The organism is Aphanizomenon flos-aquae FACHB-1287 (assembly GCF_014698755.1).
GTDB classification, from domain to species: domain Bacteria; phylum Cyanobacteriota; class Cyanobacteriia; order Cyanobacteriales; family Nostocaceae; genus Dolichospermum; species Dolichospermum flosaquae.
In genome coordinates this window covers 57,672-163,224 of record NZ_JACJTO010000004.1, presented here as the reverse complement: position 1 = coordinate 163,224, position 105,553 = coordinate 57,672, and the positions used below count along the sequence as shown (strand labels likewise).

The following is a 105,553-nucleotide window of genomic DNA, read 5'->3' as shown; positions in this document are numbered from 1 at the left end:
AAATCAGTTATGTTCATTGGATGGAAGATATTATGAAATGTTGACATTTTTACCCTTGATAATACTAGTATACTTAAATATGTAAAGTTTTGTAACGACATTCAACATTTCTGTATTTGAATTAATGGAACGCCATATTCCTCTATCTTTTATCAGTAATATTGGTCATTATTTGGGACGGTTAGAACCAGAAATGACTGGTAATATTTTCGTTCGCAAGGCACAATGGCAAGCAGCAGGAGAAACACCCCAATCTATTCATGTGGTGCAAGCATTTGTTAGGGGAAAGTTAAAAAATTATCGGCAAACTTTGATGCGTTATCAGCGTGAATTTGATGATCTTCATTTATCTAAAAATATTGCTCGCATTGAACAGGTAATTGATGCAATTAAATCAACTCATAATATTAATTCTTTGCGCGGTTTAGAAGGTTCTGGTAGTGCGGCTTATTTTGGTTGTTTTAATCAATTGATTCGTAATTCTCAATTTTCTTTTACTAAGCGGGTGCGTCGTCCTGCAACTGATTCGGTCAATTCTTTATTGAGTTTTGGTTATTCTTTGTTACGTCATGATGTCCAAAGTGCTGTGAATATTGTCGGGTTTGATCCATATTTAGGTTATCTGCATTTTGATCGTTATAATCGTCCTTCTTTAGCTTTAGATTTAATGGAGGAATTTCGCCCTTTGGTGGTAGATGCAGTGGTTTTATCTATTTTGAATAAACAGTTATTAACTCCAGCAGATTTTGTGACTGAACCGCTAAGTGGGGCAGTTTCTCTTACTTCTGAAGGACGGAAAATTTTTCTCACTAATTATGAACGAAAAAAACAATCGGAGTTTAAACATCCGGTTATGGGTCGTAAATGTACTTATCGAGAGGCTTTTGAATTACAAGCAAGATTACTGTCTAAGTATTTGATGGGAACTACTGATAAATATCCTCCTTTGTTTTTAAAGTAGATAAGTAGGTGAAAAAATAAGTGATGAATGTTGTTGTTTCTTACGATATTTCTGAGGACAAACGCCGGACGAAAATCCATAGTATTCTCAAGTCCTATGGTCAATGGGTGCAGTATAGTATTTTTGAATGTGAGTTAACTGATACTCAATATGCTAAACTAAGATCGCGTCTTAATAAGCTGATTAAACCGGAAACTGACAGTGTTCGCTTTTATTTCCTTTGTGCTTGCTGTTTTGGTAAGATAGAAAGGGTCGGCGGTGAACAACCCCGTGATCAGACGATTTTCTTTGCTTGATGCGCGGATGGGTGGGTGTAAAATATCTAGGTCTGGAAAAAATGTCTGAAATCATCTCTGTACAAGACTTTGAGCAATTTATGGCGGTTCACCCACCCGCGCCCTTTGCCCAGTATGGGTTTCACGGATTTTACCCCTTGACACTTTTTCGGAAATGGTTTATTATGAGTTCATCCGCGCAACTGAACCTTGAAAACTACATATATATAGGCTTTCGAGTCCCCGCCAATTGCAATTTCTCTTACTCCCTATTAGGGATTGAATGTGGCTATTTGTGGGGTGAAAAACCCAATATTTCTGCACTAAATTGCAATTTCTCTTACTCCCTATTAGGGATTGAATGTTCCTTATGCCTTCTGATTTTTCTTAACTAATGAAGAATTGCAATTTCTCTTACTCCCTATTAGGGATTGAATAAAAATTCTCCGGATCTAGGTTCTCCAGATTCATAATTGCAATTTCTCTTACTCCCTATTAGGGATTGAATTGGGATAACAGGCGCGGGTTATGCACCAGCCTGGGAATTGCAATTTCTCTTACTCCCTATTAGGGATTGAATTTGATGTGATGTATTCCACCCCGCGGCATACATATCAAGAATTGCAATTTCTCTTACTCCCTATTAGGGATTGAAACTTCTGATACTTGCGGATTTGGTGAGGCGATCGCAAAATTGCAATTTCTCTTACTCCCTATTAGGGATTGAAACATTAAACAAATAAAGTAAATCTAGATTAGATTTCAAGAATTGCAATTTCTCTTACTCCCTATTAGGGATTGAAACCCCTGAGTCGTAACCAGCGCCGAATTGGTTCGCCAAATTGCAATTTCTCTTACTCCCTATTAGGGATTGAAACTACTTTTACATTTCTATATTCGACTACGGTGTTGACGGTGGTAATTGCAATTTCTCTTACTCCCTATTAGGGATTGAAACAGCCATTTGTTGTTCTTCTATGGCATGAAGTTGATCAAGAATTGCAATTTCTCTTACTCCCTATTAGGGATTGAAACGGGTATGGCGGTGAACGATGCCAGGGAGAGCGATCGCACAATTGCAATTTCTCTTACTCCCTATTAGGGATTGAAACATTCATGCTTATCAATCAGTGGGTAAAGTCGTAGAATTGCAATTTCTCTTACTCCCTATTAGGGATTGAAACAAAATGGGCGAAACTCGAGTGATAGGGGAAATGGAATTGCAATTTCTCTTACTCCCTATTAGGGATTGAAACCAATTAGGGTGGATCTTTTTTACCCAGTCCAAGGCGTTAAATTGCAATTTCTCTTACTCCCTATTAGGGATTGAAACCCTATCAATGAAATAATCGTCAATGCAGTCTTAATTGCAATTTCTCTTACTCCCTATTAGGGATTGAAACATCCCCAGTCGGAAAAGCAAATTCTTTCCCACTGATAATTGCAATTTCTCTTACTCCCTATTAGGGATTGAAACTTCAATCAAGATGACCTAGAAAGTCCGCGGACTGAAAGGGGAAATTGCAATTTCTCTTACTCCCTATTAGGGATTGAAACAAAAAATCTCTCCTACCAGAGCCGCGATGACAGGTAATTGCAATTTCTCTTACTCCCTATTAGGGATTGAAACAACCCGCTTAATGGGCTGGTATGTGCAGATAAGATATATAATTGCAATTTCTCTTACTCCCTATTAGGGATTGAAACCTCCGAAGGATGGGTAACTTCTGCTACGCAAAGCAATTGCAATTTCTCTTACTCCCTATTAGGGATTGAAACCAAAAATATCTCGATCAACATGATCTTTTAATTCAATTGCAATTTCTCTTACTCCCTATTAGGGATTGAAACTTATGCTTCTGAATCTGAGGTCGCTCCTGACATAGAAAATTGCAATTTCTCTTACTCCCTATTAGGGATTGAAACGGCAAATTTAGTGCTGACAATTTCCAAGTGATCTAATTGCAATTTCTCTTACTCCCTATTAGGGATTGAAACCAGCATTGCCGATGCTAAATTCGTTTGGTTTAACGGAATTGCAATTTCTCTTACTCCCTATTAGGGATTGAAACCAATTATTTCGCCATCCTGAATCTTGATGTAATCACGGCGCAAAATTGCAATTTCTCTTACTCCCTATTAGGGATTGAAACTTCCCCATTTTACTCAAGAGAGATAGAGCATTTATAATTGCAATTTCTCTTACTCCCTATTAGGGATTGAAACTTCGGGTCTGTCCCCTACCATCAAAACTTCCTCTAAATTGCAATTTCTCTTACTCCCTATTAGGGATTGAAACGAATCAATGAAAATGGATATCAATGGACTAGAAATTGCAATTTCTCTTACTCCCTATTAGGGATTGAAACTTCTTCTTTGATGTGATTGAGTCAGGGGGTAAACTCAATTGCAATTTCTCTTACTCCCTATTAGGGATTGAAACAAATAAATAATTTCATCACCAACTAAGGCACAATAATTGCAATTTCTCTTACTCCCTATTAGGGATTGAAACTCCTTCGCAATCCCTACCTCTAGCAGTACAACACTAAATTGCAATTTCTCTTACTCCCTATTAGGGATTGAAACTGATAATTAATGATTCATCACACTGAAATCTTAAAGAATTGCAATTTCTCTTACTCCCTATTAGGGATTGAAACATGATATAAATGTGAGGCAAGGGAGGAAAGCCCAAAATTGCAATTTCTCTTACTCCCTATTAGGGATTGAAACGAGTTGGGAGAAGGAACTAAAACCTCAGCGAGAGTAGTAGGAAATTGCAATTTCTCTTACTCCCTATTAGGGATTGAAACATAGAGAGCTCTTGACTCTGGAGAGCCAAAGAACGAATTGCAATTTCTCTTACTCCCTATTAGGGATTGAAACAATGGTGAGTTCTGGACTGGTAAAAATTGGGGGAAAATTGCAATTTCTCTTACTCCCTATTAGGGATTGAAACGAAAATTGACGTAAAACTGGAGAGTAAAAGTAAAAAAATTGCAATTTCTCTTACTCCCTATTAGGGATTGAAACAGTAAACGGTTTTAAGTGGCTGCAACTAGACCGCGCAAATTGCAATTTCTCTTACTCCCTATTAGGGATTGAAACAAAAAGTAAAAAGTAAGTAAGGAAAGGCAAGGAAGATAATTGCAATTTCTCTTACTCCCTATTAGGGATTGAAACAGTGCTAAGGGGAAGGCTTTAAATTCCCAACTTTCCTCAATTGCAATTTCTCTTACTCCCTATTAGGGATTGAAACTAAAAGCTTTTGGCAAGAGAGGTTAAGAGCTTACGAATTGCAATTTCTCTTACTCCCTATTAGGGATTGAAACTAGCCGGGAGTTATAGAGGGATGGAAATTTACGCAATTGCAATTTCTCTTACTCCCTATTAGGGATTGAAACTACTAGACTATAAATATAGGGTAAAGCAAAGGAAAAATTGCAATTTCTCTTACTCCCTATTAGGGATTGAAACAGACGCTTTTTCCAGAACTTCTAATCGTGTTGTAAAATTGCAATTTCTCTTACTCCCTATTAGGGATTGAAACTTCTCAAGATTGTATCTTGTCGCGCTTGATATATTTAAATTGCAATTTCTCTTACTCCCTATTAGGGATTGAAACTTCAGTATTTCTGTTTCGATGTGGGCTAATTCCTTCTCAGAATTGCAATTTCTCTTACTCCCTATTAGGGATTGAAACGAATACTTCAATATCCCCTAACTCAGTTTCTATTGTTAATTGCAATTTCTCTTACTCCCTATTAGGGATTGAAACACTGCCAAGGAACTTTTAATTAAAAAATTAGAAGAATTGCAATTTCTCTTACTCCCTATTAGGGATTGAAACACTAAACTCATTATCGTATTGTGGAAAGCCTAAACTAATTGCAATTTCTCTTACTCCCTATTAGGGATTGAAACAAATGGGAATTAACTAAATCCAAAAAAATAGAAAGAATTGCAATTTCTCTTACTCCCTATTAGGGATTGAAACCCCTTGAAATAACCCAAAGCCTTAAATAACTTTTCTAATTGCAATTTCTCTTACTCCCTATTAGGGATTGAAACCCAAGAGCCGCCCCAGCAACACATTCCAGTAAAATCTCAAATTGCAATTTCTCTTACTCCCTATTAGGGATTGAAACAAGAATAAAGTGTCCTTATATTTTTACAAAAAAAATTGCAATTTCTCTTACTCCCTATTAGGGATTGAAACTACAATCTATTAATGATTTAAAATCCAATTTAGTATTGCAATTTCTCTTACTCCCTATTAGGGATTGAAACCAGGTATTGTAGAATCTATGCAAGCAGCTAAATGATTGAATTGCAATTTCTCTTACTCCCTATTAGGGATTGAAACTTTGTGGCTGCCAAGGCCGAAGAAAAAGACGGTGATAAATTGCAATTTCTCTTACTCCCTATTAGGGATTGAAACAGAGATAGTAGCCCGTAATTCATTGACGGGACAATTATTGCAATTTCTCTTACTCCCTATTAGGGATTGAAACAAAGAGATTGTTACTGATGTTCCCTCACCATCATAAGATTGCAATTTCTCTTACTCCCTATTAGGGATTGAAACTATGCCAACATATTCTGATATTTTCGATAACAACAATTGCAATTTCTCTTACTCCCTATTAGGGATTGAAACATAGATAAAATTCTGTTAGTTGAGGAATAAGATGCAGAATTGCAATTTCTCTTACTCCCTATTAGGGATTGAAACTTCACATGGCAGAAGTTCCCGATCTAACAAAAGCCGATTGCAATTTCTCTTACTCCCTATTAGGGATTGAAACCAGTATTTTTTATAGACCCCAAGGATGATCCCAAAGAATTGCAATTTCTCTTACTCCCTATTAGGGATTGAAACACTTCCCTGACATCTACATTTACACTTTAACAAGTTCACAGATTGCAATTTCTCTTACTCCCTATTAGGGATTGAAACCAATCAGCAAGCTCAAACTGATCTAAAACTAAAAAATTGCAATTTCTCTTACTCCCTATTAGGGATTGAAACTATTTAGTTGCCCAAGAAGTTTCAATAGCGGGGATTGCAATTTCTCTTACTCCCTATTAGGGATTGAAACTAATAATTTGTGAGGTAATCCCCACAAGATTTCATTGCAATTTCTCTTACTCCCTATTAGGGATTGAAACTTAGAAAATTACGACAATAACCCAGACTTACTGGAGAAATTGCAATTTCTCTTACTCCCTATTAGGGATTGAAACCCTGCTTTACCTCTAATTTTTCTAACTGCGCTTATTGCAATTTCTCTTACTCCCTATTAGGGATTGAAACTAAAATCCTTAAACTTAAGTTGCGATCGCAAGATAATTGCAATTTCTCTTACTCCCTATTAGGGATTGAAACTTAATTACTTAAAGTAGCTTAAAAACCTTTCAACACTTATTGCAATTTCTCTTACTCCCTATTAGGGATTGAAACATCGGGAAAGCTTACCGACTCAAACCCCATATTAAAATTGCAATTTCTCTTACTCCCTATTAGGGATTGAAACGTACAAGTCCCGTTACCATTAGGCTTATCATAATTATTGCAATTTCTCTTACTCCCTATTAGGGATTGAAACCGTGGATATGGTGATTTGAGAAAAGTTGCCACTTGGAAAAATTGCAATTTCTCTTACTCCCTATTAGGGATTGAAACACTCCTGTCCAGCAGCAGAGTTTTTTCAGCTCTGATTGCAATTTCTCTTACTCCCTATTAGGGATTGAAACACTATTAAGTTAGTCAGCAAAAATGACAAGTTTAATTGCAATTTCTCTTACTCCCTATTAGGGATTGAAACTGAATATCAACAGTATTAAAGATGCGATCGCTCCAAATAATTGCAATTTCTCTTACTCCCTATAAGGGATTGAAACTAGCCTGAATCACTTTAAATACCTGTTGAATAAAGTCATTGCAATTTCTCTTACTCCCTATTAGGGATTGAAACCGTGGATATGGTGATTTGAGAAAAGTTGCCACTTGGAAAAATTGCAATTTCTCTTACTCCCTATTAGGGATTGAAACTACCTATTGGAGATTGTAGAAATTTTTGGGAGTGGGTATTGCAATTTCTCTTACTCCCTATTAGGGATTGAAACAATTTGATTACGTTTTAGCACGTTGTAAATATTTGCATTGCAATTTCTCTTACTCCCTATTAGGGATTGAAACTCACAAAAAGTATTCTGAACATCCGCCACAAATAAAGGCACATTGCAATTTCTCTTACTCCCTATTAGGGATTGAAACGAAGCGGCTATGAATTTGTTAATGGGTGAAGGTTATGATTGCAATTTCTCTTACTCCCTATTAGGGATTGAAACAATTCAGTAATTCATCAAGATTTTTACTCATGTTATTGCAATTTCTCTTACTCCCTATTAGGGATTGAAACAGCGCAAATAATCTGACCTGACAACGGATAACTTATTGCAATTTCTCTTACTCCCTATTAGGGATTGAAACATTTTTATGAAACTACACCTGGCCACCAAAATGAATTGCAATTTCTCTTACTCCCTATTAGGGATTGAAACAAAATTAATTTTTACCCAGATAGATTAAACCCTGTGCTATTAAGTCTCCTAAATTAGTTAGCTTTTATTGTAGTTTTAGTTGCTATATATGTCGCTAAATCTGCTCAAAAATCTGAATCGCAAAAATAATTGCCTAATTGCCAAATCCAGATGAAATATTAATAAATTGCCAAGAACCTTATGTAGTCTTAAAATTCCTTTAGGGACAGAAAAGAAGTCTTGGGAGATTTTACCTTTTATTACTTATCTTCCTGCATACTCCTGACAATTTTTGTGACCATTTTTCTAGGAATAAACCGCACACATTTTGACATAATCTTATTCATAAACCCAGGAATAACAATTATTTTTCCCTGAATTAGGGCATTATAACCAATTTGGGCAACAGTTTCGGCATCCATCATATTTTTACCTTTCAGCATTTTAGAATCAGCCATTCCTGTTCTTTCATGAAATGCTGATGCTGTAGAACCTGGACAAAGAACTGTGACGGTGACACCTGTACCTTCTAATTCATTAGCAATGGCTTCAGAGAATGATAAAATATAGGCTTTGGTGGCAAAATAAACTGCCATTAATGGACCAGGTTGAAAAGCAGCAGCAGAAGAAACATTTAATATCTTTCCATGACCTTGTTTAACCATTTCTTTAAGAAATAATTTTGTTAAATGAGTTAAACAAACTAGATTTACTTGCAGCATTTCCAGTTCAGTATTTAAGTTAGTTTCATTAAATAAACCATAAGTACCAAAACCGGCATTATTTACTAAAATATCAATTTTAATGCCAGCTTGTTGCAGTTCCATGAAAATTTCTTCAGGAGATGTAGATATAGATAAATCTTTGATAATAGGTTTAACAGAAATTCCAAATTCTTCTGCCAAATCAATAGCTATTTTTGTGATTTTTTCTCCTACTCTATCTACTAATACAAGATTATAATTATTATGAGCAAAAATCCGGGCTAACTGATAACCAATACCATTAGCTGAACCGGTAATCAAAACTGTTCCCTGACATTTTATGTTCATTTTACAAAAAAGTGAATTAGACAGATAAATCTTACCGACACCATTACATTATACTAAATAAAAATTAAGCTGCTTATAATTAAGATTTCCAGAATAATTGACCGCAGATAAACGCAGATAAACGCGGATAAATACGGATAAAATAATGGATTTGATAATTATATGCAGCCTCATGGAAAATTGATATTAGGCAAGACTTAGGAAACCAGTCTGTACTAAATAAGATGTGTAAGTCATCAACAATTGAGAATCAATTGGTGGACAAACAATAGAACTTCCTTTTAGTGCTGCTAGGGTTTCTTCACAACTAATAATTGGTCTTCTCGCTTGTAAATACAAATCAGGAATAGTGATTTGTTCATCTGACCAACGTTCTAGTAAAAATGGACGCAAAGTGTATAATGGATTGTCTGGAGATGTGACATTATTAATTAATTCTGCTTGCCATTCTTCGTAGGGAATCATCTTTAGTGAAAAGCCAAAAGAACGCACCCAATCAACTAAAGATTTTAAAGAAGCGGGTTGAGGATGTTGTAAGTGAAAAGCCTTACCTACAGATATTTCTTGTTGAGAAAGATAAACAACTGATTTGCTGACATAATCAACAGGAGACATATCTAACATATAATCTACATCAGGGAAAGAACCCATTTGTAGACAACCTTTAATCATTAAATTGATGAAATCATGGGTATTACAAATTCCAGTTTTACTATCTCCAGAAATTAAAGGAGGTCTGTAAATAGTGATAGGTAATCCTCGACTACCAGCGATTTTTACTAATTTTTCTGCTACCCATTTAGTTTGAGAATAACCGAGAAAAATCCCTTCCCAATCATGAAAATCATCATCTTCTTTAACTAGTTTACCAGCATAGGTACTAGACTCAAAAACAGCCACACTAGAAACATAATGAAATGGCTTAACTTTAGTTTGACAAGCTAAACGTAAAACTTCCTGTGTACCCAAAACATTGGCTGTTTTTAGTGCGGAGTAAGGATAAACATAATTGAGTAAGGCTGCACTATGATAAATCGCATCAATATTAGCAGCTAGATTTTGAAATTGTTCTGCATTAATACCCAAATTTGGCTGTGATAAATCACCAATTATAGGGATAATTCGGCTACTATATTCATCTTGCCAAATGCCATATTGTTGCAAATTATTTTCTAATTTGCTTTTACCTTCTTCTGGATTACTAGCACGAACTAAACAATAAAGAGTTGCTGTCGATACTTCCAGTAATTCCTTAATAATAAAAGCACCTAAATAACCTGTTCCTCCGGTTAAAAAGATATTTTTAGGGTTAGAAACAGAAACAGCATTACCTACTGGTTGAATAGTCGGGTCTAGAACAACTTCCGCACCTAAATCTAGAATAGGAGGAGCAAACTTAACAGGAGAATTTGCGCCCAAACTAGCATCTTTTACCTGAGAATTATCATTTGATTCCTCTGATAACCGCTGGGAAAGAGCGGCAATATTGGGATAATGCCAAAGTAAAATAGGAGAGGGTTTAAAACCTAGTAATTCTTCTAATTTACTAATGATAATCATGGCTTGGGCAGAATCCAAACCATAATTTTCTAAATTTTCATTAACATCAATTTCTGCGGTTTCGACTGTAAGAACTTCCGCAAGATGAGAAACTAGAAATGCTTGAATACTTTCAGCATTATAAGACCGTTTTAAATTCATTTTTACTTCTCCAATGTAGAGGAAATTGGTTGATATTGACTGTAATAAGGAGGCATTTGTAAACCCTGCATTTTTAAACTATGGGTACGATATAAAAATGCAGTTCCCTTCATAATTTGGTTAGCAACATCAACAACATGACGCTGATTAGGTTCTGACAAATAAGAACCACGCACCCAGTCATTAAAACCACCCATAGCTGGTCCGCACCAAATTTGATAATCAACTTCTCGACCTTTTTCACCAGTGCTAGACCAGCGGGAAGATAACCCTAAATACCATCTAAAAATTAAAGCCATTTTCAGTTTAGGATTATTAACAGCTTTACCTAATTTTTCAGGATTCTTTTGGGATAAATAAGCCGCTGTACCTTCCCAAACCTCAGCCAGACTTTTACGGAAAATTTGTTTTTCTAACTTCTCTTTTTCGGCTTTGGGAATTTGTTCAATAGAGTCATAAGTGCGATATAATTCATAGAGTTTTTGCGCTCGCATTGGGAACATTGTTCCCCGTTTGAGAACTTGTAATTTCACTCCCATTTCAAACATATCGGCTGCGGGAGCCATAATCATATCTGCCATTTCTGCTTGTGCTAATAACTTTTTAGTATGTTCACAAGCCCCAGATTCGACACAAGATTGATTAATTGAACCCGTGACTATATAAGCAGCACCCATCATAAAACCAGCTAATGCTGATTCTGGTGTACCAATGCCTCCAGCCACTCCAATTCTAATAGGAACTGAGTAATTATATTGCTCTTGAATTTCATTTTTGAGAGCAATAATTGAAGGTAATAAACATACTAAAGGACGATTATCTGTATGGCCACCAGAGTCAGCTTCAACGGTAATATCATCAGCCATTGGTACTTGGCTGGCCAGAGTTGCTTGAAATTCAGTAATTAGTCCTTGCTGAATTAATTCTTTGAGAATTCTTGCTGGTGCTGGTTGCAAAAATTTAGTTGCAACTTCTCGACGAGAAATTTTAGCAATGACCTTATTTCTAATATCAATTTGATTGGCTGCATTTAATCTTAACCCAGCAACTCGATAATAAACAATATTAGGAGTTAAGTCTAAAAATGCTGATGCTTCTACAGTTCTGACACCATATTTAAGATATAAATCTACAGCGCGGCGTTCAATAGCTGGTTCATTAGGACTGTGAATTAAATTGAAAGCGTAAGGACTATTAGGTAAAGCTTGTTGAATAGAATTAATCGCAGATTCTAAACGTTCTGGAAGTAAACCACCTGCACCAAAAGAACTTAAAATTTTGTCTTTTCCTAGTGCAATTACCATTTCTTCAGAAGCAATACCACCAGCCATTGCTCCGGTCATATAGGCGTATTTTACACCATAAGCATTAAGAAAACTAGAGTCACCAAGTTGTTGTAAACGTAGAGGTAGAAGTGAGATTAAAAGTTCTGCTTGTCCAGATAAACTATGATCATTAGGTGCTAAATACCCATCATTAGTAGCACCAATTTTCCCTGCTATTTTAATAATATAACAAGGTTGATCTAATGTTAATAATTTATCCTTGATACCACTTTTTTCAAAGCTAACACAATCTAATGAACCTTTCCAAACTTGGTTTTGATAATGATTACAGGTGAAAAAACCCAGTCCATTATCATGTTTATTTAGTACCGTCTCAATTGTTTTCACGGTAGTTATTCCTCAATTTATAAGCAGGGTATTTGAAATGAAGAACTTAGTTCACGCAGAGACGCAGAGACACAGAGAAAGAGCAGTTAAGTATTTTTTTATTTCCTCTGTGTCCTCTGTGCCTCTGTGGTTTGTTAAAAAAAGAGCTTTATACTTAATACTAAGTGGATTATTTCTCTTCGTTGAGTAGGTTTTGAGCGCAAGCTAATTGTAATTGGATAATTTCGCTCATTTGTTGACTAAAATCCTGTCTAGCTGCTAAGAAACTCGTGTGCGTTTGAGTTAATTTGGCGGTGTTGTTACTCAGGGCTTGATACTGAGAAATTTTTAAATCATTCATGCTAATTTTTCCACCAGATTCTTGATTTATGTTTTGCTTAATGATTTTTGTTGACTCAAAGAATTTTAGTTTCTTTGACAATTCTAAACCGCTCTCCATGATAGTTTTCATGGTATTTTTTTCTGGCTTTGGTGGGAGTTTGGGGTAAATCTCTGTGGGTGCTATTTTCTCCGCTATCTGTAGGGAATTGATGATTTTATACTCTTGAGAAGGAAAAATTGTTTGCTTTTGGTTATTAGCAAAAATTTGGCGATTTTCTGCATTCAAAATTGCAGAAGTCATGGAATTACCACCTAATGTAACTTTCCTCAGTGTTAATTTATTCTGTTTATTATTCTCTGAGGATAAGTCATATAAAGGAGCTAGGTTTAATTTAACTTGATGACTTAATAGTTTAGCTAAGGCTTTAATTAGGGAACTATGATCATCTGTACCGCGTCGGTTTAGGGATACGGTAAGATGTTCTTGATTACCCAAATTTTTATCTATCCAGCGTGAACAAATACCACCAGCACCAGCTTCAATAAAGATTTTTGCTCCGTCACCATAGACGCGATTAACTAAGCGGGGAAAGTCGAGTTGTTGACATAATCCTGTGGCAATATTGTGGGCAATTTCTTGGCTTTCAATTTCAATTGATTGATATTCAGCAGCGGAATAAAATTTAATTCCTGGTATTTTTCTCGCGGGTAAATTGTATAAGTTTTCCAGTTCTTGAGATTCTGATTGCATTGCTTGACAATGAATTACATGATCAAATGGAGCAGGAAAAGCATTACAACCAAGGGTTTTAATCACTCGTTCACAAGCTGCTGGTTCACCAGCAATTAATACTTCTTCTGCTGTATTAATCTGTGTCAAATAAACGCGATTTTCATTTTTTAAACATTCTCTAACCTGGGTTGGAGTAGCCATAAGAACATAATTACTCCACAAATTATTCTCTGAAATTGTGGAAGTTTTTGCTAGTCCCCAATACTCACGTACAGCATTTTTTGCACCTGATAATCTATCTCCAAATAAAGCTGATGAATTAAAGGTATGGCTAACTTCATAAAAATTGCTCCATACTCCTTGAGCAACCATCATACTAGTTTCACCTAAACTATATCCGAAGACATATTTAGGTTTAATGTTAAAATCTTCGGTGATAATTGTGGAGATTAATCTGGTAAAAAGCACTTCTGCTTCAAACATTGCCAGAGAATCATCTAATAATTTCTTTTCTAGTGTTTCTAATTGTCGAGTTGACAATTTACTTAAACTTCTCGGAAATACCAATTTTTCCACATCTGCTGCTCGTTCGTCAAGACTTTTGATAATGACATCATCTAAGACTTTAGGAAATAACCGGAAAAGACTCCGACCAATACCTAAATAAGTATTAACAGCAGCGGGATAAACATAAGCTATTTCTCCATCTTTTCCTAATGGTTTAGGTGTAAAATAACTGCCTATGGGAGTTTGCCAATCTTTGCCATTTGTAAAGGCATTAGGTACACCTTTTTTGGCAGAATTAATTTCTTTAATTAATTCTTTTTGATTGCGTCCAGTTAGGGAAAGTGTATATTTACTATCAGATGTTTGTTGAAATTTTACAAAGGTTTGACTAGCAATATCTTTGAGAGAATCAGCATTTTCAATTGTTTCTTGTAAATGATCTAATGCTGCTAATAAACTACTTTGATCATTTGCTGCAATTGGTAATAAATGCAAGGGTCTTGATTCTAAATATTTGCTGGTGCGCTCTGGTTGTTGGGTTTCTTCTGATAAGATGATATGGGCAAAAGAGCCGTCACAACCAATACTATTAATGGCGGAAATTCGAGATTTGACTTCTTTTTGCAAAAACCAGGGTCGGGACTCTGTAGCAACGTAGAAAGGACTTCCTTCCCATACTTGCGGTGTTTTGACACCGGACCAATTGGGAGTTCCGGGAATATATCTGTGGTAAATACTCAGCGCAGTTTTAATTAAACTAGCAATTCCTGACGCAACGAAGGTATGACCAATATTAGATTTAACGCTACCTATAGCGCAATGTAAACCATTGTTAACGGAGGGATAAGCTTGAAGAATACCGTTAATTTCGGCTTCGTCTTCTGCGGGAATACCACTAGCGCAGACTTCCAAATAATTGACTTTTGTGGGTTCAATTCCTGCTTGTTGAAAAGCCTGTTGACAGACTTGGGTAATGGTATGACTATCTACAGCCATTGAGGGAGATTGACCAATGCTAATACCATCAATTACTGCATAGATACGCTGATTATTTGCTAAGGCTAAATCATGACGTTTAAGAACTACTGCACCTGCACCTTCTCCTATGTTCCAACCATTAGCTTTTTCGTCAAAACTTAAGGTATTGACTCCTGTATTAATTTTGCCAAATTGACTTCTTAATAAGACGTTTTCTACCCCACCAGCTAAGTCAACAGCACCCACAATTACAGCATCTACTTCATGAGTATCTAGCAGCATTTGCGCTAATTCTAAAGCTTTAAAAGCGGCGGTTTCTACCGCACTAATAGTAAAAGATGGTCCAGAAAAATTCCATAAGGAGGAAATGCGACTGGCCATAATATTAGTAACATAACTGAGATATTCACTCAGTTCAACTTGATTGTGAATACTATCTTGAATGATGCCTTCTAATTGATGAATTTTTTCTGGTGATAAGGCGATTTCAGCACCATTCAAACCATCTTTAATTTGCCAAGATGAATTCCATCTTTGCTGTAATTGGTGGACAGATAATTCTGTATCTGCTGCAATAATTACCGCTACATTACTATTAGGTGAAATTCCTGCATCTTTGAGAGCGCAGTCCGCAACTTTTAATAATAAAAGTTGTTGAGAGTTAATTTTTTCAACTTCGTTAGGAGGGATTTTGTAAGCTAAAGTATCAACTTCAAAATTATCAATATACGCTCCTTGTGGGACTTTTCCTGCTTCTAACCCATACTCTCGCAGTAAATTTTCTTGTTCATTAATACCATGCCATCTTGATGCTGGTAGAGGCATAAAATGCTGTTTTCCGTCATAAATACTGCTCTCAAAGGCATCTAATTCTTGACATTCACCAAAAAAGGCCTCCATACCAACAATTGCCATTTTCGCGGTCTTCTGTTGCTGAATATTCATCTGCTTACTTCCCTGCTTCTAGAATAATATGAGAGTTTGTTCCACCAAAACCAAAGGCACTTAACGCTACTCTTTTAGTTCCTTGACTTGGCCATTTAGTAGGAGTTCTGACAATGTTTTGCACAGAGATAACATTATTTTCAGAACCTATGGGTTGAGTCACATTAATAGTAGGAGGAATCACACCATGGGACATACTTAAAATTGTCTTAGTTATGCCTACCATGCCCGCAGCAACTAGTAAATGACCGACATTTGTTTTCGTTGAACCTACTAATGGGGCTGCTTTATAGGGACTAAAAAAGCCTTCAATTGAGTTACATTCGGTGGTATCTCCTAATGGAGTTCCTGTGGCATGACACTCTAAATAATCAATAGCTTGGGGGTTAAGTTTAGCTTCAGAATACGCTCTTTGATATGCCAGAGTTTGACCTTGAGAATTAGGACTAAGAAGATGTTTACCTTTACCATCATTAGATAATCCATTACCGCAAATTGTGGCTAAAATTTTGTCTCCATCTCTAATAGCATCACTGTATCTTTTGAGCATTACCATTCCTATACCTTCGGAGGTAATTAACCCACGTGATGACTTATCTAAAGGACGACTAATGCCATTATCTGGATATCCTTGAATACCAGAAAATAACATTCTGATAAATAATGGATCTGAGCAACTAATAGCACCAGCTAACATCAAATCAGTTTTGCCAGATTGCAGATAATGGGATGCTAATTTAATGGCGTAAAACGATGAAGAACAAGCAGCATCTATAGAGAAATGAGTTGCAGATAAAGAAAATGCTTTGGAAACTATAGCAGCAGGTAAACCGGAAACCATAGCATTATATGGAGAGACTTTTGTAGGGGTTAATAAACCACCTAAACGAAAGTCTTTTTCCTGTAATAATTCACCAATTGCAGGTTCAATATTTTGCCGATAAATAGGAGCAAATAGACTATTAGAAGCTTTGGTTGGTAATCCTAAAGTTCCTAAAATTACGCCACATTTTGAAAGTGCAGTTTGATTTCCCCAATAACCACTTTGAATAATGGCTTGTTTCGCAGCGTACAATGACCATTTAAAGGTATTATCTAAGGTTTCAAGAAATGCCGCAGGTAAATTATACTCATTAGTATCAAACTTAAAGTTGCGAATAAATCCACCTTTTTGAAAGTAGAATTTTTCCGGTTTACCTTTAGTTGAATCGTAAAATATAGCGGGATCTATTCCCAAATCCGCTATAGTTATAGATGATGTAGAATCTTTTTCTTCTGTGAGATTCTGCCAAAATTCTTCGGGATTATTAGCATCGGGAAATAGGCAAGATAAACCGATAATAGCGATTTTTTCCAATTTAAAAATCCTCGTTGGGGGATGAGGGAAAGAGATATTATTTAATCTTTTCCCTACGTTATTTAGGATTTACGCGATTCCCCAATGTTTACGGATTTATGGACGCAGGAAGATAATTAAGAGAAATGAACTAGGAAGAATGAAAGGAAGATAAAAAATTGTGGTTTGGGTTGATGTAATACCAATTCTGTGCAAAGATGCACCCAATTTAAAGATAAACGAACCACGGAGACACAGAGGACACGGAGAGAAAAAGGTTAAAAATTCGGTGCTACCTCAGAAGGAAATGGTACAAGGAAACCTAAGATTTTGGTGAATTTGTTGGGTTGCGCTGTCGCTTAACCCAAGCTACGGGATTTAGGTTTTTACTTTTTATTTAGCATTTTTATTGGCCAAATTACTGCTTTTGCTCCTAAGATTTTGGAGTAGATTTTTCCCTCACGATTGTGAATAATGAAGTTGACGGTTACACCAGTATCTGTTTTCGCTATGATTTCACAGGAAACATAAAAGGGAATGTTGAATGGTACTGCTAAAAATTGTTCACAGTATGTTAATTGTCCTGGTAAACAAACTTCTTGATGGATATGATTTAACCATAACCATAATGTTTGGGTACTCAAGTCAATTATATAAGGGTTGTGCCATTTTACGGGAAATTGTCCTTGTTCTTTGGCTGTGATTTCTTGCCAACAACATTCGGCTGTCAACTTGTTTGGACTAATATTTAAAACTCTGGTAATTTCTTGGAATGCTGGTCCGTGAAATAGGGATAAATCGCCATTTTGATAGAAGTTTTTACCAGTGCTAGTGACGATATGATCTTCTCTGAGATCCATTGCTTCATAAATGGGAGCTTCTGGCATATTTTTTACCAGTTTTATCAGAGAACTAAAGTGATAATGGGTTCTTCCTTCGCGGGTTTTACTCAATATTTTGGTTTGAAATTCTACAAAATCACCGTCAACTTTGGCAACTTCTTGGATTTCTAGAATATGTTCTTCAGCTAAGGTGGAATTAAAGGTAATTCCTTTTAAAACTTTGAAGTCTTGGCAACTAAAGTATCTATAACCTGGATAAATTTCTTCACAACCATTAACCATCCATGATTTAGCACAGGTCGCTGGTAAAACTGGTGAACCTGCTATTGTATGATCATGTAAAAATGGATTTTCTGCTAATGTCATTCGTCTACGAATGCGATAGCTACGCAGTTCTGAACCTAAAGGACTAGGTGATAGTTTCATCGGACTACCAATCACAACTTGTGTATGATTTTGATAGGCTGGATGTAGTTCATTAACTAACATTTGTGTACCAATTTCTACGGGAATAATATCAATTCCCCGTTCTGCAAATGCTTTTTTTAATTGTGGTGTCACCATACCACTATCCCAACCTCCCCAATTAATTGCGACTACATGACAATTAGGGTGATATTGTTTAATTAAATGGGCTGATTTACTGAGAATTTCGTTAGCTATAGCATAATCAGTTTGACCAATATTTCCATAAAAACCACTCACGGAAGAAAACAATACTAAATGTTCTAATTGTTGAGGATTAACACAAGATAGCAGGTTTTCTAAACCCTGAACTTTAGCTGTGTAAACTTTCTCAAAATCATCTTCTGTCTTTTTTTCAATCAACTTATCTGCTAAATTACCAGCACCGTGAATAATTCCGGTAATTTGACCTACTTTCTGAGAAATTTCTTGCAGTTTAGCTTTCAAATTCACAGTGTCAGTAACATCAACACTAATATATTCAGCCGTTCCTCCTGTGGCTGCAATCGCTGCCAAGGTCTTCTTAATTTCTCGATTAGAATTAATCTGATTAAATATCTTTTGCACCATCATAGGTGTTGGTTTCTCACCCTGAGAAATTAAATTCTCCATAATCCGCTTTTTCAAGGCAGAATCTTCTAAACAATCCCGAACATATTCCGGTTCTTTAGTAATTTCCGAACGACCTAAAAGAACAAACTTACAACGTTTTTGTTGAGCTAATTTAACAGTACATTGAGCAGTAATTCCCTTTGCACCACCACTGACAACAAAAACAGAAGATGGACTAATTTGAACATTTACAGTCATAAAACCTCACCTAAAAAACCAAAATATCAAACTCTTACTCTCTGAGACTCTGCGCCTCTGGGTGAAAAATCATCTCATGGTGGGCATTGCCCACCCTACAAATTATTCAGCCTTTGCTACTAGCGTTACCCTTCCCTGAGAACCATAACCAACTTCGCCAATATAGCGATTAGAATCATGCAATTCAGCAAGAATATATTCAGCAGATTCGTGAGGATCTAAATTAGGATTTAGGTCAATTGCTCTAAAAAATACCTGTGGCCATTCCCAGCGTAAACTCTTTGTTAAACCAAACAAACCAGCAGCAATTACGCTAAAATTACCTTGATTTCCTAACCCAAATTCACCGTCAAGATGGGCAACTGTACAAAAACTTGTTCTTCCTGCTAATAATGCGGCATTATTCAAAGTTATTTTCAGATGTTTTGCCATTAAAAACACTTGTTTAACAATTGCTTTTTCTGATTCTGGATAGAAAATATGCCCAGGTTTTTCAGGAGTAAATTGAGGATGTAGGTGAATAAATGCCCCAATTGGTCCATGTTTAGTAATCACACTTTGCAATAATAATTGCAGATTTTGTTCACTCATGTTTGCCAATGTGACGCGGGTAACACCTGCTGGTAATGGCAATTGTTGGGAAACTAAGGATTGGGGGAAGCTCAAAACTACTACTTTCCAGCCTTGTTCTATCAGTGTATGAGCTAGTTTACTGGTAGTTAAAGAACCATCATCTGTAATTAAACCAATGTGTCCTTCTGGTAACTGGGCTTCCAAAAAATCCGGTCTGGGTAAGGCTCTTAGTTGAACTGGACGACGGGGAAGATTAGGGTCTACCATAGGTGGTGGGGTTAAATCCACTGTTATAGTGGACTCCAACCCGACACAGCGATTAGGGGAAGTTACCGGGTTAACATCAAACTGCGGCTTTTTTTTTTCACCTCCCACCAGTGATTGGAGGTAGTTAACGATTTGTCCAATTGTCCGTAAATCTCCCAGTTCTTCTATATTAGGTTTGGGTAAGTCTGGATACGCTTCCTGCATTGCTCCTAGTATTTCTACTCGTTTGATGGAATCTATGCCTAAATCGGCTTCCATATCCATATCTAGTTCCAGCATTTCCACCGGATAACCTGTTTTTTCGCTGGTGATATTTAACAAGGTTTGTCCTAAATCAGCATATTCGTTACTGTTTTCGGACGGTTGGGAACTGGGAATTGAAAATTGGGGAATAATAATTGGTTCTGATACTAATTCCTCTGTTATTTCTGTTTGAATTTGAGGAATGATAATTGATTCTGCCGGGATTTCTACTGTTAATTGATTCTGTTTTTGCAGATATTCAACAACTTGACCAATGGTGCGTTTTTCTGCCAGTTCCTCAAGGTTTGGTTTGGGCAAATTAGGATATAATTCTTGCAATCCTCCTAAAATTTCTACCCGTTTAATGGAGTCAATCCCTAAGTCGGCTTCCATATCCATATCAAGTTCTAACATTTCGATAGGATAACCTGTTTTTTCACTGGTTATAGTTAATAAGTTATTAGCTAAACCATCCAAGTTAATGTTATTGCCTAAAGGTGCAGTCTCTGGAATTAATACAATTGGTTCAGGTTCAGGTTTAATTATCTCATTAATTACGGTTTCTGCAACTTTAATTATGGTGGGAATAGCTGCTTCTAATGGAACTTTTGGCTCAATTTCTGGCACTGCTTGGGGAGGAATAATATTAACAGTGGGAGGAACTGGTTCTTCTTCTGGTGATCCTGCTTCGGTTTCAGAAATGAGTTGAGAATATTCTTCTTGAATTAGTTGGAAAAAGTGTTTGGTATATTCTATCTGTTCCCGTAAATATTGTTCATGAATGCGGAGAGTTTCACCTTGTTGGGAATGAAACTGTATCATACTCCGCTCTAAACTTTCCATGATTACTTGTTTAATTTGAGCGGCTTCAGTGGAAGATTTAGCATTAGCAAATAAGCTGTTTTGCTGTTGCATTAATTGGAAGAAAGTTTTAGCATATTCTATCTGATGATTTAGATATGTGCTGTGAACTTCTAAATTCTCGCTTTGGTTATGTTGAAAACGGCTGAGAAGTTGTTCTAAACTGGTGAGAATTTGTTGACAATTTATCAGTTTATCTGGTGTTTGCATCTTCCCTCCGCACGGGGTGAACAATTGTGAACTGGGTTCTATTTGGGATTCTTTTGTGATGGTTACAGTAGTCATTTGAGGCTGTAATTGGGTTTCAATAACTGGTTGTTTTTTATGTCCGTTACCGTTGCCGTTATGTCTGTTAGGGATTTTGACAACTTTTGAATTATCAATTTCTAGATTTTTCAATTCTGCAATTTCTGGACTTTTAAACTCTTGAATGACTGAAATTTTATGCCCGTTCTGTAAGCTTTCAGTAAAGGCATTTTTGGTTTTATCAGAAATGTAGTTTATGCCGGTTAATTTGACGCTGAGGGCTTTTTTGGTGGCAATGGGAGGCAATACCGCAGGGAGTTGATAGGGGTCAAAATTGCCCAAATTCATGCCGATAACGCGCAACTGAACTACGGCTTCTCGCAAAGAGCGATCGCTATTTTTTGAGCTACTAGGATTAAGAGATATGGTAAGATGTGGACGGTCTCCTAAGATATCTTTGACCAAATTACTTAAAACCCGTTTTGGTCCAAATTCTACAAAACAATAACCACCAGCCCCATAGATATTTTCAATCTCTTGTTTAAACAGCACTGAACTAGCTAAATGATTTTCTAAGTTCCTTTGAATTGCGGCTGCGTCTTGGGGATAATGTTGACCGGTGACATTACTAAAAACGGGAATTTGCGGACTTTTAAAAGTTACTGATTTAGTAGCAATGGCAAAGGATTTTTGCGCGAATGCAATTAACGGAGTATGGAAAGCCGCAGACACAGGTAATAAAACCGCACCATAGCCTAGTTTTTGGCAAGTATTCTGAATTTTATCAATTTCTAATTTTGGACCGGCTAAAACAATTTGGGTGGGAGAATTAAAGTTAGCAATACTTACTTTTGGAAATTGCCTCAGCAGCGGTTCAATTTTGCTGATATCTTCCTTCACCGCTAACATACTACCAGCATCATGATCTGGGTCTTTGGGTGCAGCCATGGCCTGTCCCCTCGCTTTTACCAGGAACAAATAATCAGCCTCACTCAATACTCCAGCAGCCCACAAGGCGGTTAATTCACCAAAACTATGTCCTGCGGTGAAATCTGCTTTAAACCCAGCTTGCTGCAAAATCCCATACAAACCAGCACTAAAAACCCCAATTGCAGGTTGAGCATATTCAGTTCTTTGTAAGGTTGCAATTTGGGCTTTTTTCTCAACTTCATCAAAGCTAGAACGAGGAAAAACAACTTCGGAAACAGGTGGCAAATTACTTTGCTTGAACAGATGATCCATCTTGCCATATAACTGTCGCAAGCTAGGAAAATTCATCACCGCTTCTCTGCCCATTTCCAAATATTGAGAACCTTGTCCAGAGAATAAAGCCACAACTTTTCCAGCCAATTCTATTCCATAAGAACGGTAATAAATACCTTGAGGATGCTCCCAGGAAATTGCGCCAGGTTTATTTTTTAGTAAATCAATACTAACTTGCAGTAACTTACAAGCTTCTTGTAAATTTTCCACTACAAACCCAATTCTGACCGCATTTTTAGGAATAGTTAGAGATTGACACTCTAGCAATAATTGCGAATAATATCTTTCTCTATCATGAGCTTGCAAATTCTGATAAGTTGCCTCTAATTTGCTAATTAATTCCGCAGGAGTAGCACCAAATAATAATACTTCACCTGCTGCACCATGCAAACGATAAGAACTTTTTTGTTCTGGTTCGTATTCTTCCAAAACAACATGATAATTTGTACCACCAAAACCGAAAGAACTCACCCCTGCACGTCTAGGAGTTTCACCTTCTGCCTTTATCCAAGGTCTAGTTTGAGTATTTAGATAAAAGGAGGAATTTTCAATATCTAATTTCGGATTTGGTTCATTAATATTGATAGTCGCTGGTAATATTTTGTGATGCAATGCTAGGGCAGTTTTAATCAAACTAGCTGCACCTGCAGCGGCTTTTGTATGGCCAATTTGCGATTTTACACTTCCTAAAGCAATATGCTGTTTTTGGGTATCATGTTTCGCAAAATAATCTCTTAAAGAACCAAATTCTGTAGGATCTCCAGCCATTGTTCCCGTACCATGAGCTTCCATTAAACCCACAGTTGCCGGCGAAAACCCAGCATCATCATAAGCCCGTTCTAAAGCCTTAACTTGTCCTTCTTTTCTAGGGGCATAAATACTCTTGTAGCGACCATCGCTAGAAGTACCAATTCCCTTAATTACCGCATAGATTTTATCGCCATCTTTTTGGGCATCTTCTAAGCGTTTTAGGAGAATCATCCCAATGCCTTCACCTAACATCATGCCATCAGATTTAGCATCAAATGGTTTAACATTATCACTAGGAGTAACCGCAGGAGTTTTGCTGAAAGAAATGTAAGCCATGATAGTATTATCGGTGTCTACTCCACCGGTTAACATCATATCGCTACGATGTTCAACTAATTCACTAATGGCCATTTTTAATGCCCCAAAAGAACTAGCACAAGCGGCATCAACTACACAATTTGTACCACCAAAATTGAATCGATTAGCAATTCTTCCAGCTACTACATTTGCTAACATTCCTGGGAAAGCATTTTCATCCCATTTCACATAAGCAGATTTGATTTTATCAACAATTTTTTTGGTATCTTCGTCAGACAAACCACTGCTTTTAAGAACTTTTTCCCAAATCGGATATTCTAATCTGGCAGCTAAGGGCATTCCCAATTGTTTACCCATGGCCACACCCAAAATTACCCCAATATTCTCGCGGCTAAATTCACGAGAATCACCATAACCAGCATCTTCCATTGCTTCTTTTGCAACTACTAAACTTAATAGTTGGGAAACATCTGTAACTTCTAAAATGCTGGGAGGAATGCCAAATTCCATGGGGTTAAAATCAACTTCGGGAATAAAACCACCACGTTTACAATAGGTTTTATCTTCTGGTGTTCTTGGATTTGGATCATAATAATCTTCCACACTCCAATGACTTGAAGGAACATCAGTAATACAGTCAATTTTATTAACAATATTTTGCCAATAGGCTCTTAAATTTCTTGCTTGAGGCATTAAAGAAGCCATACCAATAATAGCTATTGGATTTGCTTGTAGTTTTCTATTAATTTCGTTAGTTGACATGGAATTTTTTGATAATGTGCCGTTAGTCATGTTCATTTTTTTTTCCTCTATAAACCTAAGTAAAGCCTGTTCACAGCTATTAATTTGAGCTTCTAATTCCGTAAAGGAAGTATTTATTGTGTCTATTTTTTTTGAGGGGTAAGACATCATGATAGACTAATCTTAATTACCGTGAATTGTGTAGTATTCTAGGCTATTAACAGATAGTTTTCTATCTGCATTCACGCAGTTACTACAGGTGAGTTTAAATGTTTGGCCGGACATCAATTCCACAGCATATATACTGCTTTCTTTGTTGTAATCATCGAATTTCTAGGTGTTTTTTGGATATTTTGCACCAATTTTATAACATATTGAATGTTTTACCTATTGAACAACAATGTTGTGGATATTGATATAGAATTTGCCAGTTTTTAAAGTCTAGGATAACCTATTTTAGATGATTAGACTGATAAAAGCTGCCAAAATCGTTACAAAAATAATCAGCACTCTGTGGCAAATTCTCTGAATAGTGAAAAAATACTTAAGCAGCTTTTTAATAGTCTAGAATTTTGTAACTTAGTGAGATACAAAAACCCAGATTATTAAGGGATATATTTTAGTATTTTTTCCAGTTATGGAAATAAAATCAACAATTTATTTTCTATTTATAAATGTTGAATTAATAAAAAGACTAGCACAATTTATGAAAACGGAATAGTTCATTTTTGCTAATTTTTGGGAGAAAATATTTGTCAAATCACATCCCTGTCAATAAAACATAATTAGGTGAGTAAAATTTAGAGCTTTACTTGTGAATGATATATCACGGGTAATTACAGATTTAAGATCAATATTTTCTTGATAATTCAAGGATTTTAAGTGAATTGTCTCATAAGTAACTAATCAATAAATATACATAGTAAACCTTTGAACATAAATGGGTCTTTTTTGAGGAAACTATCATAATCAAGTCTGAGTTTTTGATGAATTTATAAGATAACTTACCTTTTCTAGACAATTGGTTATTTATAAACTAAACATTAATTTTTTCAACGTTGAAGACAAACCTATAAATATCTCAATTGTGATGAAATATAGACATTTGGCAACTATAAACCACAATTTGCTAAAAAACTTACAGATTTTTATATTAATTCATGAGTTATTAAATATAAGATGTAATTAAGGATTTTATTAATTAAAACAACCAAATTTAGTTGACAATATCAAAGTTATTTGGGATAATCATGGGTAGGTTTATTCATTTCCCCAAGTTATTAGCATCATCACTACTTGGGAATTAAAGATTTTTATTTCTCTCTAGAGCTATCGTATTTTAGACTACTTAATTAAATGCCAATTCAAGATAAAATTGAGGATAACCAGAGGCAAAAAAACACTAATTTGAGTATTTATAACAGCTAAAAATGCTGAAAACAATTCATAGATAAATAATTAGACATATCTCTTCCCTAAAAGCAACAGAGAATAGGTCTATAAACATGACAAGTATTTCCCGAAATAATACCATTGGAATAAAAATATGGCAGTAAATAAAAAACGCCAATTATTCAGTCTAATTGCATTAAAATGGAGAATAATTCTGGCAACTTCTCTAACTTTAGCTACGGGATTAGTATCTTTATCCATTTTTCATCAGTTGAAAATAAATTCTCACACTCAATCTTTTGCTGTAACAACTGTTAGTAAATCTAAACCTATTCCTGTTAAAGTTGCTGTAACTGCTTTAGGAAGGTTACAACCACAGGACAAAATTACTTATTTATCTGCTCCTAATTCTATCAATGGTGTTAGAGTCGAAAAACTGCTAGTTAAAGAGGGAGATAATGTTAAAAAAGGACAAGTATTAGCTTATGTAGAAAACTATGCTCGTTCTCAAGCAGCTATCCAACAAGCATTTGATAAATTGTTAATTGCTAGAACCAAACTTGCACAGGTACAAGCTGGAGCAAAAACCGGAGATATCAATGCTCAAAAAGCCACAATTACCCGGTTAAATTCTCAATTAAAAGGAGATATTGCGGCTCAATCAGCAACAATTACCCGTCTTCATGCTGAAGTTATAAACACTCAAAAAGAAAGTGATCGCTATCAACAATTATCTAAAGATGGTGCTGTTTCTGCTTCTATTTTTGATAGTAAAAAATTAGCTTTACAAATTACACAGCAGCAGTTAAAAGAAGCTAAAGCTACCCTTAAAAGGACACAAGACACCCTGGAAGATCAACTTAAAGAAGGAAGATTTAAACTTGATAGTATTCAAGAAGTCAGGACTGTAGATGTGGAGTTAGCAAAAAGTGAAGTTAAAAGTGCAGAAACAGCAGTTAAACAAGCTAAAACCGACCATGATTTAACTTACATTACTTCTCCTATAGATGGCAGAATTTTACGAATTCATGCCAGAAATGGCGAAGTAATTGGTAATTCTGGTTTTGCAGAAATTGGCAATACTTCAAAAATGCAAGTTCTTGCAGAAGTGTATCAAACTGATATTCAAAATGTCCGAATTGGTCAAAAAGCTATTATTACCAGCACTACCTTTCCTGGTAAATTACAAGGAACTGTCCGAGAAATTGGTTGGCAAGTTGATAAGCAAGGTATCTTTAGTATTAATCCCAATTCTGACGCAGACCGCAGAGTAATTGAAGTCAAAATATCTATTGATAATCCTAGCGATAGTCAAAAAATATCTCGATTAACTAACTTGCAAGTTGATGTTTCTATCCAGATTTAGTGATTGGTTATTAGTGATTAGTTATTGGTTATTTTCTACAACTGACAACTGACAACTAACAACTGACAACTAACAATTAACAATTGATAACTAATATGAATATCAAAATTCCTTTAGGGTGGCTACAGCTTGCCCAGCAGAAAATTCGCTTTGCGATAGCTGTAGCCGGAATTGGCTTTATTGTGCTGTTAATGTTTATCCAACTTGGTTTTCAAGATGCACTATATTCCAGTGCTACAGCACTACATCAAAGATTAAACGGTGATTTGTTTTTAGTTAGTTCTCAATATAAATCTTTGACCGCAATTCAAAGTTTTTCTCGGACTCGATTATATCAAACATTAGGCTTTGATGGTGTTGATTCTGTTAGTTCAATTTATTTGCAATTTGCAAAGTTAAAAAATCCCGTAAGTGGCGAGAAATATTCAATTTATGTCATTGGTTTTGATCCAGGAAAACCCGTGCTAGATATTCCAGAAGTTACAGAAAATTTAGATAAACTTAAAATTCTTGATGTTATGCTATTTGATAGAGATGCTCGTCCAGAATTTGGACCAATAGCAGAATTATTTAATCAGGGCAATATTAAACAACCAATTGAGATATTTCCCTTTGATGCAATTAAGGGTTATCGAGTGAGAGTTGGAGGTTTATTTAGTTTAGGACCTTCCTTTGGTGTTGATGGTAATTTAATTGTTAGTGACTCAACTTTTTTAAGAATAAATCCTAACAACCGTCCCGTTGAAAAAATAGATATGGGAGTAATTAGACTTAAAAACGGTGCTAATATAAAACAGGTTTTAGCCAATTTAAAAGCCAATCTACCAAATGATGTAAAAATATTCACCCGTCCAGAATTTGTTGATTTTGAAAAACAATATTGGTCAGTCAGAACCCCCATTGGTTTTATCCTCAACTTGATGCTAATTATGGCTTCGGTAGTCGGAGTGGTAATTGTTTATCAAATTCTATATAGCAATATTGCTACTCAATTTATTGCCTATGCAACTTTAAAAGCCATTGGTTATGCTAATGGATATTTATTAAATGTTGTTTTTCAACAAGCATTAATTTTAGCATTATTAGGTTATATTCCTGGTTTTATTGTTTCCATTGGTTTGTATGATTTTGCCATGAAAGCAACTAAATTGCCAATTATTATGACAAGTAATAATGCCTTACTTGTTTTAGTATCTACAGTCTTAATTTGTATTACCTCTGGAGCATTAGCTATTAATAAACTCCGTTCTGCTGATCCGGCTGATAGTTTTTAGAAATTTGTTGCACAAACGAATAAACCACTGCCAAATATTTTCTAAATTAACACTAACCTAAGATAGAAGTTAAATGCTATTAACAACAGTACAATTCTCCTGCCAGTACAACAGTTCATAGTTGATCTTTATGACTTAGCTTGTATAACTTTTTCAACTGTGTGACTAACGTCATCCTATCAAAAAAAACACCTATCTAGATCCCTATGAACTTCCAAAACAAAACACTGCTAATTACAGGAATTGAAGAATTTATTGGCTTACGTGCAGCGGAATTAGCTATAGCTCAAGGAATGAAAGTTAGAGGTATACAAAGTTCTCAAATTAAGGATCAAACAGCACAAAAATTAGGTGTAGAAATTTTAGTTGGTAATATTACAGATCCGGCAATTTGCTCCAAAGCTTGTCAGGGAGTAGATATAGTTTTACACAATGCTCAAATTGCCGAAGAAGCCGGGGATATTAAGCATTTTCGAGAAATAAATGTGAGCGGTACTATGAACATCTGTAAAGCCGCTAAACAAGCTGGTGTCAAAACATTTGTTCATCTTTCTAGTGCTTTAGTATATGGGTTTGATTACCCGGAGAAAGTTACAGAATCAGGTGTACTTTCTGGTGAAAATAATGCTTATTGTCAAACAAAAATTGAAGCAGAAATCGAAGTTTTAAAACTGAATAATGACCCAGAATTTGGAGTAATTGTAATTCGGGCTGGAGATGTTTATGGTCCGGGAAGTCTTCCTTGGATTGTGCGGCCAATTCAAATGATGCGACAAAAATTATTTGCCTATGCTAATGAAGGCAAAGGTGTCATGAATCATCTATATGTAGATAACTTAATTGATGCCATCTTTTTAGCAATAGATAAATCAGCTTATGGAGAGGTTTTTAATATTACTGACGGACAGGAAACCTCCTGGAAAGATTATTTTATTCATCTCGCTTCATTAGAAGGTTTACCAGCACCAATATCTTTACCTAAAGAGGAAATGAAATTATTTCTCAAGGTGCGTCTTCAGGGACAAAAACTATTTCGTAAAAAGGCTGATATTCTCCCAGAATCAGTTGATTTTATGAGCCGTCCTTATGCCTATTCTATTGCTAAAGCAGAAAGTATTTTGAATTATCAGGCTAAAATTAATTTAGCAGAAGGAATGCGTCGTACTCATGAATGGTTGCAAAAGACTGACATTGAAAAATTGGCCAAATAGATAAAAGTCCTCAAGAGTAAATTTTCACTAACAGGAAGTATTGACTAATGTTTAAAATTGTAAATCTGTTAATTGCTACTTTGCTAACTATTAGCTTTTCTGAAGTAGCACAGGCTGAATCAACAAAATCATTAACTGTAGTTGTTAATGGCATTCGTAATCAAACAGGGGAAATTTGTATGAGAGTGTATAACTCTGAAAAAGGATTTCCAGATAATGCTAAAAGTGAAGTTAAAAGTGGTTGTACTAAAATTACAGGAAATTCTATTCAAGAGGTATTTTCTGGATTAAAACCTGGGACTTATGCTGTAGCTGTAGTTGATGATCAAAATGGTGATCACAAACTCAATAAAGACTTTTTTGGCATTCCCAAAGAGGGTTTTGGGATTTCTCAAAATCCTACTGTTTCCATCAGCACTGGCACACCTAAGTTCAAGAATTCCAGTTTTAAAGTTGATAAGAATACTACCATTAATATCTTTTTGAAGTATTCTCTTGATCCCTAATTAAGAATTTAGAATTGCTGGAGATTATCCCTAATAAATTAGGTGCATTCTAGCTTAACACACCTTACGAACTCCTTTCTACATTGGGCGGTATTTTCCCGCCCCTACTGACTCCTAACTCCTTTATAAGACCATAGAAATAATGCCAGATTTTATGATATTTCTATCTAAGTCTTTACTCGGTTGGCTGGTAATTCAAAGTTGTTTAACGTTAGTATTTTTATGGTATTTGCGCTCACATAAACCCAAATTATTACCAGATGAACAGTTACCAAAAACGGCAGTAATTCTTTGTTTACGAGGTGCTGATCCTTTTTTACATAATTGTTTGCAATCGCTCTTACAACAAAATTACCCAGAATATGATCTAAAGTTAATAATTGATAGCAAAGAAGATCCAGCTTTTAAAATTGCCACTGAAACAATTAATCAACTTGGTGCAACTAACGTCCAAATTAGTACATTAAGAGCAATTCGTCATAATTGTAGTCTTAAATGCAGTTCTTTGGTACAAGCTGTTTCTGATTTAAATAATGCTTATCCAGTTATAGCTTTAATAGACGCTGATACTGTAGCTCATCCTAATTGGTTACGAGAATTAGTTACTCCCCTAATTGATGATCAAGTTGGACTAACAACAGGAAACCGTTGGTATATTCCCACAGGTAATTATTGGGGTTCATTAGTTCGCTACTCTGGAAATGTTTCTAGTGTAGTGCAAATGTTTCTTTTTCAAATTCCCTGGGGGGGAACTTTAGCTATTAAAACAGAAGTTTTAAACCGTCTCCAACTTTTGGATAAGTGGGGAGAAGTATTAACAGATGATATGCTCCTCCATAAACTTATCAAGCAAGAAAAATTACAAATCAAATTTATTCCTTCTTTATTGATGCTAAATCGGGAAGAAAGTAGTCTACTTAACTTACTAGAATCATTAAAAAGGTTAATAATAGTTTCTAAACTTTATCATCCCCGTTGGTTGGCTATAGTTAGTGAGGCATATTCTAGTATTCTCATTCCCAATATAGTCATTATCGTTATTTTCCAGCTATTATTTGAGGCTCAATGGTATGCTGCGGTTTTATTATTTCTTTCCTATATCTCCTACACCATTGGCTTAGTTTTACTAATGCTATTAATGGAATTAGGAATACATCAAGTGCTACGCAATCAAGGTGAAAAAATACCAAAACTATCGCCTATAATCTTCCTGAAAATGTTAATCGTTATTCCCATAACTCAGTGGATTTATGGATTAACAATGCTATCTTCTTTGTGGACATCAACTATTACTTGGCGGGGAATTACTTATCGAATACAAGGACGTGAAAATATTCGATTAATTGAATACCGTCCTTACCAATGGTTAGATCAACCAATTGATCCAAAAGCCTCTCTCTAAAGACTGGGTAAAATTTTAGATTTTTTATTTTCGCTTCAAAATCTAAAATATCTCAATTCAATAATTATTATAAATCAGTGCATCACTAATCTATATTTTCAGAAAAAATCACCTCAAAATCATGAAAAATAAATCTCTTCGTATCGCTTTATTTACAGGATTATATGCCCCATTTTTAACAGGCGTTTCTGTTGCTGTACACCAGCGGGTTCAATGGCTATTGAAACAAGGACATGAAGTTTTTTTGGTTCACCCAGAAATTAATGATCAATACCCTCCACAAGTTGGTAATCGTCCCATGTCGGGAATTGAAGAACTAGAAACATTTATCAATTTTTCTTCTTATTCATTTCCCTCAGAACCACTAATATTTTATAAGTCTTTACCCCAACCATTAAGCCATCGTCATTGGAGTGATACAAAATTACTCACTCACTTTCAACCTGATATTATTGTTGTTGAAGAAGCCCCACAAATGAGAGGTTTATATTCTGGTTTCTTACAAGGTTATGGCCGTTCTGTGGGAGTAGAATATGCCAGAAAAACCAACACACCTATTATTTCAATTTTCCATACAGATATTATTGCCTATATTCAATATTATTTCGGTAATAAATTCTTTAATTTAGTCCGTCCTCTACTGCCAATTTTAGTTAAACAATTCAGTGAAACTTATGATTTAAGTTTATTCTCTTCCCGCGAACAATTAGCTAAATACCAAAAATTAAAAGCTCAACGCAGCGAATATTTACCCTATCAAGGTATTGATTGTGAGAAATTTGATCCCCGTAATATTTGTTATGATCCAATTCCTCATGATCAACGCCCAACTATTTTATTTGTCGGCCGCATTACTCCAGAAAAAAATGTTAATCAACTTTTAGATATTTATCCTCTCATTGCTGCTAAAATTCCCGATGTACATTTAGTAATTGTGGGTAGTGGTCCTTTAGATACAGAAATTCGCCGTCGTGCTGAAAATTTCCCCAATGGTGTGACTATTTGGGGTGAATCTCATGGGAAAGAACTGTTAGGTTGGTTTGCAAAAGCAGACATATTTGTTAATCCTTCAGTTACGGAAAATTTCTGTACTACAACTAACGAAGCATTAGCTTCTGGAACTCCTGTAGTGGCTGTTGTTGCCCCTTCAACTGCGGAACAGGTTATTTCTGGAGTTAATGGTTTTCTCGCTGCACCTAATAACCCTGAAGACTTCGCTCAAAAAGTAATTACAATTCTTGAAAATCCTGATCTCAAACATAAATTAACTAAACAAGCTCGTCCCTCAATTCTTGAATTTGATTGGTCAGCTTGTACTAAAAAGTTTGAAAACAAACTTTATGAATTAGTTAATATCCGTCAAAAGATAGATGTGATTTAATGCTATTTTCTCTGATTTCTCAGGAATTTTTACAATGGTGTAATTCTTAAAAAATGCCAACTTGGCTACTGGAATATAGATCCCTCTGCTAAAGTATTTAAGTAGTTGACCTGTGGGCTTTTAGGTTCTTAGTTTGAGATCCTAACAAAGCCATTTTGTCATTAGTTTAAAGATTGCCTACTCCAACTGATGACAAAATTGCTATTGTTCTCAATCGTCCCTAAAACTCTTTATACCTCAGAAGTTTTTACTTCTGGGGTTTTTGTTGTTTAATTAATATTAACACTACCTATAAATATATTGGTTGGCATGGTGATACCTATTACCTCTCCCTGATGACTCGTTCAAAATTCCTGCGATCGCTGCTGCCTTGATTTTTCACTTAGTTATGTTAAAATTAGTTATGTTAAAATAATAATGTCTGTTATCCAAAGGATAAAGTATGACTACAGCAATTTCTACAAATCTACAATCAACACTATATGAAACAGATCATTATCTGTGGATAGAAACCACACTTAAACAGCTAGAAAATAGAGATATTGATAACTTAGATTGGCAGCATTTATCAGAAGAGATTGAAGCATTGGGAATAGAACAAAGACGCAAAGTAGAAAGTTATTTGAAGCAGTTATTAATCCATCTTCTGCTTTGTTGTTATTGGGAAACTGAAAAAGAAACCTGTCAACGAGGTTGGCAAATTGAAATCTCTAATTTCCGTGATGAGTTGGAATTTTCTTTTCGCTCCAAAACTCTTTACAACTATTTCCTCAGTTGTTTGGAACAGGTTTATACTAAAGCTAGAAGACAAGTAATTCAAAAAACAGGTTTACCTACTGAAATTTTTCCAAAGCAATGTCCTTTTAGTCTTGAAGATATTCTGAATAATGAATATTTCCCCTAATTATATCAAGCACTGATAGTATATTCACATACCTAATACTTTTCAAACAATTACTAAAAATTCCTAAAAGATTTAAGTATTACAGCATTTTCCGATCTTATGAGGTATAAAATTGAATTGTCAAACTCCTGTGGTGCGGGCATCTTACCTGCTAGATATGTACCTCATAACACCGAGAAATGCTGTAATTACGGGGGTTTCAGCCTATTTTCTGATCACCAACTACCGAGGCTGAACCCTTACCCCCTGACGTTCCAGAACTTGCCGGATCTGGGGACTAGGTGTGTAATTATAACCATAACTAGAACGCTCCGAGTCATCCATAATTTGAGGTGTCAGTAAAACAATTACCTCTCTGCGTTCATTTTGTCTATTCGTTTTTCTAAACAGCGCACCCAGCAGAGGAATATCACCCAAGATTGGTAATTTGGAAACAGTTGTTCGATCTTGATCTTGAATAATACCGGAAAGAATAAGTGTTTGACCATCTCGCAAGCGAATCAAGCCAGATTGAATGGAGCGTTCAGCGACTAAAGAGATCCTTCCATTTCCTGTATCTTCTGAACCCGTAGGTGAGTTGACAGTAGGTCCAACTGATAGAGAAACGAAACCATTATCATCAATCCGTTCAATTTTTACATTCAATGTTAAGCCAACTTTTTGTTTATCAAGCGTTTTTTCTGTCCTAGTTCCACCAACAGTATCAGTTATTCTCAACGTAATATTTCCTACTACTTCTTGAGTCAAGTTCACATTGGCCGTTTGACCTTCTTGGACAATTAAAGTTGGGTCAGTCAAAATCTTAGCATTACCACTTGTAACTTTAGCGGTCAAACTAGCTAACAACCGCTTAGGATATTGGAATAACTGAGGAACTGCGTATGTTATTTTTCCATCTTGTAATTCTGAAATACCTGGTTGTAAAGGATTCGCATCTGTACCAAAATTTGGGCGTACATAATACCTATTATTTGGTGAACCATTAATTAAATCACCACTAGGTAATATGGTATTATTATTACCTGGAGTGCCAAAGGGTGAATTCGGTTGATAATCAAAAAACGGTCCAAAAGTAGCTCCGCTTGGTAACGGAACTTTTGTTACCGCTGGACTGAATGCGCTATCAATGGCAGTAGATTGACTAGGAGGATTAACACCACCAAAATTAAACGCTGCTGCACCACCATCACTCACAAAGAAGCTATTACCAAGACCAAAGGAAAAACTCGTGTTAGAGTCTTGAATACCAGAAAGGTTGACATCAATAATTTTGACATTTACCACCACTTGCCGACGACGGACATCAAGCTGAACTAATTGACTTGTTGCCATTTCTACCAGCTTAGGATTACCAATCAACGTTACAGAATTGGTACGCTCGTCTCCTAATGCCTGTAAACCCCTCAGTAAAGGTGTTGAGTCCTTATAGTCAATCCGTTGAGTTTCTACTTTTGTTTCCGTAGTTGTTTGAGTTTGGGTAATTGGAGATACCGCCGCACCAACGGCTACAGCATTAACACTAGTCACTTGTCTTTCACGGCTGACAGCACTTTCCGCACCCAAACCCACTAAGAAATTTAACGCCACTCCCACCGTTACCTGATTTAACCGTAAACTCCGCATGACAGTATCACGGGTGGAATTAGGCAATTTAGCTCCTACAAAAATCGTGCGTCCCGTGCGGTTAGCTTCTAAACCACTCAACCGCAGTACATAGTTAAAAACATCTTGTACAGGTTCATTTTCTATATCTAGGGAAATTGTCTGAGATGTCTTAGTTGCACCTTCCGCACCTGGTGTTTTTTCTGCTTCACCACCGATATAAACTACATTTAAATTAGCAGCGCGAGCCAACAGTGATAAAACCTCCCTCACAGGTGCATCACGTAATACCAAGCGGGGAACTCGTTCCTGAGTCCCTAAATCAATCGCACTCGGTGATGTATCAATAGTAGATTGCGTAATATCTCCTACTGGTGGAGCAACGGCTCTAGGTAAGAAAGGAGGAGCTTGATTATAAGGTTGATTAGGTCCTGCAGGTTCAGCAATTTTACCATCAATAATGACTTGGGGATTAGGAATCAGTACATCTGGCTGTTTAATAGATTCCCCTGATTTAGATTCAAGTGTGGTAGCTGGTAATACTGGTAATTTTTCTACGGGATTGGTATTATTGGTATTAGCTGATGAAGGGGATACTTTTTCTACAGGTTGAGCATTAGTTAATACTGTTGAATTTGCGGTAGTGGTAAAGCCTAAAATAATATTATTGTTTTGTCCGACCAAGGGCTGATTATTGGGTACAGTATCAACACCTGTAACCGTCACCCGAATACTATTAGCATTTAACTGTTTAACTTCAATAACTGCAATTCCCGGTGCTGGTTTTTCTTGACGGAAATAACTACCCTTAGGTAAACGTAATTGAGCATTAATCACATCCGTAACCAAAGATTTATCTTTTTTGGTAGTAAATAGTTGAGGACGATTTCCAGCAGTGGTTTTTAAAATCACACTGAGTCCTCCCGGAATGGGATTGAGTTGAACATCAGTAACCCGTGTTAACTGTGCTAAAACTGGTTGGGCAGCTAATAGTACACAAGCGGTCGCACCGGATACGAAAACACCATTATAAAACTGTTTCACAGTTTATTCCTCAAATAAAATAAAAGTCTAAATTGTCAAGGATAGCAAGGAGTGGAGAATAGGAAACAGGGAGTATATTTGATTTTACGTCTTACCTGCGAATTCCTGAAAGAAGTCGAAGGATTGCCCTTAGCAATCAAATTTATTTATTTTTTCGGTGCTTTAGCCGCTAAATCTGCTACTTCCTCAGCATTTAGTGGCATTAAAGCCTCTAACGCGAAACTGGTTGTCAGTTTACCGATACCAATGGGAACAGGGTTATCTTTGTCCTCTGACATTTCCGGTGCAGACAATCGAGAATTATAGTTTTTAACTAACAATAAAGGCTGTAATCGCTCAATATTTCGGATAATTGATTGAGTTTGGGCAAAATTGCCCTCAATTTCTACATTGATAATGCTGCGTTTCAGTTTATTGTTAACTTCTACACCAAGACTACCATCGTCCACTGGAACAGATTTGTCAGAAACGGGGGTAAAGCTTTTCATTTTAGCTCTAATGGCATTGCCTAAGGCCTGTCTATTACTAGAATCTATTAACCGACTGGTATCTAATAATAGGGTATCCAAACTTTTTTCATTAGCAAATAAAGCTAAAACTCGTTTTTGTTGTTCCTTAGATGTCGCTAAATCTGCTAATACTTTATCAATTTGTTGCGCTTGGATCTTTTTTTGATTAACACTAATTTGTAGTTCATCTCGTTTAGCTAGTTGCTGCTGATAAGTATCCCATGCGGGCATTGCCATATTGAGAAGCATATAAGCTGCACTGGCTACACCTAAAAAGCCGACCAAACCACCAATAATAGTTGGTGTTAAGGTGACACCAAAAACAACAGGGGTAGAATCTTGAATCTGGGTGATTGGGATAGGAGAATTTAAATCATCACTAAATGTCATTTGCCAATGACTCCTACTTTTTTGATATTACGAAGTCTATCTACTAGTCCGACGGTGCCTTTTTTCTCTAATTCGGGAATTAAATCAGATGCTGGCACACTACTTAAACCTGCTTTGATAGTGTATTTAACTACTTGAGGAGGTTTAATTGTTGCATTTGCTTTCTCTGTTTTTGGCGGTATAAAACCCGTAATAGCTGTTGCGTCCACTAATTCTGCTTTGATAATTTTGGTTTCATTCAAAAATTTAGATTGTTGTAGACTCAGGGAAAAATCATTAACCAAGCTATAGGAAATTGCAAAACCAGAAATTTCCAAGAATCCAGCAGTTTGAGTAGCATTATTACCAGGGGTTGCAGCCACAGGATTTGCACCAGGAGGAGGGGGAGCAGTTTGCTTAATAGTTTCAATTTGCACCTTATCAGGAATGCGATCGCGTAAATCCTGTAACATAGCAGACCAAGGACGTATTTGATCAAAAACTGTTACTAAAGCCTTATTTTGGCTATTAATGCTAGTTATTTCCGCCCTGAACTTGTCAATATTGGCTACTTTGCCATCTAAAACCTTAATTTCTTCCTCTAGCTTGGTAATTTCCTGATTCACTTCAGCGGTTTTTCCTTCCAGAATTGAAGAACTTATAAACACCAAGCCAGGTACTATTAAACCCACTCCCAGCCCTATATAAACTGGAATGAAATCACCTAATTGAATAGGTGGTTTGTCAGGTTTCTTGGGATTTATTTTTTGATATTCTGGACGATCATTGAGAAAGTTAATATCTAAGCTGTACATTTATTATACCCCTCGCATTCCTAAACCCAGAATAATACTTAAACCAGGACGTTTAATTAAAGGATATTTTTCAGTATCTACCTCCAAAGACAAAGAAGCAATCGGGTCTATTTGGACAGTGGGTAAACTCAATCTTTGATGAAAAAACTCATCAATTTGTGGTAATCCTCCTCCAGGACCTGCTAACAGAATTTGCACGACTTCTAGATTTTCACTTTGAGTAATATAAAAATCAATAGAACGACGCAATTCACCAACTAATTCTCCCAGAACCTTCAACATAGAGGCCATACCAGGATTACTCCCAGTTATGCCAGTATTGACTGAATCTGGTATAGTTGTGGGGATAGTAATACTTTCCAACATATCCATATCCCGTGACGCTGGTAAATTCATAGACCTTGATAATGCACTTTGCAGTTGATATGTACCGATAGGCACTGTTCGAGAAAATTGTGGCACACCATTGATAATAATGGCAATCTCTGTACTATCAAACTCAATGTCAACTAACACCGCTGCTTCTTCGGCTCCAAACATCTTTAATTGCTCACGAACAGTACGAATGATTGCAAAACTGTTAATTTCTAAAACATCAACAATTAATCCGGCTTGTTCAAAAGTATTCAAATAGGTTTGTGTGACATCTTTACGAGTTGCAACTAATAGAACTTGCACCTTCTCAATCCCGTCTTCATCTATAAAAAGCCCCAGTTTTTGACAGTCAACATCAGCTTCTTCTCTGGGGTAAGGTAAATATAAAGACGCTTCATGGTTAACTACCATGTCCCGCAACTCTTTATCGTCTAATTCAGACGGCACAGAAATCACCCGCACAATAGCATTTTGTCCTGGTATGCAAGCAACAACATGAGAGGCTTTAGTTTTACTTTCAGCAATGACCTGCTGAATAATTTCGGACATTCTCGGAGAATCAGTAATTTGACCATTGGTAAATATACCTTCTGGGACTGGTACTGTTGTCAGAGATTCGATTTTTAAGCTTTGGTGTTGTTTACGTAGTTGGACTACGCTCACCCGTTCTGGAGCTAATTCAATACCAATAGCTTTATTGGCTTTACCAAAAAAACTAGTGAAGGCTTTAATCACAGTTTGACCTGCTAGATTACTAAGGGAAAATATTTAGGTTTGTTGTCAGTTGTCCGATCAAAAACTTTTCTCAATTACTCATGATCTATTACCTCTTACTACAATTGATATACCCTATAATTTACACAATTCTCCATCTTCTTTTTACCGCAATTAATTTTCAAAGTACCACCACCTTACACAATGATGCAATTGCAAAAATTTAAACAACTGTTTTGTTTATCATTACTAGGCTTGTTTACTAGCTGGATTGTTAGTTGTAGCACAAGCAATGTTAACAATTACCCAAAATCTACCGCAACAGCCCCCGCTACGATTGAATTTTGGACAATGCAACTCCAACCGCAATTTACCAACTATTTCCAAGGTCTAATTCAGACATTTGAATCACAAAACCCAAGTATCAAGGTAAAATGGGTAGATGTGCCTTGGTCTGCTATGGAAAATAAGATTTTAACAGCAGTTTCAGCAAAAACGCCACCTGATGTTGTTAACCTTAATCCCGATTTTGCTTCCCAATTGGCAGGAAAAAATGCTTGGTTAGATTTAGATACTAAGGTGACCAGTCAAATCCGTTCTACCTATTTACCAAATATTTGGCAAGCAAGTAGTCTGAATGGGAAGAGTTTTGGGATTCCTTGGTATCTCACCACGCGATTAACCATTTATAACACCGATTTATTAAAACGGGCAGGTATTGCAAAACCTCCTGCCACTTACGCAGAATTAGGGCAAGCAGCACAACAAATTAAGGAGAAAACTGGTAAGTATGCTTTCTTTGCTACCTTTGTCCCCCAGGACTCTGGTGAGGTGCTGGAATCATTGGTACAAATGGGTGTTACTCTAGTTGATGCTGAAGGTAAAGCTCGTTTCAATACTCCCCAAGGTAAGGCCGCTTTTCAGTATTGGGTGGATTTGTATACAAAAGGTTTGTTACCTAAAGAATCTTTAACTCAAGGGCATCGTCACGCTATAGATTTATACCAGGCTGGGGAAACAGCTTTTTTAGCTTCTGGTCCTGAATTTCTGAAAACTATTGCTAATAATGCCCCTACTGTTGCCCAAGCTTCGGCAATAGCACCACAAATTACGGGTGATACGGGTAAGAAAAATGTTGCTGTGATGAATATAGTTATTCCTCGTGATAGCAAATATCCTGATCAGGCTGTTAGGTTTGCTTTATTTGTTACAAATGATCAAAATCAGTTAGCTTTTGCTAAAGCTGCTAATGTTCTCCCTTCTACAGTTAAGGCATTGTCTGATCATTATTTTAAGGACATTCCTGGCAATGCTACAACAACGGAAAAGGGTCGGGTAATTAGTGCGACACAATTACAACAAGCTGAGGTGTTGACTCCCAAACTCAAAGATTCTAAACTTTTACAAAAATTAATTTACGAAAATTTACAAGCAGCTATGTTAGGACAGAAAACAGTTGATAAAGCTGTGGAAGATGCCGCCCAATTGTGGGATAATAGGTAATGACAACTAACTACTAACCACTGACAAAAAATAACCAATTAAATACAAAGAACCACATAATACAACTTGATTATCTGTAGTTGTAAAAGCAGCATCTAAAGCTGAAAATACATCTGGATAGGTGTTACAAAAATGTAAATCTGGACAAATTGATGTTGCTAACTGAGCTAATTCTGCCAAATCTGCCGAATTACTGTCGGGTACTGGAGCTAAATATAATTTATCTCCTGGTTTGAGAAGTTCCCGAAAAATATCACCATGATCTTTATTAGCCAGCATTCCCATGACCCAATTGATACTTGTAGTCTTAAAACTATCTACATAATCACGTAAAACTGTAGCTGAAGCTGGGTTATGTGCACCGTCAATCAGGAGTTTTTGTTGTTTCCAAGTTATCCATTGCATTCTGCCTGGCCACTTGGTTTTAGCCATACCATTAATAATAGCTTCCTCAGAAATTTGCCAATTCTGTTTTTGCAGAATTTCTAAAGCTGCTAATGCTAAAGCTGAATTATGTAGTTGAATTTGTCCCTGTAATGATAATGGATATCTGATAAATTGATCACTTTCAATTTTTTGATATTCTGCCCAATTTTGATCAATTTGACGAGATGGTTGGGGGGTAAAAATCGGGCATTGTAATTCTAAAATCCGCAATTGCACGACTTTTTCCGCATCTGCTGGTAATGAACCTACCACTGCTGGACATCCCGGTTTGAGAATTCCGGCTTTTTCTCTGGCAATATTGGCTACAGTCGGTCCTAGTTCTTGCCAGTGTTCTCTACTAATAGAAGTGATAATTGTAACTAAAGGATGATTACAGAGATTAGTTGCATCTAAACGACCTCCTAACCCGACCTCAATCACAGCAATATCAACTTGTTGTTGTGCAAAATATAACCAAGCTGCTGCGGTAATTACTTCAAATTGGGTAGGAGATTCCTCATCTGGACTAATTGCTGCTTGAACTTGGAGTATTAATTCACACAATTTATTATTATCAATTGCTTGTTCATTAATACAGATACGTTCTGTCCAATCAACCAAATGGGGGGATGTGTAACGTCCAGTTTTATAACCCGCCTCAGTAAGTACCGCAGATAGATAAGCACAAACAGAACCTTTGCCGTTAGTACCAGCTACATGAATAATTGATACTTGGTTCTGGGGATTTCCTAAAGTTGCCAATAAATTGACAATTCGGGATAATCCCAAATTCACACCAAAATACTGAAAGGGACGGAGCAGGGAATCTATATTCATGGGAACTGGTAATTGGTAATTGGTAATTTTCCCCTCTCCCCTGTCACCTTTCATGTAAATTACGCTTCTTTGCTCAAAAAGTTTTGTATTTGTCTAATAGCAGCAGCGCCGATATTGAAAACAGCCCAACCGGCAGCGATTGCTATAGGTGCTAAAACAAATAATACACGATTATCAATGTCCATATTTAGAAATCCTCTGTAAATTAAAAGAGCTTAAGTTTTGCCAACAGATCTCAACTCTTATTGTGATCTAAAGTGGGCAATTTTTTCAAGCCTCTATATCAAAAGTTAGTTGTCAGTGGTTAGTGGTTAGTGGTTCGTGGTCAGTTACCCATTAGTAGCATGAAATAGGGCTAATTGATAGTATTTTTCGGCGTGTTCAATCAGTTCGGTGATTTCAGTGCTAGTAAGTTGACGAATGACCTTACCGGGGAGACCGACAACTAGAGAACCTGGGGGTACATTTTTAGTAACTACTGCACCTGCACCAATAATGCTACCTGTGCCAACCCTAACACCATTTAAGACAATTGCACCAATACCAATTAAACTACCACGTTCAACATAAGCAGAATGTATAACAGCCCGATGTCCAACAGTAACATGATCTTCTAAGATAGTTGGCATACCAGGGTCGCTATGGAGAATAGCCCCGTCTTGAATATTTGTACATTCACCAATTTCAATCCGTTCTATATCACCTCTAACTACAGAGCCATACCAAATACTGGCTCTAGCTGCTATGCTTACAGAACCAATAATCACAGCATTGGCTGCCACAAAAGCAGCTTGAGAAATTTCAGGAGATTTCCAGCCAGAAGAGATAGACACGATAGAATATAAATATAGTACCTGTGGACTACTGGAGAAACTCCAACCTTGAAGGCTGGTTATAAAACCAAAATATCATGGCTTTGGCCTTTTCTGGTCAGACGGTCGTGAAACTTGTTCTCAGGAACTATCTTTACCTTTAAATATACCAGTGAGGAACTTATCTAAAGTAGCAAAACCAGAGTGTAAAGTTAACCCTATTGGTGCTGACACAAAAACAATACTATGTTTATACTCACTTCATGATCAATCCAGGCTTTCAGTACCCGATATTTGGCCCTGAAATACAGTGTCCCCACTGTCGCCAAAATATTTCAGCGTTGACACTGACGGATACTTATTTGTGTCCTCGTCATGGTGCATTTGAAGCTGAACCTCAAACTGGGGAGTTGGTTCATTTACAGTCCGGTCGTCACTGGCGCAGATGGGATGGTGAGTGGTATCGTCAACATACTCATCCTGATGGGATTCGCTTTGAAATTCATGAAGCTTTAGATAAGCTTTATACTCAAGGTTATCGGGCTACGAGGATAATTGTGGCTAACCGTTATCAAGAGTTAATGAGTGGCTATTTGGAGCGAAGTACACCTTGGCGCTCTGGACAAGGGGAAGTTACTACGGGGGCGCGATTATATGGCTTACCTGTGGAGTTTAGCTCTGATGCTGCTACAGAACCTTGCTGGGAAGTAATTAACTTTGATTTGGATAAAGAACCTGGTGTACCGGTGCGTTATCCATATTTCCGGTTGTTTGAGTGATATTTAGTTGTCAGTGGTCAGTGGTCAGTGACAGAAGGAACTAACAACTGGCAACTGACGACCAATAACTGAGAAAATTATGCATCATGCTTCTATTAGAACAGCAAATATCCATTTAGCGATCGCTTTTTATGAACAGCTAGGGTTTACGGTGGGTGAGCGCTTTACTACTGGTTATACTCTAGCTTGCTGGTTGGAAGGTTTAGATACCCGAATTGAACTTATCCAAATTCCCCAACCCAAACCAGCCCCAGATGCTTTTGATGATGAACATTATGTCGGTTATTATCATCTAGCTTTTGATCTAAGTCAGATTACACCAGATTTACCCACTTGGTTAGAAAGTTTAAAAATACGGTTAGCTGCGATAGAAAATTTACCACCTCTGAAGATTCTTTTAGAGCCTACACAGCAGCAAATCGGTGATAATATCTTAGAAGTCGCGTTTATCGCTGATTTTGATGGTTTACCTCTAGAATTTTTACGGTTTTTGAATAAATAGGCTGAAAATTATTATTAATGCTTTTTGAGTGATACAATACTCTTCCCTTTGACAATGCCTTTTCCAATGTGGAAAAACATTGATTTGTAGGTTGGGTTAAAGCATATTCACGAAATGTGACAAGTCATAACCCAACACTCATGTTAGGTCGCTATGTCGCTGAATCTAACCTACAGGTATTTTTAGTTTCTATGAGGTGCAGAAACATTTGCCAATTTTTCTAGTCCATCAATGTATGTAACTTAAATTACATATATCTAATCGCCAAAGATATGTCTTTTTTCTCGACCGCACAACGACATCGCTTTTCTTTAGTTATCTTGAGTATCTGGGTAATAGGGGCTTTTGTGTTCAATCACGATGCTGCTTTAAGTGGAGAAGGGGTGTATTTTTCCACCCGTTATCACAATTCCTATCCAGAAAAATCTCATAAAACACCAGTCACTAAAGAAATATTAAATCTCGCCATTACAGCAAATGTTCGGAAAACAGTTCTCAATAATGGGTTAACTGTGATCACTAAGGAGGTTCATAATGCTCCTGTGGTGACAGTCCAGCTATGGTACAAATTTGGCTCAGGTCAAGAAGCACCTGGAGTTAATGGTATTGCTCATCAATTAGAACATATTATGTTTAAAGGTACTAACAATCGTCCTATTCAATTCGGGCGATTATTTAATGCTTTAGGTAGTGATTCTAATGCTTTTACCAGTTATGACCAAACTGCATATTATAATACTGCGGAACGGGATAAACTCACCGCCCTATTGACATTAGAAGCCGATAGGATGAAAAATTTGCTGATAGATTCTCAACAATTAGCTAGTGAACAGCGAGTGGTTATTTCTGAATTACAGGGTTATGAAAATAGTCCAGAATATAGGCTAAATCGTGCTGTAATGATGTCTACTTTTCCTCATCATGCTTATAGATTACCAGTTGGTGGCACGAAGGCTGATGTGGAAAAATTCACGGTTGACCAAGTGCGAGAATATTACCAAAAGTTCTATAGTCCTGATAATGCTGTTTTGGTCATTGTCGGAGATTTTGACACCGCAGCAACTTTGAAAAGTGTCCAAGCTATTTTTGGTAAAATCCCTAAAGGCCAATATTCACCCCATAATCTCACAATTGCATCTCCTCATACTACTCCTACACCTGCGATTAAATTGCAAGAACCGGGGGGAAACCCATTACTAAAACTGATTTATCCACTTCCTCCAATCAATCAACCGGATATTCCTGCTCTGGAAGTTATGGATTATATTTTAACTGCGGGTAAAAATTCTTACTTATATCAGAATTTGGTAGCATCGGGTTTAGCTAGTGATATTTCTGGCAATGTAGCTAGTTTACGGGCAGGTGGTTGGTATGAAATATTGGTTACTGGTATGGAAAATCAGGATTTAACTAAGGTTGATGTAGCAATCATCAAGTCTTTGGAGAAACTTGCTAAAATCGGTGTGACAGAGGCACAAGTGGAACGAGCAAAAACTCAAATCACGGCTTCAGTGATTTTAAATGCTCGTGATATTACTAGTCAAGCTATGCAATTGGGTAATGATCAAATTACGACGAATAATTACCAGTATACAGAAAATCACTTAGTGAATATTCGGAAGGTTAAAGCTAGTGATGTAATTAAAGTCATCAATAAATACTTGCAACCAGAATCCAGGAAAGTCGGATTTTTTGAACCTACTAAATCAGTAGAAACAAGTCGAAGTTTATCTTATTCAACACCAATACAAGAGGATTTTGCTGTTGATGTGGCCGTAGTTCCGACAGAAGTTAAGAAATATTTACCACCTTTAGATATATTACCCAAAACGGAGAAAAGACAAATACCTCAGCAATTACAATTGGCTAATGGATTACGTATATTACTACTACCAGATACAACCACACCAACAGTAACTTTAAGCGGATATATTAAAGCTGGGACCGAATTTGAGCCAGATCATCAAGGAGGATTAGCGTCCTTAGTAGCAACAAATCTGATGAATGGCACGAAAACCAAAGATATGGGAACTATTGCTGGAGAATTAGAGGCAAAAGGCGCGAATTTGAACTTTGAAGCTTCTCTTGAGGGTGTACGGATTAAAGGTAGTAGTTTAGCGGTAGATTTACCCGTTTTGTTGGGAACGTTGACAGATGTGATGATAAATAGTACATTTCCAGAAAAGGAGTTTAAGCTTTCACTGCAACAAGCTTTAACTTCTTTAAATTCCGATTTGGATGATCCTGATAAGGTAGCAAATCGTATCTTTGTTCAGTCTATTTATCCGAGAAAACACCCATTACATACTTTTCCAACAGCGGAAAGCATTGGACAGATTCAACGTCAAGACGTAATGAGATTTAAAGCACAACATTATCGTCCTGATACCACAGTTTTAGCAATTGTAGGCGATTTTGATGTTAACAAAGTGCGATCGCTCATTCAAACACAATTAGGAGATTGGCAAGTTAAAGGTAAACCACCAATGGTAAAATATCCCAAAGTGGAGATGCCAAAAAATGTAATTAGTGTTAATCCTGTTGTATCTGGTAAACCCCAAGCGATTACTTATATGGGTTATACTGGAATTAGTCGTCAAGATAAACGATTCTATGCGGCAATGGTATTGAATCAAATTCTCGGAGGTGATACATTATCGAGTAGACTGGGGGCGGAAGTGCGAGACCATCAAGGCTTAACCTACGGAATTTATAGTAATTTCATTACAGGTAAGAATGCTGGTATATTTCTGATTGAAATGCAAACTAGTCCAGAAGACACAAGGAAAGCGATTTCCAGTACCCGTAACCTTTTAAAACAAGTTCATCAACAAGGTGTGACAGCAAGGGAGGTGGAGACAGCAAAACGCAATTTAATCAGCAATTATAATATTTCCTTAGCCAATCCTGAACAGTTAAGCCAGAAAATGGTCATGAATGAGGTTTATGGTTTGAATCAGATAGAATTGCAATCATTTATTAGTAAAATAGAACAAGTTAACTTAAGTCAAGTTAATCAGGCTGCTCGTGAATTGCTTCACGCTGATAAAATTGTTGTTGTGACAGCGGGTCCACCAATTCTTATCCATAGAAACATCAAAGAAGCATTATGACAGATAAGTGTAAGGTCTAAATATCTATTCAACCATGATTAATCACTTAATTAAAGTCTAATACAATGTGGTGGGTTAGTTTATTAACTCTACAAGATTAAGCGATAGCACTAAATATATAGTTATAGTTTAGAGGGTGCTTCCGATAACATACCCCACACTATTTAGACGTTTTACCCCCCCATTTGTGAATTTTTTGAGTTACGGACAAATTTTTCTCCAAAAAAACTACTCTAAATCGCTGTAATCCTTACTCCTCTTACCTTTTAAGCTTCTCCAAAATTTTCTCCACACCCCTAGTATTTCCCCCGTCTGTGCGGCCCATAAGAATACCAACCACAAAAATGGGGACAAATTAATTGTAATAGATAATCATTTATGTCCGTTTGTTGACATAGACCAGAATTAACCGGATAAATATCTGTGTTTTCCTAAAGACGCAAAAATAAGTTAACGTAAATATAGATATTTTTGGCAATAAATCTCAACAACTTCACACTTAATCAGTAAAGCACCAATCATTCCTAAATTTGATGATGAATATTTTCACCAGCCTACTTTCGCAGCCAGTCGAGCCAAAACCCGAAAAACAACAACGGAGAGGGATTGAAATTAAATCACCCCGCGAAATCGAAATTATGCGGCAATCAGCTAAGATTGTCGCAACTGTCCTCAAAGAAATTTCTGAGCTAGTGCAACCAGGAATGACCACGGCTGATTTAGATGCTTATGCTGAAAAACGTATCCGGGAAATGGATGCAACTCCTAGTTTTAAAGGATACCATGGTTTTCCCGCCTCTATTTGCTCTAGTATTAATAATGAGGTTGTCCATGGGATTCCCAGCCCTAAAAAGATAATTCGGAGTGGGGACGTTTTAAAAGTTGATACAGGAGCTTACTACCAAGGTTTTCACGGTGATTCATGTATTACTATTGCTGTCGGGAATGTCACTGATGAAGCTGGGAGACTAATTAAAATAGCTGAGGAATCTTTATACAAAGGGATTGAACAGGTAAAGGCTGGTGTACATTTGACAGAGATTGCGGGTGCAATTGAAGATCATGTAAAAGCCAATGGTTTTACGGTGGTGGAGCAATTTACTGGTCATGGTGTGGGTAGAAATTTACATGAAGAACCAGCGGTTTTTAACTATCGGACTCGTGAGATACCAAATGTAAAATTACGTTCAGGGATGACTTTAGCGATTGAACCGATTTTAAATGCTGGTTCTAAAAATACTAGAATTTTAGCTGATAGATGGACTGCGGTAACAGTCGATAATGCTTTATCTGCTCAGTTTGAGCATACTGTATTAGTTACAGATAGTGGTTATGAAATTTTAACTGATAGAAATAATCTTTAACTATGATTTTTATGATTTTTATAGTTGGGATAATTACTAAAAACTAACAACTGACAACTAACAACTGACAACTAACAACTGACAACTAACAACTAACAACTGACAAATTAGATTGTTAGTTCCCACCAAGTTTTTTGACCAACGACCCCATCTATTGGGAGACGGCGACGATTTTGAAAAGCTTTCACAGCACTTTCCGTCATTGGTCCAAAAAGTCCATCAGGGGGTACTCCATAACCATTACAAATTAACAGTTTTTGTAAAATTTTGACAGATATACCTGAACTACCAAAGGCAATTACAGGCATGGTTTTGTTATCAGTTTCTCCATATTTTATTGATACCTGAATACCTCTTTTCCCTACCAAGGGGATATTACCAGCATCAGCTAATTCAAAAGAATTGACGGACTTATGTTTTTGTGCTATTTCCTCAAGAATTTTATACCGTCGAAATGAAAGCTTTGAATAATGAGTAGGAGAGGGGCTAAGTGTTTGAGTAAATTCTGGTGGTGTGATTTGAGGATCAATATTTAACTTATTTGATTGATAATTGTTTAGACGGACACCATTTTCTAAGGTAAAGACCCTTTGTAGGAGAAAATAGGTCATGTTTGGTGGTTTTAGATTCAATATTAGTCCGATGTCAGTCATTTTTAAAGATCATGATCAAGATACATTGAGAATTGCTAGTAACTGTTTGTCAGTTGCCATAAGTTGTTTGTTCGTTTAATATTGGGAGGTAGTTGGGGGTAGAGTTCTTTTATTTCATAACGAAGAGACTCTATAACCCAATAACATACTTGATAATTTTGGGTGATATTGCCAGTTAATCCAACATTTATTTAACGGAAGAGTATTACATTGAATTGGAATTGTCAGGAAAGATCCTTTTAATCAATCTAGTGATTTATATCAGAAGGATGATTTGATTTGAGACTATAATAATTATTAACTTTAGTCATCTATCTTGAGAGAGTTAACATATTAAATCAAATATAGAACTCCTCTTTGTTTGGGAATAAAACTCAGTACACGCTCATATTCTTTCTATTCCCTCCCGACGTAAATAAATAGAGGAATCAAGCAAAATGACCGTATTTAAGGCTAGTTAGAGGATAAAAAAATCCCAATTGATGAGATTGGGAGGATCAAATCTTTAATAAATTTGTTGTGGTACTTGCCAGAAATTAAGGAAAGAGATTACCACGGTGGTACAATGTAATTAACCCATACCTTATGTAACTGGATGGAAGTAGAAGGCAAAACCCAAGACAGTATAAGCTGCTAGGAGTAATGTTCCTTCTAACCAATTAGATTTACCATCAGAACTAATGCTATTAGCAATTAAAACTGATACAGCAACAGCTACTAATTCAAAGGGGTTAAAATCTAAATCCATTGGTTGACCAATTACCCAACCGGCAATTACTAAAACTGGGGCCACAAATAGGGCAATTTGCATACTTGAACCCACAGCGACAGACATGGAAAGATCCATTTTATTCTTCATAGCTACAGTGACTGCGGTAGCGTGTTCAGCAGCATTACCAATAATGGGAACTAAAATTACGCCAGTAAATAGTGAACTTAAGCCTAGTTTAGATGTAGCGACTTCTAAAGAGCCAACTAATAATTCTGACTCAAAGGCAACTAACAGAGTACAAACTAAAAGGACACCACTCCATAACCAGATATTTGGTTTTGTATGGGTAACTTCCTCTTGTGCCTCTATTTCTGCTACACCAACTTCATACAAATAAGCATGAGTTTTCATAGAAAATAGTAGTGTTAAGCCGTAAACTAGAATTAAGACCACAGCCACAGCTAGGGAAAGATTCTGCACCGTTGTTTCGCTAATACCGATGGAGGTATAGTTCATTGCTGTTGGTAACAAAATAGCAATTACTGCCAAATTCATGGAGGAAGCATTTACCCGTGCTACAACTGATTCAAATGTTTGTTCTTTGTAACGGATTCCCCCTAATAGCATGGATAAACCCATAACTAGGAGTAAGTTACTAATAATTGATCCAGTAATACTGGCTTTGACGACATCTATTAAACCTGCGTTCAGGGCAACTAAGGCAATAATCAATTCTGTAGCATTGCCAAAAGTTGCGTTTAAAAACCCGCCTATTCCTGGTCCGACGACTACGGCGATTTCTTCCGTAGCAGTTCCCATCCAAGCTGCTAGGGGGAGAATAGCTAAGGCTGCGGTGATGAAAACTATCAGGTCTCCCCATTCTAAAAAGTGGGCTGCTAAGGATATGGGTATAAATAGCAGCAGCACGCTGAAAATAATGTTCTTGATTGACATTTTTACCTTTAGTTTAAGGGATTTCTACACAATGGCTAAAATATCATGTGCATTTGAATACTTATCATATCTGTCGGAGATGAAATTGGTAATGGGTAAGTCAGTTATTTTTTAATTGTTTTCAACAAACAACCAACAACTGACCACTGACAATTGACCACTGACAACTGACGACCAATTGTAGAAAGGTAGATATAGTAGGAATATTCTACAAAATTGCAAATTTATTTGGGTAAAAATATATGACTTCGGCTGCGGAAATACCAAGTAGTTTTGGCTCAATATTACCATTAGATCAAGAGGCTAAATCTAGTCCTGAACATGATCCCCTGAAAATTGCTCAGGGTATTTATGTGACGGTTCATGGTCATTTTTATCAACCCCCTAGAGAAAATCCTTATCTTGATGCCATTGAACGTCAACCTAGTGCTAGTCCTTTTCATGACTGGAATGAACGTATTCATTGGGAGTGTTATCGTCCTAATGCCTTTGCTAGGGTCTTAAATGACCGGGGCGAAGTTGTGAAGATTGTCAATAATTATGAATACATGAGCTTTAATATTGGTCCAACGCTGATGTCGTGGTTAGAACGTCATGATATGGAGGTTTATCAGCGGATTTTGGAGGCTGATGCTCAAAGTTGCGATCGCTTGCATGGTCATGGGAATGCGATCGCTCAAGTATATAATCATATTATCCTCCCCCTAGCCAATGAACGGGATAAATATACACAAATTCGCTGGGGTAAGGAAGATTTCCGTTCTCGCTTTGGCCGTGATCCCGAAGGAATGTGGCTGGCAGAAACAGCCGTAGATTATGCCACCTTAGAGGCATTGGTAGCAGAAAACATTAAATTTATCATTTTAGCTCCTTCTCAAGCCCAGCGTTGCCGTCCTATCCCCACAGAGGATGATTCTGATAGTCAATGGCATGAAGTGGGGGGTAATCAAATTGATCCAACTCGTCCTTATCGTTGTTATTTGAATAGCGACAAGTCTATAAAAAAATCAACGCCCTATATTGATATCTTTTTCTACGATGGTCCAATTTCGCGGGATATGGGCTTTAGTGATGTGGTCTACAATTCCCATCATTTTGCGGGACGGATTGGGGCGGCGATTCGTGGGGATCATCGTCAGTCCCAATTAATTTCCGTAGCTACTGATGGGGAAACCTTTGGACATCACAAAAAGGGAACAGAAAAGACTTTAGCCTATGCTTTTATTGGTGAGTTTCCCCGTCATGGTTGGACTGTAACCAATTTTGCCCATTATTTGAGTTTAAATCCTCCTTCTTGGGAAGTAAAATTAAAGTCTGTAACAGCTTGGAGTTGCGCTCATGGTGTGGATAGATGGCAAGATGATTGTGGTTGTGGTGGTGAAGGGGGTGTGTGGCATCAAAAATGGCGGCGGCCATTACGCAATGCTCTAAATTGGCTGCGGGATCAGTTAATTGATGTCTATGAGGAATATGGCGGCGTTTTATTTCGTGATCCTTGGCAAGCAAGGGACGAATATATTCGTATTATCAGTGATCGCACTCCCGCAAATATTAATCGCTTTCTATCCCACCATCAAACTCGCAAACTCCAAGCTGCTGAACAGGTAGAAGCTTTACGTTTATTGGAAATGCAGCGTCACTCTTTATTGATGTTCACCAGTTGCGGTTGGTTTTTTGAGGAAATTTCTCGTCCAGAGGGAACACAGATTTTACGCTATGCCTCCCGGGCTCTAGAATTAGCCGGAGATGTGGCAGGTATACAATTAGAAAGGGGTTTTATTGAACGTTTGGGTTTAGCTCCTAGTAATGTGGAAGAGTTTAAAAATGGGGCGGAAATATATCGTCAGTTGGTGCTAACTGCCCAAATTGACTTTAAACAAGTTGCTGCTCATTATGCTATTACTTCCCTATTTAATCATCACCAAAATACTGTTCCTGGAAAAGAGACAGATAAGCTCTCCCATAATCATCATCAGCGTGTTTACTGCTATACCACTCATGAGCTAGATTATCATAAGCAAAGTCTGGGACTATTGACTATGGCTGTGGGGCATTTGCAGCTAGTGTCAGATATTACTTGGGAAAGTGAAAGTTTAGTATTTGCTGTACTGCATTTGGGTGGTTGGGATTTTCATTGCTGTATTCAAAAGTTTGCAGGACGACGTAACTATAGTCAAGTTAAAGAAAAGCTATTTACAGCCCTACAACAAGCTAGTATCGCTCATCTGATTTTGGTGATGACTCAATTGTTCGGAGATGATACTTTTAGTTTACAGACTTTATTTGCGGAAGAACGTCACCGGATTATGCGGTTGTTGAGTCAGGAAACACTGGCACGTTTAGACCAGTTATATACTCAGGCTTATCGTGATAATTACGGTGTAATTATGGCTTTTCATCGGGATGAGTTGGAAGTACCACGAGAATTACAGGTAGCAGCGGAAATTGCTTTGGGCTATCGTTGTCTGACAACTTTGAAATCTCTAGAACAAGATATTACTGATTTGCAATTAAGCTGGAATTTGATTGTAGAATTGGAAGCGATCGCTACTGAGGCTAAACATCTGCGTTGTCAATTAAATATCCCCAATGGCAACCGTATCATCGAACAATTAATAGTCCGTTTATTGTGGCAATTGTTGTATGATGCCAATAGTAAGATAGATGCAGATATTCAACGGTTAGAACGATTAATTGATGTTGGTCATCAATTACACTTAGGCATGAGTTTAAAACATTGTCAAGAACTTTACTGGAGTTGTTTACACAGTCAAATATTGCCCCGGATTACCAGTATTGACAATGAAGCAGAAACTATCCAATGTCGTCAATTACTGAAATTAGGACGAAAATTAGCTGTTGATGTTAGCCCTTATTTAGATAAATTGGCGTAAATGTGCGGGGTGGGTATCGCCCACCTAAAAATTATTACTTACTAAATTGCTTTAATATTTTATTAATTACGCTTATGCGATGAAGATAGTTCTTCCCCATCGATTTTATGATAACAAATTTTCCGCCTGGTGTCAATAGCTCTTACTGATTTTAGATTAATAATTTCCGTTGTTTGATATTTGTCATTTCCGGTCATTTTCTTCCGTAGGGGAGATACTAACCCCACGTAGGTTGAGGTATTTAAGTTCCCCAACTCAGTGTTAACGGTCGCCGTGCGAGAACTTGGTTATATAGTTGTTCTAATTGGGTGATGTTGTCATTCAGGGTATAGCGTTCTAAGACACGCTTTCTGGCTTTTTCTCCCAATAATGTTGTTAATTCTGGATGATCTTGGAATAGTGGTAATAGAGTTTTTAACTGCGATCGCACGCTGCTTGTATTAATAGCTACACCAGCACCCTTTTCTAAAACTTCTCCATCTGCTCCGACATCAGTGGCTAAACAAGCCAAACCACAGGACATAGCCTCCAATAGAGACAAGGATAAACCCTCAACCAAGGAAGGCAAAATAAATACATCAGATCCCCGTAAAATTTCGATGCGGCGATTTTCATCAGCGATGAATCCTAACCAGATGATACCATGTTCTCGTCCATAAAATGATTCTAAAGAAGGTTTTAATGGACCATCACCGACAATCAGTAATTTGGTATTAGACCCCATATCCGACTGTTTCCAAGCACGTAATAGAGATTCAACGTTTTTTTCCTGAGCAATTCTGCCTTGATAAACAAATAGACGTTCAGCAGCGAATTCAGCTTTGACTTGAGAAGGACCGGGGGAATACTTAACAGGGTCTACACCATTAGGAATGACAGCAATCTTTTTTTCCCTAACACCCATATTTGATAACAATTCCCGCTGAATTTGGGAAAAGATAATTACACCATCATAATGGTCTAAAAAAGGAGCGTAAAGTTGATAAGCTAAAAGTTGGGTACTAGAAAGTAATTTTGCTCCCTTACCTGCAAATGGGGTATGGAAAGTAGCAATCAGAGGCAAATTTAATTCTTCACAAATTTCTGGTAAAACAAAGTCTAGAGTTGAGAGAGTCAGAGAAGCATGAACTATATCTGGCTTAATTTCCCGTAGTGAATCCTTCAAAACCTTAGTTGCCTTGAAAGAGGGAATTGTGTAAACTTGAGACTTGTAAATAAATGGTAAAGGGACCTCTTGAAAATTAGGCCAGTTGTCAGTTGTTGCTTCTTCTTGAGCAAAGTGCAGAAAACTAACCTCGTGTCCTCTGTCTAATAATCCGTTGGTAATTTCTCGACTGTAGGTGACGTTACCGCAAAAGGGAGTTTTTTTTCCAATCCAAGCTATACGCATTCTTAGGTTATCTATAAAGAAAGGCGAGTGTAAAACTATTTTTATGATGAAATTGTTATAGCTGAATTTTTGGTAATCACAAAAACCCAGATATTGCCAATTTTAAACCTAAATAATCTTAGCAATTAAAAAGCCAAACAAGTTATTAAATTTTTAACTTAATCACCAATTAATATGCTGATTATTTAGTTGATTCCCATGTGCATCTTGCTGGATTGAGTTTAACACAAAACCCAGTAGTTTGATACAGTTTTTGACTATTTGGTATTTGAGGATTCATGAGAATTGTACCAGGTAAACAGACCGCCGATGCAGACAATAGCAGCTAAGGCAAAAAATACAGCTTTTAAGCCGATAAAAGTTTCAGCTATACCGGCTAAAGTCAAAGGTAAAGAGAGAGCAATATTAATCAGATTATTTTGCAGTCCAAATACTTTTCCGCGCATAGCTGCGGGTGTTTCGGTTTGGATAGCTGTTTGCATAGGGATACCGACCAAAGCCCCAAATACACCGACTAGAGCGATGAATATTAACACAGGCAAAAGTTGGGTAGTGAATAGGGATAAACCAATTAAAGATCCTACCATACCTAGACAACCGCAAAAACTGAGTTGCCTATAGGAAAAGCGCTGGCCGAATTGGCCGAGAATAGTTGCCCCGATAGCAACACCGACCCCAGCAGAGGCTAATAAAAAGCCGAATTGAGAGGCCTTCATATTGGGGATAATTTCCGCCATACGCACTGCAAGTACAGTCAGGGCTGCAAAGACAGAAAATAAGATAATTAGCTGTAATAAAGCATTGCGGACGCGGTGATTTTCTTGAAGATAACGTAACCCGTCGCGCAAGTCAGAGAAAAGATGAGGAAATTCTGTTTCTGGGGGGTGAGGCTTTTCATTAGTTTGGATTAATAATAATATTAACCCAGCGATCGCATAACTACCACCCACCAAAATTTCCTTTCCTAGTCCACCACTACCACCTAATTGTATCCACAGTTTATCGGCCAAGGACAAAACTGGTTCTCCCAATGCAAAACCCACAATTACCGAAGCCATCATTGTCGTTGTATAGAGAGAATTAGCTGAGAGTAAATCCTGTTCTTTCACCACCAAAGGAATAGCAGATTGTTCGGCTGGTGCGAAAAATTGGGTCAAAGTAGAAACCAAAAAAGTCACAGTTAAAATCACCAAAAAACCCACTGGTAAAACTCCGACATTTTGCCAACTATGGGTTAACCATAATAGGGGAGGAATCAGTAGAACCAGGATACCGCGCCAAATATTTGATGCTACCAAAACGACCTTTTTTGACCAACGATCTACAAATACACCAGCTACAGAACCAAATAAAACTGCTGGAATAGTAAACGCTATCATTAAAGCCGAAACCCAAGCACTAATACTTTGATCACTAGCTTTAAACTGGCTATTGATCAAGGCGATCATTAATACTAAATAAACTTTATCAGCTAATTGACAAAAAACTTGACCTGCCCAAAGAGCCAGAAAATTGGGATTCTTTAATACAGGTAAAAAACCCTGCTGTTGATGATTTTCTGAATTTGCACCTCCAGCACCATTATCTATTAATGAAATTGTTTCCTGTGCAACTGAAATATTTTCTTGACCGCCATTATTTGTGCCTTTTGACTGAGGAATTTCTGGTGAATTGGGGATATCAGCCAAGGAAATTTCCGATATGCAATTTCCATCTTCAGAAGTATCATTTGGTGATATTTCTGGACTATAAATATGATTAAGGTTAGGCACAGCAGTAATATGATCTAATGCTCTATGCTTTGTTTTGGGTTCGTTAGGTGGGTGATTTTGGCTTTTTCTATCTAAGTCAGAGGATTGTATCATGGTTGGTGGCAAAATAAGAATCAATCAACAGGGCAGAGAGAATAGGTTGTTCTAAATGATACTGGAGATACTGGCGCAAAATTCGCTCAACAGATAACCAGCTAGAATAGTCAACTACATCTATTTTCATTATCTCTGTTTCGGCCAGATATTGAAGTATAATCAGTTCTTTTCCATTTAAGCGACGAGAAATAATTGGTAACTCCTGCTGATGAAAAACCGTTTCATAACCAGGGTTAGATAATGAAGACGAGGGACTCAGACCACTTATGTTTGTTGTTTGACCCATTTCTCCATTTTCCCATTTTCGCTGCTGTATTTCCTTTCGCAAAGTTTTCCAAGCATCTAGACAAATTATGCCACCAGCGGGAATACTAAATCCCACCTGCCAATGGGGATTTGTCCAGTCTGGAGTTAAAGGCCGTTGGGTTAAACAACAGGATTCTAGTTGGGGGGTGAGTCCTGCTAAGGTTAAAAGCTGAAATACACCTTGGGCTAGATGAGCAACTACAGATTTTATCTCTGTTTTTGGTATATCCTGTAGCCGCTGAAGATGTTCATTAAATAAATTATAAAGTTCTGTTTGCGGTTGTTCGCTTATACCTTGACATAAGACGATTTCAGCTAAATATTGACTAGCAGCTAATTTACCCAAATCTTGAGATAAACCAGGGTAAGTTTTTATAGTTTCAGCTTGAGTAATTCTACTAAGATTTTTACCTTGAGAAATTAGTAATTGATTGACGACAAATATCCCCATTTTTCCCCCCAAGCTGGAGTTTTGTTTCCGCGCTCCCGTCGCAACTGCCCGAATTAGCCCAAATTCTGGAGTTAAAATTGTAACTATTTTATCAGATTCACCCAGTGCTTGAGCTTTGAGATTAATACCTGTTGCTTTATAGGTTTTACTCATTTTTAGTCAGTGGTCAGTGGTTAGTGGTTAGTGGTCAGTGGTTAGTAGTCAGTGGTCAGTGGTCAGTGGTAAAGGAAAAACAAAGGACAACTAACAAAGAACAACTGACAAATTACTACTCACTTTTTTCCTTCTCTACATGATTACGTTGACGAAGTAAATCTACACCACGGGATGTGCCTAATCTAGTCGCACCAGCCATAATTAATTCTAAAGCTTCATTGTGTGTACGAATACCTCCTGACGCTTTAATTCCTACCCGATCTTTTACTATCTCTTTTAAAAGTTTAATATCTGCTACAGTTGCCCCTCCATTCCAACCTGTACTGGTTTTTAAAAATGCTGCACCGGCATCCATAGCCAATTCAGCCGCTATTTGTTTTTCAGTATCAGTCAGAAGACTGGTTTCTAAAACTACCTTAACAGGCTGTCCGGCTTCTTCGCAAATTGTGGCAATTTCTTGGTGAACTTCGTCTGTTTTACCGGCTTTTAACCACCCTAAGTTAATGACTACGTCTAACTCAGTAGCGCCATTATCTACTGCTTCTTTAGCTTCATATAACTTCACGGCTGAGGTATTTGCACCATTGGGAAAGCCAATAACTGTACAAATTTGAGGATTTTTTTTATACAGTAGTTCCGCTGCTTGCTTGACATAGCATGGATTTACACAAACGGAAGCAAAGTTATATCTATATGCTTCATCGCACCATTGAATTATCTGTTCTGGGGTAGCAATTGGTAGTAGCAGAGAGTGGTCAATAAATGGTGCAATATCAATGTTTGGATAGTCTAGTGCCATCGGTTTTATTTTGGTGTAGAGTTTATTAAACTTGATGAAAATTAAAGTATTTCTTATATATTAAACCACAGATTAGGAGAAGTCAGAAAGTAGTAGTATAGAGCGTGCGACTATTCTGGTAAACCAGTGTTTAAAAAGTCAAGAATAGTTTGTGCTAATGACTTCGCTGCTAAGTATGGTACACCATTGCCAACAGTTTTAAACATATTCGTAAGTGACATATTTTCTGGAAGTGAAAAATCTGCGGGTAAAGATTGAATTGCTAAAGCTTCTGCTACAGAAATACGCCTAATTTTGTAAGGATGTAAATGGACTTCATTATTACCATAGCAAGCTGTGGGAGAATAACGCCACCTGTGTAAACGTTTAAATGATTTTTTAGAATCATCTCCCTCTTTAATAGTAGCAAATTTAATTTTACCTGCTCTGGGTTGAAAATAATGTTTAGCATTGGGATGGTTAAGAACGTGATTTTTTCTAAACCAATATTCTACAGTAAGTTGTTGAGGAATATTTTCAGGACAAGGAATTAAAGAATCTTCTTGAAATTGTTCACATTGATTCCAAGGATAAGCAAATACTTGATTTTGAGGATATAAAATATGTTTTTCCCAAGGAAAGGTAAAATCATCTTTGATTTTTATGTCTTTGAGAAAATTATCTTTAAAGCCTATTAAAATAATTCTCTCTCTATCTTGGGGTACACCATACTCAATGGCGTTAATTAACCTTTCTGTTAATATATAACCTGATTTTTGTAATTTGATTTTTAGTTCTTCAAAAAATAGGCGGTGTTTTGTGGTTCTCCATAAACCTTTGACATTTTCAAATAAAAAGAAATCGGGTAAATTTTGACAAACTAATTCAATATAAGCAGATGAAAGTTTACCATTATCGCCTAAATGTCCTTTATTTTTGCCACCAACGGAAAAATCTGGACAGGGTGGACCACCAATAAAGCCTATTATATGATTTGATTTGCGGGAATATTTGACTAATTCATTTAATTGTTGTCCTGGTGTTTCTGCTATTAATTTACTTACGTCTGCGGCTTCTCCTTCATGATATCCATATTCAGGTTTGGGGAGGTTGAGTTTTTCCCGTGAATAGCGATATGCGGACATGAATGGGGGGAAAATTTCGTTAACGTAAGCGATGTTATAACCTGTGGTTTCAAAACCTAAATCGAGGAAGCCTGAACCGGAGAAAAATGAGAAAATAGTAGGATAATTAATCAGGGACATAATATACTATTTAGAGAAAATTTATTGAATTATTACTAGTATAACTGATAGGTGATTTAGTGAGGTCATAGAAAATTGAAATTTGTAGTTAATCAATAAATTCTATGGTAATTATATTAGATTTATAAATATTGCCAGAGTCAAATATTCACCAGAAATAAGGGTTTAAGGAATATTTTGGGTAAGTCCTGATATTGTTTGATGATCTGAATCATAGCTAAAATGTATAAACTACAAAGAATATTTAGCAAATTTGTACTGATATCAGTACAATCATAGATATATATTTACTCTTACTAAAGTTATATCTAAAAATATACAAATCACTAGATGATGATATGTACTTGCGTAAACTTAACTATGATTAAAAGCATATTTTTAGGGAATATTAAGCTATAATCCGATGTACAGTTAAATAAATTAAAAAATATATTGTCTAGAATATTTAAATAGAATCAGATAAAAAATATCTGATAGATGAATTAAGGTGGGATAAAAATCATCTAATCACCAAATATTGATCTCAATTTACTAGTAACTTAGGTATTATTGTTGAGTATTAACTAGTTAAAACTTAGGTTAAATAGAGTACAAACTACATGGGACAAGGTTTTTTGCAAATTGCTTTAACGCTGTGTATTGTCGTATTAATTACGCCCATACTAGGAAAATACATAGCCAGGGTTTTCTTAGGAGAAAGAACAATCCTAGATTCTGTGATGAAGCCAATAGAGACAATAATTTATATTTTAGGGGGTGCGGGCAAAAAAAATGATATGACGGGTTGGCAGTATATTCGCGCTTTACTATTTACTAACGCAGTCATGGGTGGTATAGTTTATGCCCTGCTCTATGATCAGAAACTTCTGCCTGGGAATCCCAATGGACTGGGGAGAATGAGATGGGATTTATTACTACATACCACAATTTCCTTCCTGACCAATACAGACCAACAACATTACGCGACAGAAAATACCTTTAGTTATTTTAGTCAAACATCGGCTTTAGGCTTTTTGATGTTTACTTCAGCGGCCAGTGGTTTAGTAGTGGGAATTACCTTTATCCGGGGGTTGACCGGGAGAAAACTGGGAAATTTTTATGTTGATTTTACCCAGGCTATCACTAGGATATTACTACCTTTATCCATTATTGGAGCGATCGCTCTAATTATCACAGGTGTGCCCCAAACATTAGGCGGAACCCTAGAAATAGAGACCTTAGAAGGGAGAATCCAGTATATAGCTAGAGGTCCGGTAGCATCCTGGGAGATGATTAAAATGTTAGGGGAAAATGGCGGCGGATTTTTTGCAGCTAATTCTGCACATCCTTTTGAGAATCCCAATGGTGCTTCCAACCTAATAGAAATCATCGCCATGCTGGCCATTCCCACATCCTTAATTTACACCTATGGGATATTTGCCAATAACCTCAAACAAGCCTGGTTATTATATTGGATGGTATTTATCATCTTTGTCGTTCTCATTGGCGTTACAGCCACAGGAGAATTACAAGGAAATCCGCTAATTAACAACGCTTTGAAATTAGAATTACCAAATTTAGAAGGTAAAGAAGTCAGATTTAATTGGTCACAAACAGCATTATGGGCAATTACAACTACCGCCACCATGTGCGGTGCTGTTAACGGAATGCACGATTCTCTAATGCCTAATGGCACTTTCTCGACCTTATTCAACCTATTTTTACAAATAATTTGGGGTGGACAGGGAATAGGGACTGCTTATCTTTTCATTTACCTGATTCTTACGGTTTTTCTGACTGGTTTAATGGTAGGGCGCACCCCGGAAATTTTTGGGCGCAAAATTGAAAAACGAGAAATTGTTCTTGCTAGTGTAGTGCTATTAATTCACCCAATGATGATTTTAATTCCCAGTGCCATCGCTTTAGCATATCCTATATCCTTAGCAGGAATTAGTAACCCAGGTTTTCATGGTATTTCCCAAGTAGTTTATGAATACGCCTCAGCGGCCGCTAATAATGGTTCTGGCCTAGAGGGATTAAAAGACGATACGTTATGGTGGAACATAAGTACAACTGTGAGTATTTTTGCAGGACGTTATATACCAATTATTGCCCTACTGCTTTTAGCTGATAGTATGTCCAAAAAACAAGCGACCCCAGAAAGCCGGGGGACTTTGAGAACAGATTCTCTACTATTTACGGGTATTACCGCTGGTATCACCCTTATTTTAGGAATCCTGACATTTTTCCCAGTTTTAGCATTAGGTCCAATCGCCGAAGGTTTTAAACTGGGTGCTGGTAGTTAATAGAGACTTTTTCTAACACTTAGGCGCGGACCCTGCGTCCCTACTGAAATTACTTATATATGAACTCAAACGGAACTAATTCTCATTCTAAAGCCTCCCGTCCGCGTTATCGCCGCAAAAAACCAAGAAAACAGCGGGTAACGAACAAAGGACTTTATATTCGGGCGATTAATGATGCTTTCATGAAATTGCATCCTCGATATGCTATCAAAAATCCGGTGATGTTTTTGGTATGGATAGGAACAGTTATCACCTTTTGTGTAACGATTTATCCCCAATTATTTGGACCGATAAACCAAAAAAACCCCTATTTATTTAATGGCTTGTTAACAGGGATTTTGTTGTTCACAGTTCTATTTAGCAACTTTGCGGAAGCCGTAGCCGAGGGAAGAGGGAAAGCCCAAGCTGATACTTTACGTTCCACCCAGTCAGCCACCACCGCCAAAACTATCACCGTTGATGGCACAATTACAGAAGTTCCTTCTGGCAGCTTGAAACAAGGAGATACTATATACGTAGTTTCAGGTGATATTATTCCTGCAGATGGTGAAGTGATTATGGGTGTTGCGTCTGTAGATGAATCAGCGATTACTGGCGAATCTGCTCCAGTTCTCAAAGAATTTGGGTCAGATGTTGCCAGTTCTGTGACTGGTGGTACACGTATTATCTCCGATGAACTGATTATTCGCGTCACGTCTGAACCAGGTAAAGGCTTTATTGACCGGATGATTGCCTTGGTAGAAGGGGCAGAACGCAGTAAAACACCTAATGAAATTGCTTTAACAGTATTATTAGCGGTTCTGAGCTTAGTATTTTTATTCGTGGTGGCAACCCTTCCCGTCTTTGCTTATTATGTCAATAGTCCTGTTAGTGTCCCCGTTCTCATTGCTCTATTGGTAGCACTTATTCCCACAACTATCGGCGGATTACTAAGTACCATCGGCATTGCGGGTATGGATAGGGTTGCTCAATTTAACGTCATTGCCACCTCTGGCAGGGCAGTAGAAGCCTGTGGAGATATCAATACCCTAGTTCTTGACAAAACCGGGACAATCACTCTTGGCAACCGTTTAGCAGAGGAGTTTATCCCTATTAATGGCCACTCAATCATAGAAATTGCTAATGTAGCTTTGGCGGCTAGTATCTTTGACGATACTCCAGAGGGTAAATCTATTGTTAGACTCGCAGAAAAGTTAGGAGCAAACTTTGATTTAGACCGTAAACAAGCACAGGGGATAGAATTTTCAGCAAAAACTCGGATGAGTGGTACTAATTTACCCGGTGGGAGGGAACTGCGGAAAGGTGCAGTAGGGGCAATTAAAGGCTTTGTTCTTTCTCGCCATGGAAAGGATAGTCCAGAATTAGATATTGCTTATGAACAGGTTTCCCGTCAAGGTGGTACACCTTTGGCTGTATGTCTGGATAACGAGATTTACGGTGTTATCCATCTTAAAGATATTGTGAAACCGGGTATCCGCGAACGATTTGATCAACTGCGACACATGGGAGTACGGACAATCATGCTCACGGGAGATAACCGGATTACTGCTTCTGTGATTGCCCAGGAAGCTGGGGTAGATGAATTTATCGCCGAGGCCACACCAGAAGATAAAATTAGTGTGATTCAACGGGAACAGGCCGAGGGAAAAATTGTCGCTATGACTGGGGACGGGACGAATGATGCTCCTGCTTTAGCACAGGCTAATGTAGGTGTGGCGATGAATACAGGAACGCAAGCAGCTAAGGAAGCGGCTAATATGGTGGATTTAGATTCTGATCCTACCAAATTAATTGATATTGTTGGCATAGGCAAGCAATTGTTAATCACTCGTGGGGCATTAACAACGTTTTCTATTGCTAATGATATTGCTAAGTATTTTGCAATTATTCCCGTACTTTTCACATCTGCGAATCTAGAAAGCTTAAATGTGATGAAGTTAAGTAGTGTCAATTCTGCTATTTTGTCGGCATTGATTTATAATGCTTTAATTATTCCGGCGTTAATTCCTCTAGCATTAAAGGGTATTCAATTTCGACCTTTGACCGCTAATCAACTTTTGCAACGAAATATTTTAATTTATGGCTTAGGTGGGGTAATTGCTCCATTTATAGCGATTAAATTAATAGATATGATGGTGACATTTGTGGGTTTAGCATAAACAATTACAGCACTTCCCGGTATTATGGGGTACATATCTAGCGGGCAAGATGCCCGCACCGCAAGAGTTTCATAATTCAATTTTGTACCTCGTCAGTGCGGAAACTGCTGTATATAAAAATGTAAAATAACTGAAAACTTCTTGACTCTTGGCTTTTGTCTTTTGCCTCTTATTTTTGATTTATGAAAATAATACCATTGATTCGGTTCTCCAGGTTTAAATACCAATTACCTATCACTATTTTTATAGTGATGTCCTTGAATTTGTTGATTGTTCCCGTAGTTTATGCTAATACTTCCATTACCTTAGATAGCAGAAGTGTTGAATGTTAAGATTTTGAGGATTGTGTCCAAGTTGTGCATTGGTATTGGTGATACCAAATTTGATCAATTAATGACTCTATTCTCAATAGACAATGGATTTTACCTGGGTAAAACACAAAGATTGTAAAGTTTTATTGCAGGATTCAACACTTGTGCTTAGATAGAATTTCTACTTGGGCATTTGCTGTTTTAGGTTTTACTACTTTAATGTTAGTAATATACTTATTAATAGTCATTTTTCAGCCAGAACGATTTTAGTAATTCACAAATTAAAAGAAAAATCACCACCTCTAATTATGTCTATTATCCGAGAAGCCTTCAAAGCCATTAGAATTACTTTGATAATGTGGATATTAACAGCAATTATATATCCTGTTTTTATCTTGTTAGTAGGACAGTCAATTTTCCCAAATTCAGCCAATGGTAGCATCATGTTAAATATCAAAGGTCGACCTATTGGCTCAACTTTGATTGGTCAAGAATTTACATCCGATAGTTATTTTCATGGTCGTCCGAGTGCTGTTAACTATAGTCAAAGCAAAAAAGCTCAACCGACTGGTATATCTGGAGGTAGTAATCTTGCTCCTACTAATCCAGAACTCAAAGAACGCATTCTCAAGCAAGTAGAAGAAATTGAGAACGACAACAAACAACCTGTGGCTGATTTGCTTTATACATCTGCTTCTGGTTTAGATCCCCATATCTCTTTGAAAGCAGCACGACAACAGATAGAAAGAGTAGCCCGGGCAAGAGGTATTAAGGAAGATGATATTATTCCACTAATTAGTAGATATATTGATGGGAGATTTTTAGGGATTTTTGGTGAACCAGGAATAAATCTTTTACGCTTAAATTATGCTCTGGATTTACAAGATATTAATCGTCAGCCAAATTAGTCTTTGTCGACCTCCCAAATTTTTTTGACATGGGTAATAGAATCAATTACAATAAAACAGCAAAATTATAAAATTACTTCAGTCAATGCAACCAACTCGCGTAATTGGTTTAATGAGTGGTACATCTGTAGATGGGATAGATGCCGCTTTAGTAGAAATTGCTGGCAAAGATTCGGATTTGAAAGTAGAATTAATCGCTGGGGAAACATATCCCTACCCCCCACAACTCAGAGAACAAATTTTAGAGATTGGAACTGGTGCTGCTGTATCCATAGCAGACCTAGCCGCCATAGATGATGCTATAGCCCATGCTTTTGCTAAAGCGGCTCAACTTATACAAAATGGTCATCAAGCAGCTACCCTCATCGGTTCTCATGGTCAAACAGTTTACCATCGTCCATATCAGGGATTAGGAAACCTAGGTTATAGCCTCCAACTAGGACGGGGCGCATTAATAGCCCATCTAACCCGTATTACCACCATCAGTAACTTCCGAACAGGAGATATAATGGCTCATGGTCATGGTGCACCCCTTGTTTGTAAAGTAGATGCCTATTTACTCAGTCATACACAGAAAAAACGGTGTATTCAAAATATTGGCGGTATTGGTAATGTTACTTATCTCCCAGATCAGAGTGATGATTGGTTGTCGCAAATTCGAGGTTGGGACACAGGTCCAGGTAATAGCCTATTGGATTTAGCGGTAGAACACTTTACCAATGGGGCTAAAAGCTATGATGAAAATGGTAATTGGGCGGCCAGTGGTACACCATGTTACCCCTTGGTAGAACAATGGCTCAGTCACGAATATTTCCACTTAGCACCGCCTAAATCTACCGGACGTGAATTATTTGGTGTTGCTTATTTACACCAATGTTTACAAGATAGTGAGGTCTACGAACTCAATACTGCAGATTTTTTAGCAACCATAACAGAACTGACGGCCGCCTCCATTGTTCATAGTTATGATACTTTTTTACCAAAAAGACCAGATCAGGTGATATTATGTGGTGGTGGTAGTCGCAATACTTACTTAAAAGATCGTCTAGAGTTATTATTGGGGAAAGTACCAGTATTAACCACAGATGAAACTGGCTTGAGTGCTGTATTTAAAGAAGCCATCGCCTTTGCAGTTTTAGCATATTGGCGCAACCTGTCCATACCTGGTAACTTACCTGCTGTTACAGGTGCATCTCAAGAGGTGCTGTTAGGGGAAATTTACGGTACTTATGGCTAAGTTAGGGCGATATTTTCGAGTTTTTACCTAAATTTGCTAAGATTATGATAATATCTATTTATAAAGTTTTAGTTTTAGAAGACACCAAGAAACTCAATTAGGTGGTTTTAGAGAACCAAAAAACAGGGGCTAAATACACCGAGAGCATTAACGTGCTGGCTTACAAAAAGGAAATTAGCAAGTGAGTCATACTTTTTTATTAGAACCCGGACGTTGGGTAATACAAGGTAATTGGGTAGAGCGTAATAGTCCACCAATTACCTTAAAGGGTTTAACATTGGTTATTTGGAATCGGGACAATTGGTTCTCCATGGCCACAAAAATAGTTTTTCCTAATGGCGAGCGCCCAGATATCTCACTCCAGTATAGGGGGCGACTGCATAAGGGAGAACGCCAGTATACTTTTTTGCTCCAGCATAATTCCTTAGGACAGATAGAAGGGGAAGGCTGGATTAGTCCAGATACAATTGTACAGCGTTATTGGGTTTTGGGCGATAACTCCGCCGATGTTCGCAGTCTTCAACGACGTAGTGGTTTTGAAACCCTACATCGGCTTAATGATGATCAATATTACTTAATAACGGGTGTTCTTTCTGGTCATTTTTTAGACAGTACAATTGAAGCTAATCTAGAACGTCAACCACGTTAGTTCTGGGTTTTTGTTGAACTTTGATGAGGAAGATGTTATTATTCGTCAGAAATTTTTATTATAGAAGTTTAGGGCTTGATGAAAAAGGTGATAATTACTTATGACTACCGACAACAATCTAGCCGTTGCGGACTGGGAAGCCCATAACCCACCTGCTGACTTAATATTTGATGATGGTGAACCCTTGGAATCAAATCGTCACCGTATTGCTATGAATGTCCTCATTCGTTCATTGCAGCAGCTTTGGTCTGACCGCAATGATTATTTTACTGGGGGCAATATGTTTATTTATTACAGCAGTAATCAAATTCGCAATCGTGATTTTCGCGGACCTGATTTCTTTGCTGTTCTTAATGTTGATGGTAGCAATCCTCGACAAGGTTGGGTAGTTTGGGAAGAAAATGGTCGCTATCCTGATGTGATTGTAGAATTAATGTCACGGTCTACAGCAGGAATAGATAAGGGGATTAAAAAAGACCTGTATGAACAGACTTTCCATACCTCAGATTATTTTGTCTATGACCCATTTGATGTCAATTCTTTACAAGGATGGCATTTAGATCATGAACAACAGTACCAGCCGTTGACAGCAAATGAAAATGGTTGGCTATGGTGTAGACGTTTGGGTTTATGGTTGGGAACTTGGGAAGGAACTATAGACAGGGAAACTGCAATTTGGGCGCGGTTTTATGATGTTGCTGGTAATCTAGTCTTGTTACCAGAGGAGGCTGCTAAATCACAAGCTGAAGTTGCTAAATCACAAGCTGAAGCTGCTAAATCACAAGCTGAAGCTGCTAAATTACAAGCTGAAGCTGCTAAATTACAAGCTGAAGTTGCTAAATCACGAGAGGAGGAAGCTCAAGTAAAAGCGGCTAGGTTAGCGGCTAGATTAAGAGAATTGGGTGAAAATCCAGATATGTTATAATTTCTTTGCTCTGGATTAAATGTAGGTTGGTTTTTCTAGGGTCAGCCTACATTTACAGCAATTCGGCTTGATTAAGATACAGTATTGGCGGTCAAGAATAAGGGTTTTATGATTATGCTGGGAACTGCTGTAACTCTTCTGAATCATTAACTGGAAGCACTAGTATAAAAACGGAGAGCAAATCGCCAAAACTGAGTAGAAATGAAAAATAATATCAAGGCTAATAGTCCAGCACCCAGTAACCAGACAAATTGAATTTGTCCCAACATAGATTGAGCGGGGACTGTAGTTAAAAAAGATACTGGAACTACAAAGGTAAAGAAAAATCGATAAGTAGCGGGATAGGCTGTAATTGGATATCTCCCTGCTTCTAAAAACCCTTTTAACACTTCTGTGACATTGTATATTTTAACAAACCAAATACTGGTTGATCCTAGTATAAACCACAAACTGTAAAGAATTACCAAACCGCAACATAAGGGGAAAACAGCCAGTAAGTATTTATCAATACCTAAATTGAGTTTTGTACCAGCGTAGCCAATTATGAGTAAACCAAAGATTAAATCCGGTATTCCCCAGAGAGAAATGGTATGAACAGATAACCAAAACTGACTACGAATAGGTTTTAATAATACAAAGTCTAATGTTCCTTCTTGGACATGACGAACAATTCGATTTAAGTTCGGAGCTAGGAAGGTAGCGCTAAAGCCTTGTAATAAGGTGAAAATTCCTAAGACGACTAAGGCGGCTTCCCAAGACCAGCCTGTAAAAGTGTAACCTGTGCGGTAAAATAGAAATAAACTAAAGATACTACCGAGTAAATTACCTAAACTACTAAAAGCAGTAATGATAAAATTAATACGATATTCCATTTCCGTAGAGATCGCTGCGGTCCAAAATAATCTTAGAACTTTTAAATATCTTTGCATTTTTTGTATTTACCCGAATATCTATTACATATAAAATAACTTTATTTAAACTTAATATTACTTTTTAGTTTTATAAATTTATAACCGTTAAAATGTTGGGTACATTTTCTTAAATGAGTGGGATTTTATGCACTTTGATTTACCAGAATTAGTTAAATCACTTGGTTACTTTGGAGTATGGGGAATTATCTTTGCTGAATCTGGTTTATTGATTGGTTTTTTTCTACCCGGTGATAGTTTATTATTTACAGCAGGATTTGTCGCTTCTCAAAACTTGCTGAATATTTGGGTGCTGATTTTTGGTGCGTTTGTTTGTGCTGTATTAGGTGATAATGTCGGGTATTTTACTGGACATAAATTTGGTAGAAAATTATTTGATAAAGAAGATTCTTGGCTACTTCGTAAAAAACATATTGTAAAAACTCAAGATTTCTATGAAAAGCATGGTAAAAAAACGATTGTTTTAGCGAGATTTGTGCCAATTATCAGGACTTTTGCGCCAATTGTCGCTGGTATTGGGGCTATGCACTATCGCTCTTTTATGTCTTACAATTTATTTGGTGGTTTTCTTTGGACATTTGGTATTACTTTGTTAGGGTTTTTCTTGGGAAAATCTTTACCAGCGGAACAATTAGATAAGTATCTATTACCAATAATTGGCTTAATTGTTGTTGTTTCTTTATTACCTTCGATTATTCATATAATCAAGGAAAATAGGGCTAATAAAGAATAAAATATTGTGTTTATTCCCAATAGTAACCAAAAACTGGTATTGTCAAACAAAGGAAAATATTTTTTTGTGGATATTACAACTTGAAAACACGTTCTAATTATTGGCAACTTTTACCCTATATCCGCACCCAGTGGCCAACTATTGCTAAGGGTTTTGTGGGGATTTTAGGCTATGTACTGGCAACTTTAACCCTGATTAATGTCGCGGGGAAGTTGGCAGTTCCTTTCGGAAATGGTAATGTATTAGCGATCGCTAAATTAGCCGGAATCAGCGCTGCTATCTTTCTGGTCAGAGGCTTTTTTCAGTCTGTGCAGGATTTATACATGGCCAAGGCAGCTTTAAGGGTGGCCTTTTATCTCCGTCAACAGGTTTATACCCATTTACAAAAACTCAATCTCAGCTATTTTGAAACTGCTAAAGCTGGAGATTTATCTTATCGTCTGACGGAAGATGTTGACAGGGTTGGAGAAGTTATTAATAAACTTTTTCATGATTTTACTCCCTGTGTTTTACAGTTAATTGCTATTCCCATTTACATGATTTATTTAAACTGGCAACTTACCTTAGCGACGGTAATTGTTGCCCCAATTATGGGAATTTTAATTGGTTGGTTTGGGGAAAGATTACGAAAATATTCTCTCAAAAGTCAAAGTCGTATTTCTGATTTATCTGCGATTTTAACAGAAGTTTTTAGCGGTATTCGCTTAATTCAAGCTTTTGCAGCGGAAAAATACGAAATTGATAGATTTAGTTATGAAGCAGAACGCAGTTTTAAAGCTAAATATTCCGTAGAAAGATTAAAAGCTATTCAAATTCCCATTGTGGGATTTTTAGAAGCTGTGAGTGCCTTATCTTTATTAATGGTAGGAACTTGGCAAATATCTCAACGTAATTTAACTGTCGGTGAATTTTTTAGTTATTTAACAGCAGCAGCTTTGTTAATTGATCCTATTGGACATACTACCAATAATTATAATGAATTTAAACAAGGTGAGGCATCAATTGATCGGGTTTTTGAGTTATTAGCAATTCAACCAACGGTATTAGAAAAACCTCATGCTATTAATTTACCTGCTGTTAATGGTAAAGTCGAATATTGCAATGTTACCTTTGCCTATAAATCAGGAGAAACAGTTTTAAAAAATATTAGCTTATTAATAATGCCAGGTCAAGCTGTTGCCTTAGTTGGTGCTTCTGGTGCTGGTAAAACTACTTTTGTAAACCTATTACCTCGATTCTATGATACGGAATTTGGAGAGATTTTTATAGATGATGTGAATATTCGAGATGTGACTTTAAATAGTTTAAGAAAACAAATTGGGATTGTTCCCCAAGAAACGATTATGTTTTCGGGAACTATTGCCCAAAATATCGCTTTTGGACAGAATAATTTGAATATTCAAGCTGTTGAAGAAGCTGCAAAAATTGCCAATGCTCATCAATTTATTCAGCAATTACCAGAAGGTTATCATACTTGGGTGGGAGAGCGAGGTGTGAATTTGTCGGGGGGACAAAGACAAAGAATAGCTATTGCTCGCGCTGTTCTGCTTAACCCGCAAATTTTGATACTTGATGAAGCTACGTCTGCTTTAGATTCAGAGTCAGAAGCTTTGGTACAAGAGGCTTTAGAAAGATTGATGAAAAACCGCACGGTATTAATTATTGCCCATAGGTTGTCAACTGTCAGGAAATGCGATCAGATTTTAGTTTTAGAAAAAGGGCAAATTGTGGAATCAGGAAATCATGAGGAATTGTTAGAATTAGCAGGAAAATATGCGCGGTATTATGCTCAACAGTTTTCCTAAAATTATTAAACTGAGGCAGATTAAAAATTAAAAAATAACTTATTTCTAATAGTGAAATCTATAATAAATAATAGTTAATTCTTATTAATTAATCTGTCTGAAATAATATTCTGATAATTGCGCTTGCAAGTAATAACATACATTGATAAAGATCCTATAACTGCTTCCTCAAGATTCTGATATATGATAATATTAACTTATATATAATCAATAATACTTTTAATACTCAAATAAAATTGAGATTCTATGTAACATTTTCTTAATAATTAATTGAGAATTATTTTTATTTACCAACGGACTTGCAATACTTTCCGCGATTTGCTAGAATTATTGAAAATTTCATAATTAGGTTACTATTGTCAATTTTGTAACCTTAAAAACATGATCTCCAAAAGTCTTTATTTATAGTCATTTCAGAGATCAATTTTGAAAAAAATACAAAACTTTACAAATTAGCAGTGGTTTAAAACAGTAAATTGGCGCAAAATTATTCAGCAAATAATCCGATTTAACTGATAGTACAAATATACTATTGACAAATAGGGTAACTTATGGTAAGTGAGGAGTTTTTAGTAGCAGTTAGGGAAAGCAGAAGTATTGTAGGTTGGGTTTCGTTTCTCAACCCAACACCCCTGACTATGAGAAGTAAAGTTTCTGAATCAGGATTTAAGGATTTCCAGGAAGTTTATTTGTGTTATAATCCTGTTATCCGAAACTTGATGGTAAGTGGTTCGAGTTTCCCAAAAATTTGAAAAAATTAAAAAATTCTAAAAAAATTCTAAAAATTAAAAAAAAATTTATTTTTTTTGGTCTTAACCGATTGACTTGCGCCGCGCGGCATGATATTCTGATAATGGGAATGCGTCCCTCGATAAAAATTTTGCTTACACTCCATTATATTTATATGACTATAATACCACGCCGAAAGCGACCCGAACCCTAAAAATAAAAATTTTTTTTCAAAAAAACTTATTTAAAATTGAAAATCAATAACTTTAACTTATGAATTAATAAAAACAAGATCGTGACATATAGCAGTGTATTCATAACAGGTTACTGACTTTTCACAAGAAAATCTTGATTAATAGCAGCATTTTCTATCCGATTACGAAATTCTTCTAGCATCTCCACAACAATTGTCTGTAATTCTATATATTGTTTTCTATCAATTGTCAAAGAATCTTCACCATGTGCAATTTCGTTTCTTGTCTTTAAAAGTTTTTCATCTATGAGTTTAGATTTAGTGGAGTCAAGGGAAAAGTCTATTCCCAGGGTATGAGTTATTTCTTTTAGAATTTCCGAAGACAGATTAGATGCAGTAGAAATTGGATTTTTGGGTAAAGAACATCTTTCATCTAACTGGAAAAGAAAAAAATCACAAACAGGTATATATAATGATGCTTTATTTGTCTCTTTTGCCTGTTTGAGTTTTTCTTTCATTGCCAAGGCTAAAAAATTACTAGAAAGTTGTCTATATCGTAGTCTTTTGATTCTAATATATTCCACATAAGAGTTTCCTGCTAATTTAACAAAACCCTCCCAATGAGCATACAAAATACATATTCCACTACGAATACATACATTATGCCTTTGAGGAGAAACATTTTTTAATTCTATCAAGGTTTTTATTTCTGAAAGTTCCTTTTTTCTCCAAGCAATATCAGTTGCCAGAGTCTTATTTAAGTCTTCAGGAGTTTGGATGCTCATAAAGGAGAAAATACTCCTTGACCAGGAGAAAATACTTTTCTACCCAGTGGAATAAGATAGGGTAAACGTCTGACAGCATTCACACCTGCACCAGACCAATTTTTATAAGTTGAATCTGACCAAATATGTTTGATCAAACCAGATATTTTATCTGTTGCTGGGATATTTTGATAATTTTGATAATTATGTCCTATCCCTAATGCTATCACTTCAAATGCAGATAATAGAAAACCGCCCAGAAATCTATCTTGTTCAGATTTATATCTTTTGAAACTATTATCTCCTGTAGTTTGATTCAGGATATCAAAGGTTCTCTTAAATGCCATTTCTATACGGCTATAATCTAGGTTTTGATTAAGAGCCATTTTACGCATTTCTTCTGTGAGAAAAACACTAACATCGTCACCCAATTTTCTAATATCTTCATCAGGTTTATCAAGTAGAAGAATAAACCGCAATACTAACTCCATGTCATACTGTTCTTCATAAAGCCTATCACTCAATGCGATACAGTTTTTGAATGGTTCATAGTCGGCAAGTGATCGCATCAATTCATGGAGTTTTTTATTTAGCATCAAAAGGATACAATTTCTCATTTCTTGAGGTGTAGCAATTGTTCCTCCTGTATTAAGTCTCTGAAATAGTTCATATTTAACCATTGGATCGCTTTCTTTTTCAACAATATTTACTCCTATTTTTGCTCGCCTAATTAATAAACGTTGTGTTTGAGTTAAGGAGTTTTCAGGATCATCAGGATCATCCCATTTTTTACCTGCTAAAGAAGGTAAGTATGTAGTTTTTTGCAAAGCTACTGGCTGAGGGTTTTTTTCTTGAGAATCTTTTTTTAAAATACCTGTAAATTCATAGATAGTGGATAGTCTTTGAACACCATCTACAACGTCCCAAACACCATCATTTCTTTGGCTAACAAAAATGGGAGGAATTGGTATACCTAAGAGAATTGATTCTATAAAAGCCGATTTTTGATGTTCTGACCACCGAAAAACTCTTTGAAACTCTGGGTTAATATCAATTTCATTACTTTGATAAAGACTCATCCATTCTCCAATAGACATTGAGTAGTCATCTGTGCGAATTTCTTGCCTTGTTTTATCAATTTCTTCTTGCAGGGGCATAATTACAGATAATATAAAGGTTCGTGTATATAACTATCTTGTTTGGACAATTATACCTGATATTATATCATTAAACAAAGATGAAAAACCAAAAACTGAGGCAAACCACCCAGATACATAGATAATTAAATGTTGAGAAGTGTGAGGTGATCAAATGCGGGCTTTTGTGACTGGTGGTACAGGGTTTATTGGTTCTCATGTAGTGCGATCGCTGTTACAGGAAGGATACCAAGTTACGGCCTTAGCCCGTCCTCGGAGTAATCTAGTAAATTTACACAACTTAGACGTAAATATTGTTAATAGTGATATTAACGATGCCAATATTTGGGAACAGATGCAGGGGTGTAATTACTTATTTCATCTTGCTGCCCATTACTCATTGTGGCAAAAGGATCGGGAATTGTTGTATCTTCATAACGTTGAAGGGACAAGGAATATTTTAGCAGCAGCACAAAAAGCGGGAATTGAACGCACGGTTTATACCAGTTCCGTAGCCGCTATTGGTGTGGGAGAATGTGGTATAATAGTGGACGAAACTCATCAAAGTCCAGTAAAAAAATTAGTAGGAGATTATAAAAAGTCGAAGTTTTTAGCAGAACAAGTAGCAATATCAGCAGCTAATCAAGGTCAGGATATTGTGATAGTTAATCCTAGTAGTCCCATTGGACCATTAGATATTAAACCTACACCCACAGGGGACATTATTCTGCGGTTTTTGCGGAGAGAAATGCCAGCTTATGTGGATACGGGATTAAATTTTATTGATGTGCGGGATGTGGCCAAAGGACATTTATTAGCATTAGAAAAAGGGAAAAAAGGCGATCGCTATATTCTCGGTCATGAAAATCTGAGCTTAAAACAAGTCCTAGAACAACTTGCCGAAATCACCAATTTACCCGCACCGCAAATATCTGTACCAGGGTGGATACCCCTAACCGTCGGTTGGGTAGAAGAAAAAATTCTCGCACCTTTAGGGAAAACTCCCACGATTCCCATAGATGGAGTCCGCATGGCACAGCAACCAATGTATTATGATGCTTCTAAGGCTATCCGCGAATTAGGTTTACCTCAGTCCCCCCTGAATGTAGCCCTCAAGGATGCTGTTAATTGGTTCGTGTCTCATGGTTATGTGAATAGGTGACAGGGGACAGAAATTAACTACCAATTACCAATTACCAATCACCAATTACCAATCACCAATTACCAATCACCAATTACCAATTACCAATTACCAATTACCAATTACCAAACAAATTGAGGAGTGTTAGTTTCATGGCGATTAATCTACAACAGGCAATAGATATAGGTAAGTATTTAGTTACACAACGCTTATTAGGGAGAAAACGGTTTCCCCTGGTATTGATGTTAGAACCGCTATTCCGGTGCAATTTAGCTTGTACAGGTTGCGGTAAAATCCAGCATCCAGTAGAAATACTTAAGCAAAATCTGACTCCAGAACAGTGTTTTGCAGCGGTGGAAGAATGCGGTGCACCGGTTGTTTCCATACCCGGAGGAGAACCTTTATTACATCCTCAAATCAGGGAAATTGTTGAGGGTTTAATTAAACGCAAGAAATATATTTACTTGTGTACTAATGGTTTATTACTAGAAAAGAGCCTTGATAAGTTTAAACCTTCTCCCTATCTAACCTTTAGTGTGCATTTAGATGGAATGCGAGAATGGCATGATAAATGTGTAGACAGAAAAGGGGTTTTTGATACTGCTGTCCAAGCAATTCGCGCCGCTAAAGCGAAGGGTTTTCGCGTCGCTACCAACACGACTATTTTTGAAGGTTGTAATGTTGAAGAAATGCAGGAATTTTTCGATTTTCTGGAAACATTGGGTACTGACGGGATGATGATTTCTCCTGGTTACAGTTATGAATGGGCTCCAGATCAAGATCATTTCTTGCAAAAAGAACAAACCCGCGCTTTATTCCGGGAAATTCTTACCCCTTACACAACTGGAAAGAAAAACTGGAACTTTAATCACAATCCTTTATTCTTAGATTTTCTCATTGGTGAAAAAGACTATGAATGCACTCCTTGGGGTAGTCCTAGTTACAGTGTTTTAGGTTGGCAAAAACCTTGTTATTTGTTGAATGAAGGCTATTATCAAACCTTCCAAGAGTTGTTAGATAAAACAGATTGGAGTCAATACGGCCGTGCTAGTGGTAATCCTAAATGTGTTGATTGTATGGTACATTGTGGTTATGAACCGACAGCAGCAATGGACGCAATGCAGCCGAAAAATATTGCCCGTTCTCTAACTACTGTATTTGGTAGGTAATAGTCACAAATCAGGATGTACAGGATTTAAAGATTGGCACGATTAAATAATAGTTAAGTAATATTTAGTGATATTTAATATTGTTAATCTTCTCATCTAGAAAATCCTGATTCTAATTACTTTTTGAACTGGTTTCTTAAAGCTGTAATAATTTCCCCATTCGCTGCTGGAAAACTAAAATTATCCAATTCCTCCAAACTTACCCAACGAATTTCATCACATTCTATAGTTTGAGGAACACCTGCTAAATGTTGAGCATGATGTACAGTTAAAGTTACCCGCAAATGAGAGTAAGTATGATCAATAGTAATTAAATGTTCTCCAACGGCAATTTCTATAGCCAATTCCTCATAAATTTCCCGTTTAATACATTCTTCAACTGTCTCACCTAATTCAATTTTTCCTCCTGGAAACTCCCATAAACCACCCATTGTACCTTGAGGAAGTCGACGGTCAATTAAAATCTGATTTTGGTCATTCCAAATAACAGCAACACCAATAATTTTATGAGGAATAGAAGAATTACTTTCATTCATATAATTACCAATTATCAATAAATAACAATAAAAAACTCGGTAGACCAATTATATCTCTACCGAGTTGATATTTATTTTGATAATTTTCCTGAAAAAACATTATTCAACTTCGCCAATATTAGCTTCTGTTGCTTGCATAACCACATCAAAACCCATTCTTTGTTCTGCATTACGTAAAAAATAACCACTAATCATCGCAGATGCTAATAAGCGACCTAAATTTTCCCGATTAGTAGAAATAGTAATTCCAAAGTGTTCAGAAGGGAGATTTCCTAAAAGTCCGATAATATTCCGTTCCATTACCTGTAGAACTTCCGTAGAAGTAGGTTTAGATAATTGGTTAACTGTTTCTGGACTTAATGATTTAACGTACTGCCATAATAAATTACCAGTTTCTGACTCACTATTAAAAAATTCTGATACTCGATTAGATTTATTACTCACCTTTTATCTCCTATGCTTAACCTATTTATGACTAGAATAACTGCTAGTGATTGCTGATCCGATGTAGTTAACTATTATATAATTCATGTCTACCAATTTAACAGTTTATTCCTTTTGAGAGATTCGGTTTAACCGTACTAAAATGGGAGTGTTTTCACCAAGAAGCGCGAGTATGGGTGGGGAAACTCCACCCACAAAGCCAAAAATCACTGACCATTGACTAACAAGAACTAACTAACTGACAAGATATTCATTCATAGTAGCTTTTGATTTGCGAAGTTTGCTTAAAGCTTCACGTTCAATTTGACGGACTCGTTCTCGGCTAATATTCAGGACTTCACCAATTTTAGCCAAAGTTAAGGATTGTCCATCTGCTAACCCAAAGCGTAGACTAATGACTTCCTGTTGTTGGGGGGTGAGTTCTGACATCATCCGCTCTAAGTCATAAGATAGAGAAGTTTGCATGACAAAATCTTCTGGTGTTGCTCCTGGATCTTCTAGCATTTCCCCCAGTTCAGTATCGTAATTATCTCCTAGACGTAAATCTAGAGATAGTGGTAGACGGGCTTTTTCTAGATACTCTCGCACCTGTTTGGGTGTTAGATCTAATTCTTGGGATAATTCCGCGACTGTGGGTGCACGTCCTAGAGCCTGGGATAGTTGACGTTGAGCTTTTTTAATTTTGTTGAGTTTTTCGGTAATATGAATAGGCAAGCGGATAGTTCGGGCTTTTTCCGCTATCGCTCTGGTAATAGCTTGACGTATCCACCAATAAGCATAGGTAGAAAATCTGTAACCCTTGGTCGGGTCAAATTTTTCTACACCTTTTTGCATACCAATACTACCTTCTTGAATGAGATCAAGTAAGTCAACATTGCGTTTAATGTACTTTTTGGCAATAGAAACGACTAAACGGAGATTAGCTTCTACCATTTTTCGTTTGGCTATTTCACCAACAGAGATTGCTCTATTTAATTCTGGCACTTCTAAATTAGAGGCTGCGGCCCATTCTTCTATACTGGGTTCATGACCCAATTGGGTAGCAAGACCTTCCCGGATCTCATGCAAAGCAGTAGATCTTTGTACCTGTTTACCATAAAAAATCTCTTCTTCGTGGGTGAGGAGTGGCACACGGCCTATCTCACGCAGGTAAGTCCGCACGAGGTCGGTGGCTGTTTGAGCGGTCTTCATGGCGCTACTCTTGGGTAATGGTGGGTTTGTTGCTTAGTTAAGGAAATAATGTTTTGAGATGGTCGAACCTGATTAACTCAGGTTGTTCATATTGGGGGAAATTAGGCACTTCACCACTAAGCGTTACATCTATTTTCTTGTTTCCATGAGTATCTATTATATTTAGATACTCAGTAGCAAGTCAAACATTTTTTGGGCTTTATGGAATATGAATAATTGTAACATTTATGAGAATATGTTGACTACCGAGAAACCCGCACCTTGACGGTAATTGCAGAGCTCTGAAAACGCCGAAACAGTATACATTTACTGGGATACTATCAAAAAGCAATAGCCTCCTTATATTTGTTAAAATATCTCAATGATAACCATAATGATTTTTTTGTAACAATTGCTTAACCTTTTTGTCAATGGTCAGTGGTCAGTGGTCAGTGGTTAGTGGTCAGTGGTTAGTGGTCAGTGGTTAGTGGTCAGTGGTTAGTGGTCAGTGGTTAGTGGGAAAGAAAGAACAACTGACAACTGACAAAGAACAACTGACAAAGAACAACTGACAATTAACTCATGGGACAGTATTCTTGGATCACCTTGACATCTAAAGTAGTATTTTGTAGGGAACGGATAGCTGCGGCCGTAGCTTTAGCACCTGCAATAGTGGTAATGATGGGGATTTTGTAACCTAAAGCGGTGCGACGAATTAACTTAGAATCGGCATGAGCTTCTTTTCCAGAGGGTGTGTTAATTATAAGTTGAATGTTACCGTTCTTAACAGAATCAAGGACATGAGGACGACCTTCATGGAGTTTCAGGACTAATTTCACCTCTAACCCTTGTTCTTGAAGAACTTGTCGCGTCCCTTGGGTGGCCATAATTGTAAAGCCTAACTTAATAAACTCCTTGACAACATCTGCGGCCGCCGATTTGTCTCTGTCACTCATAGAAACAAATACAGTTCCCTGAAGGGGTAATTTTTCTCCCGCACCTAATTCTGCTTTTGCAAAGGCGCGGCCAAAATCGCTATCAATACCCATTACCTCACCAGTTGAGCGCATTTCTGGACCTAATATGGTATCTGTACCGGGGAATTTACTAAATGGTAAAACGGCTTCTTTAACGGCTATATGTGAGGGAATAACTTCTTTAGTGAATTTTAATTCCTCCAAGGTTTTACCCGACATTACTAAAGATGCTAGTTTGGCTAATTGTACTCCGGTGGCTTTAGATACAAAGGGAACTGTCCGTGATGCTCTGGGGTTAGCTTCTAAAATATACACTTGGGGAGAATAACCATTTGCACTAACTACAGCAAACTGAATATTCATTAATCCAACCACAGATAAAGCTTGTGCTAGTTGAACTGTCCATAAACGAATTTGGTTTAATACCGCTGGAGAGAGGGAAATAGAAGGTAAGGAACAAGCTGAGTCACCGGAGTGAATTCCCGCCTGTTCAATGTGTTCCATAATGCCACCAATGACGACATTACCAGTATGATCGGCGATCGCATCTACATCTACTTCAATGGCGTTTTCTAGGAATTTATCAATTAAAATGGGGTGTTCTGGTTCTACTTGAACGGCAAATGTCATGTAACGTTCTAACTCAGTATCAGAATAAACGATTTCCATCGCTCTTCCGCCCAATACATAACTAGGACGTACCACCACCGGATAACCAATGCGTTTAGCAACAATTAAGGCATCTTCATAACTTCTAGCCATACCATTAGGCGGTTGAGCGATATTCAATTCTTGCAGAATCTTTTCAAACCGTTCTCGATTTTCGGCCATATCTATAGAATCTGGAGATGTTCCCCAAATCTGGGTGATACTATTAGACTCTTGTAAATACTCTTGCAAGGGAACGGCTAATTTTAATGGTGTTTGGCCACCGAATTGGACTATTATCCCCAGGGGGTTTTCAGCTTCAATGATGTTAAGAACGTCTTCTTTCGTTAATGGTTCAAAATATAGGCGATCGCTGGTATCATAATCTGTAGAAACTGTTTCTGGGTTAGAATTAACCATAATTGTTTCATAACCTGCACCATGTAAAGAATACGCAGCATGACAACAACAATAATCAAACTCAATTCCTTGGCCAATGCGGTTAGGACCACCGCCCAAAATCATTACTTTAGGTTTATCCGTGGGTAATACTTCCGTTTCTTCTTCGTAAGTAGAATAGTAATATGGGGTCAGTGCCTCAAATTCCGCCGCGCAAGTATCAACAGTTTTGTAAACTGGGATCACTTCTAGCTGTTTGCGATAGGTGCGAACTTCATCTTCTTTGCTTTTTGTAGCATAGGCTATTTGGCGATCGCTAAAACCATTTCTTTTGACATGATACATTTGCGCTTTTGTCAACTGCTTCAGGGGCGTACGTTTAAGAAATTTCTCTATTTCTAAAATTTCCTGTAATTTGTCTAAAAACCAAGGGTCAATGGCCGTCAGTTCATAAATTTCCTCATTACTAATACCCAATTGCATAGCATGACGGACAGAAAAAATGCGTTCTGGGTTGGGTGTCCGCAACTGGGCGCGAATTTGCTCACCACTGGGTAATTTTTCGGCTTTATCGCAACCCCAACCAGCCCGTCCAGTTTCTAGGGAACGCAAAGCTTTTTGAAAGGACTCATTAAATGTCCGGCCAATGGCCATGGCTTCTCCCACGGATTTCATCTGGGTTGTGAGGACAGAATCAGAACCAGGGAATTTTTCAAACGCAAACCGGGGAATTTTGGTAACTACATAGTCAATTGTCGGTTCAAAGGAAGCGGGGGTTTTTTTGGTGATATCGTTTTGTAGTTCGTTTAAAGTATAACCCACGGCTAACTTAGCGGCGATTTTGGCTATGGGAAAACCTGTTGCTTTAGAAGATAAAGCGGAACTTCTGGAGACGCGGGGGTTCATTTCAATTACGACTACATCACCATTAACGGGATTTACGGCAAACTGAATATTAGAACCACCGGTTTCGACACCAATTTCTCGGATAATTTTAATGGCCATGTCCCGCAGCCGTTGATATTCTTTATCGGTGAGGGTTTGGGCGGGAGCAACGGTGATAGAATCTCCGGTATGAATGCCCATGGGGTCGAGATTTTCGATAGAACAGATAATAACAACATTATCGGCTAAATCTCGCATTACTTCTAATTCATACTCTTTCCAACCCAATAAAGATTGGTCAATGAGAATTTGGGACACCGGACTAGCCTCAATACCCACTTGGGCCATTTCTTCAAATTCTTCTTGATTGTAGGCGATACCGCCACCAGTCCCCCCCATTGTAAAGGCTGGACGGATAATTAGGGGATATGTGCCAATTTGCAGGGCGATTGCTTTTGATTCTTCTAGGGTTGAAGCTGTACCACTAGGACACACTGCTACGCCAATTTTCGCCATGGCTTCGTTAAACAGTTTTCTGTCTTCAGCTTTTTCAATTGCGGGTAATTTCGCGCCAATTAACTCGACGTTATATTTTTCCAAAACTCCATTTTTCGCTAAAGCTACGGCCAAATTCAGGGCGGTTTGTCCGCCCATGGTTGGCAATAAAGCATCTGGTCTTTCTTTGGCGATAACTTTTTCTACTATTTCCGGTGTCAGCGGTTCAATATAAGTCCGGTCGGCTGTTTCTGGGTCAGTCATAATGGTGGCTGGGTTGGAATTCACCAAAACGACTTCATAGCCTTCTTCTCGTAAGGCTTTACAGGCTTGAGTTCCAGAATAATCAAATTCACAGGCTTGGCCAATGACAATGGGACCTGAACCTAACAGGAGAATTTTTTTGAGGTCTTGACGACGGGGCATAGTTTTTACCTTAGATTACAAAAATACAAATCTTGACTATTTTAAGGGTCTTTACCCCCCATCATGCCATTCATTATCAACTTTTCCGGGTAGTGATTGCTAATGAGGTAAGGAATTATGGACAGGGAGGATTTTTGTGACTAGTTTTCATATTTTTTTCTCACGCAGAGGCACTACAGGCACGGAGAGTGGTTATATGTTTATTTATTCGTTATAGATTATAGCAATAAGGTTGCTGTAAAATATTTTTTTGCTTAATTATTTTTTCTGAAGTAGATTATAAATAGGTTATTTTTAGATATATGTGAAATATTCGAGTATTTACGTTTATATTACTCTGGATAAATGCCAATATTTTTAATTAGCTAAATATAAAAAATATGGCATTACAAAAAATGGCAGAAAAGATGATTTACACTTTTCTACCACAAGATTTAATTTTGTCAGGTTCTCAATTACTAAGAATTTTTACCATTTAAGTTCAGTAAAATCAAGGTTACGAAAAGTTTAATTTTCAGCCCGTTGAACAAAACCCAAGGTTAAACTATCTTTGGCTAAAAAGTGAGCTAAATGATAAGCTCTTTCTTCAGTTTTTAAGAGAATTTTTTCGTACAAATAGCGTGTACCTCTATCACCTAAACTCTCAGCTTGTGAGGCTTGACGGCGAATTACTCCAATTAATGCTTGTTCTGCAACTAGGTCATTTTCTACCATCTTCCGAGCAGAAAATACACCGTCTGCTTCTGTTTCAAAACAGCATAATTCAGCTAATTTACTAAAACTTGCTGCGGGGATTCCACCCAAACCATTTAAGCGCTCGCCGATTTCATGGATATGATCTTGTACTTCTTTGTAGCTGGAGTTAAAAAAATCATGCAGTGAATTAAATTCTGCACCTTCAACTACAAAATGATGTTTTTGATATTGTAGATACAATGCCTGAAAACTAGCTAATACGACATTGAATCCTTCGACAACTGGCACGGTTACACTATGATCTAATAATACAGGATTATCATAAACCTGACCAAAGTTGTGTAATATAGTTTGCGTATCAGACATGGTTTTCCTCTCTTTTTAACAGTTATAGTTTTTAACTGCTTACTTTTGACATCTTAGCATTTTTAAAATAAAAACAAGGCTACTAAATATTCAAAACTTTCACATTATTAGTAATTATAATCATCAATTTTTCTAATATATCTGCCTTTGTAGCTATATATATTGACTTAAATCACAAAATGTGCTTATCTCCCAATTTAAAAAGATAGGATTTTTTCTCAAAATTAAGAATATAGCAGTTACCATGCTCGTGAGGTACAAAGTTTTTTAGTTTTAGGGAACAGTGCACCAGATAAGATTAATATCCTCTTCAAGTCACAAAGCTGAATATAAACTTTAGCACTCATATCACTATTTTTAAATATCTCATAACCATAGCGACAATTTTTTATACTAACTTACCTATAACTTTATTATTTAGAAAATCACTACAGCCTGATCAACGTTTATAGTTGCAAGCTGTAAATGACTGTAATCTAAACTACAGTATCTAACCAACAAAGGTAAAATTGTTAGCAGTTAGGGTACTAGATGTAATTCCTAGTAATGAAGCTAACTCAATATTTCCTACCTTAATCAAAGTATCACCACCAACTTGAGATAATGCCAAATTAGTGAACTGAGTAGCAGTAGAAATACCACCAATAACAATGACATCAGTTCCTAAAGTGAAATCAGTGACAATGTTTTTGGCTGTGGGTAACGCAGCATTAGCAATGTAAAACTTGTCAATACCTATACCACCAGTTAAGCGGTTTCCACTACCAGTACCAGCAAACAATACATCATCGCCATCACCACCAGATAGATAATCATTAATACTAGAGTAAAGGGTGTCATCTCCAGAACCACCATAGAGACGGTTATTATTGCCACTACTACGGAGAGTATCTTTACCTGAACCACCAAACAGGAATTGACCAGAACCTTCAACTACTTGCAGGTTATCATCACCCCCAGCACCGAACACATTGTTACCTGTACCACCCTGGACTACGTTAATCGTATCATTACCATTACCACCATCTACATTAGTATTACCAGCGAGACCAGTTGTACCAATATTGACAGTATCATTACCATCATTACCAAATACCTCACAATCACTATTTACATTGATAATATCATCACCGTTGCCAGCATTAATTGTCGTGTTGGGTGTGCTGGATTCTACTATATCTGCACCGTCACTTGTGAATAATATTTGACTCGATTGAATAGCAATACTGTCAGCACTAGTAGTAGCAAACTTAATTTGAGTGTGTGTGTCTGCATCAAGACTAAAACTCAAAATTGAGCGGACAGGATTAGCTGTGGATGGTTCTGGGAATGAATTTTGAGCATAGGAATTAACGCCTTGCACATTGATATTAAGAGTTTTACCATCAACAGAAATATCAAAGACAGTGTAGTTAAAAGTATCGGGAGAATAAAAATCAACCGGTTCAATTTGCGTGGGATTGGTATCATTTTCACGAACTACATTTTTGAGTCCGGGGAAATTTGCTGCTAAACCGATAGGATTAACATTTGCTGCTATCTGACCATTAGCAAGAGTATTAGCTAATGACTGGATATTAGCAAAACTATGGTCAGTAATGTTATCCGGTCCAGTAGCACCCATGGGTCCACCGACAATTGATAAAGCATTAGGTAGAAGCTTTACTACACCGTTATCCGTGTAAGTTAATTCATTAATCCGATTTTGGTGATCATCAGCGGATAAAAAGACTACATTTTTAATCCCATTATCGGCAATAAACTTGAGTAAATTGTTACGTTCTGCTCGATAACCACCAATCCATGATTTACCACTATCAGAGCCAGAACCAATTGCCCCAAGTTGGTCGATAGGACTAGATACAGCTACAAACTTCCAAATTGTACCATTATTTTGAGCGGTTAAAAGGGTTTCCTTTAACCAAGCCAGTTGAGTAGCGCCTAGTAAAGTCCGATTGGGATTATCTGCACGAGCAGCAGTATCATCTGCACCAGTAGCGGTTTTTAATCGCACATCACGGTAAGTTCGAGTGTCAGTATTTATATAAATGACATTGTCTCCCCATTGTTGTGCTAAATAAAGCTGTTGTGTACCATTGGTGCGGGGGTCATTGGGAGCAGAAATGATCTTCTCTTTAATTGGTTGATAGTCGGAATAAGCTTGAATTAGAGTTTTAAAACCAACAGTTTGGTTAATAAATGCTCCCGTTGTATTTACATCATCAGTGATATTACTAGAGCCATTACCCGACGCAGTCGCTAAAGCACCTGGTGCACCACCATTAATCAGTTGTTTATTACCTAATTCGTGGTTATCTAAAGCGGTATAATTAGCTTGAGAAATAAAGATTGTTTCTAAGCCCGCAAAACCACCATTGCTAACTGGTTGAATATTTTCTAAATATTTACGGTGGTAATCACTTAAAGCTTGAGTTGGATTTATTACTGGATTTGCAGCAGCAGGAGAACCCGTACTTGCTGTTGCATACATTGTATCTCCTAAAAAGCCAAAAAAGTCTAAATTCAGACTGTGGAAGCTTTGAGTAGAAGTATAAGGACGCATTAAACCGTCCACGTCTCCGCTAAAACCGAAGCGTACAGATGCTTCAATATTACTCTCTGGTGCGGTTTTGAATGTCCCAACATTACTAAAATTACCAGCGGCTGATTGGAAACGATAGTAATACTTAGTACCGCTCTGTAATCCTGTAGCATTTAATTTGATCGTACCATCACGATCCAGACCGTCATTGGCGCCTGAAACATTGTATGTAAAAGCTATCACCCCAAAGCTAGGATCAGTAGAAACCTGGGCTACTAAGTTAGCATTATCACCTTTTTTCGTTACAGAATCAAAAGTACGAGTCCAAAGAATCACATCATGGGAAGTAACATCTCCCGCTGCTACTCCAGAAAATCCCAGAGGATTAACATTACTATCGGTAATATTTATAGCTGCAGTTGCTGTTGTCCCTAAGTCATAGTTAGCAGTATCAACTAAAGTAATTGTGACAGTTTCGCTACCTTCAACGGTTGGATCATCTACGGGTGTAATTAGGATATCTGCAAAGGACTGTCCCGCAGCGATCGCTATAGAACCGCTCAAATTTGGTTTATAATCTGAACTTGTAGCTTGACCTGTACCTGTTTTTACTGTGTAATTTACCGTCAAGGCATTTGTAGTAACTCCAGTGCGAGTAATGCGGAAACTACCAGTATCTCCTCCCAATTCCGCTGCGTTTGCGTCTGTAGCCGAGATCGTTATCATGGGTGGAATTGTCCCCGGAGAACCAATTTCCTGGCTGGAATTGACAGCCGTAAATGCTCCATTTACCGCTGCACTACTCAGGGTTGAGATTGTTGCATTATTTACTAAAGCACTATTGTCAAAAGTGGCAAAAGGTCCCGCTGGTGAGGCTCCAAAAACCACATTAGCCTGAAGAACACCCGTAGAATTATAGATATTGACAGCATCACCACTGGTACTTAGACCTACACCTGAACCAGTGTAGTTACCGATTTGCAAGCCGACTGGGGGGTTAACACCAAACCAGTTAGATCGGAAAATACTATTAACTGTAGCTCCTTCTATAAAAATTACTGATTCACCAGCAGCAATATTAGTAACACCGCTCAAGGCAACAGCAGAGCCGAAACTGTTGGAATTATCGTCAAATTTCCAACCTGTAACATCTATGGAACTTGTGCCAGTATTAGTTAATTCAAACCAGTCCGCAGCCACTGGTGAGTTACCACTGCTCCAGGGTGCTACTTCCGTGATAAAAATACTACTAGTAACAGGAGTCTCATTAGCTATATCAGTGACAGCTAAAGTATAAACTATATTAGTATCCGGGGTACTACCAACAGTAGAATCATCTACATTGACTGTAATGCTATAGCTGGTCTTAGTTTCGTAATCTAGAACCGTTCCTGCTTTAATATACAATCCAGCGGTATCAACTTCAAAGAAGTTCGCATCAGTTCCCGTTACAGTCAGATTGTTTGTGCCTAATCCGTCATCTGTAATAGCAATATCAGCAACCTTGATTTTAGTTTTCGTACTGGTGTTTTCGGCGATACTGGCGATTTTATTGTTTAAGACTACAGCGGTGGGAGCTTGATTAGTGACTATAGATGGTGCATAGACCCAAAGCTGTGGGTGATCAATATCACCGCCGCCATTTTCGCTCACTACATACAAATAACCATCATTGTCCATGGTCAGACCTTCATGGGACTGGTCAGCAACAGATAGGGGATTACCTGTATCTGCGGTGATTGTCAGTGTACTGAAGACGTTCCCAGCCCGATCAATATTGACAATTTTGCCCGATTCTTGGCTTAAAATTAACAAGTGACTGGAATCGCTTTTAGCGTTAAGTGATGATAGGTTCGACAGTGCAAAAACATCAGCAAAGTCGGCAATACCAGCCTTGGCGGGGTCGAAAAGGTCTATTGAGTTAATTGTAGTCGCTGACCCATTACTGGCTGTTCCTGCGGTAAAATCAATGGTTGTCTGGAAAATTCCTGCTGGTGTAACTTCTTTAACAGCAATGTATCCGTTTGTCTGCGGGTCCCAAGAAATCCCTTCAATGCCAATATTGCCGATGGTTGTGCCAAGTTTAACAGTTTTAACGTTGCTCTTGGTGAGGGTTGTATCTTTGGTGTATGTGAATAAATTCGCCTGTCTATCTCGTTCTTCAATCAAGACAAATTTACCACTACCAATATAAGTAAGTCCTTCCGGGTCATAAAAGTCTGTTCCTTGGGGACTGCTACTAGGTGCTAAGGTCATGGAATCAATTAATTGACCAGTTTTTGATACTTGTACTATTGATTTACCTCCGTCACCGAGAACAAATAATGTATTAGTATCCCAATTGTAGGTGACAGCGGAGGCTTCTTGAGCTAGTAAATTATTGGCAGGTGCAGTGGTGCGTTTTGGTTCGGGTAAATCGTAGCGTCCGATTCTGGTATATTTGGATAGATCAACATTGTTTATGCTCATAAAACTCCTCTTGATTCATTATTTTTACGTAAAATACTATACAGAAATTCTCCATGTTATTAGGTACGTATCTAGCGGGCAAGATGCCCGCACCACAAGAGTTTGGTGATTAGCTTTATACCTCAAAAGAGCGGAAAATGCTGTATCATTGCCCTGGGTGGTGAGGTATATACTAATTTATTCCCTATTCCCTACCCAGAGTCAATTTCTCAGCATTTTGCTATGTCTATAAAAACACTAAGCAAAAGTGAAATTGTTAGCAGTCAGGGTACTAGATGTAATTCCTAGCAATGAAGCTAACTCCGTATTTCCTACCTTAATCAAAGTATCACCACCAACTTGAGATAATGTCAAATTAGTGAACTGAGTAGCAGTAGAAATACCACCAATAACAATGGCATCAGTTCCTAAAGTGAAATCAGTGACAATGTTTTTGGCTGTGGGTAACGTAGCATTGGCAATGTAAAACTTGTCAATACCTATACCACCGGTTAAGCGGTTTCCACCACCAGCACCAGCAAATAACACATCATCACCATCACCACCGGATAGGTAATCATTGATATTAGCGTAAAGAGTGTCATCTCCAGAACCACCATAGAGACGGTTATTATTACCACTACTACGGAGAGTATCTTTACCTGAACCACCAAACAGGAATTGACCAGAACCTTCAACTACTTGGAGGTTGTCATCACCAGCAGCACCGAACACATTGTTACTTGTGCTACTTTGTACTACGTTGATCGTATCATTACCATTACCACCATCTACATTGGTGTTACCAGCGGGACCACTTGCACCAATATTGACAGTATCATTACCTTCCCCAGTAAATACGGAAGAGTCACTACTTACAGTTACAAGGTCGTCACCATTACCAGCATTGATTGTAGCCTTAGGTGCGCTGGATTCTACTATATCTACACCGTCACCCGTGAATAAGGTTTGACTAGACAGAATAGTAATATTGTCACTACCAGTAGTAGCAGATTTAACCACCTCAGCTTGAGGTTGACCTAAACCAGGAGCTAGATTTAGCGGTTTTTCCAACTTCAACAAAATTTGTTCATTGTTATCCACTCCAGTCCGACCAACAGAGAAGGGATAGTTGTTGTCATTGGCAACCAAAATGGTATTCTTGTCAAGAACCAGAACACTCTCAATGGTTTGGAATGGGAAAACAAAGGTAGTTTTACCATCTCCATTGAGGTCGTTAGGGTCCTTAATGTTCAGTAGGTCTACTACTTCTTCCTTTGTGACATAACCATTGGTATCTGCTTTGGATAAATCAACCTTGTAAATCCGCTTAAATAAAGCAGCAGACCCTTGATTATTATCCCGTTCAATGACTAGGTACTCATTGTCATTAATGACTGTTATATCACCAATGGAGTTGGCTGTACTCTCCAGTTTGTAGTAGAGTTTTTTGTCAGTGTATTTGCGAGTAGCAATGTCAAACTCATTAATCCGCAAAGCACCAGCAGCATCACCTTGAACCGTCCCCTCCAACAGCATATAAAGCTTAGTTTTGCTGGCATTAATTGCGCCACCCTCAAAGCCCTTAGAACCACCTAGATTAGCCACAGCCGTTCCTGCCAATACATCAGGATTTTGGGGAGAACGAACTATATTATACAAGGGATCACTAACTAGTTTGTCTCTGACGGTATCTCCTGTATCAGGAAAGTCAGTGAAGAGTGCGTCTACACCTAATTGGAAGAACTGTTGGAACTCTAGCTTAGGATCACCCTTGTAATCTGCGGCTAAATACTGTCCCTCATTACGGAAGGTATAAGGATGAACCAGCAGACCCGCTTTATGAGCGTCTTGAACCAGGGTTGAGGGAGCTAATGTTGTTTTATCAGCATCATTAACTTTACCGTCTCCATTAACATCGTCAGCCTTGCCATCACTATTAGCATCAGTACCTTTAACACTGACAATCATCCGTTTCCAAGGTCCAATAGCATCAGCATATTTAGCAACATTAGCTAGACCTTCGGAAGTCCGTAAATCGCCGTAGGTAAGAGTGTTATTACTAACCTTGAAGTCATAAGGTTGACTTTCAATGATCTTGCCATTGATGTCAATATCCTTTGCATCTAAAAGTTGCACCAAGGGAATATTTACACCCGCAGCCGGCATAATAGTATCATTCAATTCCTTGAGGTTGCTAACTTCAAAAGACTGGATGAAAATACGGCTAGGATCTGTAAAATTATTTGCCTTGAGAGTATCTATGAGGATCTGACCCAGATTGCGGTTAATCTTAGTAGTTGTACCTACATAAGTAGCTTCTGAGAGTGAGTAGGTGGGATGCTTGGTTTCTGGGTAGATACCAATTTTCTTACCTGTACTAGCTTCCACTCCCTTAACTAAGGTAATAATTTCCGTCAGGGTCGGAATTTCAAATTGACCATTAAAAGACTGGTCACGGAAGGATAGGCGCTCAATTGCCTTTAATTCCTTGATTTCCGCTAAAGTAAAATCTTCCGCAAACCAACCTATAACTGATGTTCCATCTAAAACAACGGTCTTTTTCCGGTCTGCAAATTTAGCAATGGTAGCAACGTTGGTAGTTGTATTACCAGTATTTACCGTACCATCAGTATTCAAGATTGCTAAAGCAGGTTCATGACGAGCAATGAGTACGCCATCTTTTGTGACAACTAAATCAGGCTCAATAAAGTCAGCACCTTTATCAATTGCTAACTGATAGGAGGCTAAAGTATGTTCAGGACGATAGCCACTAGCTCCTCTGTGACCAAGAACATCTGGTGCTGTACCATCTAGAGTCTTAAATCTGTCAGGTGTGGCAATGGGAGCTTCTAGTAACTTACCAGTGGCATCAAAATGTAATAGGTAAGGACCAAATTCTTCTCCTACCCAAATTGAACCATCTTTATCAATTACAAAGGACTCGACATCAAAATCAGCACCAGTTAATAATCTGTCGCTAGTTCCTTCATTGGTAATTGTAAAGGGAACTTTTTTGTTAGGGTCAGAGAATTGGATATAGTCTAGGATTTTAACGCTACCATCACCGTTTTCTGCACCTTTGAAGCTGGGGTCTACACGATAAATTCGCAGTAAGTAATCTGAGCTATTGTTTTTAGCTCCGTAACCGTTATCTGGCTGGAAATAGAAAGAATTACTGTTAGCAAACTGCACAGCACTGAAACCTTGAACAGGTTGTCCAGGGAAAGGACCTGTTTTACCATTGGCTGAAATACCATTACCAGAGTTTGGACCTGGAGCAAAGGTATCCGCAGGTAAAACGGAAAACCCTACCAACTCAACATTTGGTACAGGTGAAGCCACCAATAATTGCCCACCATTTGAATGATTACCATTGAGGACATTCAACTGGTTGGGGTCTAAGCCATTGGAAATGGTAGCTTGGACATCAAATAGATAGGAACTGCGGCCAAGTTGGGAATTAGGCGTAGTTTCTTCGATACCGGATGTCTCCCAGTTTCCAAAGGAGGTGTTAAATACCGTACCTTGAGCATTCTGGTCAATTTCAAACAGGGGTTTCACGGTATCGGTAGCGATATCATAAGACCAAATACGACCATTGCGCTGTTGAGCATTGACTATTTCACCACCACGACCGGCTGTGTCCTCTTGTAGTAACAGTTTGCCGTTTTTATCAACAACGATGTTATCGTAGCTAATCCCCGTGTTAGCACCACCAGTTAGCACCAATTCAAAATCGCTAATTTCTCCTGTCGGGTCTGCTGCATTCAAGCTGAAGCGATAAGCTTTACCATAAGCATTATCCTCAGTAGTTGTACCAGGAACTTTGTCTGTATTACCAGTGGTGACAAAGTAGAAAGTACCCGGATTGTTAGGATCTTCGCTCATGTCTTCAAGACGACGGAAATTAGTAGAACGGGTGACATCATTTACCCAGTTACTCAAAGCAGTACCATCAGTCAACGGCTGGTCATCTGCACGGTTCGCCGTACCTTTGGTATCGTAAATCACTGACCGATCAACCTTAGTCCAAGTGGCCTTGACCTTTGTACCTTCCGCTAAGGTTTCGTAGTCATATCCTGTCACCTTTAGGACATACAGTTCACCGTCTTTGAAGCCATTGGGGTCTGCTCCTGTTTGATTACCTACAAACATATACAGTTCACCGTCTCCAGTATCTTCTAATGACAGTAGTACTGTTTTAGTAGAGTTAGTAGCCCGATATTGAGACGTTGCGATTACATTTTCCTTAGAAAAGCGACCAAAACCGTCTAAAGCTTGAGCAGTTCCATCCGTTGCTACAGCCCAACCACGACCGTTACCAAACTCTTCTGGGACAAAGTATACTGGGCCACCTTCAAAGCCATAAGTTGCCAAATAACTGGAACAGAAGCGACCGAAAGCAAAATTTCCTGTTTGAGTAATACCATCAGGTGTAATAGTGATCTTACTGATTTCTTGACCTTGGCTATCTACTACCTTCTCAATTAAATTCTTACCACCAATTACCCGCCAATTTTTATCAAATTGGAATAAGGAAGCCCGCGCACCAGTGATTTGTCCGGGAATGGTGCTAGAAATATCTGTTTTTGTGGTGCTGCCAAGTTCGTGGTTAACAAAGACATAGTAAGAATCAACGGTTTCATAAATGCCCAGTCCGTCAGGAATACCAGTAAAAGCGAATTTTTCGGTATTACTAGCTGTAAAAGCACCAAAACTACCTGTTAATAGAGGCACTTCATCCCCAACTGTCAAAAGTGCATTGATTCTGTAATCAACACCATTTAGCACTTTTACATAAGCAGGATCAGTGGTTATACCATTGACTACTGGCTTCTCGGCAACTTGAGGAATGGCTGCTAATAATTGTCCACCCTCTACATGAGCGCCATTGAGAATATTGGGCTGGTTCGGGTCAGCAGTGTTGTTGAGACCGTGAGCTTGAACATCGAATAAGTAGCCACTTACACCGGTTAAACCATTTTGGGGTAGTTCAACAATTCCAGAGCTTTCCCATGCACCAGTACCGATATCATAGGCAGCGCCAGCAGCCTGTTGGTTAATTTCAAACAAGGACTTCACGGTATCGGTAGCGATGTCATAGGACCAGATTTGAGCATCGCGGTTTTGGGCGGCCATGACATTACCACCAAAAGCAGTGGTGTCTTCTTGAATGGCTATTTTGCCGTTTTTGTCAATAACAATGTTGTCGTAGCTAACTCCAGTATTAGCTCCACCGTTTAATACTAATTCAAAGTTACTAATTGCACCCGTGGGGTCAGCGGCATTGAGACTGAAACGATACATTTTCCCGTAGGGGTTTTCTGCTTCTGCTGCTACTGTGGTAGTAGTACCGTCTACTTTATTATTTGTACCTGTGCTGACAAAGTAGAAAGTACCGGGATTTTTGGGGTCTTCTGCTATGTCTTCTAAACGGCGGAAGTTGGTGGAGCGGCCACTGGTATTCACCCAAGTAGATAAATCTGTACCCGTGGCCTTAGCTACATCATCAGCCCTATCTTCTGTTCCTTTGGTGTCATATACAACACTACGGTCAACCTTAACCCAAGTAGCGTTGGTTTTTACACCCTCTGCTAATGTTTCGTTGCTGTAGTCTGTAACCTTAAGAACATACAAATCACCGTCTTTGAAACCGTTGGGATCTGCTGGTGTCTGATTACCAACGAACATATAGAGTTCGCCATCACCAGTGTCTTCAGTACACAATAATACTGTTTTGTTTGAGTTGGTAGCTCGATACTGAGATGCTGCAACTACGTTTTCTTTGGAGAAGCGTCCCAAACCATCTAAAGCTTGAGCAGTACCGTCGGGTGTGACAGCCCAGCCTCGGCTGTTACCATCAGATTCTTCTGGTGCGAAGAATATAGGACCGCCTTCAAAACCACTCTCTGCTAAAAAAGATGAACAGAAGCGACCAAAACCTGGTATGGTGGATGTTAGGCTAACAATATCAGATCCATTAGTGGTAAAGGTGATTTTTCCTAATTCAGTACCCGTACTATCAACGGCTTTTTCAATTAGGTTTTTACCACCGATAACTTTCCAGTTTTTATCGAATTGGAATAGGGAAACTCTCGCTCCGGTGATTTGTCCTGTGACTGTGGTGGAAAAATCTGACTTGGTACTGCTACCCAATTCGTGACTGACAAACACATAGTAACCTGTGGCTGTCTCATAAATTCCCAAACCGTCGGGAATGCCTGTAAAGGCAAACTTCTCAGTAGCACTGGTAGTAAAAGAACCAAAAGCACCTTGTAATAAAGGAACTTCGTCACCTACGGTCAATAAAGGAACAAGGGCATATTGTGCACCTTGGGGAAGCTTATTGACGTAGGACGGGGCTGTTGTTCTTCCGTTCTGAATTGCCATTTTTAGGATATCTCCATTAAGGATTTAGCTTTTCACCAGATACTCAAGTTTTCTCATTCAATTGCTTCAACAAGAAGAAATCATGCTTCACTCTCAAAAAGAAAATATCCAAAACTTTAGTAATAGCCTTGAGGTGTCACACCCTAAGTTTTGTTTGAATGTCGACATTCTCCCCCCTCACTGTTACAATCGGATTTTCCTGTTTTTATACGTTATAAAGTATGTTTTTATACAAAAATTGGAAAATTTCCTAGGGGGAATTCAGGGACTAGCAAAGCCATGACCAGTCCCATTGTCCGACAGTTTAGGGTGTGGAAATCGGGTTAAACCGTAGATTTTGAATTTCACTTTTGCAAGATCAGCATTCAAAAAAAACTGAGGTAACACTAAATATTTTTACTAGGAGAAGATTAAGTTCAAGATAAGGTTCAAGAAATATGAGTTTAAGATATTTTAAACTGTATTTTTAATATACAGGAATTGTTAAGATGATGATAAATGTTAAATAGTGACACTTCTCTATTTCATAATTACATATAAATATCTGAATTAATACTTAATATTATGATTGTTATTTGGTAATATCTATTGAAGTATGAAGGGGTGATATTTAAAAGTGGGGAATCTGGAATGAATGTCAGAAGAGGATTAGGGGAAATCTTCCCAGGCTTGAGCGACTAACTGACTTAACCAGCGTCTTTGTTGTCTATCTAACATGGGATCATCCGCTAATAACTCTGTAGTTAATTGATCTAAGGACTGACCCTGATTACGAACAACTTTAACGACACCAGCAATTACCGCAGCTACTAATTCTTCGTCTACTGGTTGTTTTGTGAGTGCAGATATTTCTTGGGGACTGTCTGGGATAGGATAAGGCATGGCTTGTGTTTACGAAATTGACAACATGAATAATAAACTTGATAAATCATTAAAATTCTTTATTGAATCTTTATGAAGTTAATTAGCGGAGAGTGTAACTTATTTTATGCCTTTTTTTAATCTGTCGGAGTGAGTAGATTCATTATGAAATATCAGAATAATATGCAAGAACTTCTTTATTTAGAAATTCCTACACCAGATACAGTATCCGTAAGCAAATGGCTACAAACGGATTTTATGGTCGAAAATGGACAAAAGTTAATCACCCCAGATGGTTTCCGCTTGAAAAGTGCTGTTAAAAATACCACTTCTGTTGGTGGAGAACTGTCTGTATTTGTGTGGTCGGTACAACGGACAACTTATTTAAAAGTATTCCGTTGGGGAAATCAACCTTTTCCGCAGGAGGAGCTCATTCTCCAATCTTTGACAAAGGAAATTAGAATTCGCTTTCCCAATTGTTACCCAGAACTCCCTGTCATTGATGCCCAAAAATCAATTTTCACAGAGCTAGAACCCTATTATCCCCTAACTGTCAAGTATTTTCAAAAAATGCCTAATGGGGAATATGACCTCAAGCGGGCTTACTGGTGGGAGCAACGGTGGCGAGAAGGGGTAATAAATCCCCAAAAGCCTCGTGAAGTAATATTTTATCAAGGCCAAGGTCAGAAAACACCCCCTCCAGCTTCTAATTCTAGTCCTGAGTATGATATTATCTACATTGGTGGTGCTTTGGGGTCAATCCATGCAGCGGTGATGGCTAAATTGGGTTATAAGGTGCTGTTGGTGGAAAGATTACCTTTTGGCAAAATGAACCGAGAATGGAATATTTCCCGTGATGAAATTCAAAGTTTAATAAATTTGGGTTTGTTGACAAATGCTGAATTAGCAGAAATTATTTCTAGAGAGTACAAAGACGGTTTTAATAAGTTTTTTGATGGTAATAATCCTGCTTCGTTAAAATCCTCTGTTCTTCACACTCCCACAGTCCTAAATATAGCTTTAGATTCAGAAAAATTCTTGACATTATGTGGGCAAAAACTTCAGGCTGCTGGTGGTGATATTTGGGATGAAACGGAGTTTTTCCAAGTTAATATTAGTTCTACAGAAGTTACTATTAATGTTCAACATTTACCTACTGGTAAAGAAAGGCAAGTGAGGGGACGTTTATTGATAGATGCTATGGGAACAGCTTCACCGATTGCTTGGCAATTAAATGGTGGTAGGGCTTTTGATAGTGTGTGTCCAACGGTGGGAGCAGTAATTGAAAAGGGCTTTGACTCCGGGGTATGGGATTCTGAATATGGGGATGTTCTCTACAGTCATGGGGATATTTCTAGAGGTAGACAATTAATTTGGGAGTTGTTTCCTGGGGTTGGGGAAGAGTTGACAATTTATCTGTTTCACTATCATGAGGTGAATGAGAAAAATCCTGGTTCTTTGCTAGAAATGTATGAGGATTTTTTTGCAATTTTACCAGAATATCGGCGTTGTGATTTAGATAAATTGGTGTGGAAAAAACCGACTTTTGGTTATATACCAGGACATTTTAGCACAGATAGTGGCGATCGCACAATTGCAGTTGATAGATTAATTGCCATTGGTGATGCTGCTTCTCTACAATCTCCCCTGGTTTTTACTGGTTTTGGGTCTTTAGTCCGTAATTTGGAACGATTAACGACTTTATTAAATACTGCACTCAAACATGATTTATTGAGTCAGCAGCACTTAAATAAAATTCGGGCTTACCAAAGTAATGTGGCGGTAATGTGGTTATTTTCTAAGGGAATGATGGTTCCCACGAGCAAATTTATCGCCCCCCAAATGATAAATTCAATGCTGAATACTTTCTTTGGTTTATTAATAGATGAAACCCCGGAAGTAACCGACAATTTCATTAAAGACCGTTGTGATTGGTTCACTTTTAACCGTCTAGCTTTGAAAGCAGCTATGAAAAATCCAACTTTATTACTGTGGATTTGGCAATTAGCTGGTTGGCGAGATTTATTACGTTGGCTTGGTAATTATGTTAGTTTTACTCGTCATGCTTTAGTAAGTCTTGTTTTGGGAAGGTGGTTTCCGCAGTTCTTGTACTGGAATCAATCTTGGTTAGAAAATCACTTTCCAGGATTATGGTTACAGTTGTTAGTAATTAACTATGCAATTACTACAGGTAGACCAAGATTACCACCAGCATTGCGTTAGTTTTATCTATGATTAAGTAATTGGGGATTGTGGAGTTATAATACTTCTAAAATCCTTAATTCCCTCACAAACTACAACTAATAGCTAATTCCGCATTTTTGACTAATTTTTCTTTATCAAGGGTCGAAACTGAATATTGAGGAGTTACCCGCAATAAATTTTCTACTCTTTTCCGCGCAGTTTCTACAACTGCTATATCCAAACTACCATTATGCAAACTAGCAGAAAAATCCTCAGCTATTTTATATGTCCGTTCTAAAGAAGAAGAATTAATATTCCGAGAAACGATAAACAAATCACAACCAGCATGAAAAGCCCGCGTTACCGTTCCCGTTTTCATAAACATTTCTGATACAGCTTTCATATCTAAATCATCGGAAACTATCACACCTTGAAAACCTAACTCTTCTCGTAAAATATCATTTAAAATGATTTTAGATAAGGTTGCTGGCACTTCTGGGTCAATTTGCGGAAACAAAATATGTGCTGTCATAATTAACGGAATTTGCGCTTGAATTAATGTTTGAAAAGGAATTAATTCCCGGTTGTGCAAATCTTCCCGACTCAAATTTAATATTGGTAATTCTAAATGGGAATCTGTGCTAGTATCTCCATGGCCAGGAAAGTGTTTAGCACAACCTAAAATTCCCTCTTCTCGCAATCCTTGGTAATATTCCCGCACACATTGACTGGTTTTTTCTGGTGTAATTCCAAAGGCACGGGGTCCAATAATTGGGTTTTGAGGATTTGAGAAAATATCCGCAACCGGAGACCAAGAAAGATTAATTCCCAGAGATTTTAATTCTCTAGCTGTGGCTTTAGCGACTTCAAAAGCGTGAGATTGTAATAAATAAGCATGAGGAAAACGGGTAATGGGTAAAGGGGTTCGCACTACTCGGCCACCTTCATGATCTAAAGTAGTAAATATGGAGTCGCGTTCTGTATATTCGTGAACTTCATCAATCAGGGTTTTAAACTTTTCTAACCAAATTGCATAGGGTACACCGTCGAGGAAATTTTTCCCGAAAAAGATGACACCAATGGGTTTTAATTCATTTAATACCCGTTTATCATCATCATTTAAAGTAGTTCCAGAAATACCCAAAATTAGATGATTACCAAAGCTTGGTGATGATTGAGATCTTGACATAATTAGTTTGATATCAGTAAAGGATAAAGCCTTCTCTACTTTATCCTTTGAATCTGCTAAAAGTTAAAAACCAATAACTCACCTTTAGCATTAGCTATATTTTCAGTTTTTGGTGAAGATGATTTCAAAGTCATTTGTGGTGCATTTTGTTGTAAAATTACAGCTTGATAAGCTACGACTCCAGTATGTTCACTATCGAGACAACGAGCCGCTGTTCGAGATAAATCTAGGCTTCTGGGTGCAATGTAAGGTCCACGGTCATTAACACGCACAATTACAGATTTATTATTTTCTAAGTTTGTAACTTTTAAGTATGTATTAAAAGGTAGGGTGCGATGGGCAACTGTGAAATCATCTTGATTATATATTTCACCATTTGCTGTTAAGCGACCATGAAAATAGCCGCCATACCAAGAAGCTAATCCAGAAAGTTTTGTCGTTGAGAACTGTAATCCATACATTTCCATTTGTCCTTGTACCAATGTCAGAGGTTTGGCACGGAGGGCTATTCGCAAGTTATTAGTCCATTCCATGGCTAGGATATCACCGCGGCGACCAAGTTGATCAGAGAGTTTTCGACCAATTGCAAATAGTAGCCGATTACCTATCATCAGGGAAGGAGTTTTATCAACTAAACCTGGTTGTAATTGTTGAGGTTTTGCTGTGGATGATCTAATTAGTTGAATTAAGCGTTGTTCTAAGGATTTAGCTGTAATTTGATCAGGTAGTCTGGCAAAAAAACTGTTATTAACCCATACCTCATAAGATGGGGGACGCTTTACAATCAATACAGGTGAGTAATCATAGCTCCCATTGAGATTCACTGGATTGTTGATGACATTAAAGAAACTTTTAAGTGATTGTAAAATAGTAGAAGGTGATAAATCTACTTTGCGACTCCTAACTTGTGTAACCACTGGTGAAAAGTTATTAACACTTTGCAAGTGGTATTGTGTAGCTATATTTTCTGGCACAGGGTCACAAAATTGTGTTTCTTTTGCTGATAGGCCTATCAAAGATGCAGCGATAGGGCTATCTTGGTATGATGATAATCGCCTAGTTATCCAATCAAATGTGAAAGCAGTTTTTGATGTTAAAGTTTTTTGCCAAGCACTTTTATGTTGTTTAGCAATCGCCAGAAATTGAGCTTGTGGCTTAACTAATTTGACTGGAAATTGTGTGGGATATCCTTTAGCTATTAAACCCATTGATAAATTCGCTATCAACACCAAAGCACTACCAGCAAAGGATTTCACCCATATTATTCCCGTTGATATCATAGTTTATTTATTCTCCAGTAGATGCAGTATTCCTAGAGAAATAATCTCCAGGCTGATAAAAAAAAGAGTTTTATTGAACAAAGAACAAATTTTTTGGAATTACATAACTTCTATGCGTTTTCAGATTTAATTAAAATTAAAATGTGTGGGATCATCATATACCGTAATTGGGACTTAAATCAACAAAAATTTTAAATTTAGTTTTGAGGTATTACTAATATTTCCATTAATTTTGCTGATAAATGCTGATTGATCCTGCCATTTAGTTTACTAACTTACATACGTATATTGCCTATCAATACTTAATAAAAAACCAGTTTTTCTATTTGTGACAAGCAGTTAAGCAAAATATACACTGATTGATATTGAGTCGTGAATAACACTAAATATTTTTCCGTGAAGAAAAATTTGTGTTAATTTCCGGACTGAAAATTAGGGTAAAATAAGTGGTTAGCGGAAAATTTTGGGAAAATCTTAGTCAGCAATTGGACTAGAATCGCTAAAGGTAAAGGATTGCAACGTATAATGAGAACGACAAAACAGTTAAGAAATATTGAAGAATAGTAGGTTTAAATGCGCGTAGCAATCGCGGGAGCGGGACTAGCAGGACTTTCCTGTGCAAAATATCTCACGGATCTAGGTCACACACCTATTGTTTTGGAGCGCCGAGACGTAGTAGGGGGAAAGGTGGCTGCGTGGAAGGATGCTGATGGTGACTGGTACGAAACAGGACTGCACATTTTTTTTGGGGCCTATCCCAATATGTTGCAGTTATTCAAAGAATTGAACATTGAAGATCGATTGCAGTGGAAACAACACACAATGATCTTCAATCAACCAGAAGCACCAGGAACTTACAGTCGATTTGATTTTCCAGATTTACCAGCACCGATAAATGGTGTCATTGCCATTCTTAGAAACAACGATATGCTGACCTGGGCGGAGAAAATCAGTTTTGGTATCGGATTAATACCAGCCATTCTCCAAGGACAAAAGTACGTGGAAGAAATGGACAAATATTCTTTCCGGGAGTGGTTGCAAAAACAAAACATCCCCCCCCGGGTAGAAAAAGAAGTATTTATTGCCATGTCCAAAGCATTGAACTTCATTAACCCAGAGGAAATTTCTGCCACTGTCCTCTTAACAGCCTTGAACCGCTTTCTACAAGAGAAAAACGGCTCAAAAATGGCCTTCCTGGACGGTTCACCCACAGAAAGATTGTGTCAGCCAATCATTGACCACATTACGGAAAGAGATGGTGAGGTGCGTCTGAATGTACCTTTAAGAGAGATTTTACTCAATGAAGATGGAACAGTTAAAGGATTCCTATTACGCGGCTTAAACGGGGCAGAAGATGAGATCCTGACAGCGGATATTTATGTATCTGCCCTACCCGTTGACCCTTTAAAGCCGATTTTGCCCAATGCCTGGAAAGAAATGCCATTTTTCCAAAAATTGAACGGTTTAGAAGGTGTGCCAGTGATTAATGTTCATATCTGGTTCGACCGCAAATTAACAGATATTGATCATCTGCTATTTTCTCGGTCTCCACTCCTGAGCGTCTATGCTGATATGAGTAATACTTGCCGTGAATATGCTAATTCTGAGCGGTCTATGTTGGAATTAGTTCTAGCGCCAGCCGCAGATTGGATATCTAAATCTGATCAAGAAATCGTTGCTGCAACAATTACTGAGTTAGAAAAACTCTTTCCTCAACACTTTGGGGGAGATCATCCTACTAAAATACTGAAATATCATGTGGTGAAAACACCGCGTTCAGTTTATAAAGCTACCCCAGGTCGCCAACAGTACCGCCCTTCACAGCAAACTCCCATTTCTAACTTCTATCTGACTGGGGATTATACAATGCAACGCTATCTCGCCAGCATGGAAGGGGCTGTACTTTCTGGTAAACTAACAGCGCAGGCCATATCTCAAGCGCTGACGGTAGCAAATCCCTCTAACCTGCAAATGCCAACCTGACCGCCCGCCACGAATGTTGCAACTGCCTGATTCCCCCCCGCGCATGAAAACGCTGGTTTCTATAGATGAGTCATACACCCTTTGCCGGGAACTGACAGCTAAGTACGCTAAAACTTTTTATTTAGGTACAATGCTAATGAGTCCGGCCAAGCGTCAATCTGTTTGGGCAATTTATACCTGGTGTCGCCGTACAGATGAGTTAGTCGATGGTCCTGCCTCTGCTATCACCACGCCAGAAACCCTAGAACTATGGGAAAAACAACTGGAGGCGATTTTTGCAGGATGCCCCTTGGATAATTATGATGTAGCGTTAGTAGATACCCTTCAACGCTTTCCGTTAGACATTCAACCCTTTCGGGATATGATCGCCGGTCAGCGCATGGATTTGTATCGCAGTCGCTATCAAACTTTTGAGGATTTATACCTCTATTGCTACCGAGTAGCAGGAACTGTGGGTTTGATGTCAACCACGATTATGGGCGTAGATAATAGCATCTATACAGCCCCTTGGTATCACAGCCAACAGCCCTATCTTCCTATAGAAGAAGCGATCGCCTTGGGAATTGCTAACCAACTCACGAACATTCTCCGTGATGTTGGTGAAGATGCCCGTCGCGGTAGAATCTATATTCCTCTAGAAGATTTGGCTAAATTTGATTACACCGAGGAAGAATGTATTCGCGGCGTAGTGGATGACCGCTGGCGTTCACTTATGCGATTTCAAATTGATCGCGCCCGCAAGTATTACATTCAAGCGGACAAAGGTATTAGTTACCTGGCTGCTGATGCTCGGTGGCCTGTTTGGTCTGCATCTATGCTCTATGAGCAGATTTTAGAGGTGATTGAGCGCAATAACTATGATGTGTTCAGTCAACGAGCTTATGTTCCCCAATGGAAAAAGTTACGTACGTTACCAGTAGCTTGGATGCGATCGCAAGTGCTATAGCTTGGTCATTGGTCAGTGGTCATTGGTCATTGGTCATTGGTCATTGGTCATTGGTCATTGGTCATTGGTCATTGGTCATTGGTCATTGGTCAGTGGTCATTGGTCATGGAATTTATTTATAAAATAACTATTGACAATCTCAAAAACTTCTGATAACATTGTTAAACATGATTGGAGAGGTGGCTGAGTGGTCGAAAGCGGCAGATTGCTAATCTGTTAAGGGATTATATCCCTTCGAGGGTTCGAATCCCTCCCTCTCCGTTTCTCGACGGGTGCGTTATAACTTACTTTAACGCACCTTTTTCATTTCATTTTTGGGCGACCATATTCATATCCCACGTATACAAACCAATTTGGTTGGGAACTCTCACAAATCGACCTGTACGATGTCCTCTAGATAGTTCATTAAGAACTTTATTTTTGACCTCTTTGACTTCTTCGACATCAAGGTATCCATAAATGCCATTAACTATCTCATTAACATTGAAAATTCGTCCTGCATTTTCTTCTAGAAACAAGGTCAGAGCATCAATGAGAAATTGACCATCAAATTGTGCCAACATCGATACTGTTTTCATCTGAGGTTTGATGAAATATTTGTTGGTTCTGGTGGATTTAGTCCCTTTGGATGTTCCCCTACTAGAAATCGGACCTAGGGAATTTAAATCTAGAGTATAACAACCAGGTTCATTGGGAATTGATGACCAATAACCGCTTTCTCTCCCTTGTGTCAGAGATGATTGGACTCTACCTTTAACAACTTTAAAAATTGTCGACTCTAAATCACCATATAGCGATCGCACAATAAAGTCTATATGACAGACAGTTCCCACATATTCTTGTAATAGCTTTTTGAGTGCTTCCATGCGACTCATATTTCCATAGTGAGCCAGCATGGGAATATCTTCTCCCTTACCGACATAATGACGACGCTGAAAGGGAAAATTACCGGAGTTCTTGATTTCAGAAAGGGGATGATTGACGTTAAAAGAGTCTGATTTAGGAATTTCCAAGGGTGGAGACTCCAGATATTCTATATTAGACCTGTGATCAGAAGACAACAATAATAATGAATCTTCTTTATCAACCTTAACTTGTGCATTCTCATCAGCATAAGACCAAGTAGATAATAAAGATTCTACATTATCTAATTGTGATCGCGCCTCTATAAATAGACGTTGGTACTTTTGCACGAGACCGCCATAGTAATCTCGTAACTCTAACAACGGTGTAATAAACCCATCCGGTGGTGCTTGTAATTGTCCTGGAGAATTCATAGCAGTTAACTCAACCTAAATCTATATTGCTAGTATAAGTCATGGCTCTAGGCTTGCTAGGTGTAGATACCTGGAGTGATTTTTTAGGAGGTTGGGGGGGACGACAACTTTCACAATATAAAGGGCGTGTTCCGAAAGTTTCCCGCTTTGTCGCTTGATTGCATTCTTTACAAACAAAGTGGAAAACCCGCGTATGAATACGCCTCTTATGGGCTCGGACAGTATACTCTCTCACATCAATTACTTTTGTTGCCATAATTAATAATTGCTAATTTCGATCCTCTTTATATAGCTATTC

The 105,553-nt window shown here is 37.6% G+C and carries 65 protein-coding genes, 1 tRNA gene, 1 pseudogene and 1 CRISPR repeat array; of the genes and pseudogenes, 31 read left to right on the top strand and 36 right to left on the bottom strand.

What is annotated here, in order from left to right; all coding sequences use genetic code 11:
• Window positions 1-109: 109 nt before the first annotated feature.
• Both cas1d and cas2 read left to right on the top strand, forming a co-directional pair.
• A pseudogene (cas1d, locus tag H6G44_RS03520) lies at window positions 110-961 on the top strand (type I-D CRISPR-associated endonuclease Cas1d); the annotation flags it as partial.
• A 23-nt stretch (window positions 962-984) separates the two neighbouring features.
• Window positions 985-1,257, top strand: coding sequence for a CRISPR-associated endonuclease Cas2 (gene cas2, locus H6G44_RS03515; RefSeq protein ID WP_190384881.1), 273 nt, complete (start codon window positions 985-987; stop codon window positions 1,255-1,257).
• Window positions 1,258-1,484: 227 nt separating this feature from the next.
• A CRISPR array of direct repeats spans window positions 1,485-7,806; the repeat unit is 38 nt; unit sequence AATTGCAATTTCTCTTACTCCCTATTAGGGATTGAAAC.
• A gap of 239 nt (window positions 7,807-8,045) precedes the next feature.
• Here the strand turns inward: cas2 and H6G44_RS03510 are convergent.
• The 7 genes from H6G44_RS03510 to H6G44_RS03480 form a co-directional block, all read right to left on the bottom strand.
• The gene (locus H6G44_RS03510) at window positions 8,046-8,837 is read right to left on the bottom strand and encodes an SDR family NAD(P)-dependent oxidoreductase (RefSeq protein ID WP_190384882.1); all 792 of its coding nucleotides are present in this window, start codon (window positions 8,835-8,837) and stop codon (window positions 8,046-8,048) included.
• 186 nt (window positions 8,838-9,023) lie between these two features.
• Window positions 9,024-10,538, bottom strand: a complete 1,515-nt coding sequence (locus H6G44_RS03505; RefSeq protein WP_190384883.1) for a thioester reductase domain-containing protein — start codon at window positions 10,536-10,538, stop codon at window positions 9,024-9,026.
• 2 nt (window positions 10,539-10,540) lie between these two features.
• The gene (locus tag H6G44_RS03500; protein WP_190384884.1) at window positions 10,541-12,211 is read right to left on the bottom strand and encodes a PfaD family polyunsaturated fatty acid/polyketide biosynthesis protein; all 1,671 of its coding nucleotides are present in this window, start codon (window positions 12,209-12,211) and stop codon (window positions 10,541-10,543) included.
• Between the two features lie 169 nt (window positions 12,212-12,380).
• Entirely contained in the window at window positions 12,381-15,695 is a 3,315-nt protein-coding gene (locus tag H6G44_RS03495) for a PfaB family protein (RefSeq protein WP_190384885.1), read from the bottom strand.
• A 4-nt stretch (window positions 15,696-15,699) separates the two neighbouring features.
• On the bottom strand, window positions 15,700-17,052 hold the full coding sequence (locus H6G44_RS03490) for a beta-ketoacyl [acyl carrier protein] synthase domain-containing protein (protein WP_190384886.1): 1,353 nt from the start codon (window positions 17,050-17,052) through the stop codon (window positions 15,700-15,702).
• Between the two features lie 365 nt (window positions 17,053-17,417).
• The gene (locus H6G44_RS03485; RefSeq protein WP_190384887.1) at window positions 17,418-19,148 is read right to left on the bottom strand and encodes an SDR family NAD(P)-dependent oxidoreductase; all 1,731 of its coding nucleotides are present in this window, start codon (window positions 19,146-19,148) and stop codon (window positions 17,418-17,420) included.
• A 102-nt stretch (window positions 19,149-19,250) separates the two neighbouring features.
• Window positions 19,251-24,578 (bottom strand): type I polyketide synthase, encoded by a 5,328-nt coding sequence (locus H6G44_RS03480; RefSeq protein ID WP_190384982.1) that lies wholly within the window; start codon window positions 24,576-24,578, stop codon window positions 19,251-19,253.
• Between the two features lie 1,378 nt (window positions 24,579-25,956).
• On the opposite strand from H6G44_RS03480, the gene H6G44_RS03475 reads away from it, so the two are divergent.
• From H6G44_RS03475 to H6G44_RS03445, 7 genes are all read left to right on the top strand, one after another.
• The gene (locus H6G44_RS03475; protein ID WP_190384888.1) at window positions 25,957-27,168 is read left to right on the top strand and encodes an ABC exporter membrane fusion protein; all 1,212 of its coding nucleotides are present in this window, start codon (window positions 25,957-25,959) and stop codon (window positions 27,166-27,168) included.
• Window positions 27,169-27,263: 95 nt separating this feature from the next.
• Window positions 27,264-28,442 carry an ABC transporter permease DevC gene (gene devC / locus H6G44_RS03470; RefSeq protein ID WP_190384889.1) on the top strand — a complete coding sequence of 393 codons (1,179 nt, stop codon included), beginning with the start codon at window positions 27,264-27,266 and terminating at the stop codon, window positions 28,440-28,442.
• 206 nt (window positions 28,443-28,648) lie between these two features.
• Window positions 28,649-29,653, top strand: a complete 1,005-nt coding sequence (locus H6G44_RS03465; RefSeq protein ID WP_190384890.1) for an NAD-dependent epimerase/dehydratase family protein — start codon at window positions 28,649-28,651, stop codon at window positions 29,651-29,653.
• A 47-nt stretch (window positions 29,654-29,700) separates the two neighbouring features.
• Window positions 29,701-30,159: a DUF2141 domain-containing protein gene (locus H6G44_RS03460; protein ID WP_190384891.1), complete on the top strand. Its 459-nt coding sequence runs from the start codon at window positions 29,701-29,703 to the stop codon at window positions 30,157-30,159.
• A 142-nt stretch (window positions 30,160-30,301) separates the two neighbouring features.
• The gene (locus tag H6G44_RS03455; protein WP_190384892.1) at window positions 30,302-31,561 is read left to right on the top strand and encodes a glycosyltransferase; all 1,260 of its coding nucleotides are present in this window, start codon (window positions 30,302-30,304) and stop codon (window positions 31,559-31,561) included.
• A gap of 121 nt (window positions 31,562-31,682) precedes the next feature.
• Window positions 31,683-32,942, top strand: coding sequence for a glycosyltransferase (locus tag H6G44_RS03450; RefSeq protein WP_190384893.1), 1,260 nt, complete (start codon window positions 31,683-31,685; stop codon window positions 32,940-32,942).
• 442 nt (window positions 32,943-33,384) lie between these two features.
• Entirely contained in the window at window positions 33,385-33,846 is a 462-nt protein-coding gene (locus tag H6G44_RS03445) for a DUF29 domain-containing protein (RefSeq protein WP_190384894.1), read from the top strand.
• Window positions 33,847-34,068: 222 nt separating this feature from the next.
• Here H6G44_RS03445 and H6G44_RS03440 read toward each other — a convergent pair whose 3' ends face one another.
• From H6G44_RS03440 to pilM, 4 genes are all read right to left on the bottom strand, one after another.
• Window positions 34,069-36,492 carry an AMIN domain-containing protein gene (locus tag H6G44_RS03440; protein WP_190384895.1) on the bottom strand — a complete coding sequence of 808 codons (2,424 nt, stop codon included), beginning with the start codon at window positions 36,490-36,492 and terminating at the stop codon, window positions 34,069-34,071.
• 146 nt (window positions 36,493-36,638) lie between these two features.
• Complete coding sequence (locus H6G44_RS03435; protein WP_190384896.1) at window positions 36,639-37,391, bottom strand: pilus assembly protein PilO; 753 nt, start codon at window positions 37,389-37,391, stop codon at window positions 36,639-36,641.
• On the bottom strand, window positions 37,388-38,185 hold the full coding sequence (locus H6G44_RS03430; RefSeq protein ID WP_190384897.1) for a PilN domain-containing protein: 798 nt from the start codon (window positions 38,183-38,185) through the stop codon (window positions 37,388-37,390). Before H6G44_RS03430 ends, H6G44_RS03435 begins: the two co-directional genes overlap by 4 nt.
• A gap of 3 nt (window positions 38,186-38,188) precedes the next feature.
• Entirely contained in the window at window positions 38,189-39,295 is a 1,107-nt protein-coding gene (gene pilM / locus H6G44_RS03425; protein ID WP_190384898.1) for a type IV pilus assembly protein PilM, read from the bottom strand.
• A 183-nt stretch (window positions 39,296-39,478) separates the two neighbouring features.
• Between pilM and H6G44_RS03420 the strand changes: the two genes are divergently transcribed.
• A complete protein-coding gene (locus tag H6G44_RS03420; protein WP_190384899.1) occupies window positions 39,479-40,777 on the top strand; it encodes an ABC transporter substrate-binding protein in 1,299 nt (432 codons plus the stop codon).
• A 6-nt stretch (window positions 40,778-40,783) separates the two neighbouring features.
• Here H6G44_RS03420 and H6G44_RS03415 read toward each other — a convergent pair whose 3' ends face one another.
• The 3 genes from H6G44_RS03415 to H6G44_RS03405 all read right to left on the bottom strand — a co-directional run bounded on the left by H6G44_RS03415 (window position 40,784) and on the right by H6G44_RS03405 (window position 42,873).
• Window positions 40,784-42,040 carry a bifunctional folylpolyglutamate synthase/dihydrofolate synthase gene (locus H6G44_RS03415; protein ID WP_190384983.1) on the bottom strand — a complete coding sequence of 419 codons (1,257 nt, stop codon included), beginning with the start codon at window positions 42,038-42,040 and terminating at the stop codon, window positions 40,784-40,786.
• A gap of 59 nt (window positions 42,041-42,099) precedes the next feature.
• Complete coding sequence (locus H6G44_RS03410) at window positions 42,100-42,225, bottom strand: photosystem II protein Y (RefSeq protein WP_190384900.1); 126 nt, start codon at window positions 42,223-42,225, stop codon at window positions 42,100-42,102.
• Window positions 42,226-42,369: 144 nt separating this feature from the next.
• Window positions 42,370-42,873 carry a gamma carbonic anhydrase family protein gene (locus tag H6G44_RS03405; protein WP_190384901.1) on the bottom strand — a complete coding sequence of 168 codons (504 nt, stop codon included), beginning with the start codon at window positions 42,871-42,873 and terminating at the stop codon, window positions 42,370-42,372.
• A gap of 242 nt (window positions 42,874-43,115) precedes the next feature.
• Here H6G44_RS03405 and H6G44_RS03400 point away from each other — a divergent pair, with 242 nt between their 5' ends.
• The 4 genes from H6G44_RS03400 to map all read left to right on the top strand — a co-directional run bounded on the left by H6G44_RS03400 (window position 43,116) and on the right by map (window position 48,610).
• Entirely contained in the window at window positions 43,116-43,631 is a 516-nt protein-coding gene (locus H6G44_RS03400) for a TIGR02652 family protein (RefSeq protein WP_190384902.1), read from the top strand.
• Window positions 43,632-43,710: 79 nt separating this feature from the next.
• Window positions 43,711-44,133: a VOC family protein gene (locus tag H6G44_RS03395; protein WP_190384903.1), complete on the top strand. Its 423-nt coding sequence runs from the start codon at window positions 43,711-43,713 to the stop codon at window positions 44,131-44,133.
• Between the two features lie 272 nt (window positions 44,134-44,405).
• The gene (locus H6G44_RS03390; RefSeq protein ID WP_190384904.1) at window positions 44,406-47,246 is read left to right on the top strand and encodes a M16 family metallopeptidase; all 2,841 of its coding nucleotides are present in this window, start codon (window positions 44,406-44,408) and stop codon (window positions 47,244-47,246) included.
• 536 nt (window positions 47,247-47,782) lie between these two features.
• Window positions 47,783-48,610 (top strand): type I methionyl aminopeptidase, encoded by an 828-nt coding sequence (gene map / locus H6G44_RS03385; protein ID WP_190384984.1) that lies wholly within the window; start codon window positions 47,783-47,785, stop codon window positions 48,608-48,610.
• Window positions 48,611-48,717: 107 nt separating this feature from the next.
• Here map and H6G44_RS03380 read toward each other — a convergent pair whose 3' ends face one another.
• Window positions 48,718-49,221, bottom strand: coding sequence for a peptidoglycan-binding domain-containing protein (locus H6G44_RS03380; RefSeq protein WP_242031621.1), 504 nt, complete (start codon window positions 49,219-49,221; stop codon window positions 48,718-48,720).
• 625 nt (window positions 49,222-49,846) lie between these two features.
• Window positions 49,847-50,929 (bottom strand): calcium/proton exchanger, encoded by a 1,083-nt coding sequence (gene cax, locus H6G44_RS03375; RefSeq protein WP_190384906.1) that lies wholly within the window; start codon window positions 50,927-50,929, stop codon window positions 49,847-49,849.
• Window positions 50,930-51,171: 242 nt separating this feature from the next.
• Here cax and H6G44_RS03370 point away from each other — a divergent pair, with 242 nt between their 5' ends.
• The gene (locus H6G44_RS03370; protein ID WP_190384907.1) at window positions 51,172-53,823 is read left to right on the top strand and encodes a DUF3536 domain-containing protein; all 2,652 of its coding nucleotides are present in this window, start codon (window positions 51,172-51,174) and stop codon (window positions 53,821-53,823) included.
• A 241-nt stretch (window positions 53,824-54,064) separates the two neighbouring features.
• On the opposite strand, the gene H6G44_RS03365 is transcribed toward H6G44_RS03370, so the two are convergent.
• The 5 genes from H6G44_RS03365 to H6G44_RS03345 form a co-directional block, all read right to left on the bottom strand.
• Window positions 54,065-55,213: a glycosyltransferase family 4 protein gene (locus tag H6G44_RS03365; protein WP_190384908.1), complete on the bottom strand. Its 1,149-nt coding sequence runs from the start codon at window positions 55,211-55,213 to the stop codon at window positions 54,065-54,067.
• A gap of 257 nt (window positions 55,214-55,470) precedes the next feature.
• Window positions 55,471-57,078, bottom strand: a complete 1,608-nt coding sequence (locus H6G44_RS03360; protein WP_190384909.1) for an MFS transporter — start codon at window positions 57,076-57,078, stop codon at window positions 55,471-55,473.
• Entirely contained in the window at window positions 57,062-57,991 is a 930-nt protein-coding gene (gene recO, locus H6G44_RS03355) for a DNA repair protein RecO (RefSeq protein WP_190384910.1), read from the bottom strand. The genes H6G44_RS03360 and recO overlap by 17 nt, the downstream gene beginning before the upstream one ends.
• 115 nt (window positions 57,992-58,106) lie before the next feature.
• Window positions 58,107-58,793, bottom strand: a complete 687-nt coding sequence (gene deoC / locus H6G44_RS03350) for a deoxyribose-phosphate aldolase (protein WP_190384911.1) — start codon at window positions 58,791-58,793, stop codon at window positions 58,107-58,109.
• 110 nt (window positions 58,794-58,903) lie between these two features.
• Window positions 58,904-60,037, bottom strand: a complete 1,134-nt coding sequence (locus H6G44_RS03345) for a DNA cytosine methyltransferase (RefSeq protein ID WP_190384912.1) — start codon at window positions 60,035-60,037, stop codon at window positions 58,904-58,906.
• Between the two features lie 599 nt (window positions 60,038-60,636).
• Between H6G44_RS03345 and kdpA the strand changes: the two genes are divergently transcribed.
• The 7 genes from kdpA to H6G44_RS03310 all read left to right on the top strand — a co-directional run bounded on the left by kdpA (window position 60,637) and on the right by H6G44_RS03310 (window position 68,511).
• Entirely contained in the window at window positions 60,637-62,322 is a 1,686-nt protein-coding gene (gene kdpA / locus H6G44_RS03340; RefSeq protein WP_190384913.1) for a potassium-transporting ATPase subunit KdpA, read from the top strand.
• 59 nt (window positions 62,323-62,381) lie between these two features.
• Window positions 62,382-64,481, top strand: coding sequence for a potassium-transporting ATPase subunit KdpB (gene kdpB / locus H6G44_RS03335; protein WP_190384914.1), 2,100 nt, complete (start codon window positions 62,382-62,384; stop codon window positions 64,479-64,481).
• Window positions 64,482-64,954: 473 nt separating this feature from the next.
• Window positions 64,955-65,062: a potassium-transporting ATPase subunit F gene (locus H6G44_RS20690; protein ID WP_199291687.1), complete on the top strand. Its 108-nt coding sequence runs from the start codon at window positions 64,955-64,957 to the stop codon at window positions 65,060-65,062.
• Window positions 65,063-65,100: 38 nt separating this feature from the next.
• Window positions 65,101-65,700 carry a K(+)-transporting ATPase subunit C gene (kdpC, locus tag H6G44_RS03325; protein ID WP_190384915.1) on the top strand — a complete coding sequence of 200 codons (600 nt, stop codon included), beginning with the start codon at window positions 65,101-65,103 and terminating at the stop codon, window positions 65,698-65,700.
• An 85-nt stretch (window positions 65,701-65,785) separates the two neighbouring features.
• On the top strand, window positions 65,786-66,937 hold the full coding sequence (locus H6G44_RS03320) for an anhydro-N-acetylmuramic acid kinase (protein WP_190384916.1): 1,152 nt from the start codon (window positions 65,786-65,788) through the stop codon (window positions 66,935-66,937).
• A gap of 181 nt (window positions 66,938-67,118) precedes the next feature.
• Window positions 67,119-67,586: a hypothetical protein gene (locus H6G44_RS03315; protein WP_190384917.1), complete on the top strand. Its 468-nt coding sequence runs from the start codon at window positions 67,119-67,121 to the stop codon at window positions 67,584-67,586.
• A 100-nt stretch (window positions 67,587-67,686) separates the two neighbouring features.
• Complete coding sequence (locus H6G44_RS03310) at window positions 67,687-68,511, top strand: Uma2 family endonuclease (RefSeq protein WP_190384918.1); 825 nt, start codon at window positions 67,687-67,689, stop codon at window positions 68,509-68,511.
• 146 nt (window positions 68,512-68,657) lie between these two features.
• Here H6G44_RS03310 and H6G44_RS03305 read toward each other — a convergent pair whose 3' ends face one another.
• Window positions 68,658-69,440, bottom strand: a complete 783-nt coding sequence (locus H6G44_RS03305; protein ID WP_190384919.1) for an ABC transporter permease — start codon at window positions 69,438-69,440, stop codon at window positions 68,658-68,660.
• A gap of 127 nt (window positions 69,441-69,567) precedes the next feature.
• Between H6G44_RS03305 and H6G44_RS03300 the strand changes: the two genes are divergently transcribed.
• Together H6G44_RS03300 and H6G44_RS03295 are read left to right on the top strand one after the other, a co-directional pair.
• Window positions 69,568-70,173 (top strand): DedA family protein, encoded by a 606-nt coding sequence (locus H6G44_RS03300; protein WP_190384920.1) that lies wholly within the window; start codon window positions 69,568-69,570, stop codon window positions 70,171-70,173.
• Window positions 70,174-70,253: 80 nt separating this feature from the next.
• Window positions 70,254-71,978: an ABC transporter ATP-binding protein gene (locus H6G44_RS03295; protein WP_190384921.1), complete on the top strand. Its 1,725-nt coding sequence runs from the start codon at window positions 70,254-70,256 to the stop codon at window positions 71,976-71,978.
• 1,053 nt (window positions 71,979-73,031) lie between these two features.
• On the opposite strand, the gene H6G44_RS03290 is transcribed toward H6G44_RS03295, so the two are convergent.
• Window positions 73,032-73,685 carry an MAE_28990/MAE_18760 family HEPN-like nuclease gene (locus H6G44_RS03290; RefSeq protein ID WP_190384922.1) on the bottom strand — a complete coding sequence of 218 codons (654 nt, stop codon included), beginning with the start codon at window positions 73,683-73,685 and terminating at the stop codon, window positions 73,032-73,034.
• Window positions 73,682-74,821, bottom strand: a complete 1,140-nt coding sequence (locus H6G44_RS03285) for a DUF262 domain-containing protein (RefSeq protein WP_190384923.1) — start codon at window positions 74,819-74,821, stop codon at window positions 73,682-73,684. The genes H6G44_RS03290 and H6G44_RS03285 overlap by 4 nt, the downstream gene beginning before the upstream one ends.
• Before the next feature lie 154 nt (window positions 74,822-74,975).
• Between H6G44_RS03285 and hpnA the strand changes: the two genes are divergently transcribed.
• Both hpnA and hpnH read left to right on the top strand, forming a co-directional pair.
• On the top strand, window positions 74,976-75,962 hold the full coding sequence (gene hpnA, locus H6G44_RS03280) for a hopanoid-associated sugar epimerase (protein ID WP_190384924.1): 987 nt from the start codon (window positions 74,976-74,978) through the stop codon (window positions 75,960-75,962).
• Between the two features lie 131 nt (window positions 75,963-76,093).
• On the top strand, window positions 76,094-77,110 hold the full coding sequence (hpnH, locus tag H6G44_RS03275) for an adenosyl-hopene transferase HpnH (RefSeq protein WP_190384925.1): 1,017 nt from the start codon (window positions 76,094-76,096) through the stop codon (window positions 77,108-77,110).
• A 116-nt stretch (window positions 77,111-77,226) separates the two neighbouring features.
• Here hpnH and mutT read toward each other — a convergent pair whose 3' ends face one another.
• The 8 genes from mutT to H6G44_RS03235 all read right to left on the bottom strand — a co-directional run bounded on the left by mutT (window position 77,227) and on the right by H6G44_RS03235 (window position 96,417).
• On the bottom strand, window positions 77,227-77,646 hold the full coding sequence (mutT, locus tag H6G44_RS03270; protein ID WP_190384926.1) for an 8-oxo-dGTP diphosphatase MutT: 420 nt from the start codon (window positions 77,644-77,646) through the stop codon (window positions 77,227-77,229).
• 99 nt (window positions 77,647-77,745) lie between these two features.
• Window positions 77,746-78,090, bottom strand: a complete 345-nt coding sequence (locus tag H6G44_RS03265) for a DUF760 domain-containing protein (RefSeq protein ID WP_190384927.1) — start codon at window positions 78,088-78,090, stop codon at window positions 77,746-77,748.
• A 234-nt stretch (window positions 78,091-78,324) separates the two neighbouring features.
• Window positions 78,325-79,281 carry an RNA polymerase sigma factor, RpoD/SigA family gene (locus H6G44_RS03260; RefSeq protein ID WP_190384928.1) on the bottom strand — a complete coding sequence of 319 codons (957 nt, stop codon included), beginning with the start codon at window positions 79,279-79,281 and terminating at the stop codon, window positions 78,325-78,327.
• Window positions 79,282-79,835: 554 nt separating this feature from the next.
• Complete coding sequence (gene carB / locus H6G44_RS03255; protein ID WP_190384929.1) at window positions 79,836-83,090, bottom strand: carbamoyl-phosphate synthase large subunit; 3,255 nt, start codon at window positions 83,088-83,090, stop codon at window positions 79,836-79,838.
• Window positions 83,091-83,597: 507 nt separating this feature from the next.
• Window positions 83,598-84,152 carry a DNA starvation/stress protection protein DpsA gene (locus H6G44_RS03250; protein ID WP_190384930.1) on the bottom strand — a complete coding sequence of 185 codons (555 nt, stop codon included), beginning with the start codon at window positions 84,150-84,152 and terminating at the stop codon, window positions 83,598-83,600.
• 490 nt (window positions 84,153-84,642) lie between these two features.
• Window positions 84,643-89,163 carry an SdiA-regulated domain-containing protein gene (locus H6G44_RS20135; protein WP_190384931.1) on the bottom strand — a complete coding sequence of 1,507 codons (4,521 nt, stop codon included), beginning with the start codon at window positions 89,161-89,163 and terminating at the stop codon, window positions 84,643-84,645.
• A 237-nt stretch (window positions 89,164-89,400) separates the two neighbouring features.
• Complete coding sequence (locus H6G44_RS03240) at window positions 89,401-95,535, bottom strand: esterase-like activity of phytase family protein (protein WP_190384932.1); 6,135 nt, start codon at window positions 95,533-95,535, stop codon at window positions 89,401-89,403.
• Window positions 95,536-96,183: 648 nt separating this feature from the next.
• Window positions 96,184-96,417 carry a hypothetical protein gene (locus H6G44_RS03235; RefSeq protein WP_190384933.1) on the bottom strand — a complete coding sequence of 78 codons (234 nt, stop codon included), beginning with the start codon at window positions 96,415-96,417 and terminating at the stop codon, window positions 96,184-96,186.
• Window positions 96,418-96,579: 162 nt separating this feature from the next.
• On the opposite strand from H6G44_RS03235, the gene H6G44_RS03230 reads away from it, so the two are divergent.
• On the top strand, window positions 96,580-98,619 hold the full coding sequence (locus tag H6G44_RS03230; RefSeq protein ID WP_190384986.1) for an NAD(P)/FAD-dependent oxidoreductase: 2,040 nt from the start codon (window positions 96,580-96,582) through the stop codon (window positions 98,617-98,619).
• A 64-nt stretch (window positions 98,620-98,683) separates the two neighbouring features.
• Here H6G44_RS03230 and nagZ read toward each other — a convergent pair whose 3' ends face one another.
• On the bottom strand, window positions 98,684-99,769 hold the full coding sequence (gene nagZ / locus H6G44_RS03225) for a beta-N-acetylhexosaminidase (protein ID WP_190384934.1): 1,086 nt from the start codon (window positions 99,767-99,769) through the stop codon (window positions 98,684-98,686).
• A gap of 56 nt (window positions 99,770-99,825) precedes the next feature.
• Window positions 99,826-101,025, bottom strand: coding sequence for a septal ring lytic transglycosylase RlpA family protein (locus tag H6G44_RS20605; RefSeq protein WP_313885296.1), 1,200 nt, complete (start codon window positions 101,023-101,025; stop codon window positions 99,826-99,828).
• 597 nt (window positions 101,026-101,622) lie between these two features.
• Between H6G44_RS20605 and pds the strand changes: the two genes are divergently transcribed.
• The 4 genes from pds to H6G44_RS03200 all read left to right on the top strand — a co-directional run bounded on the left by pds (window position 101,623) and on the right by H6G44_RS03200 (window position 104,239).
• Complete coding sequence (pds, locus tag H6G44_RS03215; RefSeq protein WP_190384935.1) at window positions 101,623-103,032, top strand: 15-cis-phytoene desaturase; 1,410 nt, start codon at window positions 101,623-101,625, stop codon at window positions 103,030-103,032.
• A 13-nt stretch (window positions 103,033-103,045) separates the two neighbouring features.
• Entirely contained in the window at window positions 103,046-103,978 is a 933-nt protein-coding gene (gene crtB / locus H6G44_RS03210; RefSeq protein ID WP_190384936.1) for a 15-cis-phytoene synthase CrtB, read from the top strand.
• Window positions 103,924-104,100: a hypothetical protein gene (locus tag H6G44_RS03205; RefSeq protein WP_190384937.1), complete on the top strand. Its 177-nt coding sequence runs from the start codon at window positions 103,924-103,926 to the stop codon at window positions 104,098-104,100. Before crtB ends, H6G44_RS03205 begins: the two co-directional genes overlap by 55 nt.
• A 51-nt stretch (window positions 104,101-104,151) precedes the next feature.
• A tRNA-Ser gene (locus H6G44_RS03200) sits at window positions 104,152-104,239 on the top strand.
• A 47-nt stretch (window positions 104,240-104,286) separates the two neighbouring features.
• On the opposite strand, the gene H6G44_RS03195 is transcribed toward H6G44_RS03200, so the two are convergent.
• Complete coding sequence (locus H6G44_RS03195; RefSeq protein ID WP_190384938.1) at window positions 104,287-105,255, bottom strand: hypothetical protein; 969 nt, start codon at window positions 105,253-105,255, stop codon at window positions 104,287-104,289.
• 10 nt (window positions 105,256-105,265) lie between these two features.
• A complete protein-coding gene (locus tag H6G44_RS03190) occupies window positions 105,266-105,511 on the bottom strand; it encodes a hypothetical protein (RefSeq protein ID WP_190384939.1) in 246 nt (81 codons plus the stop codon).
• Window positions 105,512-105,553 lie beyond the last annotated feature (42 nt).

What these genes read in the sequence shown, in the direction of transcription:
- cas2 (WP_190384881.1), top strand. Translation starts at nt 985, where the DNA reads ATGAATGTTGTTGTTTCTTACGATATTTCTGAGGACAAACGCCGGACG.
- H6G44_RS03510 (WP_190384882.1), bottom strand. Translation starts at nt 8,837, where the DNA reads ATGAACATAAAATGTCAGGGAACAGTTTTGATTACCGGTTCAGCTAAT.
- H6G44_RS03505 (WP_190384883.1), bottom strand. Translation starts at nt 10,538, where the DNA reads ATGAATTTAAAACGGTCTTATAATGCTGAAAGTATTCAAGCATTTCTA.
- H6G44_RS03495 (WP_190384885.1), bottom strand. Translation starts at nt 15,695, where the DNA reads ATGAATATTCAGCAACAGAAGACCGCGAAAATGGCAATTGTTGGTATG.
- H6G44_RS03485 (WP_190384887.1), bottom strand. Translation starts at nt 19,148, where the DNA reads ATGACTGTAAATGTTCAAATTAGTCCATCTTCTGTTTTTGTTGTCAGT.
- H6G44_RS03480 (WP_190384982.1), bottom strand. Translation starts at nt 24,578, where the DNA reads ATGTCTTACCCCTCAAAAAAAATAGACACAATAAATACTTCCTTTACG.
- H6G44_RS03475 (WP_190384888.1), top strand. Translation starts at nt 25,957, where the DNA reads ATGGCAGTAAATAAAAAACGCCAATTATTCAGTCTAATTGCATTAAAA.
- devC (WP_190384889.1), top strand. Translation starts at nt 27,264, where the DNA reads ATGAATATCAAAATTCCTTTAGGGTGGCTACAGCTTGCCCAGCAGAAA.
- H6G44_RS03465 (WP_190384890.1), top strand. Translation starts at nt 28,649, where the DNA reads ATGAACTTCCAAAACAAAACACTGCTAATTACAGGAATTGAAGAATTT.
- H6G44_RS03460 (WP_190384891.1), top strand. Translation starts at nt 29,701, where the DNA reads ATGTTTAAAATTGTAAATCTGTTAATTGCTACTTTGCTAACTATTAGC.
- H6G44_RS03455 (WP_190384892.1), top strand. Translation starts at nt 30,302, where the DNA reads ATGCCAGATTTTATGATATTTCTATCTAAGTCTTTACTCGGTTGGCTG.
- H6G44_RS03450 (WP_190384893.1), top strand. Translation starts at nt 31,683, where the DNA reads ATGAAAAATAAATCTCTTCGTATCGCTTTATTTACAGGATTATATGCC.
- H6G44_RS03445 (WP_190384894.1), top strand. Translation starts at nt 33,385, where the DNA reads ATGACTACAGCAATTTCTACAAATCTACAATCAACACTATATGAAACA.
- H6G44_RS03435 (WP_190384896.1), bottom strand. Translation starts at nt 37,391, where the DNA reads ATGACATTTAGTGATGATTTAAATTCTCCTATCCCAATCACCCAGATT.
- H6G44_RS03430 (WP_190384897.1), bottom strand. Translation starts at nt 38,185, where the DNA reads ATGTACAGCTTAGATATTAACTTTCTCAATGATCGTCCAGAATATCAA.
- H6G44_RS03420 (WP_190384899.1), top strand. Translation starts at nt 39,479, where the DNA reads ATGATGCAATTGCAAAAATTTAAACAACTGTTTTGTTTATCATTACTA.
- H6G44_RS03415 (WP_190384983.1), bottom strand. Translation starts at nt 42,040, where the DNA reads ATGAATATAGATTCCCTGCTCCGTCCCTTTCAGTATTTTGGTGTGAAT.
- H6G44_RS03410 (WP_190384900.1), bottom strand. Translation starts at nt 42,225, where the DNA reads ATGGACATTGATAATCGTGTATTATTTGTTTTAGCACCTATAGCAATC.
- H6G44_RS03400 (WP_190384902.1), top strand. Translation starts at nt 43,116, where the DNA reads ATGATCAATCCAGGCTTTCAGTACCCGATATTTGGCCCTGAAATACAG.
- H6G44_RS03395 (WP_190384903.1), top strand. Translation starts at nt 43,711, where the DNA reads ATGCATCATGCTTCTATTAGAACAGCAAATATCCATTTAGCGATCGCT.
- H6G44_RS03390 (WP_190384904.1), top strand. Translation starts at nt 44,406, where the DNA reads ATGTCTTTTTTCTCGACCGCACAACGACATCGCTTTTCTTTAGTTATC.
- map (WP_190384984.1), top strand. Translation starts at nt 47,783, where the DNA reads ATGAATATTTTCACCAGCCTACTTTCGCAGCCAGTCGAGCCAAAACCC.
- H6G44_RS03380 (WP_242031621.1), bottom strand. Translation starts at nt 49,221, where the DNA reads ATGACCTATTTTCTCCTACAAAGGGTCTTTACCTTAGAAAATGGTGTC.
- cax (WP_190384906.1), bottom strand. Translation starts at nt 50,929, where the DNA reads ATGTCAATCAAGAACATTATTTTCAGCGTGCTGCTGCTATTTATACCC.
- H6G44_RS03370 (WP_190384907.1), top strand. Translation starts at nt 51,172, where the DNA reads ATGACTTCGGCTGCGGAAATACCAAGTAGTTTTGGCTCAATATTACCA.
- H6G44_RS03365 (WP_190384908.1), bottom strand. Translation starts at nt 55,213, where the DNA reads ATGCGTATAGCTTGGATTGGAAAAAAAACTCCCTTTTGCGGTAACGTC.
- H6G44_RS03360 (WP_190384909.1), bottom strand. Translation starts at nt 57,078, where the DNA reads ATGATACAATCCTCTGACTTAGATAGAAAAAGCCAAAATCACCCACCT.
- recO (WP_190384910.1), bottom strand. Translation starts at nt 57,991, where the DNA reads ATGAGTAAAACCTATAAAGCAACAGGTATTAATCTCAAAGCTCAAGCA.
- deoC (WP_190384911.1), bottom strand. Translation starts at nt 58,793, where the DNA reads ATGGCACTAGACTATCCAAACATTGATATTGCACCATTTATTGACCAC.
- H6G44_RS03345 (WP_190384912.1), bottom strand. Translation starts at nt 60,037, where the DNA reads ATGTCCCTGATTAATTATCCTACTATTTTCTCATTTTTCTCCGGTTCA.
- kdpA (WP_190384913.1), top strand. Translation starts at nt 60,637, where the DNA reads ATGGGACAAGGTTTTTTGCAAATTGCTTTAACGCTGTGTATTGTCGTA.
- kdpB (WP_190384914.1), top strand. Translation starts at nt 62,382, where the DNA reads ATGAACTCAAACGGAACTAATTCTCATTCTAAAGCCTCCCGTCCGCGT.
- kdpC (WP_190384915.1), top strand. Translation starts at nt 65,101, where the DNA reads ATGTCTATTATCCGAGAAGCCTTCAAAGCCATTAGAATTACTTTGATA.
- H6G44_RS03320 (WP_190384916.1), top strand. Translation starts at nt 65,786, where the DNA reads ATGCAACCAACTCGCGTAATTGGTTTAATGAGTGGTACATCTGTAGAT.
- H6G44_RS03310 (WP_190384918.1), top strand. Translation starts at nt 67,687, where the DNA reads ATGACTACCGACAACAATCTAGCCGTTGCGGACTGGGAAGCCCATAAC.
- H6G44_RS03305 (WP_190384919.1), bottom strand. Translation starts at nt 69,440, where the DNA reads ATGCAAAGATATTTAAAAGTTCTAAGATTATTTTGGACCGCAGCGATC.
- H6G44_RS03300 (WP_190384920.1), top strand. Translation starts at nt 69,568, where the DNA reads ATGCACTTTGATTTACCAGAATTAGTTAAATCACTTGGTTACTTTGGA.
- H6G44_RS03290 (WP_190384922.1), bottom strand. Translation starts at nt 73,685, where the DNA reads ATGAGCATCCAAACTCCTGAAGACTTAAATAAGACTCTGGCAACTGAT.
- H6G44_RS03285 (WP_190384923.1), bottom strand. Translation starts at nt 74,821, where the DNA reads ATGCCCCTGCAAGAAGAAATTGATAAAACAAGGCAAGAAATTCGCACA.
- hpnA (WP_190384924.1), top strand. Translation starts at nt 74,976, where the DNA reads ATGCGGGCTTTTGTGACTGGTGGTACAGGGTTTATTGGTTCTCATGTA.
- hpnH (WP_190384925.1), top strand. Translation starts at nt 76,094, where the DNA reads ATGGCGATTAATCTACAACAGGCAATAGATATAGGTAAGTATTTAGTT.
- mutT (WP_190384926.1), bottom strand. Translation starts at nt 77,646, where the DNA reads ATGAATGAAAGTAATTCTTCTATTCCTCATAAAATTATTGGTGTTGCT.
- H6G44_RS03260 (WP_190384928.1), bottom strand. Translation starts at nt 79,281, where the DNA reads ATGAAGACCGCTCAAACAGCCACCGACCTCGTGCGGACTTACCTGCGT.
- carB (WP_190384929.1), bottom strand. Translation starts at nt 83,090, where the DNA reads ATGCCCCGTCGTCAAGACCTCAAAAAAATTCTCCTGTTAGGTTCAGGT.
- H6G44_RS03250 (WP_190384930.1), bottom strand. Translation starts at nt 84,152, where the DNA reads ATGTCTGATACGCAAACTATATTACACAACTTTGGTCAGGTTTATGAT.
- H6G44_RS20135 (WP_190384931.1), bottom strand. Translation starts at nt 89,163, where the DNA reads ATGAGCATAAACAATGTTGATCTATCCAAATATACCAGAATCGGACGC.
- H6G44_RS03240 (WP_190384932.1), bottom strand. Translation starts at nt 95,535, where the DNA reads ATGGCAATTCAGAACGGAAGAACAACAGCCCCGTCCTACGTCAATAAG.
- H6G44_RS03235 (WP_190384933.1), bottom strand. Translation starts at nt 96,417, where the DNA reads ATGCCTTATCCTATCCCAGACAGTCCCCAAGAAATATCTGCACTCACA.
- H6G44_RS03230 (WP_190384986.1), top strand. Translation starts at nt 96,580, where the DNA reads ATGCAAGAACTTCTTTATTTAGAAATTCCTACACCAGATACAGTATCC.
- nagZ (WP_190384934.1), bottom strand. Translation starts at nt 99,769, where the DNA reads ATGTCAAGATCTCAATCATCACCAAGCTTTGGTAATCATCTAATTTTG.
- pds (WP_190384935.1), top strand. Translation starts at nt 101,623, where the DNA reads ATGCGCGTAGCAATCGCGGGAGCGGGACTAGCAGGACTTTCCTGTGCA.
- crtB (WP_190384936.1), top strand. Translation starts at nt 103,046, where the DNA reads ATGTTGCAACTGCCTGATTCCCCCCCGCGCATGAAAACGCTGGTTTCT.
- H6G44_RS03205 (WP_190384937.1), top strand. Translation starts at nt 103,924, where the DNA reads ATGGAAAAAGTTACGTACGTTACCAGTAGCTTGGATGCGATCGCAAGT.
- H6G44_RS03195 (WP_190384938.1), bottom strand. Translation starts at nt 105,255, where the DNA reads ATGAATTCTCCAGGACAATTACAAGCACCACCGGATGGGTTTATTACA.
- H6G44_RS03190 (WP_190384939.1), bottom strand. Translation starts at nt 105,511, where the DNA reads ATGGCAACAAAAGTAATTGATGTGAGAGAGTATACTGTCCGAGCCCAT.